Source organism: Pontibacter sp. JAM-7 (genome assembly GCF_048548695.2).
Lineage (GTDB): Bacteria > Pseudomonadota > Gammaproteobacteria > Pseudomonadales > Balneatricaceae > Neptuniibacter.
This window is the reverse complement of the sequence record NZ_JBLYIF020000003.1, coordinates 267,676-363,865: the sequence shown is the minus strand read 5'-3', so window position 1 is coordinate 363,865 and position 96,190 is coordinate 267,676. Positions and strand designations below refer to the sequence as shown.

The 96,190-nt window shown below is 51.8% G+C and carries 93 protein-coding genes and 1 other RNA gene; 32 read left to right on the top strand and 62 right to left on the bottom strand.

Annotated elements, in window-relative coordinates:
• Nucleotides 1–220: 220 nt before the first annotated feature.
• The 18 genes from murI to ACFVYJ_RS06090 all read right to left on the bottom strand — a co-directional run bounded on the left by murI (nt 221) and on the right by ACFVYJ_RS06090 (nt 15,662).
• Entirely contained in the window at nt 221–1,069 is an 849-nt protein-coding gene (murI, locus tag ACFVYJ_RS06175; RefSeq protein WP_419415790.1) for a glutamate racemase, read from the bottom strand.
• Nucleotides 1,069–2,505: a ribosome biogenesis GTPase Der gene (der, locus tag ACFVYJ_RS06170; RefSeq protein ID WP_419415791.1), complete on the bottom strand. Its 1,437-nt coding sequence runs from the start codon at nt 2,503–2,505 to the stop codon at nt 1,069–1,071. Before der ends, murI begins: the two co-directional genes overlap by 1 nt.
• Nucleotides 2,506–2,596: 91 nt before the next feature.
• Nucleotides 2,597–3,745 (bottom strand): outer membrane protein assembly factor BamB, encoded by a 1,149-nt coding sequence (gene bamB, locus ACFVYJ_RS06165; RefSeq protein ID WP_419415792.1) that lies wholly within the window; start codon nt 3,743–3,745, stop codon nt 2,597–2,599.
• Nucleotides 3,746–4,393 carry a YfgM family protein gene (locus ACFVYJ_RS06160; RefSeq protein WP_419415793.1) on the bottom strand — a complete coding sequence of 216 codons (648 nt, stop codon included), beginning with the start codon at nt 4,391–4,393 and terminating at the stop codon, nt 3,746–3,748. It abuts the gene before it with no gap.
• A 32-nt stretch (nt 4,394–4,425) separates the two neighbouring features.
• Entirely contained in the window at nt 4,426–5,700 is a 1,275-nt protein-coding gene (gene hisS / locus ACFVYJ_RS06155; RefSeq protein WP_419415794.1) for a histidine--tRNA ligase, read from the bottom strand.
• A 23-nt stretch (nt 5,701–5,723) separates the two neighbouring features.
• The gene (locus ACFVYJ_RS06150; RefSeq protein WP_419415795.1) at nt 5,724–6,698 is read right to left on the bottom strand and encodes a RodZ domain-containing protein; all 975 of its coding nucleotides are present in this window, start codon (nt 6,696–6,698) and stop codon (nt 5,724–5,726) included.
• Entirely contained in the window at nt 6,695–7,462 is a 768-nt protein-coding gene (gene pilW, locus ACFVYJ_RS06145) for a type IV pilus biogenesis/stability protein PilW (protein WP_419415796.1), read from the bottom strand. The genes ACFVYJ_RS06150 and pilW overlap by 4 nt, the downstream gene beginning before the upstream one ends.
• 10 nt (nt 7,463–7,472) lie before the next feature.
• Nucleotides 7,473–8,609: a dual-specificity RNA methyltransferase RlmN gene (rlmN, locus tag ACFVYJ_RS06140; protein ID WP_419415797.1), complete on the bottom strand. Its 1,137-nt coding sequence runs from the start codon at nt 8,607–8,609 to the stop codon at nt 7,473–7,475.
• A gap of 78 nt (nt 8,610–8,687) precedes the next feature.
• Complete coding sequence (gene ndk, locus ACFVYJ_RS06135) at nt 8,688–9,095, bottom strand: nucleoside-diphosphate kinase (protein ID WP_419415798.1); 408 nt, start codon at nt 9,093–9,095, stop codon at nt 8,688–8,690.
• Nucleotides 9,096–9,274: 179 nt separating this feature from the next.
• On the bottom strand, nt 9,275–9,475 hold the full coding sequence (iscX, locus tag ACFVYJ_RS06130; RefSeq protein WP_419415799.1) for a Fe-S cluster assembly protein IscX: 201 nt from the start codon (nt 9,473–9,475) through the stop codon (nt 9,275–9,277).
• 10 nt (nt 9,476–9,485) lie between these two features.
• Nucleotides 9,486–9,824: an ISC system 2Fe-2S type ferredoxin gene (gene fdx, locus ACFVYJ_RS06125; RefSeq protein WP_419415800.1), complete on the bottom strand. Its 339-nt coding sequence runs from the start codon at nt 9,822–9,824 to the stop codon at nt 9,486–9,488.
• Entirely contained in the window at nt 9,824–11,698 is a 1,875-nt protein-coding gene (gene hscA, locus ACFVYJ_RS06120; RefSeq protein ID WP_419415801.1) for a Fe-S protein assembly chaperone HscA, read from the bottom strand. The genes fdx and hscA overlap by 1 nt, the downstream gene beginning before the upstream one ends.
• Nucleotides 11,699–11,706: 8 nt before the next feature.
• Nucleotides 11,707–12,234 (bottom strand): Fe-S protein assembly co-chaperone HscB, encoded by a 528-nt coding sequence (gene hscB / locus ACFVYJ_RS06115; RefSeq protein ID WP_419415802.1) that lies wholly within the window; start codon nt 12,232–12,234, stop codon nt 11,707–11,709.
• Between the two features lie 18 nt (nt 12,235–12,252).
• Nucleotides 12,253–12,579, bottom strand: a complete 327-nt coding sequence (gene iscA, locus ACFVYJ_RS06110) for an iron-sulfur cluster assembly protein IscA (protein ID WP_419415803.1) — start codon at nt 12,577–12,579, stop codon at nt 12,253–12,255.
• A gap of 35 nt (nt 12,580–12,614) precedes the next feature.
• On the bottom strand, nt 12,615–12,998 hold the full coding sequence (gene iscU / locus ACFVYJ_RS06105; RefSeq protein ID WP_419415804.1) for a Fe-S cluster assembly scaffold IscU: 384 nt from the start codon (nt 12,996–12,998) through the stop codon (nt 12,615–12,617).
• 28 nt (nt 12,999–13,026) lie between these two features.
• A complete protein-coding gene (locus tag ACFVYJ_RS06100; protein WP_419415805.1) occupies nt 13,027–14,241 on the bottom strand; it encodes an IscS subfamily cysteine desulfurase in 1,215 nt (404 codons plus the stop codon).
• A 19-nt stretch (nt 14,242–14,260) separates the two neighbouring features.
• Nucleotides 14,261–14,761, bottom strand: coding sequence for a Fe-S cluster assembly transcriptional regulator IscR (gene iscR / locus ACFVYJ_RS06095; RefSeq protein WP_419415806.1), 501 nt, complete (start codon nt 14,759–14,761; stop codon nt 14,261–14,263).
• Between the two features lie 160 nt (nt 14,762–14,921).
• Complete coding sequence (locus ACFVYJ_RS06090) at nt 14,922–15,662, bottom strand: RNA methyltransferase (RefSeq protein WP_419415807.1); 741 nt, start codon at nt 15,660–15,662, stop codon at nt 14,922–14,924.
• Between the two features lie 119 nt (nt 15,663–15,781).
• On the opposite strand from ACFVYJ_RS06090, the gene ACFVYJ_RS06085 reads away from it, so the two are divergent.
• The gene (locus ACFVYJ_RS06085) at nt 15,782–16,594 is read left to right on the top strand and encodes an inositol monophosphatase family protein (protein WP_419415808.1); all 813 of its coding nucleotides are present in this window, start codon (nt 15,782–15,784) and stop codon (nt 16,592–16,594) included.
• Between the two features lie 69 nt (nt 16,595–16,663).
• On the opposite strand, the gene ACFVYJ_RS06080 is transcribed toward ACFVYJ_RS06085, so the two are convergent.
• The 12 genes from ACFVYJ_RS06080 to ACFVYJ_RS06025 all read right to left on the bottom strand — a co-directional run bounded on the left by ACFVYJ_RS06080 (nt 16,664) and on the right by ACFVYJ_RS06025 (nt 29,496).
• On the bottom strand, nt 16,664–17,959 hold the full coding sequence (locus tag ACFVYJ_RS06080; RefSeq protein WP_419415809.1) for an adenylosuccinate synthase: 1,296 nt from the start codon (nt 17,957–17,959) through the stop codon (nt 16,664–16,666).
• 37 nt (nt 17,960–17,996) lie between these two features.
• A complete protein-coding gene (locus ACFVYJ_RS06075) occupies nt 17,997–19,172 on the bottom strand; it encodes an ATP phosphoribosyltransferase regulatory subunit (protein ID WP_419415810.1) in 1,176 nt (391 codons plus the stop codon).
• Nucleotides 19,173–19,217: 45 nt separating this feature from the next.
• A complete protein-coding gene (locus ACFVYJ_RS06070; protein WP_419415811.1) occupies nt 19,218–19,415 on the bottom strand; it encodes a DUF2065 domain-containing protein in 198 nt (65 codons plus the stop codon).
• Nucleotides 19,416–19,531: 116 nt separating this feature from the next.
• A complete protein-coding gene (gene hflC, locus ACFVYJ_RS06065) occupies nt 19,532–20,404 on the bottom strand; it encodes a protease modulator HflC (RefSeq protein ID WP_419415812.1) in 873 nt (290 codons plus the stop codon).
• Nucleotide 20,405: 1 nt separating this feature from the next.
• Complete coding sequence (hflK, locus tag ACFVYJ_RS06060; RefSeq protein WP_419415813.1) at nt 20,406–21,587, bottom strand: FtsH protease activity modulator HflK; 1,182 nt, start codon at nt 21,585–21,587, stop codon at nt 20,406–20,408.
• Nucleotides 21,588–21,683: 96 nt separating this feature from the next.
• Nucleotides 21,684–22,982 carry a ribosome rescue GTPase HflX gene (gene hflX / locus ACFVYJ_RS06055; protein ID WP_419415814.1) on the bottom strand — a complete coding sequence of 433 codons (1,299 nt, stop codon included), beginning with the start codon at nt 22,980–22,982 and terminating at the stop codon, nt 21,684–21,686.
• A 6-nt stretch (nt 22,983–22,988) separates the two neighbouring features.
• The gene (gene hfq / locus ACFVYJ_RS06050) at nt 22,989–23,231 is read right to left on the bottom strand and encodes an RNA chaperone Hfq (protein ID WP_419415815.1); all 243 of its coding nucleotides are present in this window, start codon (nt 23,229–23,231) and stop codon (nt 22,989–22,991) included.
• Between the two features lie 110 nt (nt 23,232–23,341).
• A complete protein-coding gene (gene miaA / locus ACFVYJ_RS06045; protein WP_419415816.1) occupies nt 23,342–24,277 on the bottom strand; it encodes a tRNA (adenosine(37)-N6)-dimethylallyltransferase MiaA in 936 nt (311 codons plus the stop codon).
• Between the two features lie 3 nt (nt 24,278–24,280).
• Nucleotides 24,281–26,125 carry a DNA mismatch repair endonuclease MutL gene (gene mutL, locus ACFVYJ_RS06040; protein WP_419415817.1) on the bottom strand — a complete coding sequence of 615 codons (1,845 nt, stop codon included), beginning with the start codon at nt 26,123–26,125 and terminating at the stop codon, nt 24,281–24,283.
• A gap of 51 nt (nt 26,126–26,176) precedes the next feature.
• A complete protein-coding gene (locus tag ACFVYJ_RS06035) occupies nt 26,177–27,508 on the bottom strand; it encodes an N-acetylmuramoyl-L-alanine amidase (protein WP_419415841.1) in 1,332 nt (443 codons plus the stop codon).
• A 16-nt stretch (nt 27,509–27,524) separates the two neighbouring features.
• On the bottom strand, nt 27,525–27,986 hold the full coding sequence (tsaE, locus tag ACFVYJ_RS06030) for a tRNA (adenosine(37)-N6)-threonylcarbamoyltransferase complex ATPase subunit type 1 TsaE (protein ID WP_419415818.1): 462 nt from the start codon (nt 27,984–27,986) through the stop codon (nt 27,525–27,527).
• Nucleotides 27,979–29,496: an NAD(P)H-hydrate dehydratase gene (locus tag ACFVYJ_RS06025; protein ID WP_419415819.1), complete on the bottom strand. Its 1,518-nt coding sequence runs from the start codon at nt 29,494–29,496 to the stop codon at nt 27,979–27,981. Before ACFVYJ_RS06025 ends, tsaE begins: the two co-directional genes overlap by 8 nt.
• Before the next feature lie 50 nt (nt 29,497–29,546).
• On the opposite strand from ACFVYJ_RS06025, the gene queG reads away from it, so the two are divergent.
• The gene (queG, locus tag ACFVYJ_RS06020; protein WP_419415820.1) at nt 29,547–30,680 is read left to right on the top strand and encodes a tRNA epoxyqueuosine(34) reductase QueG; all 1,134 of its coding nucleotides are present in this window, start codon (nt 29,547–29,549) and stop codon (nt 30,678–30,680) included.
• A 14-nt stretch (nt 30,681–30,694) separates the two neighbouring features.
• On the opposite strand, the gene orn is transcribed toward queG, so the two are convergent.
• Nucleotides 30,695–31,234, bottom strand: a complete 540-nt coding sequence (orn, locus tag ACFVYJ_RS06015; protein WP_463255044.1) for an oligoribonuclease — start codon at nt 31,232–31,234, stop codon at nt 30,695–30,697.
• Nucleotides 31,235–31,362: 128 nt separating this feature from the next.
• Here orn and rsgA point away from each other — a divergent pair, with 128 nt between their 5' ends.
• The 5 genes from rsgA (at nt 31,363) to ygfZ (ending at nt 36,902) form a co-directional block, all read left to right on the top strand.
• Nucleotides 31,363–32,388 (top strand): small ribosomal subunit biogenesis GTPase RsgA, encoded by a 1,026-nt coding sequence (rsgA, locus tag ACFVYJ_RS06010; RefSeq protein ID WP_419415822.1) that lies wholly within the window; start codon nt 31,363–31,365, stop codon nt 32,386–32,388.
• A 3-nt stretch (nt 32,389–32,391) separates the two neighbouring features.
• A complete protein-coding gene (locus tag ACFVYJ_RS06005; RefSeq protein ID WP_419415823.1) occupies nt 32,392–34,026 on the top strand; it encodes an HDOD domain-containing protein in 1,635 nt (544 codons plus the stop codon).
• A gap of 49 nt (nt 34,027–34,075) precedes the next feature.
• The gene (locus tag ACFVYJ_RS06000) at nt 34,076–34,891 is read left to right on the top strand and encodes a sulfurtransferase (protein WP_463255043.1); all 816 of its coding nucleotides are present in this window, start codon (nt 34,076–34,078) and stop codon (nt 34,889–34,891) included.
• Between the two features lie 9 nt (nt 34,892–34,900).
• The gene (gene asd, locus ACFVYJ_RS05995) at nt 34,901–35,776 is read left to right on the top strand and encodes an archaetidylserine decarboxylase (RefSeq protein WP_419415825.1); all 876 of its coding nucleotides are present in this window, start codon (nt 34,901–34,903) and stop codon (nt 35,774–35,776) included.
• Between the two features lie 106 nt (nt 35,777–35,882).
• Entirely contained in the window at nt 35,883–36,902 is a 1,020-nt protein-coding gene (ygfZ, locus tag ACFVYJ_RS05990; RefSeq protein WP_419415826.1) for a CAF17-like 4Fe-4S cluster assembly/insertion protein YgfZ, read from the top strand.
• On the opposite strand, the gene ung is transcribed toward ygfZ, so the two are convergent.
• Nucleotides 36,891–37,592 (bottom strand): uracil-DNA glycosylase, encoded by a 702-nt coding sequence (gene ung, locus ACFVYJ_RS05985; RefSeq protein ID WP_419415827.1) that lies wholly within the window; start codon nt 37,590–37,592, stop codon nt 36,891–36,893. The genes ygfZ and ung overlap by 12 nt on opposite strands.
• A gap of 133 nt (nt 37,593–37,725) precedes the next feature.
• Here ung and ACFVYJ_RS05980 point away from each other — a divergent pair, with 133 nt between their 5' ends.
• A complete protein-coding gene (locus ACFVYJ_RS05980) occupies nt 37,726–39,558 on the top strand; it encodes an MFS transporter (RefSeq protein ID WP_419415828.1) in 1,833 nt (610 codons plus the stop codon).
• A 28-nt stretch (nt 39,559–39,586) separates the two neighbouring features.
• Here ACFVYJ_RS05980 and lysS read toward each other — a convergent pair whose 3' ends face one another.
• Entirely contained in the window at nt 39,587–41,086 is a 1,500-nt protein-coding gene (gene lysS, locus ACFVYJ_RS05975) for a lysine--tRNA ligase (protein WP_419415829.1), read from the bottom strand.
• A 31-nt stretch (nt 41,087–41,117) separates the two neighbouring features.
• A complete protein-coding gene (prfB, locus tag ACFVYJ_RS05970; protein WP_419415830.1) occupies nt 41,118–42,212 on the bottom strand; it encodes a peptide chain release factor 2 in 1,095 nt (364 codons plus the stop codon).
• Between the two features lie 151 nt (nt 42,213–42,363).
• Here prfB and nhaD point away from each other — a divergent pair, with 151 nt between their 5' ends.
• Nucleotides 42,364–43,809, top strand: a complete 1,446-nt coding sequence (gene nhaD / locus ACFVYJ_RS05965) for a sodium:proton antiporter NhaD (protein WP_419415831.1) — start codon at nt 42,364–42,366, stop codon at nt 43,807–43,809.
• 5 nt (nt 43,810–43,814) lie between these two features.
• Here the strand turns inward: nhaD and fldB are convergent, their stop codons facing one another.
• Both fldB and ACFVYJ_RS05955 read right to left on the bottom strand, forming a co-directional pair.
• On the bottom strand, nt 43,815–44,342 hold the full coding sequence (gene fldB, locus ACFVYJ_RS05960; RefSeq protein WP_419415832.1) for a flavodoxin FldB: 528 nt from the start codon (nt 44,340–44,342) through the stop codon (nt 43,815–43,817).
• Between the two features lie 49 nt (nt 44,343–44,391).
• Complete coding sequence (locus ACFVYJ_RS05955; RefSeq protein WP_419415833.1) at nt 44,392–44,715, bottom strand: phasin family protein; 324 nt, start codon at nt 44,713–44,715, stop codon at nt 44,392–44,394.
• Between the two features lie 156 nt (nt 44,716–44,871).
• On the opposite strand from ACFVYJ_RS05955, the gene gloA reads away from it, so the two are divergent.
• The 3 genes from gloA (at nt 44,872) to ACFVYJ_RS05940 (ending at nt 47,002) form a co-directional block, all read left to right on the top strand.
• Nucleotides 44,872–45,258 (top strand): lactoylglutathione lyase, encoded by a 387-nt coding sequence (gene gloA / locus ACFVYJ_RS05950; protein ID WP_419415842.1) that lies wholly within the window; start codon nt 44,872–44,874, stop codon nt 45,256–45,258.
• Nucleotides 45,259–45,510: 252 nt separating this feature from the next.
• Nucleotides 45,511–46,314, top strand: coding sequence for a tetratricopeptide repeat protein (locus ACFVYJ_RS05945; RefSeq protein WP_419415834.1), 804 nt, complete (start codon nt 45,511–45,513; stop codon nt 46,312–46,314).
• A gap of 235 nt (nt 46,315–46,549) precedes the next feature.
• Complete coding sequence (locus ACFVYJ_RS05940) at nt 46,550–47,002, top strand: RDD family protein (RefSeq protein ID WP_419415835.1); 453 nt, start codon at nt 46,550–46,552, stop codon at nt 47,000–47,002.
• 2 nt (nt 47,003–47,004) lie between these two features.
• Here ACFVYJ_RS05940 and lptG read toward each other — a convergent pair whose 3' ends face one another.
• Both lptG and lptF read right to left on the bottom strand, forming a co-directional pair.
• Nucleotides 47,005–48,084, bottom strand: a complete 1,080-nt coding sequence (gene lptG, locus ACFVYJ_RS05935) for an LPS export ABC transporter permease LptG (RefSeq protein WP_419415836.1) — start codon at nt 48,082–48,084, stop codon at nt 47,005–47,007.
• Nucleotides 48,081–49,196 (bottom strand): LPS export ABC transporter permease LptF, encoded by a 1,116-nt coding sequence (gene lptF, locus ACFVYJ_RS05930; RefSeq protein WP_419415837.1) that lies wholly within the window; start codon nt 49,194–49,196, stop codon nt 48,081–48,083. Before lptF ends, lptG begins: the two co-directional genes overlap by 4 nt.
• A 130-nt stretch (nt 49,197–49,326) precedes the next feature.
• Between lptF and ACFVYJ_RS05925 the strand changes: the two genes are divergently transcribed.
• Nucleotides 49,327–50,820: a leucyl aminopeptidase gene (locus ACFVYJ_RS05925; protein WP_419415838.1), complete on the top strand. Its 1,494-nt coding sequence runs from the start codon at nt 49,327–49,329 to the stop codon at nt 50,818–50,820.
• A 6-nt stretch (nt 50,821–50,826) separates the two neighbouring features.
• Nucleotides 50,827–51,267 carry a DNA polymerase III subunit chi gene (locus tag ACFVYJ_RS05920; protein WP_419415839.1) on the top strand — a complete coding sequence of 147 codons (441 nt, stop codon included), beginning with the start codon at nt 50,827–50,829 and terminating at the stop codon, nt 51,265–51,267.
• Nucleotides 51,268–51,391: 124 nt separating this feature from the next.
• Here the strand turns inward: ACFVYJ_RS05920 and ACFVYJ_RS05915 are convergent, their stop codons facing one another.
• Entirely contained in the window at nt 51,392–52,495 is a 1,104-nt protein-coding gene (locus ACFVYJ_RS05915; protein ID WP_463255041.1) for a PrnB family protein, read from the bottom strand.
• A 197-nt stretch (nt 52,496–52,692) separates the two neighbouring features.
• On the opposite strand from ACFVYJ_RS05915, the gene ACFVYJ_RS05910 reads away from it, so the two are divergent.
• Complete coding sequence (locus ACFVYJ_RS05910; protein ID WP_419416161.1) at nt 52,693–55,548, top strand: valine--tRNA ligase; 2,856 nt, start codon at nt 52,693–52,695, stop codon at nt 55,546–55,548.
• Between the two features lie 64 nt (nt 55,549–55,612).
• Here the strand turns inward: ACFVYJ_RS05910 and ACFVYJ_RS05905 are convergent, their stop codons facing one another.
• The 3 genes from ACFVYJ_RS05905 to ACFVYJ_RS05895 all read right to left on the bottom strand — a co-directional run bounded on the left by ACFVYJ_RS05905 (nt 55,613) and on the right by ACFVYJ_RS05895 (nt 60,868).
• Nucleotides 55,613–58,774 (bottom strand): efflux RND transporter permease subunit, encoded by a 3,162-nt coding sequence (locus ACFVYJ_RS05905; RefSeq protein WP_419416160.1) that lies wholly within the window; start codon nt 58,772–58,774, stop codon nt 55,613–55,615.
• Between the two features lie 9 nt (nt 58,775–58,783).
• On the bottom strand, nt 58,784–59,857 hold the full coding sequence (locus tag ACFVYJ_RS05900; protein ID WP_419416159.1) for an efflux RND transporter periplasmic adaptor subunit: 1,074 nt from the start codon (nt 59,855–59,857) through the stop codon (nt 58,784–58,786).
• Between the two features lie 351 nt (nt 59,858–60,208).
• A complete protein-coding gene (locus ACFVYJ_RS05895) occupies nt 60,209–60,868 on the bottom strand; it encodes a class I SAM-dependent methyltransferase (protein WP_419414111.1) in 660 nt (219 codons plus the stop codon).
• A gap of 245 nt (nt 60,869–61,113) precedes the next feature.
• Between ACFVYJ_RS05895 and ACFVYJ_RS05890 the strand changes: the two genes are divergently transcribed.
• Nucleotides 61,114–61,542 carry an ion channel gene (locus tag ACFVYJ_RS05890; protein WP_419414110.1) on the top strand — a complete coding sequence of 143 codons (429 nt, stop codon included), beginning with the start codon at nt 61,114–61,116 and terminating at the stop codon, nt 61,540–61,542.
• A gap of 354 nt (nt 61,543–61,896) precedes the next feature.
• Here ACFVYJ_RS05890 and ACFVYJ_RS05885 read toward each other — a convergent pair whose 3' ends face one another.
• From ACFVYJ_RS05885 to ACFVYJ_RS05865, 5 genes are all read right to left on the bottom strand, one after another.
• Nucleotides 61,897–62,232 carry a zinc ribbon domain-containing protein YjdM gene (locus ACFVYJ_RS05885; protein WP_419414109.1) on the bottom strand — a complete coding sequence of 112 codons (336 nt, stop codon included), beginning with the start codon at nt 62,230–62,232 and terminating at the stop codon, nt 61,897–61,899.
• Between the two features lie 649 nt (nt 62,233–62,881).
• A complete protein-coding gene (locus ACFVYJ_RS05880) occupies nt 62,882–65,272 on the bottom strand; it encodes an Ig-like domain-containing protein (RefSeq protein WP_419414108.1) in 2,391 nt (796 codons plus the stop codon).
• A 318-nt stretch (nt 65,273–65,590) separates the two neighbouring features.
• A complete protein-coding gene (locus tag ACFVYJ_RS05875) occupies nt 65,591–67,456 on the bottom strand; it encodes a S8 family serine peptidase (protein ID WP_419414107.1) in 1,866 nt (621 codons plus the stop codon).
• 203 nt (nt 67,457–67,659) lie between these two features.
• Nucleotides 67,660–68,220, bottom strand: coding sequence for a DUF2726 domain-containing protein (locus tag ACFVYJ_RS05870; RefSeq protein WP_419414106.1), 561 nt, complete (start codon nt 68,218–68,220; stop codon nt 67,660–67,662).
• A 104-nt stretch (nt 68,221–68,324) separates the two neighbouring features.
• Entirely contained in the window at nt 68,325–68,837 is a 513-nt protein-coding gene (locus tag ACFVYJ_RS05865) for a YgjP-like metallopeptidase domain-containing protein (protein WP_419414105.1), read from the bottom strand.
• A 71-nt stretch (nt 68,838–68,908) separates the two neighbouring features.
• On the opposite strand from ACFVYJ_RS05865, the gene ACFVYJ_RS05860 reads away from it, so the two are divergent.
• Entirely contained in the window at nt 68,909–70,042 is a 1,134-nt protein-coding gene (locus ACFVYJ_RS05860; RefSeq protein WP_419414104.1) for a methyltransferase, read from the top strand.
• Between the two features lie 96 nt (nt 70,043–70,138).
• Nucleotides 70,139–70,594, top strand: coding sequence for a CopD family protein (locus tag ACFVYJ_RS05855; RefSeq protein WP_419414103.1), 456 nt, complete (start codon nt 70,139–70,141; stop codon nt 70,592–70,594).
• 72 nt (nt 70,595–70,666) lie between these two features.
• On the opposite strand, the gene ACFVYJ_RS05850 is transcribed toward ACFVYJ_RS05855, so the two are convergent.
• Nucleotides 70,667–70,795 carry a hypothetical protein gene (locus tag ACFVYJ_RS05850; protein ID WP_463255034.1) on the bottom strand — a complete coding sequence of 43 codons (129 nt, stop codon included), beginning with the start codon at nt 70,793–70,795 and terminating at the stop codon, nt 70,667–70,669.
• 222 nt (nt 70,796–71,017) lie between these two features.
• On the opposite strand from ACFVYJ_RS05850, the gene ACFVYJ_RS05845 reads away from it, so the two are divergent.
• A complete protein-coding gene (locus tag ACFVYJ_RS05845; protein ID WP_419414101.1) occupies nt 71,018–71,200 on the top strand; it encodes a hypothetical protein in 183 nt (60 codons plus the stop codon).
• A 64-nt stretch (nt 71,201–71,264) separates the two neighbouring features.
• Here ACFVYJ_RS05845 and ACFVYJ_RS05840 read toward each other — a convergent pair whose 3' ends face one another.
• From ACFVYJ_RS05840 to pdxH, 4 genes are all read right to left on the bottom strand, one after another.
• A complete protein-coding gene (locus ACFVYJ_RS05840) occupies nt 71,265–71,456 on the bottom strand; it encodes a YqaE/Pmp3 family membrane protein (RefSeq protein ID WP_419414100.1) in 192 nt (63 codons plus the stop codon).
• Between the two features lie 13 nt (nt 71,457–71,469).
• On the bottom strand, nt 71,470–71,937 hold the full coding sequence (locus ACFVYJ_RS05835; protein ID WP_419414099.1) for an FKBP-type peptidyl-prolyl cis-trans isomerase: 468 nt from the start codon (nt 71,935–71,937) through the stop codon (nt 71,470–71,472).
• Nucleotides 71,938–72,025: 88 nt separating this feature from the next.
• Nucleotides 72,026–72,700, bottom strand: coding sequence for an alpha/beta hydrolase (locus ACFVYJ_RS05830; RefSeq protein WP_419414098.1), 675 nt, complete (start codon nt 72,698–72,700; stop codon nt 72,026–72,028).
• Nucleotides 72,697–73,347, bottom strand: a complete 651-nt coding sequence (gene pdxH / locus ACFVYJ_RS05825; protein ID WP_419414097.1) for a pyridoxamine 5'-phosphate oxidase — start codon at nt 73,345–73,347, stop codon at nt 72,697–72,699. Before pdxH ends, ACFVYJ_RS05830 begins: the two co-directional genes overlap by 4 nt.
• A 395-nt stretch (nt 73,348–73,742) precedes the next feature.
• Here pdxH and ACFVYJ_RS05820 point away from each other — a divergent pair, with 395 nt between their 5' ends.
• The gene (locus ACFVYJ_RS05820) at nt 73,743–74,429 is read left to right on the top strand and encodes a hypothetical protein (protein WP_419414096.1); all 687 of its coding nucleotides are present in this window, start codon (nt 73,743–73,745) and stop codon (nt 74,427–74,429) included.
• A gap of 18 nt (nt 74,430–74,447) precedes the next feature.
• Here ACFVYJ_RS05820 and ACFVYJ_RS05815 read toward each other — a convergent pair whose 3' ends face one another.
• Both ACFVYJ_RS05815 and ACFVYJ_RS05810 read right to left on the bottom strand, forming a co-directional pair.
• Nucleotides 74,448–75,446 (bottom strand): hypothetical protein, encoded by a 999-nt coding sequence (locus tag ACFVYJ_RS05815; protein WP_419414095.1) that lies wholly within the window; start codon nt 75,444–75,446, stop codon nt 74,448–74,450.
• Between the two features lie 10 nt (nt 75,447–75,456).
• A complete protein-coding gene (locus ACFVYJ_RS05810) occupies nt 75,457–76,326 on the bottom strand; it encodes an alpha/beta fold hydrolase (RefSeq protein ID WP_419414094.1) in 870 nt (289 codons plus the stop codon).
• Between the two features lie 153 nt (nt 76,327–76,479).
• On the opposite strand from ACFVYJ_RS05810, the gene ACFVYJ_RS05805 reads away from it, so the two are divergent.
• Nucleotides 76,480–77,748: an efflux RND transporter periplasmic adaptor subunit gene (locus tag ACFVYJ_RS05805; protein WP_419414093.1), complete on the top strand. Its 1,269-nt coding sequence runs from the start codon at nt 76,480–76,482 to the stop codon at nt 77,746–77,748.
• Entirely contained in the window at nt 77,741–80,887 is a 3,147-nt protein-coding gene (locus ACFVYJ_RS05800) for an efflux RND transporter permease subunit (protein ID WP_419414092.1), read from the top strand. The genes ACFVYJ_RS05805 and ACFVYJ_RS05800 overlap by 8 nt, the downstream gene beginning before the upstream one ends.
• On the opposite strand, the gene ACFVYJ_RS05795 is transcribed toward ACFVYJ_RS05800, so the two are convergent.
• Entirely contained in the window at nt 80,880–81,230 is a 351-nt protein-coding gene (locus ACFVYJ_RS05795; protein WP_419414091.1) for a PilZ domain-containing protein, read from the bottom strand. The two genes, ACFVYJ_RS05800 and ACFVYJ_RS05795, sit on opposite strands and share 8 nt — an antisense overlap.
• Before the next feature lie 167 nt (nt 81,231–81,397).
• Between ACFVYJ_RS05795 and dapC the strand changes: the two genes are divergently transcribed.
• The 7 genes from dapC (at nt 81,398) to ACFVYJ_RS05760 (ending at nt 86,732) form a co-directional block, all read left to right on the top strand.
• Nucleotides 81,398–82,609: a succinyldiaminopimelate transaminase gene (gene dapC, locus ACFVYJ_RS05790; RefSeq protein WP_419414090.1), complete on the top strand. Its 1,212-nt coding sequence runs from the start codon at nt 81,398–81,400 to the stop codon at nt 82,607–82,609.
• A gap of 2 nt (nt 82,610–82,611) precedes the next feature.
• Nucleotides 82,612–82,956: an ArsC family reductase gene (locus ACFVYJ_RS05785; RefSeq protein ID WP_419414089.1), complete on the top strand. Its 345-nt coding sequence runs from the start codon at nt 82,612–82,614 to the stop codon at nt 82,954–82,956.
• A 47-nt stretch (nt 82,957–83,003) separates the two neighbouring features.
• Nucleotides 83,004–84,035 carry a 2,3,4,5-tetrahydropyridine-2,6-dicarboxylate N-succinyltransferase gene (dapD, locus tag ACFVYJ_RS05780; protein ID WP_419414088.1) on the top strand — a complete coding sequence of 344 codons (1,032 nt, stop codon included), beginning with the start codon at nt 83,004–83,006 and terminating at the stop codon, nt 84,033–84,035.
• A gap of 65 nt (nt 84,036–84,100) precedes the next feature.
• Entirely contained in the window at nt 84,101–85,249 is a 1,149-nt protein-coding gene (gene dapE, locus ACFVYJ_RS05775) for a succinyl-diaminopimelate desuccinylase (RefSeq protein WP_419414087.1), read from the top strand.
• Nucleotides 85,250–85,253: 4 nt separating this feature from the next.
• Nucleotides 85,254–86,084 carry a putative RNA methyltransferase gene (locus tag ACFVYJ_RS05770; RefSeq protein WP_419414086.1) on the top strand — a complete coding sequence of 277 codons (831 nt, stop codon included), beginning with the start codon at nt 85,254–85,256 and terminating at the stop codon, nt 86,082–86,084.
• Nucleotides 86,081–86,356, top strand: a complete 276-nt coding sequence (locus tag ACFVYJ_RS05765) for a hypothetical protein (protein WP_419414085.1) — start codon at nt 86,081–86,083, stop codon at nt 86,354–86,356. The genes ACFVYJ_RS05770 and ACFVYJ_RS05765 overlap by 4 nt, the downstream gene beginning before the upstream one ends.
• Nucleotides 86,346–86,732 carry a hypothetical protein gene (locus ACFVYJ_RS05760; RefSeq protein WP_419414084.1) on the top strand — a complete coding sequence of 129 codons (387 nt, stop codon included), beginning with the start codon at nt 86,346–86,348 and terminating at the stop codon, nt 86,730–86,732. Before ACFVYJ_RS05765 ends, ACFVYJ_RS05760 begins: the two co-directional genes overlap by 11 nt.
• Here ACFVYJ_RS05760 and ACFVYJ_RS05755 read toward each other — a convergent pair whose 3' ends face one another.
• The 4 genes from ACFVYJ_RS05755 to ACFVYJ_RS05740 all read right to left on the bottom strand — a co-directional run bounded on the left by ACFVYJ_RS05755 (nt 86,733) and on the right by ACFVYJ_RS05740 (nt 89,409).
• The gene (locus ACFVYJ_RS05755; RefSeq protein ID WP_419414083.1) at nt 86,733–87,167 is read right to left on the bottom strand and encodes a hypothetical protein; all 435 of its coding nucleotides are present in this window, start codon (nt 87,165–87,167) and stop codon (nt 86,733–86,735) included.
• A 117-nt stretch (nt 87,168–87,284) separates the two neighbouring features.
• The gene (greB, locus tag ACFVYJ_RS05750) at nt 87,285–87,764 is read right to left on the bottom strand and encodes a transcription elongation factor GreB (protein ID WP_419414082.1); all 480 of its coding nucleotides are present in this window, start codon (nt 87,762–87,764) and stop codon (nt 87,285–87,287) included.
• Nucleotides 87,765–87,774: 10 nt separating this feature from the next.
• Nucleotides 87,775–88,197: a hypothetical protein gene (locus ACFVYJ_RS05745; RefSeq protein WP_419414081.1), complete on the bottom strand. Its 423-nt coding sequence runs from the start codon at nt 88,195–88,197 to the stop codon at nt 87,775–87,777.
• A gap of 204 nt (nt 88,198–88,401) precedes the next feature.
• Nucleotides 88,402–89,409, bottom strand: a complete 1,008-nt coding sequence (locus ACFVYJ_RS05740) for a methyltransferase (RefSeq protein ID WP_419414080.1) — start codon at nt 89,407–89,409, stop codon at nt 88,402–88,404.
• Between the two features lie 417 nt (nt 89,410–89,826).
• Between ACFVYJ_RS05740 and ACFVYJ_RS05735 the strand changes: the two genes are divergently transcribed.
• The gene (locus ACFVYJ_RS05735) at nt 89,827–90,699 is read left to right on the top strand and encodes a transglutaminase family protein (protein WP_419414079.1); all 873 of its coding nucleotides are present in this window, start codon (nt 89,827–89,829) and stop codon (nt 90,697–90,699) included.
• A 20-nt stretch (nt 90,700–90,719) separates the two neighbouring features.
• On the opposite strand, the gene ACFVYJ_RS05730 is transcribed toward ACFVYJ_RS05735, so the two are convergent.
• Nucleotides 90,720–91,511 (bottom strand): transglutaminase-like domain-containing protein, encoded by a 792-nt coding sequence (locus ACFVYJ_RS05730; protein WP_419414078.1) that lies wholly within the window; start codon nt 91,509–91,511, stop codon nt 90,720–90,722.
• Between the two features lie 292 nt (nt 91,512–91,803).
• Between ACFVYJ_RS05730 and ACFVYJ_RS05725 the strand changes: the two genes are divergently transcribed.
• On the top strand, nt 91,804–93,003 hold the full coding sequence (locus ACFVYJ_RS05725; protein ID WP_419414077.1) for a tetratricopeptide repeat protein: 1,200 nt from the start codon (nt 91,804–91,806) through the stop codon (nt 93,001–93,003).
• Between the two features lie 98 nt (nt 93,004–93,101).
• Here ACFVYJ_RS05725 and ACFVYJ_RS05720 read toward each other — a convergent pair whose 3' ends face one another.
• Complete coding sequence (locus tag ACFVYJ_RS05720) at nt 93,102–94,178, bottom strand: diguanylate cyclase domain-containing protein (protein WP_419414076.1); 1,077 nt, start codon at nt 94,176–94,178, stop codon at nt 93,102–93,104.
• Between the two features lie 449 nt (nt 94,179–94,627).
• Here ACFVYJ_RS05720 and ACFVYJ_RS05715 point away from each other — a divergent pair, with 449 nt between their 5' ends.
• Nucleotides 94,628–95,842, top strand: a complete 1,215-nt coding sequence (locus ACFVYJ_RS05715; protein WP_419414075.1) for an HD-GYP domain-containing protein — start codon at nt 94,628–94,630, stop codon at nt 95,840–95,842.
• A 168-nt stretch (nt 95,843–96,010) separates the two neighbouring features.
• Here ACFVYJ_RS05715 and ACFVYJ_RS05710 read toward each other — a convergent pair.
• Nucleotides 96,011–96,140, bottom strand: a non-coding RNA gene (locus tag ACFVYJ_RS05710) — RtT sRNA.
• Nucleotides 96,141–96,190: the final 50 nt, after the last annotated feature.

Below are 96,190 nucleotides of genomic sequence, written 5' to 3'. Positions count from 1 at the left end.
ATCCCAACAAGCGCCCACACGAATTATCTGATCAATTTGTTAAAGAGCGTGCTTGAACTTCCGCTCAAGCGAGGCGCGTATTATACGGCCTGTTCCTTAAGGGTCAACAGCTTTTTTGAGATAATTTAAGGTTTTTTGAAGACCTGAAATCCGGACTGTTTCAACTGGAACTGGCGGCGCATTTTACAGCACCACCTGGCACTGTCAACGACTTTTCCAATTAACCTTCTGCCGGTTCTAAATGCTGAATATCCACCACCTGAACCCGAGCGAGATCGATGGCTTCCGAAAAGAAATGATTGGCCACCCGCACGAAGCGTTCCGGACCATCCGTGACCATAAAGTTAACTTCACCGGAGCATTTCATCAGATTCGCAAGCTGGTGTTCTTGCAACTGTTTGGCGACGTATCTGGCGGTTGTATCTGCTGAATCCACCAGTGTCACCTTATCTCCCATGACGCGGCCAATACTACCCTGTAAAGCAGGAAAATGAGTACAGCCCAATACCAGAGTATCTATCCGCGCGTGCTGATCCTGTTTCAGGGGAGCCAAACACTGAGTTACGATCTGGTCGACCAACTCTCCGTCATGCCAGCCCTCTTCAGCCAAGGCAACAAATAGCGAACAAGCCTGGGCGACGATAGAAGCATCAGGGTTTCGCTTCAGTATAGCCGCTTGATAGGCAGCATTATTGACCGTACTTTCGGTGGCAATCACACCAATATGACCCGTACGGCTAGCATCACAACTGGCTTCTGCGCCAGGTTCTACAACACCCACGATTGGCAAATTAGGATACAACGCTCTAAGGGGCTCAATGGCGACTGCTGATGCAGTATTGCAAGCCACCACAATCATTTTCACGTTATTACGTAACAGACAGGCAACCGCCTGCTCTGCATAACGTGTCACAGATAAACTACTTTTCGTCCCATAAGGCACCCTTGCGGTATCGCCAAGGTATAGCAAGTTTTCCTGCGGCAACCGCTGACGCAAAGCGTTCAGTACCGTTAAGCCACCCACACCAGAATCAAACACCCCAATCGGCCAGTTCGCCTGCACCGACATTACTTTTTCTTCATCGCTTTTTTACGTGTTTGAGTTTTCAGCGCACGCACATGCTGCTTAAAGCGTTCTTTTTTTGCCAACTGTCGTCCAGTCAGCTGGTTTTTCTTACCTTCAAACGGATTTTCACTGGATTTAAATTCAAAACGGATGGGCGTACCACGAATACCCAATACCTTAGTGAATTTATTTTCCAGATAACGCTTATAAGCGCCTGGCAAAGCCGCTGTCTGGTTACCATGCACCACGATAATTGGCGGATTTGAGCCGCCCTGATGAGCATAACGCAGCTTAATACGCCGACCATTTACCATTGGTGGCTGATGCTCTGCCACTATATCTTCTAGGAAGCGGGTCAGCTTGTTGGTTGGCCACTTTTGCATGGCGCAGCTATAAGCTTCCTCAACAGAGTCATACATATTACCCACGCCGCTGCCATGCAACGCCGATATAAAATGGAAACGGGCGAAGTCAGCAAACGCCAGTCGGCGCTGTATCTGCTCTTTGACACGGTCTTTTTCTTCGCCGTTCATGCCATCCCATTTATTTAACGCGATGACCAGCGAACGACCTGTGTCCATAACGAAACTGAGCATATGCATATCCTGCTCAGTGACACCCTCACGAGCATCAATCACCACCACTACAACATTGGCATCTCGCACAGCCTGAAGGGTTTTCACAATGGAAAACTTTTCTACCGCCTCTTTTATATTTTTACGCCGCCGCACACCTGCAGTATCAATCAGGGTGTAGTGTTTTTCGTCTCTCTCATAAGGGATATAAACACTGTCTCGGGTAGTACCCGCTTCATCAAACACCACAACCCGATCTTCACCCAACAGGCGGTTCACCAAAGTTGATTTACCCACATTGGGACGACCAACAATAGCAATTTTAATACTGCGCTCAATCTCTTTGAGGTGGGCTTCATCCAGTTCTTCCGGAGCTGGCAATTCAGACAGCACAAACTCCAACAGCTGAGTGACACCGCGGCCATGAGAGGCTGCGATGGGTAGCGGCTCCCCAATACCCAAGGAATAAAAATCACCCACCGCCACATCAGGATTAAGACCATCCGTTTTATTGACGATTAAGTAACAAGGCTTTTCCTGGCGACGCAGGTGATTGGCAATCAACTCATCACTGGGATTAAGCCCCGCACGGCCATCCACTAAGAACATCACAACATCAGCTTCTTCCACCGCCTGCAATGACTGTTTGGCCATTTCATAATCAATGCCTTGCTCATCGCCGCTGATACCTCCGGTATCCACCACGATAAAATCCTGGTCGTCCAACTGACCCTCACCATATTTCCGATCACGTGTCAGTCCAGGCAGATCCGCAACCAGCGCATCACGCGAGCGCGTCAGACGATTAAAAAGAGTCGATTTACCCACATTGGGACGACCCACAAGAGCTATTACCGGAAGCATCGATTTTCCATTCCTGCTTATGTGCAGGGCTAAATAAAAAACGGCGGCTACCCGTTATCACAGATAGCCGCCCAGGCTGTTCAGACGAGAATTATTCCAGAGTAAGGGCTACAAGGCGACCATTATCACTCATCATGTACAAGACGTCATCGCTCGATACCGGTGCACCACTAAGGCCATAGGAGTCGATACGATGACGCGCGACAAAGCTGCCATCGACCTGAGACATAAAATGTATGTAGCCTTCTGAATCACCAACCGCAACAGCATTTCCCAATACCGTCGGCGCCGTTATCTGCCTGTTGGCCAACTGTGTCTGTTGCCAAACACTAGCACTGCTACCCAGATCAAACGCCTGCACAGCATCATTAGCTTCGCTGACATAAATATTACCAAAGCCAGAGGCCATTGCGCGGTGGCTGGAGATATCTTTAGACCAGAGGATCTCAGCACGGAACGGGTTAATCGCCACCAGTCGACCCTGGAAGCTATTCACATACAGGGTTTTATCAACCAATAAAGCTCGCGCATCGATATCCACCAGACGCTCCAGTTCTGAGCGACCTTCCGGCAGCGCTACACGGACATCCCATAACTCGACACCTTTATTGTTATCGATAGCGATAAATTTGCCATTAGCAAAACCCGCAAACGTGACATCTGCCGCAACGATAGGCGAACTGGTGCCACGCAGTGTCAAGCCGGGTATCTGCGTATCAAAGGTCCATAGGCGCTGCCCGGTTTGGGCATTAAATGCCACTAAGTTTCCGGTTATCACCTGAAATACTACAATCTCTTTATTAAACTGCGCCGGCACAATGGACTCAGAATTCAGCGTGGCCCGCCAAAGCTCCGTCCCGTCCTCGGCATTCAGCACAATGACTTCACCATTTTCAGCAGCCACGGCCAGCTGACCAAACCCGGCGCCTACCCCACCGACAATGGTCTGTTGCAAAGACTGCTGCCAGATCAGCTCACCGCTGTCACGGCGATAAGCAAATACGTTGCCTTCAACATCAGTGGCGTAAACTGCGTCTTCGCCAACAACCGGCTGAATCTGCTGATATTTACTACCTAGACCCTCACCAACATTGACTGACCAAAGAACTTTAACTTGTTTCTGCGGCTCAAAATCCACCAAAGGTGAAGGCTTGATAGCATCACCCCCATCACCAAAAAAACCACAACCAGCAAGCAGCAGACAGACCAAGCCTGCCGACAACAGATGCAGACGTTTCATTTAACTGCCCTCACCTGTCAGATCATGAATTTTCATCTCCAGTATCACACCGGGTGCAAGTGCAAGCGCTGACTCATATGCCGCTAAAGCTGCGGGTTTATCACCTAACTGAAGGTGGATATCGCCCAGTAATTCATGACGCTCTGCCGCGAACAGCTCTGTTGTCTGAGAACTCAACAGTGTCAACGCCTCGTCAGCCTGATCCTGAGCAACTAGAATACGTGCCTTGCCAATAACCGCCTGAATTCGCACTGGCTCTGCAGGCGTTTGAGCTATAACCCAATCCAACCGCTCTGCGGCCTGATCAAGCTCACCTTGGTCAACCGCCAAACGCGCCAGAACCAAACCCGCAAAATAAGAGTAAGCTGTGCCGTCAAATTCGGTTACCAGTTGATTGGCCAAATGCTGAGCCGTTGCCAACTTAGCTTCATCCTGTTGTGGGCCCAAAGCGCCAGCAACAGCATCCATCATATTCTGGTAGGTTATTGATGCGCCTTCAGCAGTGGCCGCACGCTGTTTTTGCCAACCCTGCCAGCCAGCAACAAGCGCCAAGGAAACCGCAATCGCCAACAGCAGCGATTTGCCATTTTCTTTCCACCACTGTTTAAGGGCCTGAACCTGTTCTTCTTCGGTGCGTAATTCAGCCACCCTGATATCCCCTTACCTATTATTCTGTAGAGTTATGCGTTGTGCTGAGATATTTCAGCAATCTTACCGGCCAATGTGTCTAGTGCAACATCAAATACCGGCTCATCGCGATGCCACAGGGTAGCCGATAAATTATTCTCTGCCGAGCCTTTTATCAGGACAACAACCGGAGCCCCGGTTTGCTTGGCTTTTTGACTGATATTTTTCAGACCACCGCAATGAATGCGAATCCGCAGGCCTGGCAAATCATTCCTTAACTGCTCTGCCAGCAGAACCACTTCAGACTGAAAACCTTTACTTTCTGCCGCAAGATAGACATCAAATGGCTGACGCAGTGCTTCCGGCACACACCTCAGTGTTTCCAACAGCAGCACCAACCGCTCCACGCCCATGGCAAATCCCACCGCGGGGGTTGGTTTGCCTCCAAGCTGTTTGACCAAGCCATCATAACGTCCGCCAGCACAGACAGTGCCCTGCGCGCCCAACTTATCCGTGACCCACTCAAAAACAGTTTTACAGTAGTAGTCCAAGCCCCGAACAAGACGTGGATTGATCTCATATTCCACACCGGCCTGATCAAGAATTGCCGTCAATTCTGCAAAATGCGCCCTGGACTCTTCATCCAAGTAATCCGCAAGTACCGGAGCGTCCTGGAGAATTGCCTGGGTATTCTCATCTTTGCTATCGAGAATACGCAGTGGATTACTCTCCAGTCGACGCTGACTGTCTTTATCCAGCTGCTCGCGATATTGAGCAAGGTAGGTAACCAGCGCTTCTTTATACGCCGCGCGCGCTTCGTTACTGCCCAACGAATTAAGTTGCAGCGTTACCGAATCCAATAAACCCAGGGTCTGCCACAAGCGAGCACTAAGCAGAATGACTTCAGCATCAATATCTGCCGCAGCCATACCGAAGGTTTCAACACCAATCTGATGAAACTGACGATAACGTCCTTTCTGAGGTTTTTCATAGCGGAACATCGGGCCGCGATACCAGAGACGCTGCATCTGGTTAAATAACAGCCCATGCTCTTCTGCGGCACGTACACAACCGGCAGTCCCTTCCGGACGCAATGTTAAGCTTTCAGCATTACGGTCTTCAAAGGTGTACATCTCTTTCTCAACAATATCGGTAACCTCACCGATAGAACGCTTAAAGAGATTGGTTTGCTCTACTACAGGCATCCGAATTTCTGCGTAACCATAGGCAGACAATACATTTTGTACTGTCTGCTCCAGATACTGCCAGACTGGCGTTTCCTGCGGCAGAATATCGTTCATGCCGCGAATGGCTTGTATTTTTGCCAAGTGACTAACCTTGTACTGCTAAATTATTCCGAGAGGGGCAATGATAACCGGACGACATTGTTGCTACTGTATGCCGCGAGTTCAATATCCTCGCCATTGTATCGCACCGCACTGACAGCATCCGCTGCACCGAGGATAATCTTGAGTGGCGCACCCGTATCAAGAGTCAGGGTCTGACCACTGCGGCGAGTATCACCCACCAATCGCTGACCCGTTGTTTGGTTACGCACTGATACCCAGCAGTCGGCGGCAAACTCGATGACCAAGCCAGTCTCCACCATTTCCGCTGGAGCAACACTATCTTCCGCTGACACAAGCGACTGTGCTTCATCTTGGGTAGAGGCATTCTGATCCAAGTCATTCTGCAAAGCGGTTAATTCATCATCGGACAGATAAACCGGCTCAGGTTCAGAGACTGCCGCAGATGCCGTTTCTATATCATTGATGCCACTACCCGCGGTGTCGGTGTCGGTTTCATCAAGTTTGGGTAACACCAACGTGCCATCCTGATTTACCACCGGTGCATCAGCGACAGGTTGCACAGCCTGATCTGGCTCAACGCCTGTCACTGTAGAGCCTGACTGGGTCTGCCACCACCAGAAGGTCAACAAAATAATGCCTAACACAAACAACCAGGTGAATAGCTTCATTAGCGGGTCATTCACCTTCGCCTGCTGCCTTATGCGTGATACCGACTTCACCTGCCCAGCCTGACTAGCGCCATTGCCGGGAAATGATTTATCAAACTCAATAATCAGCGCATTGTCATCGAGCTTCACTAGGCGGGCATAAGCACGAATATAGCCCCGAGCAAAAACTAGGCTTGGCAAACCAACGACTGAGCTGTTCTCCAGTATATGGATATAATTTACCGGCAGATTTAGCTGCGCCGCCACCTGCGACTGAGGCATCTCGCGCGCTTCACGCGCGGTTTTGAGTGTTTCACCCCAGCAGACTGATGTCAGTCCATCCTGTCCCGCTTGTTCTTCACTGCTCAACGGGAAGACTCCTTATATTGTTGATACTCTTCAGATTCTGGGTACAGATTTTTTAATATCAATGCAAAAGTGGCAGCACGCGAGGTATTACCCCGCATCCGCTCAAGACGAATACCTACCCACAAACTTTTTGCATAATGCTCAGTCTGCCGTTTGTCCACCAGTTCCAGAAAACGGTCAAAATATTTACCTGCGTCTGCTGGTTCATTTGCATCAATCAGCAGATCGGTCAGTTCCACCAGAGAAACCGGACGATTTTGGGTGACCTGTAACGAACGTTGAAAAGCATGCTTGGCAGCATCATCACGTTGCAGCAGTCGATAGCAACGCCCGAGATTTTCGAAAGCTTGGGAGCGACGCGTGTAAAAGGGGTCTTCTGTCGCACGGGCAATTTCCTGACACGCTTCTTCATAGCGTTGGTTAGCAAACAGGAAGGCACCAAAATTGTTATGCATCATCGCTGAATCAGGTTCCAGCTGGGTGGCCTTACGATAGTAAGTTTCCGCCAGAGCGGTATCACCTTCCAACTGAAACACCAGCGCCAGTCCGTTATGCGCCTCGGCATAACCGCTGTTCATTTCGATCGCACGTTGAAAAGATTGTTTGGCGTTACTGGTATCACCTTCCTGGAGATACTCAAAGCCAAGGCGAGTATAGACATCATAGGTTTTCAATTCGCTACCACCCAGACGAGGTTGCGGCGAACTACAGCCAACCAGACCCAGCAGACATACCCCGATGACGAACTGACAAATCCCTCTCACTATGTCTCTCCTATTGCAGTCGGTCTGACTCCCCGCTGCCGGTTTCTTGAACGATAGGAATATATTTCTGACTGCGGCGGGTACGATCAGCAACCTGGCCAACCAACTGACCACAAGCGGCATCAATTTCATCGCCCCGCGTACGTCTAACAGTGGTCACAATACCACCTCGTACCACAATCTCTTTGAAAGCGAGGATAGCGTCTTCTTGAGGCCGTTCATAGCCGGAATTTGGGAATGGGTTAAATGGAATCAGATTTAGTTTGGACGGCATACGGCGCAGCACCTTGACCAACTGGCGAGCATGCTCTGGCTGATCGTTTACGCCAGCAATCATTGTATATTCAACCGTGATCACCCGCTTATCACTCAAGTTTTCCAAGTAACGGTTACAAGCGGCAATCAGTTCATCAATAGGATAACGGCGATTGATCGGTACCAGCTCATCACGCAATGCATCATTGGGGGCGTGTAGTGATACCGCTAAAGAAACATCGGTGACTTCACGCAGTTTATCAATAGCAGGAACAACACCGGCAGTCGACAAAGTAACACGACGTTTGGATAAACCATAGGCATTATCCTCCATCATTAGCTGCACCGCATCGACAACATTATCAAAGTTCATCAGCGGCTCACCCATACCCATCAGTACCACATTGGTGACGGCCCGCTGAGAGGTGGTGTCGAATTTACCGCTGGCACGGATAGCAATACGTAACTGACCAATGATTTCTGCCGTGGTCAGGTTACTGTTAAAACCTTGCTTACCGGTAGAACAAAAACTGCAATCCAACGAACAGCCAACCTGAGAAGAAACACACAGGGTTTTACGTTCACCTTCAGGAATCAGCACCGCTTCGACGCTGGATCCACTCTGCGTGCGCATAACCCATTTCTGGGTGCCATCTTTAGAGGTTTTCTCCAGCAGCACTTCAGGCTCACGAATTTCAGCAATGCCACTCAGCTTCTCACGCAGCGCCTTGCTGATATTCGTCATCTGTTCAAAGTCAGTAGCACCCAACTGATGAATCCACTTCAGCACCTGAACTGCACGAAAGCGTTTTTCACCTATTTCTTCGAAAAAGGCTTCCAGCTTAGTCGGGGTCATACCCAGCAAGTTTACTTTGGTTTGTGCTTCAGTCATGGTGCGATTCTCAGTTGCTGCCCATATAACGCAAAACGCCTGTACCGAATACTAAGGCACAGGCGCAAGCATCAGCAATTACTTGCCGAAGAAATAGGCAATTTCACGCTCAGCGGACGCTGCAGAATCAGAACCGTGTACCGCATTGGCATCGATAGACTCAGCAAAATCACGACGAATAGTACCTTCAGCCGCTTCTTTCGGGTTAGTTGCACCCATCAGCTCACGGTTAAGAGCAATAGCATTTTCACCTTCCAACGCCTGCACTACGACAGGGCCTGAAGTCATAAATGCCACCAGGTCAGCAAAGAACGGGCGTTCTTTATGCTCTGCATAAAAACCTTCGGCTTCAGCCTGGCTCAGCTGCTTCATTTCCAAAGCAACAATTTTCAGACCTGCCTTTTCAAAACGGCTTTCGATTTCGCCGATTACGTTTTTAGCAACAGCATCCGGTTTAATGATGGACAAAGTACGTTCAGTGGCCATGCATTTAGCTCCCATAATAAAGATGAAAAAAAGAGGTATCTAAAAACATGCCGCCGGCGATTCATGCCTGCCATACAGTATGCTTTTGGATACCACCTTAATGCGGGGCGGATTATACGCCAGAGCGGTGTCAGAAAACAGTAGCCCGCAATTGCATGTCGTATTGCCACCAAGCTGGCTTATTCAAGCTCCTCAAGCCAGGCCATCTGAATGCCTTCAAGAATCTTTTCACCACAGCGCTGCGGATCATCATCAAACGCTTCCAGTGCCATCACCATCTCATACAGTTCAGGAAAACTGACCTTCATCGGGTCTTGCTCTGGAAACTGATCACACAGCTCAATAGCAATATCGTAAACATCAACCCACTTCAGAGACATAATTTAACCCTCAGTGACGTTCAGAAACCTGATTGATCGTATACTTAGGCACTTCCACCACCAGATCAGTATCACCAACCACGGCCTGACAACTTAAACGCGATTCCGGCTCAAGGCCCCAAGCCTTATCCAGCATATCATCTTCTAACTCGTCAGAAGGCTCCATGGAATCAAAGCCTTCACGCACAACCACATGACAGGTGGTACACGCACAGGACTTTTCACAAGCGTGCTCAATTTCGATACCGTGTTCCAGCGCTGCATCACAGATAGTGACGCCCGGATCTACTTCAATCACCTTCCCTTCCGGGCACAACTCATCATTTGGTAAAAAGATAATCTGTGGCACTACTGATTCCCCTCAATTTCATCCACGGTATGCCCGCGCAATGCCTTCTGTATACTTTGATCCATACGGCGGCCTGCAAATTCATCCGATGCCCGCGCCAATGCCTGAATACCACTTTCAATCGCCTGACTATCTGCCTGCTGCTTCAGGATGTCTAGCTTGTCCATTTCAGCCTGCAACTGCTGCCGCTCTTCGTCAGTTAACAAGTCACCATCCACCTGCAAGGCGTCCCGTAAGGAGACCAATAAGCGATCTGCCTCAACCTGTTGTTCACGCAGTGCTCGCGCCTCTTTATCCGAATTCGCATTAAGGTAAGACTGCTGCAGCATATCGGCAATTTCTGCATCACCAAGCCCATATGAAGGCTTGATCTGCACCGAGCTTTCAACACCCGACACCAATTCTTTAGCAGCAACCCCCAGCAGACCATCCGCATCAACCTGAAAGGTCACACGAATTTTGGCTGCACCCGCATTCATCGGCGGGATACCACGCAACACGAAGCGCGCCAGCGAGCGACAATCATCTACCAGCTCTCGCTCACCCTGCAATACATGAATCATCATTGCAGTCTGACCATCTTGATAGGTGGTAAATTCTTGCGCTTTAGCCACCGGGATAGGGGTATTACGGTGAATTACTTTCTCTACCAGACCTCCCATGGTTTCAAGCCCTAAAGAGAGCGGAATCACGTCCAGCAACAACATATCGCTCTCAGGCTTATTACCCGCCAATACGTCAGCCTGCAATGCAGCACCAATAGCCACGACTTTATCAGGATCGATATCCACATGCGGTAGACGATCGAATAACTGCTCCACCTGCGAACGCACTAACGGCACACGAGTTGACCCGCCCACCATCACCACTTCACCAACTTCAGCAGCAGATACACCCGCATCTTTTAGCGCCCGTTTACAGGCACGCAGTGTGCGCTTTACCAGCGGCGCGATCAACTCATCAAACTGGACACGACTAATGGTCAGTGCATGCTTAACACCTGCCAAATTCAGAGCAATTGTCGCTTCTGACTGGGTGCTTAACTGCTCTTTGACACCTTTAGCTTGTTCGGTAAGCTGCCGCGCCTCAGAGGCGTTCAAAGCCCCAAGGTTCAGTTCTTCAGCCACCCATTGCGCCAGCGCATAATCCAGGTCATCACCACCCAGGGCACTATCGCCCCCGGTCGCCAATACTTCAAAGACCCCTTTATTCAGGCGCAGGATAGAGATGTCGAAGGTTCCACCACCCAGGTCATACACAGCGATGACACCTTCGCCACCCTGATCTAAACCATACGCCACTGCAGCCGCTGTAGGCTCATTCAACAAGCGCAATACTTTCAAACCGGCTAGCCGGGCAGCGTCTTTGGTGGCCTGGCGCTGAGCATCATCAAAATAGGCCGGCACTGTAATCACGGCACCCGTCAGCTCACCACCCAGCGCGGCTTCAGCCCGCTCAGCCAGCGTACTGAGAATATCCGCCGACACCTGTACCGGGCTTTTTTTACCCGCCGCTGTTTCGATATACGGCATCCCCTCCGGCTCACCAGAAAAACGGTACGAGCCTTCAGTACTCAGCGACTTCAGGTCTGCAACACCACGCCCCATAAGGCGCTTGACGGAAATAATCGTATTGTACGGGTCATCAGAAGCATGACTGAGCGCCTCGTAACCAACCTGATGCGAGCCACAGGGCATATAACGCACTACAGAGGGCAACAGGGAACGATCGTTCATATCCGGCAGAGTGACAGGCTCGCCGCTACGTACGGACGCCACCAATGAATTAGTGGTACCCAGATCGATACCTACCGCCAATTTATGTTGATGCGGAGCAGCGCTCTGCCCCGGTTCAGCTATCTGTAACAACGCCATAGTTTTGATTAGTCATCCAACTGATCTTCGAGACGCTCGATCTCTGTGGCCAGTTTTTCAATAAATTGCATTTTACGGACAGTTACCGTGGCCGTATCCAGATCCGGTGCCTCGTACTGCTGAGCAAACGACTGACGCAGTAACTTCAACTGATCTTCAACTGCTTCAGATAGTGCTTCAAGCTCAGCCAACGGATCATTCGCATCCATCACTGACTCCAGTTGTTCTCGCAGCTCCATCTGTTGCATCAGAAACATGGGGTCAATCGGCGTTGACGACTCATTGTGAGTATCAATGTCAGCTAGAGACAACAAGTACTGGGCGCGCCGCAACGGAGATTTAAGGGTGGAAACACCCTCGTTCAGATAGGCCATATACTGCACAGCCCGACGCTGCTCCTGGTCTGAAAGGTGCGCAAAACGGTCAGGATGAAGTGTTTTTTGCAGTTCTCGAGCCTGATCCGACAAACGGATCAGGTCAAGTTGATAGGCAACCGGCAGGCCGATAAATTCGAAGTAATTTTTTCTGATATCCATCAATCCTGCCCGGCTTAATCAGACATTGAAGCTTTCGCCGCAACCACACTCGCTAGAGACATTGGGATTGTTGAACTTAAAGCCTTCGTTCAGCCCTTCTTTGACGAAATCAAGCTCAGTGCCATCGAGGTACAGCAGACTCTTTGGATCAATAATAATCTTCAGGTTCTGCTGCACTTCAAACACCTCATCTTCGGATTGGACGTCATCGACAAATTCAAGCACATATGCCATGCCTGAACAGCCTGATGTACGGACACCCAAACGAACACCTTCGCCATGACCACGTTTTTCAAGATAACGGGCAACGTGGTTCGCCGCGGCATCGGTCATGGAAATAGCCATAATTGCTCGAACTCCAAGTAACAGGGGCCTAAAATTTACTTATCTTGCTTCTGCTTGTAATCAGCAATAGCGGCTTTGATTGCATCTTCCGCCAATACTGAACAGTGAATTTTCACTGGTGGCAGAGCCAACTCTTCAGCAATTGTCGTGTTCTTCAATTCAGATGCTTCATCCAGCGACATACCTTTAACCCACTCAGTTATCAGTGAGCTGGACGCAATAGCAGAACCACAGCCATAGGTTTTGAATTTAGCATCTTCGATAATGCCAGCATCACTCACCTTGATCTGCAAACGCATTACGTCACCACAGGCTGGCGCACCCACCATGCCGGTGCCAACGGATCCATCTTTATCATCCATCTTGCCGACGTTGCGCGGGTTTTCGTAATGATCAATTACCTGTTCACTATAAGCCATGATAATCTCCTCAAAATCTCTGTGATAATCAGTGGTGAACCCACTCAACTTTGCTTAGGTCAACACCATCCTTGAACATATCCCACAGAGGCGATAGCTCACGTAATTTCATAACTGCGTGGTGAATCTGCTTAACAGCGCAATCCACTTCTTCGTTAGTTGTGAAACGCCCGAACGAAAAACGAATGGAGCTGTGTGCCAACTCATCGCTAAGTCCCAGCGCACGCAGAACATAAGACGGTTCCAAACTTGCCGATGTACAGGCTGAGCCAGAAGATACAGCCAGATCTTTCAGTGACATCAACAGTGATTCACCCTCAACGAAAGCAAAACTGACATTCAGATTGCCCGGCACTCGTTCAGTGGCAGAACCGTTCATATAAACTTCTTCAATATCATTCAGCCCGGACATCATGCGATCACGCAGAGCTGCCAGACGCTTGGCTTCGTCAGCCATTTCTTCTTTGGCAATTCGGCAGGCTTCACCCATACCTACAAGCTGATGAGTTGGCAACGTACCGGAACGCATACCACGCTCATGCCCACCACCATGCATCTGCGCTTCCAGGCGGATACGTGGTTTACGACGAACATACAGGGCACCAACACCCTTAGGACCATAAATTTTGTGTGCCGAGAAGGACATCAGATCAACTTTCATCGCGTCCATGTCAATCTCAATCTTACCCAGGCTTTGCGCGGCATCTACATGGAAGATAATGCCTTTCGAACGGGTCAATTCACCAATTGCAGCAATGTCCGTGATAGTGCCAATTTCGTTATTGACATGCATCAGCGACACCAGAATCGTATCTTCCCGGATCGCTTCAGCCACCGCTTGCGGCTGAATAAGACCATCCTGACCCGGTGCCAGATAAGTCACTTCAAACCCTTCACGTTCAAGCTGACGGCAGGTATCCAAAACCGCCTTATGCTCAATTTTAGAGGTAATAATGTGCTTACCTTTGCGCTGATAGAAGTTCGCAGCACCTTTAATCGCGAGGTTATCAGATTCGGTTGCACCAGACGTCCACACAATTTCCCGTGGGTCAGCACTAATCAAATCCGCCACCTGGCGACGTGCAATCTCAACCGCTTCTTCCGCTTTCCAGCCGAACAAGTGGGAGCGGGACGCAGGATTACCAAAATTACCATCCTGAGTCAGGCAGGCCATCATTTTCTCAGCTACCCGCGGATCAACCGGGGTTGTTGCAGAGTAATCCAGATATATCGGTGTTTTCATTCTCTTCTCCGAGCCTTGCTCACACTACTGCTTCTTCACGACCAACACGATCTTCTGTAGATGGAACCAAAATCTGCTCCATATGTATCCGATCCTGTCGGTTTGAAATCTCTTGTACGTCGCGTCTTGCGACCAGCTCCTGTAGGGAAATCCCACTGAGGAACCCATGAATTTGCTCACTCAGGTCACACCACAAATGATGCGTAAGACAGATTTCACCACCCTGACAATCAGCTTGATTGCGGCATCCAGTCGCATCCACGGATTCATTTACCGCGTCAATCACTTCAGCCACATTAATCGCCGAACGCTTCCGGTTTAGCTGATAACCACCACCTGGACCACGCACACTGCGCACCAGCTCATTGCGGCGCAGCTTCGCGAATAGTTGCTCCAGATATGACAGAGAAATCCCCTGACGTTCAGAAATATCAGCCAGGCTGATCGGCCCATTACCTTCATGCAGGGCCAGATCAAGCATCGCTGTTACAGCGTATCTTCCCTTGGTGGTTAATCGCATAATTTTTCACCCAAAATGCTTGTCTGCATGTTGCGGGTATTATGCAATACCTGACAAAAAGAGTCAACTTTATAACCCAGTAAAAGTGTCGGAATTAACGCGCTCGCATAATTTTTTTGGGGCGGAATTTTACCATGAAAGATATCAAATCCCCATGCCACTAACCGCTGATCCTTTTTTGTACGGCTTTTAAGATACCCCTCAGTACATTCACCTCTACTTTATCCGGCACCGCCCTGAGGAAAAGCCGACGCAATCGGGGCATCAACTGACGCGGGTTTTCCGGATCAAGAAACTCAATATCCACCAGAGTCTGCTCCAGATGCTCAAACATCCGCTCAAGCTCAGCATTTTCAGCGAGCTCGATATCCCAAGGCGTACCCCACTGAGGCTGATCTTCCCTAGCACCTGCCGCATAGAGCGAAGCCATTCGCAATTCATAACTGATAACCTGAACGGCAGCGGCGACATTTAGCGAGCAGAAGTCAGGATTTGCCGGAATATGCACATGCTGATGGCACAATTGCAGCTCATCATTGGTCAAACCCCGATCTTCACGACCAAATACTATGGCTACCCGGGTATCCGCCGCCGCTGAGCTAACAATACCCGCCAGCTCCCGAGGATTAACCAACGGCCAGGGAATATGCCGACCCCGCGCACTGGTTCCCACCACCAGATGACAATCCGAGATCGCCTCGGACAAACTGGCGTGTACCACGGCATTATCCAGCAGGTCTGTAGCGCCAGACGAGCGCGTAATCGCCTCTTCATGAGGGAAAAATTTTGGCGCAACAAGATGCAACTCAGACAGGTTCATATTCTTCATTGCCCGGGCAACAGCACCAATATTGCCGGGATGTGTGGTATTCACCAGTACGATACGGATATTCTGCGACATAGCTCACCAGCCTATGAAAGGGGCAACATTCTAACAGATCTGGATTCAGCAGTTCAGCCACCCCGATTCCTCGGGTATAATGCGTTCATTAAATAGAACTGTCTGCAGGTTTCCTACTGATGCAACCCATGGTGAATATCGCTCTACGCGCCGCGCGCGTAGCAGGCGAACAGATTGTACGTGCCGTTGAACGGCTCGACCTTATTAAAACCGACCCCAGTGAAGTAAACAGCTTACTGAACGATACCTGCAAAAAAGCCGAACTGAGCATTGTTCACAGTATTCAAAAGGCTTACCCGCAGCATCGTGTGATTGGTGAATATACCGGCGAGCACGCCGCCCAGGGAGATATTACTGAATTCACCTGGTACATCAATCCAATCGACAGCATCTCCAATTTTTCCAATGGACTGCCGGTGTTTGCTATCAGCATGGCTGGCCAACATAAAAATCGAATCGAACATGCCCTCGTACTAAACCCGGTTACTGGGGAAGAGTTCACGACTAGCCGCGGCAAAGGCGCTCAGCTCAACGGCAAGCGGCTACGCGTCAGCAACCACAAAACAATTGATCAGTCACTGATTGGCACCGGCTTTTTCAACCGCAGTAGTGATAAGCCACACCTGGAAGCCTATCTGGATATTTTCCGCTCTATGACACTCGCCGGCGGAACCATTTACAACGGCGGCTCACCCGCACTGAATTTAGCCTATACCGCCGCCGGTCGAATCGACGGCTTCTATCAGATCGGTCTGAATCAGTGGGAAATGGAAGCCGGCATCTTGCTGGTACAAGAAGCTGGCGGACTGGTTGGCGACTTCAAAGGTGATAACCAGTTCCGCAATAACGGCCACCTGGTTGCAGCCAACCCGAAAATGTTTAAGTCATTGCTGCAGAGTCTGAAACCCTGCTTAACTGACAGCCTTAAATAACATTCAGGCTTTATATTGACCAAAAAAAACCGCGATTATAATCGCGGTTTTTTTATCTGCCGACGCTTGTTACACCCCGTAAGGATTACGCAAGACAATGGTTTCCACACGATCAGGACCAGTAGAGATGATATCTACCGGCGCCTCAACCAGCTCTTCCAGCCGCTTGATATAATTCACTGCAGCTGCAGGCAATGCATCGATTGACTTGGCACCCACTGTAGATTCCTGCCAACCAGGTAAAGCTTCATAAACGGGCTGCACCGCCTCATAGTCTTCACTACCGCTGAGTGAAGTCACGACATTACCTGACGCATCCTTATAGCCAACACAGATATTAATCTGCTCCATGCCATCCAACACATCCAGCTTAGTCAAACAGATACCAGACACCGAATTAATCTGAATAGCGTGACGCAACGCAACCGCATCGAACCAACCACAACGCCGCGCACGACCAGTGGTAGAACCAAATTCATGACCACGCTCAGCCAAACCTTTGCCGATATCGCAATGTAGCTCGGTAGGGAACGGCCCACCACCGACACGGGTAGTGTAAGCCTTGGTGATACCCAGAATGTAGTCGAGATATAACGGACCAAAACCACTACCCGTTGAAGTACCACCCGCAGTAGTATTCGAAGAGGTCACATAAGGGTATGTACCATGGTCAATATCCAGCAGCGAACCCTGCGCGCCCTCAAACATAATGTTTTCACCGCGCTTACGCAGGTCATGCAACATAGCGGTGACATCAGCCACCATCGGTGCTAATTGATCACCCATTGCCAGCGCTTCATCCAGTACTGTCTGATAATCTACCGGATCAACCTTGTAGTAATTTTGCAGCTGAAAATTATGGTATTCCATCACTTCTTTAAGCTTGACCGCAAACCGTTCAGGCGCTAACAGATCACCCAGACGCAAACCCCGGCGCGCTACTTTATCTTCATACGCAGGGCCTATACCACGACCGGTGGTACCAATTTTGGCATTACCACGCGCCAGCTCACGCGCCTGGTCCAAAGCTACGTGATACGGCAAAATCAACGGACACGAAGGACTCAAACGCAAGCGTTCACGCACCGGCACATCAGCCTCTTCAAGCCCTTTTATCTCTTTCAGCAACGCTTCAGGCGAAAGCACCACACCATTACCGATCATACAGACTACGTTTTCACGCAGGATTCCGGATGGAATCAGGTGCAGAACGGTTTTTTCCCCATCAATAACCAGGGTATGACCCGCATTATGACCGCCCTGAAAGCGGGCCACAGCAGCGGCTTGGTCTGTCAGCAGATCTACGATCTTACCCTTACCTTCATCACCCCACTGGGTACCCAGAACAACTACGTTTTTGCCCATTGCTGCCTACTTGAATTCGATCAAAAAATAAATCTGATTACAGATCAACGACTTGCCATTGACCCTCTTGCTGTACCAACTCCGCGGTACAAGGCGTTGACGGCGCTACACCAGTCAACGCAAAGATCACGGTTTCACCCTGCTGCCGCAGAAGCGAGACCTGCTGCAACAAAGCAGCATCTTCCAATGCCGGCGCCAAAATACGGCGCGACCCAGCAAAGGAAGCATTAGATAATTCTGCCAGCGTGCTCAGGTCAGCACTGAAACCAGTCGCTGGCCTGGCGCGGCCAAAATCACTACCGATATGATCATAACGCCCACCACTGGCGATTGACTGACCAAAAGCGGGTGTATAAGCCGCAAATACAACACCGGTATGATAGTTATAACCGCGCAATTCACTGAGATCGAAATACAGATCCAGTGACGGTTCGCGCAGCGCAATACGCGCGGCCAACTGCTGCAGGTAATCAATAGCTTCAATGACTTCAACCGGCGCTTCGGCAAACACAGTCAATGCTTTCTGCAAGACTTCACTGCCACCATTCAACTGCGGCAATGCCAGCAATGCCTGACTTTTCACCGCATCCAGCGCCAGACCATCGACATAAGCCTGCAACTCCGGCAAAGCCTTACGCCGCAGGATATCCTGATATTCTTCTTGCTGGGTCGCAGCCAAACCAGTCCAGCCCAGCAGACCACGGAATACACCAACATGGCCCAGATCCAACGTCAGTTCCTGCTGCACCCCAGCCGACTGCAAGGTTTGCATCATCAGGCCAATTATCTCAACATCGCTTTCAATACCGGCATGACCATATAACTCAGCACCAATCTGAAGCGGGTTACGCGAAGCCAGCGGCTGCGCCGGACGCGCATGCACAACTGTGCCGCAGTAACAAAGACGGGTAACCCCTTCCTGACGCAGGCGGTGGGCATCAATACGTGCAACCTGAGGTGTGATATCGGCACGCACCCCCAGGCTATGACCGCTTAACTGATCGGTCACTTTAATGGTATTCAGGTCAAGATCACGTCCAACACCTGTGAGCAATGAATCGAGGTGCTCAACCAGGGGCGGCATCACCAATTCATAACCCCAACTAACATGGAGGTCCAGCAACCGCCGACGCAACAACTCCACCCCGTATGCTTTGGGTGGTAACAGCTCTTTGATGCCTTCAGGAAGCAGCCAGCGATCGGCCAATGCCATGTAAATACTCCGTTATTTCTCTTAGCCGGCCAATGCCAGCCACTCTCAATTCACCAGATATAACAAAATCAGGCCTGCCAGCATGCTGGCAAAACCGATGACGCGCAATACACGGTCGTCTACTCGCGCTAACTGCTGAACCAGATTACGCCAGCGCTGCGGATACAGAAACGGGATAACACCTTCCAGAATCAGCATCAGACAGAAAGCAATCGCTAATTCATGCCAAAACTCAGTGGGCATACTGCCAATCCAATTCCACACTGCCACAAAAAAACCGGGCAAAACCCGGTTTCCGTATTCTATCATGTAATCAGGGAAAATCGCCCCTGATTACATGTTTTTTTCTACCAATCGCTTCAAGGTGCCGTAGATTTATCCAGGTACTTGAAGAAGTCGCTATCAGGCTTCAGCAATAACACGTCACCATTTTGACCGAACGATTCACGATAGGCCTGCAGGCTGCGATGGAAGGAGTAAAATTCCGGGTTAGCTGAGTAAGCTTCGGCATAAATACTTGCCGCACCAGCATCACCTTCACCTCGAATCTCCTCTGACTCGCGATAGGCCTGAGCCTCAATAACGGTTTTCTGGCGATCAGCATCAGCACGAATACCCTCAGCCAGCTCTTTACCACGGGAACGCAGCTCTCTGGCTTCACGCTCACGCTCAGTACGCATACGCTGATATACAGACTCTGAGACTTCAGGCGGCAGATCGATACGTTTTACCCGTACGTCAACTACCTCAACCCCCAGTTCCGTCAGAGCTATCTTACTCAGATTAGCAGTTAGCTCTGCCATCAGCTCTTCACGCTCACCGGACACAACTTCGGTCACAGTACGCTCACCAAACTGATTACGCAGGCCCGTATCGACCCGGTCAGACAGCAATTGAGCCGCCTTGAATTCATCACCAGAAGTCGCAGTGTAGAATTTCTCTACATTACCCACCCGCCATTTGACGAATGAATCAACGATCAGTCGTTTCTTCTCCAGCGTCAGATATGCCTGAGGGCGCGCATCAAGAGTCAGAACACGGGAATCAAAAATTCGCACCTTGTTAACGATAGGAATTTTAAAGTGGATACCGGGCGTCACATCGGCGTTATACACCTCACCAAATTTCAGCAACACCGCACGTTCAGTCTCTTTAACAATATACAGAGTACTTTGCGCCAGCAGTATCACAGCACCAATAACAATCAAACCAAATATGGATTTGGACTGCATGTTAACGCCCCTCCCTTCTGGTTTCCTGACGCAGGCGAATTTGATCAACCACCTGGTCGGTCAATTCCCGCAAGCTATCGCTGTTAAGATTTACCGGGTCCTTGCTGGCAGTTGCAACACCACGGTTCTGCAACAGCTTATCCAGCGGCAGGTACATCATGTTATTACCACCTTCCACATCAATCAGAATTTTCGGGTTTTCAGCCAAAACTTTCTGCATCGAATCCAGATACAGACGCTCACGCGTTACCACTGGCGCCTTCTCATATTCCTTTAACAGTGCCGAGAAACGGTGCGCATCACCCTGAGCCCTGGCAATAACTTCTTCACGGTATGCACTGGCCTCTTCCAGCATACGCTGGGCACGACCACGCGCCTCAGGAATGATGCCGTTTGAATAAGACTCAGCCTCGTTTTTCACTCGCTGCTCATCCTCTCGCGCCTTGATCACATCATCAAACGCATTCTGCACCTGGTTAGGCGCTTTCGCTTCTTTGATATTGACCTTGGATATCTGCAGACCTGTATTGTACTCATTCATGTACTGCTGCAGGCGAGCCTGCACCTGAATCGACAGAGCATCACGACCCTGTGTCAGGATAGAGTGCATATCGGTCGAACCTACTACGTGACGCAGTGCTGATTCAGCCGCATGAGACAGACTTGCTTCCGGGTCACGGACTCGTAGCACAAAGGACTCAGTATCAGAAATGACATACTGCACGGTCATCTCTACATCAACAATGTTCTCATCCTTAGTCAGCATCAGAGCACGATGATCACGCGTACGGACACGAGTAACGTTGACCGGCGTCACGATATCAATCAAAGGCGGATTCCACTGCAGACCGGGACCTACCGTTTCATGGTATTTCCCCAACCGAAGCACAACACCGCGCTCCTGCTGATCAAGGGTGTAGACACCCAGCCCCATCCAGACCAGTACAGCCACAATAGCGACAACCAGAATCATCCGGCCACTGCTGCTTTTACCACCCCCGCCGTCACCACGACCGGAACGACCTTTGCCGCCACCAAACAAGCTATTCAGCTTATCCTGCAGCTTGCGCAGCGCCTCATCCAGATCAGGCGGCCCCTGATCACCGCCATTACGACCACCGCGGTTATTACCACCCCAGGGATCCTGATTATTGCCATTGCCTCCCGGCTCATTCCAGGACATAAAGATCTCCGTCAAAACTACCTTTAGTTGTGAAGCGTAAGATACCTGCCCACCTACCCTGTGTATAGGGAAAGTCACAGATAACTGACACGCTTTTTAATGGACTGAAGAAGTAAAGCATCGTTCCGCAGGCAAGCCCAAACGACTCAATAACTGCAACATATCCTTCTTCTGCATCCTGACTTCTAATACTGCATTGCCATCCGCATCGGTTTGCTCCTGAACCACAGCACCCGCCGCATACAATCTCGCCCGGAATTGCCCCTCGTCGGGCCGTAACACAAGCGCCTGATGAAAAACATCTTCAGCCAGCAGCTCACTGACCGCCTGAAACAATAAATCACAGCCTTCGCCACTCACGGCTGACAACCACACCCGCTGAGGCTTACCCTCTTCGTTGCGGTCGATACGTGAACTCCGTCCAGGTAGCAGGTCGATTTTATTGTAGACCTCAAGCACCGGAACTTCGTCAGCTCCGATCTCCTGTAAAACTTTTTCCACTTCTGCAACATGCCCGTGCCGCTCGTCATCATGGCAATCAATGACATGCAGCAACAGCGTTGCATCCACAGTCTCCTGGAGCGTAGCCCGAAAAGCCTCCACCAACTTATGCGGCAAATGGCGAATAAACCCTACCGTATCTGCCAGAATAGCTGGCCCCACATCCTGAACCTCTACTCTGCGCAGAGTCGGATCCAAAGTAGCAAACAACTGATCCGCCGCGTATACCTGCGAGGCAGTTAATCGATTGAACAACGTGGACTTTCCGGCATTGGTATAACCCACCAACGACAGTGTCGGTACCTCAGCACGCATCCGAGAACGCCGTCCCTGATCACGTTGCTTACGGACTTTTTCCAAGCGCTTATGAATCGATTTCATCCGGGCGCGCAGTAACCGGCGGTCAGTCTCAAGCTGAGTCTCACCCGGACCACGCAGACCAATACCCCCTTTCTGTCGTTCCAAGTGGGTCCAGCCACGCACCAGGCGCGTTGACATATGATCTAACTGCGCAAGTTCAACCTGCAACTTACCTTCGTGAGTCCGGGCACGCTGAGCAAAGATATCCAGTATAAGCCCAGTACGATCCAATACCCGACTTTGGATCTCACGTTCTATATTACGTTCCTGAGTCGGACTTAAGGCGTGATTGAAGATCACCAGCTCTGCCTGATGTAAATTAACCAGCTGCCGTAACTCATCGAGTTTCCCGGAGCCGATAAAAAATCTAGAGCTGGGTTGAGCACGACTGCCCGTCAGGAATTCAACCGGATCGGCGCCTGCTGACAGTGCGAGTTCTTCAAGTTCTTTGGGACTTTCTTGCTCAGTGCCATCAGACAACTGCAAATGAACGAGAATGGCGCGTTCGCCACTCTCAGGACGGTCGAAGAACAAGGATATTTAACCCTCGGCTTTGCTGTCCTCTGCCGCCGGCAATTTGACCGGACGTGAAGGAACAACAGTGGATATGGCATGTTTGTATACCATCTGGCTGACTGTATTTTTCAGCAAGATAACAAACTGATCGAATGATTCTACCTGACCCTGCAACTTGATGCCGTTCACCAAGAAAATCGAAACAGGGATACGCTCCTTGCGCAGCGCGTTCAGATAAGGGTCTTGTAAAGACTGCCCTTTTGACATTGCAAACTCCTTCCCGAAAAAGCGATTGTCGTTATTTGTTGTTTATTATGTAGCCATACAATATGCGCACTACTTAAAAAGCATAAGTTAGGCCAAAGATCAGCATAACACTAAATAATGTTTGCCTCTATTAATTTCAAGGCCTTGGGTAGCAGGTCAGACGAAAGGCTATCCATCCAATGCAAATCAGGCCAGCTACGCAGCCAAGTCACTTGCCGCTTGGCCAACTGACGCGTAGCAATCACGCCTTTTTCAACCATGGTGTCATAGTCGGATTCTCCAGCCATATACGCCCACGCCTGCCGATAACCAACACAACGCACCGACGGCATTTGCGGGGTCAGATCACCCCGCTGCCAAAGCGCTTCCACCTCAGACAAAAAGCCCTGCTCCAACATCTGCTGGAAGCGCAGCGCAATTCGCTGGTGCAAAACCGACCGTTCCTGGGGCATCACTGCCAGAGAAACGATCGGAAATGCAGGTATCTGACGCTCTTGTTCACGCCAAAGTTCCGTTAATGTACGCCCCGTTACCTCAAAAACCTCCAGCGCCCTCTGCAACCGCTGCGAATCATTCGGATTTAAACGTGCCGCTGAATCAGGATCCACTTCAGCAAGACGCGCATGCAACGCTGGCCAGCCTTGCTCCTTACCCATATTTAACAGCCGTTCGCGAATAACAGGATCTGCTTCAGGCAGTTCCGCCAGACCATTTTTTAGCGCATGGAAATACAGCATAGTGCCACCGGTCAGCAACGGAATCCGGCCCTGGCGATGAATACTGGCAATCTCTTCTAGTGCATCCTGACGAAAATCGCCGGCAGAGTAAGCCTCTACCGGATCACGAATATCAATTAACCGATGCGGGAACTGCTGCAGAATAGTCCGATCTGGCTTAGCCGTGCCAATATCCATGCCCCGATAGATCATTGCCGAATCGACACTGACAATGTCGCAGGGCAACTGCTCAGTGAGATCCATCGCCAGATCGGTTTTACCGGAAGCAGTAGGCCCCATCAGAAAGATAACGGGCAATGTTTGCGACATCACCTACTGCCCTCGCAAGAAAAGCTTATCCAGATCAGCCACACTCATCTGAGTCCAGGTGGGCCGACCATGATTACACTGACCACTGCGTTCCGTCTGTTCCATATCCCGTAATAGCGCATCCATCTCAGTAATGGTCAACTGTCGATTGGCACGTACCGCACCATGACAAGCCATGGTCGCCAGCAATTCGTTGATATGCTGTTGAATACGCTGGCTTTCGCCATATACCAACATGTCAGACAGCACATCCCGGATCAGCTGCACATGGTCAGCCTTGGCTAATGTCACCGGCACCTGTCTGATTACCAGGGTTTCTTCACCCATTCTTGCCAGCTCAAAACCCAATTTTTGAAACATTACCGCCTGCTGCTCAGCCAGATCCGCTTCTGCTCGACTCACCGCCAGGCTCACTGGCACTAACAGTGGCTGTGAGCGTACGCCCTGCGTTTCAAATGACTGCTTCATGCGCTCATAGACAATACGTTCATGCGCGGCATGCATATCCACCACCACCAGCCCCTGAGTGTTCTGAGCCAGTATATAGATGCCATGCAGCTGCGCTAGGGCATACCCCAATGGTGGACAGGGTTGCTCTCCCGCCTCAGTTTGCTCAGCACCGACATGCAGGGCGGCATACGCCTGGATCTGCTCACTCACTGCACCAGCGACAGGCCGATCCTGGGACGAAAACGCATAATTCACGGAGGACCCAGCGGTGCTGTTAGCCGCTGGCATCAGGCCCATATTATGCTGTTGAAATGCTGGCTCTGCCGTGGGCATAGCCGTTTGCTGAAGCCCAGACCCACCTGGATCCGTGCGACCCGAGTCATCGCCCGGCCTCATCTCCGCAATCAACCGATGCAAACTGCGGTAGAGAAAATCATGTACCAGCCTACCTTCCCGAAAACGTACCTCATGCTTAGTCGGATGCACATTCACATCCACCAGCTTGGGGTCCAGCTGCAGAAAAAGCACATAAGCAGGAAAGCGACCATGAAACAGCACATCGGCATATGCTTGGCGTACCGCGTGACTGACAACCTTGTCACGAATTACCCGGCCGTTCACAAAAAAGTACTGCAGGTCAGCCTGACTACGATTAAAGGTCGGCAGGCCCATCCACCCCACCAAACGCAGACCAGAAGCCTCAGCCTGCAAATCTACCTTAAGCGAGTTTTGCATAAAGGCAGAACCACACAGCTGCGCCACCCGCCGCTCTTGCTCCAGCTCGCTGTCAGCCTGACGCAACTGGTAAATAACTTTACTGTTATGACGCAACTGAAACGCCACATCAAAGCGGCTCAGCGCCAGCCGCTTAACCACTTCTTCGAGATGGCGGAACTCGGTCTGCTCAGTTTTCAGGAATCGCCGCCGGGCAGGCGTATTAAAGAACAGGTCTGCCACTTCCACGGTCGTACCCGCCGGGTGCGCCGCCGGCGCAATCTGAGCCGCCATTTCACGCCCCTCGGTCTGTACCTGCCAGGCAGAATCCTGATCAGCCTGGCGAGAGGTCATAGTCAACCGGGATACTGAACTGATACTGGCCAGTGCTTCACCACGAAAGCCGAGACTGGCCACCGCTTCGAGATCTTCCAATGCCTGTATCTTTGATGTGGCATGACGGCTCAATGCCAGCGGCAGATCATCTCGATCGATACCACTGCCATTATCTCTGATCCTCATCAGTTTGATGCCGCCCTGCTCTACCTCGATATCCACCTTGGTGGCACCGGCATCAATACTGTTTTCCAGCAGCTCTTTGATCACTGATGCTGGACGCTCTACTACTTCACCAGCAGCAATCTGGTTAGCCAGACGAGGGGACAGCAGTTGAATTCTGGACATGAAAAATCCTGTGATGGGTCTTTTAGCGGGTCAAGCCGAGGTAATCAGCCGTTAGCTGGCAGGGATGCGCAATACCTGGCCGACCTTGATCTTATCATTTTTAAGCTTATTTTCCCGACGCAATTCCGTCAGAGAAACACCGTTCCGCAATGCAATCACAGACAGAGTATCACCCCTTTCGACCCGATAGACCCTCTGTTGCGCGGCGCTGTTCTGGGCAATCAGGGTCATAGCCGGCGGTTTACGCGAAAAATGCTCCAGCACACCCTTGTAGATGGCGTTGGCCATCCGCTTCTGATAGCTGGACGTTTTCAATTTACTCGCCTCCCCGGGGTTGGAGATAAACCCAGTCTCAACCAGAATGGAAGGAATATCCGGCGATTTCAGTACCGCAAAGCCCGCCTGTTCAACATAGGCTTTATGCATCCGCGCGAACTGCTTGATATTGCCATGCACCCCAGCGGCAACAACCCGACTATCTTCACGACTGGCAGTCATCGACATATCCAATAATACGCCGGCAAGCACATCATCTTTATCTTCCAGGCTAACGCCACCGACACCACCGATCAGATCAGCGCTATTCTCTTTGCTTGCCAGCCAACGACCCATCTCGCTACTGGCTCCTCTGGGCGACAGCACCCAAACCGAAGCACCTTTCGCCCGCGGGTCCTTAAATGCATCAGCGTGGATTGATACAAACAGATCTGCATTGCGCTTGCGCGCCATACCAGTGCGACCGCGCAGGCTGATGTAATAATCACCATCTCGCGTCATCTCACCCCGGTAACCGGGCGTTTTATCCAGCAGCCGCTTGAGCTCTCTAGCAATCGCCAGCACGACATCTTTCTCTCGCACCCGGCCCGGGCCAATCGCCCCCGGATCTTCACCGCCATGGCCTGCATCAATCATAACAACCACATCGCGGCCGGCGACCGGATCGACTGATTTAACCGTTTTCTTGGGTGAAGGGGTTGTATTGGCTTCGTATAAATCCAGCACCAGCCTGTGACCATACTGATCATTAGGTTTTAGTTCGAAACTTTTTGCCCGCACTTTGTGCCGCAGATCCAGCACCAGACGAAGCGTGGAGCCATTCTGACCGGAGCGAACGCGCTGAATGGGCCCCTTAGCCAAATTGAGTTTTTTAGGGTCTGCAGAAATGGAGGCGCGCTCAACATCCAGCACAATCCGGTCAGGATTATCCAGAGTAAACACCTTGTGCTCCAGCGGACCGGACAGGTCAAATACCAAGCGCGTATGATCCGGTGCCAGCCAGAGCCGGATATTATTTACATCCGCCGCCTGAGCAGAGACTGTGATCAAGCCCAGTATTGCAAGGCAGAGTAGCTTGCTTAGAGAATGCGCCAGTTTTGCCCCCATCACGCCTTTGATCCGTTTATCCCGTTTGCAATAGTTTATCGGCCACTTTTTGTCCAAATTCACTGCAAGCTTGCAACTGCGCCTGCCGCCCCCTGCCATCGAGGGTCAAATGCACAATCAAATCCGGTTTTGGCAAGATGCCCCGACCCCGCTCAGGCCACTCCACCAGACACAGAGACGAATCATCGAAATAATCTCGTATCCCCAGATATTCCAACTCTTCAGGCTCTGCCAGTCGATACAGGTCAAAGTGATATACCTGCCGGCTATTCAATTCGTAGGGTTCGACCAGGGTATAGGTAGGACTTTTAACGGCCCCTTGATGGCCAAAGCCCTGCAATATACCGCGACACAGGGTCGTTTTGCCCATACCCAAATCACCTTCCAGAAACACCACGCCTGCCGGGCAAAGCGATGCCAGTTGATGACCCAAAGCCACCATGGCATCTTCATCCGGAATTCTCAAGCAATTATTCATGCAAACCATTGATTACCTGATTGATTTTCAGAAAAAGGTCAGATGCCATTATACCTCTTTCACCTCGCATTTTCGCTACCTGATCCGCCGCCACAGCATGCACATAAACCGCCAGACGCGCAGCATCTTCTGCCGCTAACCCCTGCCCTAACAGGGCACCACAGATACCGGACAATACATCCCCCATACCCGCTACAGACATCCCTGGATTACCGGCATTACACAAATGAATCACCTCGCCGGCACAACTCAGGCTACCCGCCCCTTTCAGCACCACAGCACCACCACACAAACGTTGCAGACAGGCAACCGCCTCAAAGCGGTTAGCCTGTAACTCCGCCACAGGCCGCGCCAGCATGTTCGATGCTTCTCCAGGATGCGGCGTGAATACTGAAGATGCCTGCCGCCCCGTGAATAGCCCCTTAATTGCCATCAAATTAAGTGCATCCGCATCCACTACCATCGGTTTGTCCGCTGCCAGGACACACTGCAACATCTGTTCACCCCAGGCACTCTGGCCCAATCCAGGCCCGATCACCACCACATCCGCTTGGGTCAGCAAGCGGTCTAGATGAGCCATGGTTTCCACACCGTGACTCATCACTTCCGGACAACGCGCCAAAGCCGCACTGACATGCGCCTGCCGAGTAGCAAGCGTCACACGCCCCACCCCGGCTCGCAGTGCCGCTTCGGCGGCTAACAACGCAGCACCGCCCATCCCTAGCTCACCGCCCACCACCAACAGGTGACCACAGAGTCCCTTGTGGGCATTGCGACAGCGCCTTGGCAACAGCTCTGCCAGATCATCTGCACCCGTCCGGAACACCTGCACCGGCACTTCGTCATACACCTCTTCTGGCAGATGCAAACTGTCAAACAGCACCTGGCCACTGAATTCGGACCCGTCGGCCGTCAGCAGACCGCGGTTCAGACCAATAAAGCTGAGGGTCATATCGGCTCTGACCGCCTGACCCAAAACCATACCGGTATCGGCACACAAACCGGACGGTATATCCACCGCCATGACCGGTTTGCCGCAACGATTGATACGTTTGATTGCTGTCAAAAACGGCTCCCTGACACTGCCTTGCAAACCCGTGCCCAGCAACGCATCCACAATAACGTCTCCGGTCAGTTCGCTGCGATCAGTAAACGTCTCAGGAACAAGGTTAGTCGTAAGCAGGTGCTGCCAGGCCTGCAAGGCCTCACCCTGCAAACTTGCAGCAAAATCGGAATAGCCGACACACAGCAACTGCACACTGATACCCTGCTGATGCGCCAGCGCAGCAACCACAAAACCATCACCACCGTTATTGCCACTGCCAGCGAGAATCGTAAGACTGGCAAGACTGGGAAATCTAGCCTGCAATACAGCAAAAACCGCATGCCCGGCGCGCTGCATCAGCCGGTAACCCGGTATACCGAACTGCTCAATCGCGGTACGATCCAGCAGGCGAGTTTGTTCAGCCGTGTATAATGGAGCTGGCAGTTGAGCCCTGTTGTGCGACATCGGGTGTTCACCACGCTTATTTTTTAGTCACATTATGAGGAATCCGGCCAGTGCCCGGCAAGTCTGAATATAGCGCGCAACAACTGGCCGCGCTGGCCGCCCAGATTAAACAATGGGCACAAGAGCTGGGCTTTCAGCAATGCGGCATTACGGATCTCAACACCGCCGCTGAACAGCCACATTACGAAGCCTGGCTTGCCGCACAATATCACGGCGAAATGAACTACCTGGAAAACCATGCAGAATTACGCTTTGACCCAGCCAGGCTGGTTCCTGGTACACAACGTGTTATCTGCGTTCGCATGGATTACCTCCCACCCGATACCGCCCCGGTGGCAAATCTGGAACAACCAGACCAGGCCTATGTTGCCCGCTACACCCTGGGGCGGGACTACCACAAGCTGATCCGTAAACGACTCACCACTTTAGGCAAAAAAATCCAGGCAGCTACCGGCAGCGAGACGTGGCGTGGTTTTGTCGATAGTGCCCCCATTCTTGAACGCCCCCTAGCCCAACGAGCAGGACTGGGCTGGCAGGGTAAGCATACACTGATACTCAACCGCCATGCCGGCTCACTGTTTTTCCTTGGCGAATTACTGACCGAGCTACCACTGCCAGTTGATGCTCCCTACCCCAGTAACCACTGTGGCGAATGTCGCGCCTGCCTGGATATCTGTCCGACGCAGGCATTTCCAGAGCCGTATATCCTGGATGCCCGGCGCTGTATCTCATACCTGACCATAGAGCTGAAAGGCGCCATACCAGAAGCGCTACGCCCGCTGATGGGCAACCGTATTTTTGGCTGTGATGACTGCCAGCTCATCTGCCCCTGGAACCGCTTTGCCAAACCGACTGCGGAAGCCGATTTTCAACCCCGACATAATCTGGATAAGCACGCATTAGTTGAACTATTCCTGTGGGATGAAACGACTTTTCTGAAGCGAACCGAAGGCTCAGCGATACGCCGGACCGGTTATGAAGGCTGGTTAAGAAATATTGCCGTGGCTTTAGGTAACAGCCGGGGCGGAGAAACCGTCACAGCCGCCCTACAGCAACGACTGGATGACCCATCTGCAGTGGTGCGAGAGCATGTGGATTGGGCACTGAAGCAGCTTAAAACCGCAGAACAACAACACACTACACCGTTATTGTTCCACCCCAGAAAAGACAAATTAATGTTTTAACGGCACCTGGCGCATCAAGCCTTGAGGAAGTGCTCACGATAGTGCTGCAATTCAGCGATGGAGTCGCGTATATCATCCATGGCCAGGTGCGAGCCTTTTTTGACCACACCTTCTGCCACGTCTGGCCGCCAGCGTTTAGCCAGTTCTTTTAAAGTGCTCACATCAAGGTTTCGGTAGTGAAAGAAAGCTTCGAGTTCAGACATATAGCGCCAGAGAAAACGCCGGTCCTGGCCAATACTGTTACCACACATCGGTGACGCACCGGCTGGCAGATACTGACGCAAAAATTCAAGGGTCTGTTGTTCTGCCTCGGCAACACTGATGTTGCTGTCGAGAACTCGCTGAGTTAAACCGGACTGGCCATGTTGATGGGTACACCACTCATCCATAGCATCCATGACAGCCGCAGGCTGATGAATGACCAGGGAAGGGCCTTCGGCCAGCACCTTAAGGTCAGCATCGGTGACGATTGTTGCTATCTCAATGATCACATCGGTATCCGGGTTGAGGCCGGTCATTTCCAGGTCAAGCCAGATCAGGTTACTGTCGTTCACCACCCACACCCTCCAATATTTGCGGCAGCCACTGTCAATCTGATGTCCGATAGAATACCTTAACCGCTCTCAACTTGCTTAATTTAAGAGGATTTTCCGGAATTGCCCCGGCAACTCTGTTTGAAACCATGAGTAAACGTAAGCTCAGCCGCAAGCAAAACTGGCGGATTCAGAAGATTCAAGATGAACGGGCAGCCCGGGCAGCCCGTAAAGATGCACAGATTGATGCTCAGCTCGACAGCAGCGATCTCGGTCCCGAGCAAGCAGGGCTGATCATCTCCCATTTTGGCAAACAGGTTGATGTTGAGCCAGAAACCCCGGAATTTAGTGGCGAAATTGTCCGCTGCCACCTGCGTACCAATCTGGGGCAGTTGGTCACTGGCGATCAGGTGATCTGGCGGCGCGGCAAGGATACTGGCGTTGTCGTAGCTGCACTGCCCCGCAATAGTGAGCTACTGCGCCCCAATCCTTACGGAGATATGAAACCGGTTGCGGCGAACATCGACTCGATCATTATCACCGTTGCGGTAGAACCGACACCACATGCCAATCTGATCGACCGTTATCTGGTTGCTGCGGAACTCAGTCAGATTGAGCCGGTCATCCTGATGAACAAAACTGACCTACTCACCGATAACAACCGCGCAGCCATCGACAGCCTACTACAAGGCTACCGTGATATCGGTTATCAGGTACTCACCGCCTCATCAGCAAACGACGAAGGCTTAAAGGCATTAAAAAATTACCTTAGCCAGAGGATCAATGTATTTGTCGGTCAATCCGGGGTAGGCAAATCCTCACTGATCAATTCGCTGTTGCCCGGGGTTGATCTAAAAACCGGCGAACTCTCAACTCAAACACGAAAAGGCCGACATACTACGACAACAGCGCGATTGTTCCATTTCCCTGACGGCGGTGATTTGATCGACTCCCCGGGAATTCGCGAGTTTGGCCTGTGGCATATCAAGGCAGAGGATGTGATCGACGGATTCCGCGAATTACGCCCACTGGCGGGGCAGTGCCGGTTCCGTGACTGTCAACATGAGCAGGAGCCGGACTGCGCTCTGCGTCAAGCCGTTGAGGAAGGCAAAGTCAGCACCGCTCGCTGGAACAGTTACCGTAACATACTTGGTTCAATCGACATGAATGGCTAACGCGTGACAGATAAACAGCCCGAGACCAACACAGCCCCGGCGAACCAGCAAGACTGGGTAGCGTTTTTGCAGGAGAAATCCCTGCCGATACGCAACAGTGTACTTATGCGACTGCAGCGCAAACTGCAGGACCCAGACGCCTCGTTGCATGATATCGGTCTGGTCGTGCGGGCCGACCCGTCGCTGTGCCTGGCGGTGGTAAAGACCGCCGCCACACGCCACCAGGCTATCAACTCCCGGGTTACCAGTCTCGATCATGCGATTAATTCACTGGGCCTGAATGAACTATCGGCACTGCGTTACCAGCTGACGCCGCACCGCCTCAGCGCCAAAAGCGTGGCACAGAAAATGTATTTCCGCTCCCTTGCAATCAGTCACCATGCTTCCGTGCAGTGCTCGAAATGGCTGAGCCAGCGTAAATCACCGTTCATGGAGGAGTCTTGTCTGGCCACTCTGTTCTACGGGGTCGGCTACTGGTTCCTGTGGCAGCATGCCACCCAGCATATGTGTGAGATCCAGATTCGCATCCGTGAGCAACAACGCGAGCCACAGCTGGCAGAAAATGACGTACTGGGCTGCACTGTCGATCAAATCAGTTCAGGATTACTGCAAGCTTGGGGCATCTCAGATCTGGCTCAGGAAGGCCTGGAACATAACGAGGTGAGCAACCGCCAAGTCATGCGCCAGCTACACCGGCGCGCACTGGACGAAAACAGTTTAAGCACAGAAGCCCGCCGCGAAGTTAACCTGCTGATTCAGCAAAAGTTCTTCCCAATAAAACTGGCCAACTGGCTGGCACAAAACGTTGATCTCGGCTGGCAGCGTCCCGGCACTATACAGGTCGTGGATGTCATCAACGACTTCCTGAAAAGTAATATCACGGCCACGCAAACCCTGCTGCATACCACTTGCGTGGCAGCCGCTCGGCTGTACCATGTACCGGGCACCCTGGCACCGGCAGCCGAGCTACTGATGCTGCCTTCCAGTCACACAATCAATTATCGACTGGAACCCACTGAAGCCGAAACACTGAAACTGCAGCCAGCCCTTAGAACGGCCGAGAACGAACCGTCTGAGCCAGCGGGACCGCTACATAATAATCCGATTGATCCTGAACACCTGCAACGTTCAACACAGCGGTTAACGCAGGTAGAGCAGTGCTTCCAGCAACCCAAAGAAGTATTGCGTGAATTGCTGAGCGCCCTGAGCCGTGGTCTGGGATTTGAACGTGCCGCATTGTATATCATCAACCCGCGCCACCAGAGCCTGAAAACTGCATTCAGTCTTGGTTTCCCCGATCAACATCCAGTTACCCGGTTCAGTTTCGACTACCAGATCCCCAGCTTGCTTAAACAGCTGAGCGAGCAAGCAAAAGTGGTAAGCATTCGTCCGGAACACCGACAGAAAGTCCTGCGTTTTCTGCCAGAGGCTTACCAACAATGGTCACCGGTAAACGGCTTTATACTCCTGTCGGTTTTTAGTGATAATCAGCCCGTCGCTATTGTACATGTTGACTGCGGCATGGGCGGCGATCGTATCAGTGACCAACAGCACCAGGCCGTTATCAAACTCGCCCATCTGACCAGCCAGGGATTAACCTTACTGCAGCAGCGAAAAGCCACTGCAGAGGTGAAATAACCCATTGAACCCAGTATATTAGCCGCGAAGCCATCTGCAGGAGCCCATGATGTCGCTGCCCGTGTTAATTGAACCGAGCCAACTGGCCACGTTGCTGGACCAGCCCAATCTGATCATTGTTGATCTATCCAGCATCGAAACCTACCAGCAGGGCCACATCCCAGGCGCCATTCATCTGCCCTCAGCACGCTTATTGCGGGGCGAAGGTGATATCCCAAACAAAGCACCGACAGCAAACCAGCTCCAAGCCTTATGCCACTCACTGGGTCTAACACCCGATGATCAAGTTATCGCGTATGACGATCAAGGCGGCCCCTGGGCAGGTCGACTGATGTGGACCCTGAACCTGCTGGGACATGACGCCTGTTCCGTGTTGAATGGCCAGCTGCCTGGCTGGCTGGCTGCAGGCTTGCAATTAGAACAAGGCAGCAATGCTGCTAAAACCTCTGACCCTTACCCAATATCACTACAGACGCATTTAGTGGCCGATGCGGCTTACATCCTGGCGCACCTCAATGATCAGCAGACACAGATCTGGGATGCCCGCGCAGCAGATGAATACCGCGGTGAGAAGGTGATCAATGTTAAACGCGGTGGCCACATCCCCGGTGCCATCAATTTGGAATGGACCGATTGCCTGGAAAGTCTGGCAATGCCACGGCTTAAATCAAAAACTGAGTTACAGCAGATACTGCAACAAAAGGGACTCGAGCCCCACGCAGAGATCATAACCCACTGCCAGACCCATCGTCGTTCTGGGCTAACCTATCTGGTCGCTCGGCACCTGGGCATCAACTCCATTCGATGTTATGACGGCTCCTGGTTTGAATGGGGCAACCTGTCTGACACCCCCATTGAGGTGTAAATCGCTAGCATGAAAAATTTCACAACCCGACTCTTTATTCTACTCCAACACCTCCTACCACAACACTTATTGTCGCGTTTGGTCGGACATCTTGCTGCCAGCCACACTTTCTGGCTAAAAAACCTATTTATAAACTGGTTTGTACGCCAATACGATATCGACATGAGTCAGGCCCAGGAAGAGCGGCCCACTGCATACCGTTGCTTTAACGACTTTTTCACCCGGGAACTAAAACCCGGCATCCGGCCCATTGATAGCACACCCGGCAGCATTGTCAGTCCTGCGGATGGTGCTATTTCGCAGCTCGGCGACATTGATTACGGCCGTATTTTTCAAGCCAAAGGGCGCAGCTACAGCCTGACGGCACTGCTTGGCGGTGACAGTAAAGCCGCGGCGGCTTTTGTGAATGGCCAGTTCGCCACAGTTTATCTCTCGCCCCGCGATTACCACCGGGTGCACATGCCTTTGGATGGCACATTAACCCGCACAATATATGTACCCGGTGATCTGTTTTCAGTAAACCAAACCACCGCCGAGGGCGTTGAGCACTTGTTCTCTCGTAATGAGCGTCTGGTGGCATTTTTTGATACTGAACTGGGTCCCATGGCGATGGTAATGGTAGGTGCAATGATTGTTGCCGGCATTGAAACAGTCTGGTCAGGCATTGAAGCCCCTCGACAGAAACAACCGGTCAATAAGCTCTACAATCAAACACCCGAGGTCGTGGTACTGAAAAAAGGCGAGGAAATGGGACGCTTTTATCTGGGATCCACTGTTATTCTGCTGTTTGGACCAAATGTTATGCAGTGGCAGACCGAGCTAAGTGCCAACAGCCCGGTAATGTTAGGCCAACAGCTGGGCACAGCACAGCAAAATACTGTGTAAGGGCCTTGATTTTTGCAGCCAGACGCCCCAGATATATGAGTTACTCGACCCCTGATTAACGGGTCAGTCAACGCCTCGTCAATACCCTATGGAAGACCAGAGCAACATGAGCAGTTTAACCGATCTTCTCACCAGCCAGGGCATCAAAATGTGTCCGGCAGGTGACTGTGTATCCACCAATAGCCAGAAAACCACGCTGGCGATTCCGCTGGAGCAATACCGGGTGCTGTCAATTAAAGGTCCCGATTGTTGGAAATTCCTGCAGGGGCAGCTGACCTGCGATATGGACGAGGTTAAAAACCGCGGCAGCAGCCTGGGGGCGCACTGCAATATCAAGGGCCATATGCTCAGCCTGTTCCGCATCATGCGAATAGCAGACGACGAAGTATGGCTGCGCATGGATGCCAGCATCTTTGATACCGCCGTGACCAACCTGAAAAAATACATTGTATTTTCCAAGGCTGAAGCTTGTGAAATTACCGATCAAGTAACTGGTCTAGGCCTGCTTGGCCCCGGCGCAACCGCCGTGATCGACAAGCTTTTCGAGCGCGTACCCAGTGAAGACAATGGCATCATCAGCCTGAACCAGGGAGCCGTGGTTCGCGTGCCAGGCGACCGATTTGAACTCTGGGTGACGCAGGATAAACTGCCTGATCATCTTAGCAACGTTCCGGACCGGGTTGGTATCGGCGCTATTGATGCCTGGCAGTTGAGTGAAATTAATGCTGGCATTCCAGATCTACGCCCAGAAACCCAGGAAGCCTTTATTCCACAGATGACTAACCTGCAGGCACTGGCTGGTGTGAGTTTCCGTAAAGGCTGCTATACCGGACAGGAGATTGTTACCCGCCTGCAACACCGTGGTCAGTTGAAGAAATCCATGTATCTGGTCAGCACCAGCAGCCCCCAACCGCCGCAGCCACTGCAAAAGGTGCTCACGGCAGAACAACAGAGTTGTGGCCAAGTGGTACTCGCCGCATCAGACAATGACGGGCAATACCGCTTACTTGCCGTGATCACTAAAAAGGCCGCAGACCAAGGCGAGCTATTCCTTGAAGATGGCAGCCAGTTGCAGCTGGAATCACTGCCATATACCTTGGACCCAGCACTATTTCTACCGAAATAGCTCAAGCTGGTCCAGTGCCGGCAGCTGCCAGCTGACCGGCTCGCATCCATGCTGTTTAAGATATGCATTGGCCTGGCTAAAATGACCACAACCGATAAAGCCCCGGTGGGCTGAGAGTGGAGAGGGATGCGGTGCCTGCAATACGCAGTGACGCTGACGGTCAATCACCTTACCCTTCTTCTGGGCATAGCTACCCCATAACAAAAACACCACATGTTCACAGTGCGCATTAACAGTCGCTATCACCGCATCTGTAAATTGCTCCCAGCCTTGCCCCTGATGAGAAGCCGCCTGACTTTGCTCCACCGTCAGGACACTGTTCAGCAACAGTACGCCCTGCTTAGCCCAACTTTCAAGATTGCCATGAGTGCCACGCTCGATGCCTAGGTCACGCTCCAGCTCTTTATAAATATTTATCAACGAGGGGGGGATACGGGCACCCACAGGTACCGAAAAGCATAAGCCATGTGCCTGGCCCGGCTGGTGGTAAGGGTCCTGCCCCAGAATAACCACTTTCACCTGGGGCAACGGTGTCATTTCCAGGGCTTTAAACCACTGTTCGGCAGACGGATAAATGACTTTTTTCTGATCTTTCTGCTGCTGCAGAAACTGGGTTAACTGTTGCATATATGGCTGTACCAACTGAGCTTCCAGCTCTGCTTGCCAGCTCGGTGCTTTTTCCAGTGTCATGTCAGTGTTCTGTTATTGAGGATATTTCGTCCCGTATTTTACCGTACTTTTCTACGGTCTGTTGCTGCACCTGCTGTTGACAGTAGATGCTACGAATTTTACGGTGACAAGCCCAGCGCACAAGGAGCCTGATTTGATAGCCACAATGTTTTCTCTGCTCGCCCTCTATCTGAGCTGCTTTATTCTGATGCTGGGGTTTGGCCTGATCGGGCTACTGCTGCCTGTAAGAATGGGAACCGATGGCATCAGCACAGATACTATTGGCCTGGTATTGTCCATGTACGCAGCGGGCATGCTCCTCGGCGGCCTGTTCAGTCGCAAGCTAATTATCCGGGTCGGTCATATCCGTGTTTTCACTGCCTGCGCTGCGCTGAGCGCTGTTGCCATACTGATCTGCGGCCTGCAAACCGATCCACTGACCTGGGCAGTGATGCGCTTGCTGATGGGATTCTGCCTGGCCTGTAACTTTGCAGTCATTGACGGCTGGCTAAGCGATACCGCTACTGAGAAAACCCGCGGCCGAATTATGGCCACCAGCCAGGTCACCATCATGGGTGCCGTGGTTATCGGGCAGTTCCTGTTCAATCTGGCACCCGTAACCGGCCCCACCCTGTTTATTCTGGCCGCCATCCTGCTTTGTCTGGGTCTACTGCCTCTGGCTCTGAGCCGACGCAATGGCCCTGCAGTGCATGAAACGCACAATATGACGCTGAAAAACCTGCTGCATCACTCTCCCTTCGGTGCGGTTATCTGTTTATTTTCCGGCCTGCTCTACGGCGCCCTGATGAACCTGATGCCAGTCTATGCCGCTGAACAAGGCATCACCGACTTTCAGCTCTCGCTGTTTATGGGCTGTGCTGTACTGGGAGCCTTTTTACTGCAATTCCCAGTCGGGAGCCTATCTGACCGTTACGACCGGCGCAAAGTACTGGCAGGACTACTGGCCGTAAATTTAGTGGTGACTTTGCTATTGCCAGCCATCAGTCACTCCGGCTTATTTCTTTTATTACTGCCCGCTGTTGGCGTGCTGACCGGGCTACTCTCCTGCATCTACCCCATGAGTCTTGCCGAAACCTTTGACCGCATCCGTAAAGCTGAAATGGCTGCTGCGATGGGGCGACTACTCACCCTCTATGCCGTGGGCAGCATCTGTGGCCCGCTGCTCTCAGCAAAAACGATGACATGGTTTGGCGCCGATGCTTTGTTTACTTTTCTGGCGCTGTTTCAGGGCCTGCTACTGCTATTTTGCTTCTATCAGATGCGCCACGGCCGCAAACCTCTGCCGGTGGATCAGCAGGAGCAGTACGTTATCCATACCGAAGTGGGTACCACGCTATATGACCTCGATCCACGACTGCCGAGTGAAGATGAGGACACCGCCTACAGCCTGGAAACCCGAGTTGCCATTCTAATCGCCGAAAGCAATCCAAGCGCGGCAGTCAAAATGGCGAGGGAGTTGATTCATGCCGACCCAGACAAAGCCATGGAGCTATCAGCAGCATTAGTACAGGTGGATCAAATCGATATTGGTCGACTGTATAAATCGATCACTCGGGTGGCACCTGCCCTCAGCCTGGATATTGCCAAAATGCTGGTCAGCAATGCGCCAGATCAGGCTAACCGCCTGGTCAGCTGGCTGGCTGAACATCAGCCTGAAACCCTAAGCCGCATCACCCAGGCCATCAGCGAGCAATATAATGTCGAACATGAACACGAAGAGCCGGTAAGCCATGCCGAACAGCCACTGCGTCAGGCCGATGTGGATGCCATGCATGAGTCGGCAACCGACCTGGTCAACCACTTCAGCGAATTCCACCCGGATCAGGCAATGGATATTGCCGCTGCTGTCGTCGAAACACTGCCAGAGATGGCGTCGGATGTGGTGAATATTCTGCAAGAGTCAGAATATTTTGATGAAGAACTTGCGGATAGAGTACCGCAACAGCCTAAACAGGAAGAACGGTGACAGGCAGCGCCTGCCACCGCAGTCGCAATCAACCCCGCGGGCGCATTGCCGGGAACAAAATAACGTCGCGAATAGAAGGGGAATCGGTAAATAACATGACCAGGCGGTCAATACCGATACCTTCACCCGCCGTTGGCGGCAGACCGTATTCCAGCGCATTGATGTAATCCGCATCATAATGCATCGCTTCATCATCACCGGCATCTTTTTCCGCCACCTGGGCACTGAAACGCTCAGCCTGATCTTCTGAATCATTCAACTCGGAGAAGCCATTAGCCAGCTCACGACCACCAACAAAGAACTCAAACCGGTCAGTCACAAACGGGTTATGGTCACTGCGGCGCGCCAACGGCGACACTTCGGTGGGGTATTCAGTAATAAACGTTGGCTGATCCAAGCGATGTTCGACTGTTTTTTCAAAGATCTCAATCTGGACCTTGCCCAGGCCCCAGCTATCTTTTACATCGATATCCAAACGCTGAGCAATCTGGCGAGCGGCATGTTCATCCGCCAGCACTTCCGCTGTCACATCCGGGTTAAAGTGCAGAATTGAGTCAAATACACTGAGGCGCTGAAATGGCTTCGACAGGTCGTACTCAAAGGTTTCCAGCACTTCGCCGTCTTCATTCCGCACCGTATTCACCAAGGTGGTGGTGCCCAACACACTCTGCGCCACAGTGCGCAGCATATCTTCTGTCAGATCCATCAGGTCATGATAATCAGCATAGGCCTGATAGAACTCGATCATGGTAAATTCCGGGTTATGCCGGGTGGAAAGCCCCTCATTCCGGAAGTTACGGTTAATTTCGAACACCCGCTCAAAACCACCAACCACCAACCGCTTCAGGTACAGCTCCGGCGCAATACGCAGGTACATATCACGGTCCAACGAATTATGATGGGTAATAAACGGCCGCGCCGCAGCGCCACCCGGAATCACCTGCAACATCGGCGTTTCCGCTTCGATAAAGCGGCGTTCAGTCAGGTACTGGCGAATACCAGCAACAATTTTTGACCGTACCTCAAACACATTACGCGATTGCTCATTGGTGATCAGATCAACATAGCGCTGGCGGTAGCGCATCTCAGTATCCTGCAACCCCTTGTGTTTATCCGGCAGTGGTCGCAGATTCTTGGTCAGCAACTGATATTCACCCAAGTCTACATAGAGGTCGCCTTTGCCAGACTTATGCAGCTGTCCGGTAACACCGATGATGTCACCCAAGTCCAGGCTTTTGGCAAACTTACGTGCCTCTTTATTGACGTAGAACTGGATACGACCCGTCATATCCTGCACCACACCGAAGGCACCGCGGTTAAGCATCACACGACCAGCAATGCTGACGCGAATACCCGCAGCTTCCAGCTCTTCCTTGGTTTTTTCACCATAGGTCGCTTGCAGATCTGCAGCATACGTATCGCGGCGAAAGGTATTAGGGAATGCATTGCCGCTCTCGCGCATCTCAGTCAGCTTGGCACGGCGCTCGGCGATCAGGCGGTTTTCATCTTGCTGTATATTGTCAGACATCGGCGTCAGTAGTCCGTGAATAATTCGTTACTTATAAACCAGCTTTCAGGCTGGCCTCGATAAACATGTCCAGGTCACCATCCAACACTTTATCGCAGTTGGAGGTTTGTACATTGGTACGCAGATCTTTAATGCGCTGATCATCCAGAACATAGGAACGGATCTGACTACCCCAACCAATATCGGCTTTGGAGTCTTCCAGTTCCTGTGCCTTTTCACTGCGTTTCAGCATCTCCAGCTCGTACAGTTTGGCACGCAACTGCTTCATACAGGTATCTTTGTTCTGATGCTGCGAACGCTGGCTCTGGGATTGCACCACGACACCCGATGGCTCGTGGGTGATACGCACCGCAGATTCAGTACGGTTAACGTGCTGACCACCTGCACCTGAGGCCCGGTAAACGTCAACACGCAGGTCGGCAGGGTTGATCTCAATTTCAATATTGTCATCGATCTCTGGGGATATAAACACCGAACAGAAAGACGTATGACGGCGGCCACCGGAATCAAATGGCGATTTGCGAACCAGGCGGTGCACACCGGTCTCAGTGCGTAACCAACCGAAGGCATACTCACCTTCAAAACGGATGGTCGCGGACTTGATACCGGCAACGTCACCAGCAGAAACTTCGATCAGCTCAGTTTTAAAACCACGGCTCTCACCCCAGCGCAGATACATGCGTAGCACCATATTGGCCCAGTCCTGCGCCTCAGTCCCGCCAGAACCGGACTGAATATCGAGGTAGGCATTATTGCCATCCACTTCACCGGAGAACATGCGGCGAAATTCCAGCTGCTGCAGCTTATCCATCAGGGAGGCAACATCATCCTCTACCACCGCAACGGTCTCTTCATCGCCCTCCTCCACCGCCATATCCAGCAGATCACCGGTATCCTGAACACCCGCGGTCAGCTCATCAATGGTTTCCACCACCGCTTCTAATGAGGCGCGTTCCTTACCTAACTGCTGGGCGTACTCTGGTTTTTCCCAAACTGCAGGGTCTTCCAGCTCACGGCTGACCTCTTCCAGCCGCTCTTTCTTACCCTCGTAATCCAGGAAACCACGCAACGCGCTGGTGCGTTCGGTAATTTCCTTCAGGCCATTCAGAATCGGGTTGATTTCCATGCTATGCGTCACTACCAGAGGTGATGAAAAAGGGGCGACATTTTAGCGAAAAAACGCCCTAAACACTACCGTCAAACCTTGACTGGCATTTCCTGGTCAACGACCCGTAGAATAGTCGGTACGCCCTGCCGCTAAGGATGCCTGCAGCCCTATGCCACAATTATGTTCTGTCGCTGGTTTTGTTCTCAGCCTGCTGTTTGCCCCCATGGTCAGTGCCACCGAACTGGATCTGAATTTCCAGAATTTCACAACCTCCGCCTATGGTGTGCTGGCACTGATGATCTTTGTGCTGGGTTATATCCTGGTATTGAGCGAAGAGTTCATTCATCTGCGCAAATCTAAACCCATTATGGTCGCCGCCGGCCTGATCTGGATTTTGGTGGGCATCGCCTATGCTAACAGTGGCGATACTGCGACCGCCGGACTCGCTGCACGGCAGAACATTCTGGAATACGCCGAACTGTTTTTATTCCTGCTGGCCGCCATGACCTTTATCACCACCATGGAGGAACGACTGGTATTCGCCTCCCTCAGAACCTGGTTGGTAACACAAGGCTACTCTTTACGCCAAATTTACTGGATTACCGGCCTGCTGGCATTTGTGATATCGCCAGTAGCGGACAACCTGTCCACCGCATTGCTGATGGGTGCGGTAGTCCTTGCTGTCGGCAATCACTACCGACGTTTTATCACCGTCAGTTGCATCAATATTGTGGTTGCGGCCAATGCTGGCGGCGCGTTCAGTCCGTTTGGCGACATTACCACGCTGATGGTATGGCAACGTAATCTAGTAGATATTGAACAGTTCTTGCTGTTAATGCCATCAGCCCTGGTCACCTGGCTGGTGCCCGCCTTGCTGATGAGTCTCACTATAGAAAAGCAGCCGCCCGCTGGCAGCGGAGAACACGAACCGATGAAAAAAGGCGGCATCGCTATCATCTTTCTGTTCCTGGGCACCATTGCCCTTAGTGTTAGCATCCACAGCAGCCTGCACTTGCCACCACTATTAGGCATGATGACCGGCCTCGGCGTACTAAAACTCTATGGCTACTACCTAAGCCATTACGAACCTATTGTCGGCGAACACGGGCATATTAGTCATCATCATGCAGAGATCATGAATACCCATCAGCCAAGTAAAGGTGACAATATCGAAGTGGTACGCCGGTTTAACATCTTTAAAGTGGTGGAGCGTTCCTCCTGGGATACGCTGATGTTTTTTTATGGAGTGGTGCTCTGTGTCGGCGGTTTAGCCAGCCTTGGTTATCTGGCGGTAATGGCACAATGGCTCTACATAGATCTGGGACCGGTGGCCGCCAATGTGCTGATTGGTATCATGTCGGCACTGATCGATAATATCCCGGTCATGTATGCCGTGATCAGTATGAATCCAATGATGTCCGAAAGTGACTGGCTGTTGGCCACCCTGACCATCGGCGTGGGCGGTTCACTGCTATCAATCGGCTCGGCTGCGGGTATCGCGTTGATGGGTCAGGCGCAAGGCACCTACACTTTTGCCAACCACCTGCGATGGAGCTGGGCCATCGCACTGGGCTATGGCGCAGGCGTTATCACGCACTTGCTGCTGTTCAGTTAAGTCAATCAGGCGGCAGGCAGGCCAAACTCAGCGACAACCTGCTCGCTCCAGAGTGTGACACGCTCTTCAGTCAGGTAGTTTTGACTATCTTCATCCAAAGCCAGCCCCACAAATTGCTTGCCGTCGGCCGTTAGTGCTTTTGACGCTTCAAAGTCATAGCCTTCAATTGGCCAGTAACCGACCAGCTGACCACCTTTTGCCTGAATGCAGTCGTGCAGTTTACCCATGGCATCCAGAAACCATTCGCCATAACCGATCTGATCGCCAAGACCAAACAAGGCACAATGCTTACCGGAGAAATTGGTAGTTTCCAGCTCCGACCAAAGATCTTCCCAGTCTTCCTGTATCTGCCCAAAATCCCAAGTAGGGATACCCATAATCAGATAGTCATATTCTGCAATTGCTTCAATACCATCAGTAGCAATATTCAACCGATGAACACGGTTAAACCCGATTTTTTCCGCAATTAGTTCAGCCACGCTTTCCGTATTGCCGGTAGTCGAACCATAAAGGAGTGCTATAGCATGCGTCATATTAGCGTTTCACTCCCAGGGGATAGATCATTCAGGTCATCAAATCTCATTATTTATTAAAAGCGTCAAAGGTAGATTGCGTAATAGTTTCAATTTCCGAACGCGCATCATGCAACACCTTCATATTACTTTCACTGGCTTCACGCAGGGTAACTTCCAGCTCTTTAGCGTAGACGCGCTGCAGATCAAGCAAATCCGTAGGTGATTCACAGCGCTGCATCTCGCGTGTTTGCTGAATGGTGGCCTCAATACATGACTTGGTGCACTCCATCTGCTGGCGAGTCAATTCCTCCAGCATACGGGTCTGAATATTTACCAGCTCTTTAAATGGAGCCATGGAATCTTCAATTTTTTTGTTTAAATCCTGGAACATTTCGCCACCGCTCCTGATCACATACATTACTAACAGGGTAAAGTGATTATCCATACAGACTGATGTAGTGTTTCAATACCAATAATCACATATAAAATTTCGGTTCTGTAGAAATAATACCAAAATCAAACAATAAGGGGATGAGTTAAAGTGCGTATGTTACATACTATGCTGCGGGTGACAGACCTAGAGCAGTCGATACACTTCTATTGCGATGTTATGGGGATGCAGTTACTGCGTCGTAAAGATTACCCCGAAGGTAAATTCACACTAGCCTTTATTGGTTATGGTGATGAAGCCAGTAACACCGTGCTGGAATTAACCCATAATTGGGACACGAATGAATATGACCTAGGCAATGCCTATGGCCATATCGCCATCGAAGTTGATGATGTCTACGCGGCCTGCGATAACATCAAAACCAAAGGCGGTAATATTGTTCGCGACGCCGGCCCAATGAAAGGCGGCAACAGCATTCTGGCGTTTGTAAAAGACCCAGATGGTTACATGGTTGAGCTGCTCAGCCCGGATCGTCAGGACTAAGCACCATGGCAGGCTCGTCCAGGAGCCTGCCTTCACACGCCTTTATTGACCTGAAACAACAAAATCTACTTTCCCAGACAGCGGTACTGGTTAAGCCCCTGACAAAGCCTTAGCATTAGCATCCTCTAATTAACAACATCAAGCCACTCTCCATAACTGTGCGTACCCCGTTGGGATGATCAACATTTGCGCACGAATCTGGTTATAATGTGCGGCTTCTGACCTTTTTTGCTCTGAGTACGGGTTATATCGATGAAAAAACAGCTAATTTACGCACTGGCACTGTCCTGCAGTCTGAGTTCAGGTATCGCCCTGGCAGCCAACCTGGCCAAAGGCATCCGCGCTTTCGAGCAACAGGATTACCCTACCGCACTCTCCGAACTGAAACCTCTTGCTCAGGATGGCGATGCTGATGCACTCAACATGCTGGGCCAGATGTATGAAAACGGCTGGGGTGTTGAAAAAGACGAGAAAGCCGCTAAGCGTTATTATCGCCGTGGTGCTTCGAAGGGCCATATGGACAGTGTAAACAGCCTGCGTGCGCTTAAAAACAAATCTTACATCGTCGAAATTGCCAAAGTACGTCCGGAAGCAGAAAGCGGCGTCGCGTCAGCCCAGAACCGCTTGGGTGAAATGTATGAGTTTGGCTACGGCACAGACCGCAACCCCGATCAGGCCTACAGCTGGTACCTACAAGCCGCCGAGCAGGGCTATGTCCCGGCGCAACACAACATCGGCCGCTGTTACAATTTCGGTACGGGTATCGAACAGAACTTTGCTGCGGCTGAAAGCTGGTACCGCAAAGCAGCAGAACAGGGTCATACCGATGCCATGTTCTTTCTCGGTACCCTGTACTCAAACTATCACGGCAGCCACTCCGAACAGGACAGTGATATTCAGGCATATGCTTGGATGCATAACGCGGCTCAGCTAGGTAACCAGACTGCTAAATCAATCGAGCGCCGACTGATTATGAAGCTGGACCCGCAGCAACAAGACGCGGCGGCAGCCTTGGCAGAAACCTATCGCCAGGAATATGTAGTGCCATACAAGTAAGTGCCATCTCTGGTATCCGGGGCCTCTAGTGCCCCGGCATCTTGCACAACCGTTGCCTTAAAACAAAATCAATATTACCTTAGCCGCCTAGCACAGGTCCTGCGGCTGACACTGAGCAGGTTATTACGCACCACCTCAGGCTCCCGCACGACCCACTCTGGCTAAAACCTGCATGTATTGGCAACCTGAAAATAACCAAGGACACCGATACGTTAAAACGGCTTAAGGACGCATTATGCAACGGGAATTCCCGGAAACTCATTCTGATATCAGTATCGCTTCACCCATTAAACGCCTGGTGTGCCTGATCTACGACGGCATGATTCTGGTTGCGCTCTGGATGGTGGTTGGCATGATTGGCGTATCGCTGAATGCTGGCGAAGCCGTCCAGGGACCGTTGTTCAAAGTGATACTCTTCGTTATCACTTATCTATTTCTCAGTTTCTTCTGGATTCGCTCAGGCCAGACATTGGGTATGCTGGCATGGCGACTCAGAGTACAGACACTGGCGGGCCAGCGCCTCAGCCCGATACAGACGGCAACCCGGTTTGTAACCGGCATATTTTCATTAAGCTGCTTCGGGTTGGGTTTTATCTGGATGTTTATTAATCGCGATAAACAAGCTTGGCATGACCTGGCATCCGGCAGTTGTGTTGTACAGTTACCGAAACAGAAAAAAGCCGACTGAGGTCAGTGGGCGCGTCGCAATAGCCAGGTACCGGCTGCCAGACAAATTAGAATAGGCAGCAAGACCGCCAGCAACGGCGCAATACCATACACGGCACTCGCAGGCTCAAGCAGGTCCCGACTGAGTTTAAACGTTAAGCCAACGATCACGCCGGTCATCAACCGTTGCCCCAACGTAACACTGCGCAATGGGCCAAACACAAATGACACCGCGATTAGTACCAGTGCCAGCACTTCCAGCGGCATTAATAACTTACCCCAATACGCCACGCGGTAATTTTCCGATGCGAGCCCCTGGGATAATAAATAATCGACATAACGGCTTAGCTGAGTCATCGACAGGGTATCCGGATCAACCGTCACCGCACTCAGCAATTCCGGGGTCAGTTGGCTTGGCCAGACTTCCACCGCCTGCACGTCAGTCTGCAACGCCGGTACTGATGCATCCATGGTATCCGGAAACAGCGTCGACTTAACACCTGTCAAATACCATTGCCCGTCACGATACTCGCCTTGCTTGGCATAACTGGCGCGCTTCAAACCCAGGTCTTGATTAAACTCATACCGGGTGACCCCTCGAATCCGTCCACCCGGAATCACCGCATTAATCTGGACAAAGGTCATTTGATCACGGTGCCAGACGCGACTGGCTTCACGCACCACTTCTGAGCCACTTAACTTCAGCTGACGGTAACTCTGAGCATGCTGCTCACTCTGGGGCACGGCCAGTTCTCCCAGCAACATCGTCGCCAGAATCAGCACCAACACCGGTTGGAAAACGGCAATAATGATGCGCCAGGTCGACAACCCAGCGGCACGCATAACGGTCAGTTCTGAGCTGGATGCCAACATACCCAGACCCAGCAAACAGCCAATCAGACTGGCCAGCGGCACAAAATCATAGATCCTCCGTGGCAATGTCATCAGCACATAATTTACGGCTGGCCAGAACGTATATTTACCTGCCAGATCGGTCAGCTCCTCAAGCGTGGCAAACAACAGATCCAGCCCAAGAATTACCAGCAAGGTTACACCAAAGGCTGCCAGTACTTGTTTGGCGATATAACGATCCAGTACAGTCACGACGAACCCTTCCTGAATGGCAAAGATGGCAACGCTACTTGGTCAAACAGATGTCGCCAGAACCGCCCAAACAACAGCATATTCAACGCTAGCAATATAAAACCAAAATGCACCAGCCAAAGCAGCAGTGACGGTGCATCGCCCTCAGCTACCTGGCTTTTAACATTGCTTAAAATAGCCAGGTAAACCAGATAGATCACGATAGAAGGCACCAGCCGGCCATAACGACCTTGTCTGGGATTCACCCGACTCAGGGGCACCGCCAGCATGGTCACCACCAGCGCCAGCACCGGCAGAGACAGACGCCAATGCAACTGAGCACGCTCTGCGGCTTTATCTGAGCCGAATAACCCCCCAGTAGGCAGTGCCTCAACCCGCGGGTACCGCAGAGTCTGGGTTTTATTCGGCAACAGGGTGCCATATTCAGCAAATCGCAGTTCCGTAAAGTCTCCCTGACCGGGAACGCCTTCATAGCGCCGCCCCTGCTCAAGCACCAGATAGCGTTCATTCAACTCCGGCACGACACGGGTTTGTCCGGCTTCTGCCAGCGTTATCTGCAAACGCTTATTCTGCGGGTTACGTTCAGCAGAAAACACCAGCCCTAAGCGACCGGTTTCGGACAAACTTTCGGTATACACCACCCGAGGTGAACGCGCCGGTTGCTGGAATCGCCCGGGCACCAGAGCATCCAATTCACCACGCTGTTTCTGCTGATCAAAGATCAAATTAGAGTGTAGGGCACCCAACGGTGCCAACCACAATGATAATACCGCCACGCACAGCGCGACCAGAACCGCGGGGCCCATCGCATAAGCCAGTAAACGGCGGTGACTCATGCCACAGGCTTCAAGCACAGTCATTTCACTTTCAAGATAGAGACGACCGTAGCCCAGCAGAAAACCTAAAAACAGGCCCAGCGGCAGGATCAGTTGTAAAAAATCAGGTAAGCGATAAACGATAATTTGCAACAGCACATCGGCATCCAGAGAACCACTTGCCACCTGCGCCAGATAGCTGACCAACCGACCACTCATGATAATCACCAGCAACACAGCAGTGACAGCCAGCATACTGAGTAATACTTCACGGGACAGATAGCGAAATACGATCAATGCGGAAACCTGTTACCTTGAATAAAATCGTTTATAGTAGTGAGTCTTTCCCAGCGGTCATGAAGCCAACCGTCTGAAACGTTGTGGCATTATCCTTGAAACCGCTTTTAATGTCTTGTCTGGAGTCAGCATGGATTTTGAGATTATCAACGGCGATATCGCCTCTCTGGAAACCGAATGTATCGTAGTTGCAGTTGCCCCTGAGGGTCAGCTTTCGCCATCTGCTGGCGCAGCAGACAGCGCCAGCAACGGCTACTTGCAGGAGATCCTGAGTGCGGGAGATATCAGCGGCAAAAATGCCCAGACGCTGCTGCTGCATAAAGTGCCTGGCCTGAAGGCACGCCGTATTTTGTTGCTCGGGATCGGTAAAGCGGAAGACCGCAACAACCGGTCGTTTCGTAAAGCGATCATCGCAGCAATGTCTGTGATCAAAAGCACAGGGATCAGCCAGGCAGTGTTTGCCCTTGATGACGCCCTGACCAACGACAGTGATGCCTATCGCCAACTTCGCCACCTGGTAGAGTGGAGTGGTCAGGAACTGTACCAATACGATGAAACCAAGAGCAAAAAAGCCGACCCGCTGAAGCTGGAAAAACTCAGCATTTTATGCGCCGAAGATGACACCGATCTGGCCGAGCAAGCTCTGCTGGATGGCACCGCCATTGTTAATGGCACCAGTCTGGCCCGTGACCTGGGCAACCTGCCGCCCAATATCTGTACCCCAACCTACCTGGCTGAGCAGGCACTTGAGCTGGACGATGAATTCGAAGCCCTCACTACCACCATCGTTGATGAAGAAGAGATGGCCGAGCTGGGTATGCACTGCCTGTTATCCGTCGGCAAAGGCAGTGAGCAGCCCTCTAAGTTGATTGTTATGCAGTACAACGGCGGGCCGGAAGATGACGCGCCCCATGTATTGGTTGGCAAAGGCATCACCTTCGACACCGGTGGTATCTCCCTGAAATCGGGGGACTCCATGGATGAAATGAAATATGACATGTGCGGTTCCGCCAGCGTGTTCGGTGCCATGACCGCTATCTGCGAGATGGCGCTACCGATCAATGTAGTGGGAATCGTCGCCGCCGCCGAAAACATGCCAAGCGGCAACGCCAGTAAACCGGGTGATATTGTTACCACCATGTCTGGTCAGACCGTTGAGATCCTCAATACCGATGCCGAAGGCCGCCTGGTATTGTGTGATGCCCTCACCTATGCCGGTCGTTTTAACCCCGCATCAGTGATCGATATCGCCACCCTGACCGGTGCCTGCATTGTGGCTTTGGGTCACCAGGCCAGCGGACTGTTAAGCAATGATGACCAACTGGCACAGTCACTATTGCAGGCCGGAGAACAATCTGCTGACCGAGCCTGGCAGCTACCTTTATGGGATGAGTTCCAGGAACAGCTCGACAGTAACTTTGCCGATATGCAGAATATTGGCGGCCGCCCTGGCGGTACCATCACTGCAGCCTGTTTCCTATCACGTTTCACCAAAGAATACCGCTGGGCGCACCTGGATATTGCCGGTGTTGCCTGGAATAGCGGCAAAAGCAAAGGCGCAACAGGTCGCTGCGTACCACTGCTGACACAATATCTGTTGAATCAATCAGCCACCGAGGAATAAATCCAGGTGACCAGTAAAGCTGATTTTTATCTGCTGCCAAATGACGACCCCGAAGACCGGGGTCGTTTCCTCTGCCGTTTACTGGAAAAGATCTGTGCGCTGGGCCACCAAGTGTATATCCATACGCCTGATCAGCGCGCGGCTCAGCAGCTGGACCAGCTGCTTTGGGAGTTCCGACCCGAAGCCTTTATTCCACACGGCCTGAGCAATGAACAACACAACTCTGCGGTGGAGATCGGCTGGGATCAACAGCGACCCTCACATCGGGATCTATTTATCAATCTGGATCAGGCCATAGTTGAAGACGCGATGGATTTTGACCGCATTGTCGAGATTGTGGTGCAGAGCCCGGAGATACTCAGTGCTACACGGGATAATTTCCGCGTGTATAAGTCACGTGGCATCAATGCGGAGATGCACGACCTACGCCACAACACGACCCGCTAAATTCGCCTACAGATGCCCCTCTCTTTGTGAACAGTTCGTGCTGCACTTTGCCAAGGCTAGCCTATCAAGTTTCCACGCTCCAGCTTTGCAGACCGCAGTCACATGCGGCCTTTTTTCATCTGTATCAGACCGCTATCTGAGGCGGTTGCAACTTGTATTGCCGAGTTTCATCAATCAGAAATTTCAGCCACCGCATATAAGGCGTGCCTCCCGTGCCTCTTTTATCATTCCCTCGCCGGGCAATATATTTCACCGCCCAGTGGTAATGCACCTCGCGAAACTGAGCCATCAGCTCCAGCACACCATCAAAGTATTCCGCCCTGGACAGCAACCTGATTTCGGGCATCTGCGCCACCTGCTGCAACAGCGCCCTGTGCTCTGCCGGCATATAGTGACGCATATCCTGCAGATGCTGGGTCAGCTTATTGGCCTGATGTGGAATTTTCATAAACGCCGTCAACAAAGGCATCACCGAACTCTGGGCACCGGTCTCACCGCGAAAGCTGATCGTTTTTTGCGTCACCCCTTCATACAACACATCAACAAACTGGCCGATGTAGGGCCGGAAGCGGGAAAAATACAACGCATCAGACATCTTCTCCGGTATCCGTTGTAAGACTCCAATGATCCGCTGCATAGCAGCGCTAATCTGCACCAGTGCGACATCCACGTTTACTGGCGTAATATCACCCTGCAAACCCAGAATGGCGTCGAGAATCTCCGCCGCCATTGCTTCTATTTCGACATGAACCAGAATAAACCAGTGTTCGTCATACAGATGCACAAAGTTCTGTACGGTATCGATATTACCCAGAGCAACCGGCTGACTATGGTCATATCGCTGCCAGTTATACAGGGCATATCCGTCATAGCTGAGAACTGGCGGTCGCTGCAGCAGGTGGGCAATCTGACACAAGGGTCGCGCCAGATTTACCGGCACCCGATGAACCGGTGGCTGGCCCACCTGGTTCACATATCCGGATACGATAAACCCCAACCGCAGGTAATACAGTCGCGCCTGGGGTAACAGATCAGGAGGGATATTCGCGTAAGGCCACTCTGGCACAGTTAACCGTTCCAGAAACTGGCGCGCATCTGCCTCCAGCAACAGACTGGGTAGCGCATGGCCCACCCTGTCCAGCAGATGCTGACCCTCACCCAACTGTTGTAGTTCAGTGGCAGGGTCCTTACAGGGCAGAAAGCCTCGACTGGCATAACAACCAAGCATAAAGCACCTCCTGGCAAGCAACACTTTCAACATCAGACAACCTGCACAGCAGTTCTATCCCCGAGGAACTGAGCTACTGACCACCCAGGCACTACTTTCCTCTCGCCGCAACCGGTATAATGCCGCGTTCATCCGGGCACCCCCGCAAAGGGCAGACCCCCAGAAATTCACACTGATTGCAGAAGAACCCGAGCGCCATGGACACCACTTACCAGCCGCAAGAGATCGAAAAATCCTGGTACAAGACCTGGGAAGACAACAACTACTTCGCCCCGTCTGGTGAAGGTGATTCCTACTGCATCATGATTCCGCCACCCAACGTCACCGGCAGCCTGCATATGGGCCATGCCTTCCAGCACACCATTATGGATGCACTAACCCGCTATAAGCGGATGCAGGGCAAGAACACCCTGTGGCAGGTAGGCACCGACCATGCCGGCATCGCCACCCAGATGGTGGTTGAACGTAAACTGGCGGTAGAAACCGAGCAGTCCCGCCATGATCTGGGCCGTGATGCCTTTATCGAAAAGATCTGGGAGTGGAAGGAGGAATCCGGCGGCACAATTACCCGCCAGATGCGTCGTCTCGGCAACTCGGTGGACTGGAACCATGAGCGTTTCACCATGGATTCCGGCTTCTACCACGCGGTGCAGGAAGTGTTTATCCGTCTATTTGACGAAGGCCTAATCTACCGAGGCAAGCGCCTGGTGAACTGGGACCCGAAACTGCACACTGCCATCTCTGATCTGGAAGTGGAGAACAAGCAGGTTAAAGGCAAGATGTGGTACCTGCGCTACCCGCTGGCCGATGGCGTAACAACCGCGGCCGGTGAAGATCACATTGTCGTGGGTACTACGCGGCCGGAAACCATGCTGGGTGATACCGGTGTCGCCGTAAATCCGGAAGATGAACGCTACCAGAGCCTGATCGGCAAGTTTATCGAACTGCCACTGGTCGGCCGCCGTATTCCCATCGTTGCTGACGAACACGCCGATATGGAAAAAGGTACCGGCTGCGTGAAAATCACCCCGGCGCACGACTTCAACGACTACGAAGTCGGCAAGCGTTGCGGTCTGCCCATGATCAACGTGCTGACCTTCAACGCCGATATCCGCGACGAAGCCCAGACGTTCAACACTGACGGTAGCGTCAACAACGATCTGAACGGCTACCTGCCGGAAAAATACCGTGGCATGGAGCGTTTTGCCGCTCGCCGTGAGATTGTGGCTGATCTAGAAGCCGCCGGTCTGCTGGTGAAGATCGACGAAAACGATATGACCATCCCTTACGGCGACCGTGGCGGTGTAGTCATCGAACCGATGCTGACCGACCAGTGGTTTGCCGATGCCAAAACGCTGGCCAAACCCGCCATCGATGCGGTGGAAAAGGGTGATATTAAATTCGTACCTAAACAATACGAGAATATGTATTTTGCCTGGATGCGCGATATTCAGGACTGGTGTATCTCCCGCCAGCTCTGGTGGGGGCACCGGATTCCGGCGTTCTACGATAACAACGGCAACGTCTATGTCGCCAACGACAAGGACGCCGCCCGCGCCAAATATGGTCTCAGCCCCGAACTGGAACTGCGCCAGGACGATGACGTACTGGATACCTGGTTCAGTTCCGCACTGTGGACCTTCGGCACCCTGGGCTGGCCGGAAGCCAACAACCGCCTGAGCACCTTCCACCCCACCGATGTGCTGGTCACCGGCTTCGACATCATCTTCTTCTGGGTGGCGCGCATGATCATGATGACCATGCACTTTATGAAGGATGAAGACGGCAAGCCACAGGTGCCCTTCCACACGGTGTACGTTACCGGCCTGATCCGTGACGAGAGCGGCGACAAAATGTCCAAGTCCAAGGGCAACGTGCTCGACCCGCTGGATATGATCGACGGCATCAGCCTGCCCGACCTGATGGACAAACGTACCGGCAACATGATGCAGCCACAGCTGGCGCAGAAGATTGGCAAACGCACCGAAAAAGAGTTCCCGGAAGGCATCTCCGCCCACGGTACTGACGCCCTGCGTTTCACCCTGGCAGCGCTGGCCTCTACAGGTCGCGATATCAACTGGGACATGAAGCGCCTGGAAGGCTACCGCAACTTCTGCAATAAACTATGGAACGCCGCCCGTTATGTGAAGATGAACACTGAAGGCGAAGACTGTGGTCAGGCCGGTGGTGATGTCAAACTGTCTCTGGCCGATCGCTGGATCATCAGTCGCTTGCAGAAAGTGGAAACCGAAGTCAGCAAACACTTCGACGAATACCGCTTTGATATGGCATCCAAGGCCCTATACGACTTTATCTGGAACGACTACTGCGCCTGGTATCTGGAACTGTCCAAACCGGTTCTGTGGGATGAAAATGCCAGCGCCGAAGCCAAACGCGGCACCCGTCGTACTCTGGTGCGCGTGCTGGAAGCCATCCTGCGCTTGAGCCACCCCATCATGCCGTACATCACCGAAGAGATCTGGCAGCAGATCAAGGGACTGGCCGGCAAGGAAGGCGACACCATCATGCTGCAGCCCTACCCGGTTGCCGATGACAGCAAGATCGACAGCGCCGCTGAAGCCGAAATCAAATGGCTGCAGGGCATAATCACCGGCGTGCGGAATATCCGCGGCGAGATGGGCATCTCCCCGGCCAAGGAACTGGACGTACTGTTCCAGAACGGCGGCGAACTGGATAAAACCCGTCTGGACGGCAACCGTACCTTCCTCAGCAAGCTGGCCTCCCTCAGCAGCATCACCTGGCTCGAAGCCAGTGACGAAGCGCCGATGTCCGCCACTCAACTGGTGGGCGATATGGAAGTGCTGGTACCCATGGCCGGCCTGATCGACAAAACCGCCGAACTGGCCCGCCTGCAGAAAGAACTGGATAAACTGCGCAAGGAAACCGGTCGGCTGAAAGGTAAACTGACCAACGACAAGTTCGTCAGCAATGCTCCAGCGGACGTAGTCGCCAAAGAGAAAGAAAAACTGGCGGATGCAGAAAAATCCCTGGCCAAACTACAAGAACAATACGGCAAGATTGAAGCGCTGTAATCACATAATGATTGATTGAAAAAGCCCGGCGATGCCGGGCTTTTTTTTGTGCCCAACCCCAGACTTAACCTGCCTTAGCAGCGGTGGTTTTATCGTTGGCAGATCTTGTTCGCCACGACAACACGGTAATCAGCAGGCTGGGCAGAAATGCCAGGGTTACCAGCATGGAACAGAGAATACCGACCAGCACCACAATCCCTACCCCCCGGTACAGCTCGGTACCCGCACCGGGCAGAAACACCAGAGGAGCCAGGCCGAAGACGGTGGTCGCGGTGGACATCAGAATGGGCCGTAAGCGGGTCGCCACGGCCTGGTTAACCGCCAGTCGGACCGACATTTTCTGATGCTGCAGGTTTCTGCGGGCCTGTTCAACGATCAGTATCGGATTGTTGACCACCGTACCCAGCAAAATCACAAATCCCAGCATGGTAATCATATCGAACGGCTGAATAATGCCCGGCAGACCGAACAGGTTCAGCACCGGACCGGCACTGTTTACCGCCACCAGCCCCACTACGCCACCGGCAATACCCAGCGGCACCGTAGCCAGAATTAACAGTGGATAGCCCCAGTGGCTGAAAATAGCCACCAGCAGGAGGTAAATCAGGATGACCGCAAGCACCATATTGCCGGACAGGGATTCCCGGGTAGCATCCAGCTGATCTGCGGCACCGGATATCCCCACTGAAACACCTTTGGCGACCTCACCTGCTGCCTGCATATCAGGCAGCATTTGGCCTCTGACCATCGCCACCGCAGTTTCCAATGCTATATCCCGTGGCGGAATAATCGACAAGGTCACGGTGCGACGTCCATCCACCCGGCGTAGTTGATCACTGTCCACGGTCTCAAGAATATCGGCCAGTGCATTCAACGGCAGCACCGTGCCTTGCGGCGTCATGATAGGCAGGGAAGCCAGTTGTGCCAGCGTCTGGTTCTGACCGGCACTACTGAAGATAAACATGTCGATTTTGTCATCATCCATAAAAAATTCATCGACATAGGCACCATCACTGAGCGCAGCGACCGTATAACCAAAGTCATCTGCAGTCATATCCACCTCTGCCAAACGATCCCAGTGCGGGCGCACCTCTATCAGAGGTTGATCCAGTGATAGCGCAGAGGGCTCAGACTCAATCTGTGGATTACCAAACAGCGCTTCGGCGCGACGCAGGGCATACTCTGCCGTGGAGTAAAGGCTTTCCTGATCCGGGCCGGCAATATCCAGGTTCACCGCTCGGGTGCCACCCTGATTACTGGCAATAATCGAGCCCCGGTGTGAAAACCCCCGCATGCCTGGGTACTGCCGGAACATGTCAGTCAGGGCATCCATCATAGGCTGAATATCCTGTTCACGCGTCGGCTCACTTAATACCCACACCCGACCCGGCGAGATCCGCTGAAAATAGTACTTCAAAGAGGGTATGACATGCTCCCCACGATCGAACTGCACAGGGTCAGCATGCAACGCCAATTCAAGGTGCTGCCGGATCTCATCAGCCACCAGTTTCATCTCTGACATGTTGTAACCCGGCGGCGCCGTCATGGCACTAAACGCCTTGGGTTCCTCACCTTCCGGCAGATACTCCGCTGGCGGCAGCAGATAAATCCCGGCACCCATGGTGAAACTGAAGATCAGCACGATACAACAGATACGTTTAAATGCACTGGCGTTAAGCCAACCGACCATCCGCAAGATTGGTCCAGGATGAGACAGGTCATCACCATGATCACGCTCATCACCAAACCCCACCCGCGCACAGGCAGCCGGCACTACAGCCACCGCAAACAACATTGAAGCCAGAATTGCCGTCGAAATCGCGATAGCAATATCCGAATAAAGCTGCCCTGCCTCTTCCTGCACGTAAAGTATCGGAGCAAACACCAACACGGTAGTCATACTGGAGGCCAATACGGCGGTCCAGACTTCACGCACCCCGGTAATGGCCGCTTCAATACGGTCCAACCCCCGCCGTCTGGCTTGCTCGATACTCTCCAGCACCACGATGGTGTTATCCACTGTCATACCAATGGCAAATGCCACACCTGCCAGAGAGATAACGTTGATGGTGCGATCAAATAAAAGCAGTCCTAAAAAGGCAGCGATGGTACAGATTGGCATGCCCATCAGACCAATCAGAGTCGCGCGACCCGAGCGGAGAAACAGAAACAATACGGCAGTCGCCAGACCCGCACCCAACAATAGGTTGCTGGCCACCTTCTCGACTGATGCCTGAACATAACGGACATCATCACCGATCAGGCTGATAGTCATGCCATTCGGTTCCAGCTGATCGCGGCGGATCTCATCCACCACCTGGAGCATCTCCTGTTTAATATCAATGACATTAGAGCCGGACTCCCGCTTCACCGCCATCGTCAGGGACGCTTCGTTATTTACAATCGAAATACCCCGAACCTCATAGTGGTCCAGGCGAATTTCTGCGACATCCTGTAATTTGATATCCGTATTATTACGATGCACCAGGGTCAGATTTTCCAGGCTGGCAATATCCGTAAAGCGGCCGGTAGTGCGGATAAAATAACGCCGTTTGCCATCATCCAGATCGCCAGCAGAGGTATCCTTATTGCGCTCGCGAATCGCATCCCGGACATCTGTAAGGGTCAGGCCCCGCTGTGCCAGCTTAGCCGGATCAATGATAATCTGGATCTGCCGTTCAGCTCCCCCACGCAAGCTGACTTCCGATACCCCAGTCACCCGCTCCATCCGGGGGCGCACGTCATCATCGATAAAGTCAGTTACCAGATCCATATCCAGTTGCAGCGGATTGCCCGGCAGCGGAGTGATGGAAAAATACATAAATGCATTTTCAGAGAAAGAGCTGCTATACAGACGGGGCTGATCAACATTTTCTGGATAGCTGGAGACCTGACTCAAGGCGTTTGAAACCTCAATCAGGGTCTCGTTAATATCCACACCGAACGGAAACTCCAGCTCGATACTGGCTTCACCGGTTTCCGCTTTTGACTCCATTCGGGTCAGGTTAGGCACACTACGCAAATAGCGTTCCTGTTCTATCAGGATCTCTTTTTCCACATCCTGGGGTGTTGCACCGGGCCATCCGGTAACCACACTCACCGTGCGCACATCGAGGTCAGGAATCATCTGTACCGGAATTTTAGTGGCCGCAGTCAACCCCAGCACTACAATGATCAGCACGATAACCGAGAGTAATTTTCCGTTTCGGATGGGTGCTTCAAGCATAATGATTCCCTAGGGTTTGACCGTAACTGGCTGTTCATCCCGCAGGGCTTCATTGCCGCGCACGACCACTTTAGCATCGGCGGCCAACCCTTCAATTATGCTAACCCCTGATAAGCTTTGCAGACCCACTTTCACCTGGCGGCGTTTGGCCACACCCTCCTCGACCACAAATACGCTATACCCACCATCCGGATGCAGCAGCAATGCGTCACGCGGAATCAGCAGCTTTTGCTTGGCCGCACCATTGATGCCAATCACAGCTGTAGCTGAAGTACCGGGGAGAAGCCTCAGTGCAGCGGAATCGACCAGAATACGGACCAAAAAAACCCTCGCCTGAGGGTCACTAACCGGCACGATCGCCGCGATTTTTCCGCTCAGTTGCCGTCCGGGATATAGGTCCGGCAGCACCGTGACCGAACTATTCTGCTGGATTGCTGTGAATTGCTCCTGAGGCACTTTGACATCGAGCCTAACCACATCCGTCGCCACCAACTCCAGTACGGCAGTTCCACGGTTAACCCACTCTCCTGCTTCGGTCATTTTTGCACTGATAACACCTGCAAAAGGAGCCGGCAGCGCATGCCGCCGCAGAGCTTCCAGCACACTTCTCTCTGCCGCCAGTGCCGCACCCAATGCTGCCTGAGCTAACGCCAGCGCAGCCTTACGGTTAGCCAATTCACTGGCCGATATGTAATTTTTCTGGCGCAGGCTTTCCGCTTCTTTCACCAGTCGATGCGCATCATCTCGAGCGGCCCGGGCTTCAGCGGTAGCCGCCTTTGCCTGCTCATGGGACTGTTGGGCAAGGGCTGTATCCAGTTCTAACAGTAACTCGCCCTGTGCTACCCGACTGCCGGCATCAACCAGGACTGCTGCCACAAGTCCATCAACCCGTGGTGATAACCGCGCATGTCTTTCCGCCGTTAGGGAACCTGAAAGACTAAGGTTTTCCGCAGTTTCAGTCTGCTGCGGTAAGGTGATACTCACAGGCACCGGATCATTCGCTTGGGCGAAGAGTGGCCACAGGCTCAGCAATACCGGCAGCACAAGAGACGATTTAATATGACGTTGAGGTCGTAACTCCATGGGCACGCTTTAATCTCATCCGTTGCAGTAAAAATCAGATAACACGATGTAATCTAGAAAGAGAATCAATTTCATTTAATGATGAATGAGCGGAATAGAAAAGGCCAGCTAGGGCATATTTACGTTTTTTTACATTGTTATTGTAAAAAAACGGCGTGAAACTGCGTACGATACGCTGCTAGCTAAAGATCACTGCGGGATCAATCCGCTTTATGCGTGCCAGAAGAATTTTATAAAAAGGCTCCAACAGAGACATGATTCGGCTGTATATTGAAATACGATATCAGCATCAGGCTCACCCGCCCGAAATAGCGCCACAACGAAAACCCGTGAATATTTTAAACTGAGAAATCAGGCTGTGCGCCAGAATCTTAGGATATCTCCTTTGAACACCTGCTCGAGGTACTCAGTGTCTTCTGGCTTAAAATACTGATGGGAATAACCCCACACTTCCAGTTGCTTACCCAGCTTGCTTTTGCGGCCACGGCCGGGATCGACCAAAATCACCTCACACTCTGGTTTGGCATGACGCTCGATAAAACTGGCCAGTAACTTTATATGCTGGTCTTCATACAACAAGTCACTCCCGATAATCAGATCAAATAACCCAAGTTCATCCTGCGGGTCAGCCCAGTCCACCCGCTCAAAGGCGATGGGGTCATCTCCATTCAACTGGGTATTACGCATTAAAAAGCGTTCCACTTCCGGGTGGTAATCAGTTGCAGTGATGTCATCATGGCGTTTATTCAGCATCAGGCTGGACAGCGCCATGCCACAACCGATTTCCAGAATCCGCTTGCCCTCAGTGTTGTAATCCGACATGTAGTGCGCCAACACCAGACTGGAGGGCCAAACCACGCCAAAAATCGGCCAGCTGGCAGATGAAATCCCCAATGCCTCGGCTTGGCCAGCCGGGTCATGGAACTGCTGATTATCACGCAGGGTGCAGAGATGGATGTCAGTCTTATCAAACTCGATGGTTTGATAGCGAACACGTGCGGAAGTCGTCATGTATACCCCAATAGTCAGTCAGCTATCGAAGATAAGTGACAAGTTTTTGATACCTTCAGATTAGTGACATTTATACCCGCACACAATCTTTCTTTGTCCATAACGCCCGGCTGCCAATACAATCAAGCCAGTAGCGACGTCGTTAAAAGCATAAAAATCAATACCATGACACGCATCACCTATCTTTGTACCAATCTGATGGTACACTTTTCTTACCAATCAAAAAGTCATGTGACGGTAGGCGAATGGTTTATATTTTTCTGCTCAATAGCCTAGTGGTGGCGATTACCGTCATTGTGCATTATGAATTTTTGTTTCGGGTCACGCTGCATATCCCCAAAATGAAAATTGCCCACCGTTACCGCATTGTATTTGGGGTGTTCAGTGCTCTGATTGCACATAGCATAGAGATCTGGATTTTCGGTCTGGTGTACTACGTCATGAACCGAATGGGCAGCTGGGGCAGCCTGACCGGCAACATTGATGGCAGCCTGATGGATTGTGCCTACTTTTCATTTACTGTGTTTACCACACTGGGGTTTGGCGATATCGAACCCATTGGTCATATCCGCTACCTGACCGGTGTCGAGTCACTCACCGGACTGGTATTGATCACCTGGACCGCCTCTTTCCTGTTCTTTGAGATGCAAAAGCACTGGACTACCCGAGAATAAGCCTGACACTTTGCTGTGCGCATAAAGCTGACGGGGCGCTGACGCTGTGCACTCATCCATTCACGCCCTTATGTCACAGTGGCTGAGGGTTAGCGCTGAGGTGCGAGCAGAACCGGATAGTCTGACAGTGCCAATGAAGAACACGAACAGGGATACAGTCTGATCGCCAGATTCAACTGTTCCTGAAGCACCTTACCAAGGCCAATTCAGTAACAAAAGTCCGGGTACTGAAGCGATTTACTGAGCAGGAAAACCCTATTGTTAATCGCTCCAACCCAAGCATGGCATCCGATATGTTACTGCCGGGAAAAACCCATTAAGCGCACACGACCATTAAGCATGACGGGCGCATTACTAGGCTTTTTTTACAAACTCGGATTTAAGTTTCATTGCGCCAATACCCTGGATCTTGCAGTCGATATTATGATCACCTGCCACCAGACGGATACTTTTCACCTTGGTACCCACTTTAACCACTGAGGAGGAGCCTTTTACTTTTAGGTCTTTGATCACTGTGACCGCATCACCATCGAACAGGCGGTTACCGTTGGCATCCATGACAACTGGTCCATCATCTGTTTCTGCTGACTGTTCATTCCACTCATGCGCGCATTCAGGGCACACAAACTGAATACCATCTTCATAAGTAAACTCGGAACCACAGGCAGGGCAAGGGGGTAACTGACTCATCTTCTATCTCCTGATATTGAAGGGCGCCATTATGCCAGAGCCAACCGGGAAAATTGCATAGACATATAAAAAATAGGGGAAAGTAACAGAGTGACCTCAGATTCAGGGCACCAACAGTTGATAACTGCCAGGCAGCAGCCGGTCTATTTCAGCCTCGAACAGGGCAAATAACGCTATGTCACGACCGGTTGCACCCGATTGGCAGCACTGTTCAATATAATAATACAAACACCTGGCTGCCTGAGCTGACAGGTTGCTGGAGATAGCGTTCAAACTATGAATTAATGCACCCGTCTGCTTAAAGTTTTGGTTTACCAGGTATGAACCCGTGGATGTTTTTTATACTCCGCGATAGAGCCTTATAGCAGCCTCAGAAATAACGGCTGGTTGGCCATCTGCCGTTTGCATCACTTCAGCAACATCAATTCCTGTTATCGCAACATAGGGTCATTTGCCCCCAAATAACAGAAGAGCCTATCGCTGTTTCAAACCAGGCATACCGTCAGACAGCTATATTCCGAGCATTTATAATGGCATATCAAACATCAAGACACGCTGATAAAAGCCGCACACAAACTTTTTCAGACAAAAAAAACCGACAACGAAAGCTGTCGGTTTTTTTGATCATCGTGGAGCAGCAATACTGAATTTAGCAGGCCGTTTTCCTGGGGTTACATTTGCCGCCCCCTTTACCGCCGCCACCGCTGCCGGTGTCATCACCACCAGAACCATCACGAGTGATACTGATATTGACTACGCCGGTCGCCGTACCGCCATTACCATCACTGATGGTATAACTAAAGGTGTCACCACCCCGTTTGTTACCACTGCTGTATTGCAACTGATCGCCAATCTGAACCACACTGCCCTTGCCACCCTGAGTAAAGCTGGTGATTTGCAGCAAGTCACCCACATCAGCATCGCTGTCATTGGCTAATACATCAATCAGCACACTGCTGTGCATGGCGACACTTGCGCTATCATCCGTGGCCACTGGAGCACTGTTCACAAACACCTGATGCACTGTAACGGTGACAGTAGCCATGTTGCTCTGGCCAAAGCCGTCACTCACCCGGTAAGTGAAGCTATCGTTACCGAAGAAACCGTTGGCTGGCGTGTAGATCAAGCTATTACCTGACTGAACTACACTGCCGTTGCTGCCCTGGCTAAATCCGGCAAGCGTCAGACTGTCATTATCAGCATCGCTGTCATTAGAGATCACCGGGATGCTGATACTGTTGTCTTGGTCAGTTTCAGCACTGTCATTACTCGCCACAGGCAACTGATTTGACACCGTGGTCGCACTGGCCATAACGGACCACTCCGTCTCGTTGCCGTATAAATCACGCGCCTGAACTGTGTAAGTATAGGTTGCGCCTGGTGTCAGCCCTTCCGCCACGAAACTAGGTGATGACTGCCAGCCGCTGAAGCTACAACCCACATCCCCGGCCGTACACTGGAACATATATTCCACCGTACCCGAGTCATCCGTTGCCGTTTGTGCCGTCATGCTGATACTGTCGCGACCACTTGCAACAGGCGGAATAGCCCAGCCTACCGGGTTGGGTGTTGGCGGATCGACATCTGTTACTTCAACCACAGGCTGCACTGTACCGGAAATAAAATACATCCCCTGGCTACCGTAATCAGAATATGGGGAGACCGCATTACCTACCCCCTGCACTGCCAAATAATAACGGCCAGCGGGAAGATTAAGATTCAGTTGAGCAAAGGTTTCATCTTCCGGGTCTGCTGCTGCCACAAAATTACCAAACTCATCATACAGCGTGGCTTCGATATCCAGGTTAGCGCCGCGACGGAAATCATCGTAAAAGGCTTCCCATGCCGGAATCACATTAAATGTCACACCCCCAGCAGCGGTATCAAACCAGAACAGGTCCATATCGGTGGATGTTTCAATCACCCCTTTATTCGCCGGGTCCAGGTTATCCGGATCTAATTCCGGGGTGGTGATATAAAGAATACCATTGGCATCAACCTGCAGTGCCGTCGCCGTCGCCATATCTTCAGTATGATCGTCCGGCCGTAAGCCCAGCTGTGAACTGATAATGGCAATGTCATCCTGAGCATTATTGGCATCGGGGTATTCCCCTTTGCTCCATTGAGTTACATGACTGTAGTAACCCACCCCCATGATGGCGCCCCATTTCACATATCCGGAGCCATGACCACTGTAATATCCGACCGTACTGGTGCCATCATGCCCCAGCCCCAGGTTATGACCGAATTCATGGCTGGCTGCTTCTGCCACATAATGGGCATAACCGCCGCCCAGGTTATTAAAGTAGACCAGTGCTGGCTGATAAGACGTGTAGTAAGATTCGCCCCAGACGCCAACATACGCCACACCACCCGCACCCTGCGCTGGCATCGCCTGACCAAGAGCATCAGTGTCGCGCGTCATCAGCAGATGGCCAATGGTCGGGCCAAAGCTACCCGGATCTTCAGTGGTTACATCAATATCAAAAGCGGCCATATCCTCAGCGACCCGATGCCAGATAGCTGCAATCGCGGCACGCTCACTTTCACTAAAATTGCTGGCATCCCCGTCAGTATCAAATGCCTGAGCATATAAAGTGCCGCCAGCACCATTCCATGCCGTACCACTGATGTCATGGCCATCAAAATCAAGAAAGACCACTTGGCTTGCGCCCGGGCGACTATGCAATTTGAATACCTGTTCTGGGGCAATAGCGGGTGCCGCAGCAGCAGATGCTTCTGCCGGCGCTTGGTCCGGTAGCTCAGTATCCGCATAGAATATTGCCCCCTCAGCATCTGCCTGAATGTAGGCATAATCGGCAACGGGAATATCAAACCGTTGCAACCACTCAAGCGCTCTTTGTTGAGCAGCCGGAGGCAGTTTTTCGATCTGACTTTTCAACCTGCCAGGAGGTAATTGACGCGTATCTCCGGCAAACCCCGCCGCAAACGGACCTGCACCGGCGGGCTGAGCATAAACCTGAGTTATACCGACACTGAGCGCGCAGAGCCCGGTAACAATAATTGCGGGGAATTTCATTGGTTTCTCCTATCTGACTGGCGGCCTGCCTTCAAACTGCAACTATAACAAAGGCAAACGCGCGAGCGCGCGTCCTGGTCACGGACTGCTGCACATCAGGTTTCTATACTCAACAATAAAAACCATACATTTAGCAGTATTATTACTACACAGATTAAAACAGCAAAACAAGCAGGTAAAGTATTATTTTATAATGGTATTTTTATACTAATTTTAACTTCATTTAGACACAATTTAACGCCATTGGTCAGCAGAAAAACAACAGCCGACGCAATGGCCGGCTGTCGGGTTAGGGGGCGAGCAGAGGATATTTCTACTTCAATACACCGCCTCAGGGGAACAAATTTGGGTACCTGCATTGCAGACCTTGTATCTGTACTGCCTGTAACCGTAAGTGGTGAATGAATGAATGCCATCATTGGCGGTCGTGATTGCCACTTTGCCATTGCGGTAGATATCTACCTTGCTGGCACTGCTGCCACTCCAATTCACATGAGTGTTTTTAAATACCAAGGACTTCATACTGCCTGACAACATCATAGTCAGCGTATCCTTAACCGGGTCAGTCACAGTCACCGCCGCAGTTTTGCTATTTCTGCTGCCCAGGTCGTCAACTACCGTGAGTGTGACCGTGTACGTGCCTGCAGCAGAAAAACGGTGTGAAACATTTTTACCACTGCTGTTAAATCCATCACCGAAGGTCCAGTCGTAGCCGCTAATAGAACCGTCGGCATCGCTGGAACTGGCGCCATTAAACACACAGTCCAATGCCGTACAGCTAAAGGTCAAACCTGCCACCGGTGGCAGGTTATCTGGTTCGGCCCCCGGTTCCGGACCCGACACCGGTATTTGAGCTAATGCCATTAGTGCATCCGCTGCCTGAATCAGACCATAACCATAAACACTGTCAGGGCCGCCAGCACCCAAATCGATGCTGGTTGACCTGATCAGTTCACGTACATCGGCAGGCGTCAAATCCGGATTGACTTCCAACAACATCGCAGCCAGTGCCGAGACATGCGGCGTTGCCATTGAAGTACCCTGATAGAAGAAGTAGCTCCAACGACCATCACGGGTGGTTTCCTGCAGCACGCCATCAGTATAACCATCACCATCGGCATCCACACTGACATCACCTCCCGGCGCCATCACATCAAGATACTTACCATAGTTGGAATACGATGCCCGTTGATCAACACTGTCCGTTGCTCCGACCGCAATAGTGGTTTTATAGCTGGCGGGGTAAGCCACATTCGCTGCGTAATTATCATTACCCGCGGCCGCAGCCACGACAACCCCATGCGCTTCTGCATAGTCCAGAGCTGGTGCCAACACACTGTCGCGAGTCAACCCAGAGGAAGCTTTAGCCCCCAGACTAAGATTGATGACATGAGCACCATGATCAACCGCATGGTAAATACCGGCAGCGATATCCACAAAGGTACCTCTGCCGGTATTATCCAGCACCTTTATTGGCAGAACGCAGGCACCATAAGCCATACCCGCCACACCGCGACCATTATCAGTAACCTGCGCCACCGTGCCGCTGACATGACTGCCGTGACCATCACCATCTACCCAGCCATTGCTATTGCCCGTAAAGTCGGCTGCATCAGCAAGACAGGCTTTCACCCCGTCAGGGCCGGTGGTATCCAGACCGGTATCCAACACAGCGACCACGACACCCTGACCCGTTGCCATGTCCCAGGCCTCATTGACCTGTACTGCGTCGAAATGCCACTGATAGCCCCGATAAGTATCGTTAACGGCCTCTGCCTTAGTGGCAATCAGGTTATAGCCTGCGGTCACACCTTTTTCATGGAAGGCTTGAATATAACTTTTCTCCAGCCCCGTCGGGACGGACAGCAACACCTGACCTGACTGCGACAGGTGTTTCAAAACCCGTTCAGGCTGGAAGTCTTCAGGCTGCCCTGCCACAACAATCTGCGCAGGCTGAAAAGCACTCGGAGGTTCTGCATCCTGCTCTGCCTCGGCTTCATATCGACTCATGTCGGTTCCCTTCAGGACGCGTACTGAAAGACCGAAGTCGATATCAGCTGCCACCTGTGCCGAGGAACGATTATTGTTTACAGCTCCGGCTGCCAACACATTACTGGTGAGGCCCATTCCCAGGGTCACCCATAAAGCGCAGACCGCGGCCAGAACCCGCTTAGTGCAAGGCATGTTTGATCTCCTCTGCCGTTAATGAGATGCCGGTTCAGCATCACGGTAGGAGAAGATCGGCCTATAAAATTGCCGCTAAAGCAACACTAAGCGCCTATATTTAAAGACAATTTTATTAATTTTGATTACTTTGAAGGGAGCCAGCAAACAAGCTCGTACGGGCTGTAGTACTGTTTGAATATTTTTTGACCTAGATCAACTAATTAGCAGGCAGAAACAGGTTTAAATGAGGATTTACGAGCATCTGCCAGTGAAGATTCATGCTGCAGATGACCTTCTCTCATGCTGACAACCGTATTTTCAAACCGTTCAATCAGTACGGTAAGGTTATAGCCTTCTTTCTGCACAGGGACACGCAGAATGGGTAAGCCCAATTGATAACAGAACCCTTCCAACTCCAGATCCCGCCGGTAGTCTTTACTGCTGTTATAGCGATGATCATCCAGCTCCACTAGGCAAACAATTTCGCCCGTAGCGATATCGCAGACCACATAATCAATCAATTTCCCGGATACAGCACGCAGCGCACGCTTTACTTTGCCCGGTGTGCTTGCCTGCGTTGGCTCAACCAGTTCACTGATTGGCACTTTACAGTAGACTTTGAGGCGCTCGCCAACCGCCTTTTCCAGCACGGAGCGAAAAGTCATTTCCACCGCCGTCAATGGCGGAGGGGCGCTGACAGAAGCAACCTGTTTGCGGCGTAACAGCAGCCATATCAGCAATAAAAATACCACTATTCCCAGCAGCCAAGAGCCTGATTCCATGCTGATCAACACCCGCACAACCCCTATAAAATAAAGTACAAATTGTAACGATTCGCCGACCCGCTTGCACCAGAAATACCGGTTTCAGGGCATTAAAATATTACTTAATAGAGGCTGCCACCGGTTTCAAGTTGCACCATATACAGCCGCAGGTGAAGTTCCAGCTGATGATAATCCGGTTCCATATAACAACAGAGGTTATAAAACGCCCGGTTATGCTCACGTTCACGTATATGGGCCAGCTCATGCACCAAAATCATTTTTAAAAACGCTTCCGGCATCTGCTTGAAACGGGCATCAATTCTGATCTCCTGTTTAGCTTTATAACGTCCACCCTGCACGCGGGAGATCCGACTATGTGCACCCAAGGCATGTAATAAAACACTGATCTTATCGTCATAACTGACTTTACTCAGCGGTGGAGTCTGTTTCAGAAAGCGATTTTTGAGTGACTGGGTGTAGTCATACAAGGCTTTATGACTGCGAATATCATGAGCCGTCGGGTAACGGCAGGTGATCCAGGCGGCCAACTCGTCCGTTGTTACCAGCTGACGGGCCTGTGACTGAATCGTCTCCGGGTAACCAGCAATATATCTGTAAGGGTCTGCAGCACGCATCAGGGCATCCGAGAAACACAGAACTTGTCTGCGGCTATGGTAAAATCAGTATTTTACCGCGGAAGTTCTTCATGCAAACCCTTTCTGCACCTCAGGGTAATTTTCACCTCAGCCTCTACCCACGTCGGCCAAAGGAAACCCTGCGTGCCTGGGATGCCGCAGATGAGTATTTATTGCGCCACCTACAACAGCACAACCTGCTGTCTGAAGGGTGTCGGATACTGATTGTAAATGACAGTTTTGGCGCATTAACAACCGCATTGCATCAGTGGCAACCCACGATGGTCAGCGATTCCTGGCTGGCACATACCGCCACCCAAGCTAATTACCGGGATAACAACCTTGACCCGACACAATTACAGCTCTGTGACAGCCTGCACTGGCCACAAACTACCCCACAACTGATATTGTTCAAAGTACCGAAAAGCCTCGCCATGCTGGAAGACCAACTGATTCAGATACGCCAGCTGATGGGACCAGATACCATTCTGTTGGCCGCAGGGATGGTGAAACAGATCCACAGTTCAACGCTGCAGCTATTTGAGAAACATATAGGCTCCACCCAGACCTCTCTGGCACAGAAAAAAGCCCGCCTTATTCTGCCGGAACTCAATCCGACCCTGACCCGTATTGAGTCACCCTATCCCAGTCGCTACGGCCTAGAAGGCACTGACCTTGATTTGATCAATCACGCGGGGGTTTTCTCAAGAGACTCTTTGGATATCGGTACCCGATTTATGCTGCAGCACCTACCGCAAACCAAAACGTTCCAGCGCATTATCGATCTTGGTTGCGGTAACGGCGTGTTGGGCATTGTCAGTGCCATGCAGCACCCAGAGGCTGAACTAACCTTTGTTGATGAGTCCTTCATGGCGACTGCATCGGCACAAACAAACTTTCAGCAAGCATTTGGTGATTCACGTACCGCTCAGTTTATTAATACTGATTGCCTGTCCGGTATTGCTGAGAACAGTGCAGATCTCATCCTAAATAACCCACCCTTCCACCAGCAAACCACGGTGGGAGATTTTATCGCCCGGCAAATGTTCAAACAGGCGCGGCAAGTATTGCAAAGTCGAGGCGAACTCTGGGTAGTGGGTAACCGCCATCTGGGTTATCACATCATGCTAAAAAAATTGTTTGGCCAATGCCAGACGGTGGCGAGTAACCGAAAATTTGTCATTCTACGGGCCGTCAAACGCTAAGTTCGCACAACCGTCTGCAAATAAGCTTTTGATCTCAGGTAATTAGAGTATATTCAAAACAACCTTTAACCCGTGTTTTTCATACCGGAGGGATCCATGTCCATTGCCCTGTCATTACATCTGCTCGCTGCTGTCGTCTGGGTTGGCGGCATGTTTTTCGCTTATGTCTGCTTAAGACCGGTTGCCGCGAATACCCTTGAGCCACCACTACGACTGGGGCTTTGGTGCGGGGTGTTTGAGCGCTTTTTCAAATGGGTCTGGCTCGCGGTAGCACTCTTGATTGTCAGCGGACATAGCATGATTGCCCTATACGGCGGGTTTTCTCAGATTGGCCCCCATGTCCATATCATGCTGGGTATCGGCTACCTGATGATTGCTGTTTTCGCCCACCTGTTTTTTGCGCCTTATAAACGCCTGAAACTGGCAGTGACAGAACAACGCTGGCCAGATGGCGCTGCCCAACTGACGCAAATACGAAAAATTGTCGGGTTTAATCTGGCTCTGGGCCTGATTACCGTGGTGGTGGCGTCCGGTGGGCGCTACCTGCTGTAATCAGTTCACAAAAAAGACCACATCAATTGTGGTCTTTTCAGGTATCGAACTGGCTTTTAAAGCCGCTTTCTATCACTTGCTCTGATCCTGGTTAATCAGATTACGGACTTTGAAAAACCCCCAAGTCATTGCTGCAGTCATTACAACAATCATCACAACACTGGGGACCAGTACTTCCAAGCTATAACTATCAATCATCATCCTGCCCTCACTCAACTTTTAATGTACTTGATAGTGCTAAGCGTACGCCGAACCCTGTTCAGCGACATTGATATAGCTCAACAAACACGCATGCATTTATTTGCATATAAGCGAAGCGGTTGCTTGCCAAAACCTGATTTATAACCCATACCTGATAGTAACGGCGGCGAAGCGATCGCTTCTGCTGGCGGATGATTTTGGCTCACCAAAGGAGTGTGCCCCATGCCTCATAAAATAAAATCATGGACCCCTGAGCAGTTAGAAAAAATGAACCAGTCAGGTTTTATGATTGATATGCTGGATACATTGAAATTTTCCCCCGAGATTCGGGACGATGACTCATCTATCGACAATCTGCTAGACATCTTGGCACGTGTTGAAACTGATGTCGGCCGCGCCGAATAAACGGCGACAATAAAAAAAGGGTATCGATGGATACCCTTTTTTTATTGTCTTCAGGCACTGATAACTACCGCTCAATCATCGCATCCCGAATTTTTCGATCAGTTTTGTATTGGCTGAGAGCGTACACTGACCAGATTGCTGCTGGAATCCAGCCGATCAGCGTTAACTGCAAAATCAGACAAATAATGCCGGCAAAAGGCCGACCGATAGTAAAAAACTGCAGCCAGGGAAGTAGCAGCGCCAATAATAACCGCATAGGTATCTCCTTATCAGGGTTCAATTCGTCCGGCGGACAACTCCTGCTCGGTTGCTTCACGTACCGCAACAACTTCCACATCAAAGCTGAGCACTTGTCCCGCAAATGGGTGATTACCATCCACTGTAACCTCATCGTCTTCAATCGCTACGACTGTCACATACTCAGGGTCACCCTCGGGGTTTTCCATCTGACAAAGCATACCCGTTTCCAGGTCACTGAATCCAGCAAATGAAGCACGATCAACAACATACACCTTATCTTCATCGCGGATACCATAACCCTGTTCAGGGGGTACCGTAATCTTGAACTGATCGCCAACTTTGCGGCCGGTCATAGCCTGCTCCAAGCCTGGAACAATATTGTTATGACCATGTAAGTATGGCAACGGCTCGCCGCCGCGCGATCCGTCAATCACCTCGTCCTGATCATTGATCAATGAATAATGGAACAGGACCACCTTGTTCTCTTCAACCTGCATGACCACTCTACTCCGCACAATCCGCTAACCCGTTAATCGCGCTAGTATAACGGCTCAGCCATTACCGGACGATGCTTTCGTTAAAGGATTATGCTCGCAAGCAGCTTATCAGCCATGCACCCAGTGCCTGAATTTCTTCCAAGCAGACTTCATGTTGCATCATATATTCATGCCATTGCGGGCTAAACCCCAATGACTCTAACTGGCTGCGACCTTCCTGGCCCAACGCCAGTGGCACAACCGGATCAGCCTTACCATGGGCAATCCAGATGGGTAATTCAGACTTGTCCGGGTAACTCTGCTGCAACAGCAAATCACTACTGCCTAAATACGTTGATAAGCCCGCTATACCGGCCAGTTGACGGCTATAGCTAAGACCTGTGTGATAGGCCACAGCGCCACCTTGGGAGAAACCGATCAATACGATTCGCTCCGCAGGGATCCCATTGGCAATCTGGGTATCAATCAGATCGGCAATTCGATTACTGGATGCCACCATACCTGACAGGTCAATCTTGCGACCGATATCCATCTCCAGAATATCGTACCAGGCGGGCATCACCATACCGTCATTGACCGTCACCGCCTGCATAGGGGCATGAGGAAATAAGAAGCGAACCGACAAATCGTCAGGCAGGTCAAGATAGGGCACAATAGGTTCAAAATCATGCCCACTTGCACCGAGTCCGTGTAACCAGATAACACACGCCTGCGCTGGCTGTTTTGGTTCAATAGTGACCAGAGTCTGTTCTGTTTCATTCATGGCTGTAACCTCTCAACCGACCACTCGCCATTTTTTTGCAAGCTATAACGAAAACGATCATGCAGGCGGTTTTCACGCCCCTGCCAGAATTCAAAACGTTCCGGGATCAGCTGATAGCCACCCCACAGTGACGGCCTTGGCACCTCACCATCCGGGTAGCACTCTTGCAGCCGTTTGACGGTTGTTTCCAATTCACCCCGACTGCCAATCGGATGGCTCTGGCTTGAGGCCGCGGCACTTAGACGACTACCCAGCGGGCGCTGCTGAAAATATTCATCGGCCATCTCATCAGACAGTTCCACGACCTGTCCCCTGATACGCACCTGGCGCTCCAGGCCATACCAGTAAAATAATAATTCCGCCTGAGGGTTTTCCCGTAACTGACGCCCTTTGTCACTGCGATAATCGGTATACCAGGCAAAGCCTTCCTCGCTGAAATGCTTCAGCAAAACAATGCGCGCAGCCGGCATGCCATCAGCATCCGCCGTCGCCAGCACCATAGAACTGGCATCATCCGGACTATAACGCAACGCCACATCCATCCAGCGAGAGAACTGGGTCACCGGATTATCAGTCAGGTCGGTACGACGCAGGCTGTCGCCAATGTACTCCCGCCGCGTCGCGCTTAAATCACCTTTCTCTTTCATGCTTGTATCTACTCTTTAAACGCAGTGTGTTGTACTTGCTCTAGGCGACCTCATCAGACATCTATCGAACACCGTCTTTCATAGCCTGCCGGAGCCCAGTGTGAACAGCCGTCCCAGAGTATAGCCATCACCGCAGGATTCCCAGCCTAATATCATTCCAGCTGCCTCACTTGGCGATCAGCATGACAAAGATCAAACCCGACCCAAGGGTCAATCAGACAGGCTGTCCGAATGCCAGACAACACACCTACCTAGCACCGCAGTAAAGGCGAAGTACTACCTGTTTCAGTCCAGCAAAAACCATGCGCAGCTAGAACAGTTGCATCAATCCTTGCGCCGTCTGCGCTTTTATAGTTCGATAATCAGATGTTTATTGGTGACCTGGTCCATATTTGATGCGTGTAATCTGTGTAATGATTGTTCTGTTACTCTTGGGTGGCTGTATGGATCCCAGTGCACGACCTTTCCAGCTGAAAAATTTGGCCAAGAGCGACATCGATATGGTGGCGGATGCCCATATCCGTCAGAGTAAACAGCTGGCTCGTGAATTGGCAATCAAACTCTACAAACGCAACCCCAGAGAACTGAAGAAAGTGCCCGGCATGACGTTGGAACGACGGCTTGACCAGTTGTTCCCGCCTACCCGGCTTGCAAACGGGTTTGATGAACTAGGCTATCGCGATGGCCGTGAGGCCGCTCCGCTGGCTTTTTCCGAACACTTTGACGGCGATCGGGTGTTTGCGTTTATGGCCAGCATTACCGGCATGCTACACCGGGCCTACAATGGTCAGAAGGAGGTGTTCTTGCTGGATGAACTGAACCAACAAAAGCTGTATAACTCGGCCCGTAATCTGGAAGCACTTGCCTGGCACCTCAACAATCGCCGCGGACCTGAGGGTCAGCTGTATCTGTTGAGCAACGGTATCAGCGCAGAAGGTGTCACCAACTACAGTTACGAACGCATTCTGAGCAAGTTAATCAGCTTGCAGGACATGATGGCCAACATTATCGCCGACAGCACCAACCGTACCATTACCAAGGTGGTGCACAGCGCTGCATCAATGACCTTATTACCGATCTGATCCTGGCGTTTCAGCCGCTCAGCAGTCACTTGCCCGATTGATACGAATATCGTGAATTTTGTGGTTATTATTCAAACATAACACCACATCAGCCCGCGGCGGCATATCTTGTAACATTTGCTGAGTAAGGCGCTCGTAATGCTGGATAAAGCGACGAATTTCTGTTTCATCCATAATTTTTAAATGCTGGGTCGGCTGCTGTGTGTCGTAGATATAACGCACACGTTCGGCCAGTTTTTTCTCCTGCAATGAACGCCATTCATAAACAGCATCCATGCTGGGGACTTTCAGCATAATCAGTATATCCAGCATCTCAAACAGCACCTGATAACGCCCCGCCAGCTGCTGATTAACATAATTACGCCAGACCCCTTCCGGATCCATGGTCGATTCCAGCTCATTAATCGGTTCATCAAGCTGACTAGCACGCTGCGGTAATGCGCCAACACACCAGCCTTCCAGCACAATCACATCCACCGGCCCAACCCACTCTTGCCAGACCGCTTCCTCACAACGTTCATCTGTGGATTTATCAAAAACCGGGATCTTCGTGATGCTCTCAGACCCACTCTGTTTCAGGGCCGTCAGCAACTCAATGCCTAACTCAACATCATGGGTTCCCGGCACCCCACGGGTTTGTAATAACGGGTGCAGTGAATCTGCCAGACGCTGACGCTCCTGTCGGGTTTTATACAAATCATCAATGGAAAAACCGACCACCTTCAGGCCGAAACCCTCAGTAAGAATTACCTCTAACAGGTTAAACAGAGTGGATTTACCCGCCCCCTGGGCACCATTAATGCCAATCACCAACGGGCCGCTTTGATCACGTTTCTGGCAAGCAAGCCAAGCGCCAAGTGGTACATAGATGGCTTCCAGCATTTCCACCAGACCAATATCTACCCGCAAGGACTCCAACGTAGACGCAAAGGCCTGCTCTACAGCGGATACGGCGTCTGCACGTTGATTTGCGGTAAAACAGAGCTGTTCTTTGGGCCAGTGGGTAATAACTGACATGCAGGTTTCCTCAGCGCAACGTAGCAGAATTGCCCTTCAATGCACTGTGTTGCCTGAGCCAGTGCTGGACGTGATAAATCTGTTCCGGTTCCATCAATGAAGGCGCATGTTCCAGCTCCGGCAATGACAACAGGCTTAATTGTGGATTGCTCTGCATTTGGCGCACAGTATTTTCCTGCAACACATCGGATCGTTCGCCCCAAATCAGCAGTTGCGGAATCGTCAGGTTTTGCCAGAGCGGCCAAAGATCCACATCCTGACCCGCATGAGCGCGGGTCGCATCAGCCAGTGCCGGATCATAATGCAGATGATACTGCCCCGCCGCTTCACGCACACCGCAACGCGCCAGATGCTGCCATTGGGTATCAGTAAGATGACGCAAAGCCGGGTAACGCTGCCGCAAAAATTGCTCTGCCTGTTTCAGGTCGGCAAACTGGAAGTCGCCCAGATAACCTGAAATACGCTGCAATGAGGCAGCCGGCACGAAGGGACCAATATCATTCATTACCAGCGTACGGATAGGTGAGTTAGGCAATGCCGCCAGGCACATGCCGATTAACCCTCCCATAGACGTGCCAAGCCAGTCCACTTCATCTACCCCAAGCCGGGCAATCAAAGTCGTCATATCCTGCACGTACTGGGCAAGATTGTAATGCTCAGGCCCTGGCAACCAGTCACTGTCGCCGCGACCCGCCACATCCGGACAGATAACTCGGTAATCTCGACACAGGGCCTGAGCCAGGTCATCAAAGTCACGGCTATTGCGTGCCAGACCATGCACACAGATCAGTACGCGTTCATTTTCTGCACTACCCCACTGCCGGTATACCATGCGGTGAAAACCGTTTTCATGTAAACATCGTACTGTTGCTGTGTGCATGATCGGACCCGCGCTGCCAAGATCTTAAGGTATTCAGTACGTTAGCACGGCCACAATAATTGTAAAGAAGTGCAATGTAAGCTGACCTGGCGCCAAGGTTTCCGCTACCATGACCAGAGCTTGGATTAGCTGACTTTTTCAGGAACAGAGTCTATGTCTCAACCCATTTTGCATCGCATCTCCGGCTCCCTGCGCTGGTTATTACCGCTGGTTATGCTGGCGGTGGCTGCTGCTGTGTTTATGCTGCTAACCACCAGCAAACCCCAGGCACCCTCCAAACCTGCTGAAGAAAAGGTCTGGAGTATCCAAACGGTGACCGCCGATCCCCGCCAACACCAGCCAGTACTAGAACTCTACGGGCAGGTTGAAACACCGCGCCTAACCACCCTGACTGCGGCCATTAACGCCTATGTGGAAACAGTAGAAACCGATGCCGGCCGATCCGCTGCCAGCGGCACCCGGCTCCTGCAGCTGGATACCCGGGATGCCACTCTGGTTCTGCAGCAGCGGGCGGCCGCTGTAATCCAGGCCCAGGCACAGCTGGATGCTGAACAGGTACGCTATGCCGCCGAGCAGCGATCCCTGAAAATCCAGCAAAATTTATTGCAGCTCAGTGCTCGCTCAGTCAAACGTTACGAAGATCTAGAAAAGCGCAAAGTGTCCAGTGTCGATCAATTAGACACCGCCCGCAGCGCCTACCAACAGCAAGCCCTGGCCCTGGCCTCACTGGAAGAATCCATTGCCGACCACCCCAATCGGATCAAGCAGTTACAAGCCCAGCTGGACAGTGCCGTGGCTTTGCGGGATGCCGCACAGCTCGACCTAGAGCGTACCCGTATCACTGCGCCTTATGATGCACGTATTGTCAGTGTCAGTGTCGCGCCGGGAGATCGGGTAAAAACCGGCGATCAACTCATCACCCTGTATAACCAAAACCGTCTGGAAGTGCGGGCGCAACTGCCTAACCGGATTCTGAGCATCCTCAGACAAGCAGGTACGGATCAGGCGATTGTTGCGCAAGCCTCACTGGATGGCCAAACCCTTGATCTGGAGCTGGACAGATTTGCCGCCACTGTAAATACGGGACAGGCCGGGATCGACAGCTTTTTTCGCTTCAGCGACAGCACACTGCCCTTAGAGGCAGGCCGCTCATTGTCGATGTACGTCGTGCTACCCCCGGTGGATAGCAGCATCGCACTGCCTGCCACCGCGCTGTATGGCCTGGACCGGGTGTACAAGGTGGTGGATCAACGCTTACAAGGGGTGAGCATCATTCGACTTGGCGATACGCGTATGCCAAATGGCGAACTTTATATTCTGGTACGTAGCACAGATATTCAGCCCGGCGACCAGATTCTCACCACACAGCTACCCAATGCTATCTCCGGTCTGAAAGTGAAAGAGATCAGCAACGATGGCTGAACACAGCGGCGGTTTCCAGCATATAGTTGCTACATTTACCCGCCACCGGGTAGCGGCCAACCTGCTAATGGTGCTGATGCTCATGGCCGGCTTTTTTGGCCTGAATCGCTTAAACACCCAGTTTTTTCCCAGCTTTGAACTGGATGTGATCACCATCAGTGTGCCCTGGAGCGGCGCGGCTGCAGAAGATGTCGAGACTTCAGTCATCCTGCCCATCGAAGAAGAACTGAAATCGCTGACCGGTATCGATACGGTCTATGCCACCGCACGTCAGGGAGCCGCTTCATTCCGATTAGAGCTGGACGAAGACAGCGATATCGATTTTCTGCTGGACGAAGTGAAACAAAAAGTCGCCAATGTACGCAGCGAGCTGCCCTCGGATATTGAAGAACCGCTGGTCCAGCGAGTCATTCGTTACGAGCAGGTCGCCAGCCTGATTATCAGCAGTCCTCAAGGCAGACTGGAAGAACTGAGACCCCTGGCATTGCGTTTTGAGCAGGAGCTACTGGCCCTGGGTATCAACAAGATCGACTTTGTTGGCATGCCGGATCAGCAGCTGAGCATCGAGCTCCACTCGGCCCAGCTACACGAACTGGGGCAAACCATGGCGCAGTTGGCAGACAATATCCAACAACGCAGCCTTGATCTGCCAGCAGGTACCGCTGCTCGCGGTGAAGGCTCTCGCCAGATCCGCAGCCTGAATCAGCAGCGCGATGCCGAAGGGTTTCGCCAACTCCCCGTGTATACCGACGGTCAGGGCCGGCTAATCCGGCTGGGTGATATTGCGGATATTCGTCTCAAGGAAAAAGACAACCAGGTAACCCTAAGCTATCAGGATGCACCGGCAGTGATGGTTCGCTTAAGACGTACTGAAAATCAGGATACTCTTAAGTCCGCCGCCACTCTGCAACAATGGTTGGAGACAACCCGCCCCAGCTTGCCAGACAGCATCAGCCTGATCACCTATGACGAGCGCTACCAGCCCCTGAAACAACGTATTGACCTGTTGTTGAAAAATGCCATGAGCGGGCTGGTCCTAGTCATTGCTATTCTATTTCTGTTTCTCAATGCCCGGGTGGCGCTCTGGGTCACGGTAGGTATTCCGATCTCGTTTATGGCCACGCTGGCGGTGCTCTATGCTATTGGTGGCACCATTAACATGATCAGTTTATTTGGCCTGATCATGGCACTGGGGATCATTGTCGATGATGCCATTGTTGTCGGTGAGGACACCCTGACCCATGTTCAGCGCGGCGAACCCGGCCTGCAAGCTGCCATCGGAGGGGCGCAACGCATGATGGCACCGGTATTCGCATCCTCCCTGACGACTATTGCCGCTTTCCTGCCACTGTTACTGGTGGGGGGCACCATTGGTAATATCCTGATTGATATTCCCACAGTGGTTATCTGCGTTATTCTGGCTTCCTTGGTGGAGTGTTTCCTGATCCTGCCTGGCCATCTGCATCACAGTATCCACCGCGCCACTGACCTGCACCCCTCCAAACTGCGCCTCAAGCTGGATGCCAGTTTCAACCATTTTCGCGACTACCATTTCCGCCGCTGGGTCGAGACGGCAATTAACCTGCGTTGGGCCACAATTGCCGGCTGCCTGGCGTTACTGATTATCGCCTTTGGCCTGGTCATGGGTGGCCGGGTCAAATTCTCATTTTTCCCGGCAGTAGAGCGTGACACTCTGACCGCCAATGTGCAGTTCAGCGCGGGCACCGACCGCGACACCGTAAGCACCTTCCTCAGTCATCTTGACCACACGCTGGCCGCCGCCGATCAGAGCCTGGGCGGAGGCAATGTCAAAGTAGCGTTTCAGCAACTGGGGAGCAATCAGGGGCCGCGCACCACATCCAGCAACAATAGCGGAGACGAGTTTGGTGCGCTGGTCGTTGAACTCACCCCCGGTGATCACCGGGCAGTTTCAACCCGAGCACTGAATCAGGCCTGGCGAGAGCGGATTATCCGACCAGCAGGGCTGGAGCAGTTCACCATCGATGTTGCAGTTAGTGGCCCTCAGGGCAAGCCGATCGAGATCAAGCTCAGCGGTACCGAAATCAGTGTGCTGAAACATGCCTCACTGGATGTACAGACGCTACTGAAAGGTTACGCAGGTTTATCCAATGTCGGCGATGATATGCCCTATGGTAAGGCACAATTGATCTACGAACTGACACCTGCCGGCAAAAGTGCCGGGCTTACCCTGGAGACGGTTGGTCGTCAGCTACGCGCGGCCTTTGATGGCATCAAAGTCCAGAGTTATTACCTGAACCGGGAAGAGATAGAAGTCCGGATTCAACTGCCTGAAGCCGAGCGGGATCGGCTGAGCCTGATCGAGCAACTCCCGATTATATTACCCAACGGCGAAACCACACCGCTGATCAATGTGGTAGATTTCCGCCCGCGGCAGGGCTTGGATACCCTGACCCGCATCAACGGCCAGCTATCCATTAACGTCAGTGCCGATCTGGATGAAGCCGTGGCCAATGCCGACCAGGTCATCGCCGATTTGCAATCCGGTAAGCTTGACCCGATTCTGAGTCAGTATGGCATCTCCGCCAGTTTTGAAGGCAAAAATAAAGACCAACGGGAAACCCTCGCAGATATGAAACTGGGCCTGATACTGGCACTGGCGCTGATTTTTATTATCCTGGCCTGGGTATTTGCATCTTACAGTTGGCCACTGGCCGTCATGATGGCGATACCGCTGGGCCTGACCGGCGCGATTTTTGGCCATTGGCTGATGGGAATGAGTCTGACGATTCTCTCGTTGTTTGGCTTATTCGGACTGTCTGGCATCGTGATCAACGACTCCATTGTCCTGATCACCTTCTATAAGCAGTTGCGCAATCAGGGCATGACCATTCAAGCCGCTATCGTCGCAGCGACCTGTCAACGTCTGCGGGCGGTGTTACTCACATCCTTAACCACCATTGCTGGCCTGAGTCCGATTTTGTTTGAGACCTCACTGCAGGCGCAATTCCTGATTCCGATGGCAACCTCGATCGTGTTTGGTCTAGCCTACGGCACAGTGCTGATTCTGTTTTTTGTACCCGCACTACTGACCATCATCGAAACCGCACGGGGCAGAAGTAAACAGCCCGCAACCGTTATGTCCGGCCAGATCAGATAAACCTGTGGTCAGAGACAAAGTCCTGCAATCGGGCTGAAGACACGGGGTCAGCACTGAGGATGCGTAAACCCAGGCGGCTGCGATCATTATCCAGTGCCTGACGATACATGGCTCGACAGTGGAAATGTACCGGCTGACCGGACAGGCCAAAATGCACCGTCAATTCCAGCGGCGTGCCATGCACAGCCGGACGCATCTCAACCAACTGGCCATTACCCTCCAGTTGCAAACCGTCGCGACTGATATTGGTGATGGTGACATAGGGCGAGGGGCCAAAAGCACACTCCGCCTCGGCCGGAATTTCACTGCCGATGCGCTGATCTATGCGACGTTCAATTCCCATAACCGACTCCTGCCCGCTTACTTGGGCATTACCGCACACCTTGACTGGCGGCGTAGTCATACATCCTTAAGCGTGGCTCAAAAACAGGACTTAATCCAATTTCACTAATCCGCTATACTTTCCGCCCTTCAACCGATCCAAATTGATGCACGTGGTAGCCAATCAGCATGAATCGTGAACTAAGTCTGTTACAACCCTATCCGTTTGAAAAACTGGGCGAACTCAAAGCGGGTATTAATCCGCCGGCCGACCTGCCGCATATCGCTCTGTCCATTGGTGAACCTAAACACGCCTCACCGGCATTTGTTGCCCAGACACTACTCGATAATATTAACTGTCTGGCCAATTACCCCACCACCAAAGGGCTGCCGGAATTAAGACAGACGATAGCCGACTGGTGCACCCGTCGTTTTCAACTGACCCCTGGCAGCCTGACAGCAGACGATAACGTACTGCCGGTAAACGGTACCCGCGAGGCGATTTTTGCATTCACCCAGGCCGCTATTAACCGGGAAGGCCAACCGCTGGTGGTATCACCCAACCCCTTTTATCAGATCTATGAAGGGGCGGCATATCTGGCCGGCGCAGAACCTTACTACCTGAACTGCCTGGCTGAGAACAACTTCGTGCCCGACTATGATGCGGTACCGGAAGCCGTCTGGCAGCGTTGTCAGTTATTGTTTCTCTGTTCACCGGGCAACCCTACCGGCGCAGTGACAGACCTGGCCACACTGAAACAGCTGATTGCCCTGTCTGATAAATACGATTTCATCATTGCCTCAGACGAATGCTATTCAGAAATTTACCTGCAACCGGATCAAAAACCCGTTGGCCTACTACAGGCCTGCGCGGAATTGGGTCGTGATGATTACCGTAACTGCATTGTCATGCATAGCTTGTCCAAGCGATCCAATCTGCCCGGTCTGCGCTCCGGATTCGTGGCCGGTGACGCCCGGCTACTGGCACCGTTTTTGGCGTATCGCACCTACCATGGTTGCTCCATGCCGATTCAGCACCAACTGGCATCCATCGCCGCCTGGAATGATGAAAACCATGTTGAGGAAAACCGCCGTTTTTACCGGGAGAAATTCAAAGCCGTGATCGACATTCTGTCTCCGGTAATGGATGTGCAATATCCCGATGCCAGCTTTTACCTATGGGCAAAAACACCGATTGCAGATGACATATTCGCACGCGATCTGTTTGCCACTCAGCATGTTACGGTACTACCCGGCCGTTACCTGTCCCGGGAAACCGAAGGCATCCTGCCAGGCGCCGGATACGTGCGTATGGCATTAGTTGCCACGCTGGATGAATGTGTCGAAGGGGCGCAGCGCATCCGCCGCTATGTAGAAAGTCTGACAGACACGGGAGCCTGAACATGGTCACACTGTATGGCATCCACAACTGCGACACAGTAAAGAAAGCCCGCCGATGGCTGGAACAACAGGATATTGAATACCGTTTCCACGATTTCAGAAAAGACGGTTTAGACGCAGCACTGCTTGGCCAGTGGTGCAACACCCTCGGCTGGGAAACACTGCTGAATAAACGCGGCACCACCTGGCGGCAGCAACCCGATGCGGTCAAGGATAACCTCAGTGCCGCAAACGTCGAAGCACTGCTGTTGACACATCCGGCAATGATTAAACGTCCGGTACTGGTGACAGATACCGGCGTAAAAGTGGGTTTCAAACCCGACGACTATGCAGCATCTCTGCTGTGAAGTGCGCACAAGAATAACTGAATTATTGACAATATCTGGAGAGAAACATGGCGAATTTTGCATTTGGTCTGGGTGTAGGGACTAAATCATCCTCTGGCACTCTGCTGGAAGTTTACTACCACGCCCCCTTGCTGAACGCTGACCAGGCTCTGGTTGATGCTGTAGCCGGTGTCGTTGATTATAAGGGCGGCAACCAGTGCGTCGAACTGAACAACGCTCAGCTAAAGGCCCTGGAAGCTGCGTTTCTATCCGTGGATGCTGAGGCGCAGGCCGAAATCATTGAAACCCTTAGCGGTACCTCACAGACCGTTCTGGTATGCCTGCTGGAAACCGATGCTGAGCCTGCCAGCACTGCCGAGGCTTACCTGAAACTGACTCTGCTGTCCCAGCGTCTGGTCAAACCGCATGGTATCAACCTGAGCGGCATTTTCGGCCTGCTACCTAACGTTGCCTGGACCGATGAAGGTGCTATTGCGCTGGAAGATCTGCCCAAACGTCAGCTTGCTGCGCGTGCCCAGGGACGCATTCTGGGAGTTAACTCTGTAGACAAATTCCCGAAAATGGCCGATTACGTGGTGCCGGCCGGCATTCGTATTGGCGATGCCACCCGTATTCGTCTGGGCGCGCATGTTGGTGAGGGCACTACTGTAATGCACGAAGGTTTCATCAACTTCAATGCCGGCACCATGGGTGTCAGCATGGTTGAAGGCCGTATTTCTGCAGGGGTCATCGTCGGTGACGGTTCTGACCTGGGCGGTGGCTGCTCTACCATGGGTACCCTGTCTGGTGGCAACAAAGAGATCATCTCTGTAGGTGAAAATTGTCTGATCGGTGCTAACGCAGGCCTGGGCTTGCCTCTGGGTGATCGCTGCACACTTGAAGCTGGCCTGTATGTCACTGCCGGTTCCAAAGTCACCCTGCTGGATGACCACGGCAAAACCGTCGGCACCATCAAAGCAGCTGACCTGGCAGGCAAACCAGATCTACTGTTCCGCCGTAACTCACAGTCCGGTCGCATTGAGGTGAAAACCAATAAAACCGCGATCGAGCTGAACAGCGAACTACACAAACACAACTAAGCCTACCGCCGCATAACACGGTTATGCGGCGTTATTACCTGCACTGAAAAGAAAGGAAACCGAGCATGTCACACCCCCATTCCGCCACCATTGAACTGGCCATGGAGCTGATCAATCGACGCTCGGTGACACCTGAAGATGCGGGTTGTCAGGAGTTGATGATCGAACGCCTGGAAGCCCTCGGTTTTAAAATCGAGCGGCTACCATTTGAAGAGGTCTCTAACTTTTGGGCTCGACGTGGCGATAGCGGCCCGCTGTTTTGTTTTGCCGGCCATACAGATGTAGTCCCCACCGGTCCGGAAAAGAACTGGCAGTACCCCCCATTTGAAGCCCTGATTGATCAAGGCATGCTGTGCGGCCGTGGCGCCGCTGATATGAAAGGCAGCCTAGCGGCTTTCATCACTGCTCTGGAGCGTTTTATTGCAAATCATCCTGAGCATGACGGGTCTATCGCTCTATTGATTACCAGTGATGAAGAAGGCCCCTGGGTCAATGGCACCGTGCGGGTGGTCGAACACCTTGAAGCCCGCAACGAAAAAATTACCTGGTGCGTCGTTGGCGAACCATCCAGCACCAGCCAAGTCGGTGATGTGATTAAGAATGGTCGCCGCGGCTCTCTCGGCGGCAAATTGGTTATTCACGGCGTACAGGGTCATGTCGCCTATCCACATCTGGTGAAAAATCCGATCCATATGGCCGCACCGGCGTTGGCCGAGTTATCCACTGAAATCTGGGATGATGGCAATGAGTTCTTCCCCCCCACCAGCTTTCAGATTTCCAACATCAATGCAGGTACGGGTGCCACCAATGTCGTGCCGGGTGATGTCGAGATACTGTTCAACTTCCGCTTTTCCACTGAGGTAACCGCGGATGAACTGAAAAACCGGGTACGCGACATCCTCGACAAACACCAGCTTGAGTGGGGTATTGACTGGACCCTGTCCGGTAACCCTTTCCTGACACCACGTGGTGATCTGGTAGATGCCTGTGAATCCGCCATTCGTGCTATCACCGGCCGGGAGACCGAGCTGTCCACCTCAGGTGGCACCTCCGACGGTCGCTTTATTGCCCCCACCGGGGCACAGGTTGTCGAGCTTGGCCCCATCAATGCCACCATTCATAAAGTGGATGAACGAGTGAGCTGTGAAAATCTGGATACGCTTTCCGGCCTGTATGAAAACATCCTGGCTCGCCTGCTGACCAAGGCCGGTTAACACCATGCAACTACAATGCCCTGTCTGCCAGGACCGGCTTTCGACACAACCAGGCCAACTGACCTGTGCTGCAGGACACAGCTTTGATGCTGCCCGGCAAGGCTATTACAACCTGCTGCTGGTGCAAAAAAAACGCAGTCGCGATCCCGGCGATAATCAGGCCATGGTGCAGGCACGGCGATTATTTCTTGACCGTGGTTACTATCAGCCCCTGTCCGACGCCATCAACCTGCTGACTGCCGACATTCTGGCTGACCAGCCAGAGCCACAGGTGCTGGATGTAGGCTGCGGTGAAGGTTATTACACCCAGCGATTGGCGCAATACTTTGCCACGGCCCAGCGACCACTCGCGTTGGCCGGGCTGGATATCTCCAAACATGCCATTAAAGCCGCCTGCCAGCGCAGTCGGGAGATTCAATGGCTGGTTGCCTCGGCGGTCGATATACCCATCGCACCCCACAGCCTTGATTTGGCATTGCTGCTGTTCAGCCGGATACTGCCTGATGCGTTGGCCCGCCCGCTAAAGCCTGGTGGTAATTTACTGGTTGCATGGCCGGGTGCCAATCACCTGCGACAACTGCGGGAACTGATCTATGACGAAGTACATGATTCCGTATTGGATGCGGCGTCCCTGTTAGAGTCCACCTTCGAAACCCGCGCCATCAACCCGGTACAAGCCGAGTTCACGCTACAGGGAAGCGAAGCAATTAGTGAGTTACTAGCCATGACCCCTCACGGCCAGCGCCTGAAACCTGAAGCCCGCCAACGCTTGATGGAGAGAGACACTTTGCAGCTGACGCTGGACGTTAACCTGGGCTGGTTCCAGCGCCGATGAAAGCGGCATTCTGGCGCCGCTGGCTCGAGCGCAGAGTCCATGACCCGCGGCGAAACTTAGCCTTACTCGGCATCGGCTTTGCACTATTTGCCTTAGGCATGGCGGCATTGGTTGTCGCAGAATTCATGCTGGCCAGTTCCCTCAGTCAAGAGCTAATGGCCCTGCTTGGCTTGATCATCGCGGCACTGGGCAGCATACTGGCCGCCACCGGTTACCTCAGCCTGAGTGTATTTCGCCTGCTGCATTTTGTGAGTAAAAAAGATGACCACTGACCGCCACCCCGATATCGAAATCTATATCAAGCATTGCTCACTCGAACAGATTGAAGCCTGGCTAAAAGCCCGCGCGGAGCAACTCACAACAGGTAAAACCCAGGGTACGATCTGTCATTACCAGGCAATATTTGCCGGTCAGTCAGTGCCTGTCATGGTAAACGAAAAAGTCGTAGGCAAAGCCTGGACCAGCGTATGGTTCGATGCTGATTGCACACCCTGGGCAACCGATCTGGATTGTGCCCAAGATGCCGCACAGGCACTCGCAACGCAGATTCGCTGTATCGCCAGCGGCTGGCAAGAGGGAGATGATCCTGACGAATGGTGGAAAGTAGAAAACGACGAAACCACCCAAATTCAGTGGCATACCAACTAGTCAGGCAGCTGCAATCCACGATTGCCGTGACTGCTCAACTTCAGCGGTCATTAGCTGTCCCGCCTGTAACATCGGCTCCTGCATGCCCTGAGTCAAATTGGCTGTCCGCATGACTGGCCGCTCACTGACTGCGCCAAGATAGCTGTTCAGATAAGCAAAATCACCACCAAACCCCTGATGCACTGCCTGATTAAATCGCTCGGCCACAGCCGGGCTGTAGATCTCATCCTGTACCGGATAATTCAGCGCCATTGGTGGCAGCGTAAACTCACCCTGCCCGGCGGTAGCGGTTTCGGGTCGCAGCATGGTTTGATTCGAAGCGATCAGACTAAGCAACATAAAGAAGCGCGCACCATTACCACTCTGTACGGCGGGGCCTAAATCGACAGTCAAGCCATCGATACGCTGCTCTATGAGTTCAGTTCTTATGGGCACTGCAGGATTCACTCAATCTGATCTGAGGCAGGAGTTGCACTGGTCACCAGATTATCGGCGGAGGACGCTCACTCTTTACCCGACAATACAGGCTGCACGACACCGCGCCGGGACAATTCACGGATTCTCCGGGTAGCTGATCGCATTAACATACCAGTAGGTTTCGCCTTTCGGGGTGCACACTAAGGCCTCATCCCCCACGGATTTTTTCAGCAGAGCACGGGCCATGGGTGAATCAATGGAGATATAGTCTTTACGATCAAAGATCTCGTCATAACCGACAATACGAAACCGCCGTGTATCTCCCGCCTCATTTTCAACTTCCACACAGGCACCAAAAAATACACGCCCTGCCTGCTCAGGGGCGTAATCAACGATTTTCAGGTGATCAAGGCACTTACGCAGGTAACGGATACGGCGATCAATCTCGCGCAGACGTTTCTTATTATACTGGTAATCCGCATTTTCACTGCGATCACCCAGACTGGCGGCCCAGGCAACCTTCTGGGTGGTGTCCGGTCGCTCTTTACGCCACAGATCATCCAGCTCTTGCCGTAACTGCTCATAACCGGCCCGGGTGATTAAATTGGTTTTCATGACCACTGACTCAGACCGAATCTGAAGGTAGGCCCTGCATCACATTACCCCGTTGAGGCGGCGTGAGAAAGGTACGACGAAGCAGGTCGGTACTGATAGGTTCCCATCGATTGCCGGGCAGCAACGACAGACAACGCGCCAGCAAGCAGTAACCAAAAACCAGTTGGACGGTGGTACCGAGCAATGGCAGCCAGAATAACCACTGGAACGGCTCCTGCCAGCAGACCACCAGCAACAGCAGATACACCATCCGTACCTGAACCGGAAATGCCAGCAGATCCTGTTCTTGATAGGTAAAATAGAATACCTGTACTACTGTCAGCGCCATCGCCAGCTTAAAACCAAGGCTATAACCGGCCACCCCAGCCCCCAGGCAGATAACCGTCAGTAACCAGAGCCACCAACTGGGTTGTTTATAATCCAGCATAAACATATTTCACACGCTCCCGAAAATTACGCCTGATCTGACCTCAGGGACCAACATCATGATCACCGCCAGTAATAGACCATTATAAAACGGGAATAGCTGTTAAACAGAAGGAACGCTAAAAAAAGCTGTGTCCGACCTTAAAGGCATAACGAAGAGAAGCCAGTCCTGCCCCTGACCACAGGTCTAGGACCAGGACCAACATCAAACTTACTGCGACGCCAGCTTCACCTCCAGTATCGACAATGCGGTAGGCGTTTCTATCACTGAAGCCAGCTGCAATCCCACCCGAGCGAACAGCTGCTCAAATTCGTCCCGGTCACGCTCCTGACCACCCCAGGTCAGCAAAAATGCTTCAAGATCTTTGGAGAAGTGCGGCACATTCCCGGCCGGTACAATGGCATCTATCACGAAAATCCGGCTGTCTGTTTTCATTGCCGCCTTGACGCTACTCAGAATTTTACAGCAATCATCATCATTCCAGTCATGCAGTATGCGTTTCAAGAAATATGCATCGGCGCCAGACGGTACTGCGTCAAAAAAACTGCCGCCGACTATAGCAAAACGCTCAGACTCTCTTGCTGTAGGGTTCACATCAGCCACGACATGCGGCTGATCAAATAGCAGACCGCTAATGTGTTTATGAGCCTCGAGCAATTCATCCAGAAAACCGCCCTGCCCACCCCCTACATCCACCACATTAACAGCTTGTTGCAACGGGCAAGACTCAGCGATCAATGGATTTTCCAATTCAGCATAGTTATGCATGGCACGGGAAAATTGTTCGCTTTCATGAGCATGTTCATCCAGGTACTCAAACACCCCTTTGCCAAACAGCTCAGTATAGGTATCTTCACCAGTCTGAATACTATGCTCCAAATGACCGTACGCTTCCCACATCGACTTCGTCACTAAGTGCGCAGCATCCCGCACCGAGTTATCTCCTGCCGTCGTGAGCACATCGGATAATGGCGTTGGCACAAACACCCCTTTCTCCGTTTCAGCAAAAATCTGATAGGACGCCAGCAGCCGCATCAGGCGATACAGCCGATCTTGGTTCAGGTTAGTGCTGGCAGCTATGTTATTTACCGAGGTACCGCCTGCCGTCACATGATCGGCAATTCCCAGTTTAGCCGCCACATGGATGGCACGAGAAATGGCAAAACCCCAGTAAAGTTCATTGATTCGATGGATCGGATTAACATCTGATAGGGACATGGGTATTTTATGCCAGCGTCGGCATACTCCGTTGCTTTTTATTATAGGTATTATATCTTTAGCAACCCATGTGCCACGTATGTAACTCATTGTTCTATAATAACTATATAATTAGCAGCCACAATATTCGAGCATTCTGCGCCAACTCGGGCGACACACTGTTTCAGCCAAATAAACTTAAGTACGACGGTAAAACTGGCCAAAAAAGCCTGACACAGTTCATTTCGCAAACAGGTCACATAGCTTTACCGCAGGCTACGTCATATACTGGCTTTAGCGTGTCCGCTGTTTCCTGAATCCACGCTTGTGGACATTTCGCTGACATGGTCAGATCAAAAACACCTACCCGCTCTAGACTGGATGCCTGTAAAACGGCTGTTTAGCCTATTTTGCATGACTCAAACAGTAAGGTTCGGTATGAAACGCTTTCGCATTCTCCATCAGACCCATTACTACTTTACTCAGGATGTGCAACTTGGCCCACATACCCTGCGCCTGCGCCCTCGTGAAGGCCCTGAACTCAGAATTGAAACCTCTTCTCTGACGATCCAGCCAACGGCAGTACTGCGCTGGCACCGGGATGCCGAAGAAAATGCCGTTGCTTCGGCCAGTTTCAGCACTCCGTCAAACCAGTTACTGATCGAAAGCGATACCACCATCCAGCAATACAACCAAGCACCCTATGATTTCCTGGTGTCAGACTATGCCGAACAGTATCCTTTTCAGTACTCAGAAGAAGACCGGGTTATGCTGGCACCCTATATGTACCAGCGCCCTCAGACCAAGGATGATCCACTGAGTCAGTGGTTAGCGGACATCTGCCACAGCAGCGAAAATATTCAGTCATACACCCTGCTAAAGCGGCTGAATGAAAAAACCCATAAAACGCTGAAGTATCAAATGCGTGAAGAGCCTGGAGTGCAATCTGCCAATGAATCGCTTGCGCTGAGAAGTGGTTCGTGCCGAGATCTGGCACAGTTGTTTATTGAAGCCACACGGCATTTGGGGTTTGCTGCGCGCTTTGTCACAGGATATATCTATTCACCGGGATCCGCCCTGGCCGGCTCGACACACGCCTGGGCGGAGGTTTTTCTGCCCGGTGCGGGCTGGAAAGGATTTGATCCCACTACCGGTTTCTTAGTGGGTTCAGATCATATTGCGGTAGCCGTCGCGCGATTACCTGTATCCGTCCCCCCGGTATCTGGCAGCTATATCGGCCCCCCGGATTCACGCATGGAAGTGGCGGTCTGGGTCACCGAACTCACAGAAGCCCCGGACGAAGCAGAGTAAAGCGGGCCTTACCTGAAAACTCAACGCTGAATCAAGTCCACCTGTACTTCACTGGCAACAGGGTAGACCGATGGACCAAACTGGTTATACACCGCAACATCCGCGGCATCCCGGCCGTAGCCAAGCGCAACATAACCACCACGGACGACACTTTGTGTGGCATCAAATGTGTACCAGCGACCGGCCACATAGGCCTCAAACCAAGCATGTAATTCCATGGGTTGCAAACCATACAGGTACCCCACCACCAACCGCGCTGGAATACTCAGGCTACGGCAGAGCGCAATCCCCAGATGGGCCAGGTCGCGGCACACGCCATATTGTCTGAGATTGACCTCAACCGCTGACACCGGCACATCACTGCTGCCAGGTTCAAACCGGATAGCACTGCGCAACCAGTTTTCGATTGCAGCAACCTGATCATAACCCGGCAAATAGCCAGCAGTGATCTCTGTGGCCATCTCACCAAACTGTTCCGCCTCGCAGTAACGACTGGGTAAGAGGTAACCAAGCACAGCATCGGGCAGGTCCTGAATCTCCACAAAAGGCGCACCAAAGCCTTGGTCGATATGATCGGATGTCATCACTTCAGCGGTGGTATGCACGGAAAATTTTCCTGGCGGGGCAACCAGACGCTGACAAAGATTGCCATACTGGTCAGTGAACTCAAACACATTCACACTAGGTACCAAGCGATACTCTTCCAGTGCCACCCATTGTTGAGCACCACTGCGCGGACGCAGCATGAGGATAAAAGGTGTTGGTACGACAATATCGAACCAGAAACCGCAGCTGGTACGTAACCACATCATCTTGATCCTTCAATGGTGTTGTAAGCACTACGATACAGCAGCGCATCATGCAGGATTATCAGCGGCGGTTGCGTACGCGCTAGCTGACAAAGTTACAACATGTAACTCCCACTTTAGTTAACGTTACGCGATAAAGCACAGGATGTCATAGATGCGGGCGGTTATTTCGCACCCGCATCAAAAAATAGATTTACGGCGTTCCGGCCAACAGGCCTTATACTTTGCATAGACATAGCACTGTCAGGCCTGAATGGCGCTGAACAAACCGAACCATCAGTCAGGGATTACCATCATGGCATCACGCACCGGAGCACCCCTGTCCTGCTCATCTGAGGCTGCAGCGCAACATTATGCAAAGGGCATTGACCTGATTCTTGGCTCTGAAACCGGTGCCGCTGAGCAGTTAGACCAGGCCCTGGCGTTGGACGAACAGTTTGCACTGGCCGCTGCCGCACGTTACCTGCTGGCAAAAGACAGTCAGGATCCTGCCGCTGCCAGTTATAGAGTACGCGCCACCGAATCAGTCAAAAACGCCAGTGCTTGGGAACAACAACATATTTCAGCCCTGTTCGGCCTTATTGAAGCGCCCTACGCGAATCTGGCGCAAACCGAAGCCTATCTAAAGACAGCCCCCTGCGACCTTCTGGTTATGTCGCAACTCTGCGGCTACCTGATTTTTTACGGCGGCCCCAGCAAAATTGAACGCGTTCTCAATCTACTGGAAACGGCCTACCCCCACCTGAAAGAGGATTGGGCGTATCTATCACGGCTAGGCTTTGCCGCCAGCGAAGCCGGCGATTACCACCGGGGACGGATGCTGATTGAGCAAGCCCTGGCCATTAGGCCTCAAGCACTCTACTCCATCCACGGACTTGCACATGTGCTGCATGATATGAATTCACCAGAGGAATCTGCCCAACAACTGATCAACTGGCTAACGGCGCATGAAGCCACTGCACGTGCCGGACAGATGTATGGGCATGTCCAATGGCATCTGGCGTTGGCAGAGTGGCAATTAGGTCAGCGTGATACTGCTTTAGCACGTTATCACCGCTATTGTGCGCCAAACACCACCACCTGCGGTCCGGTGCTGACGCTGGCTGATTGCGGTGGTTTCTTATTGCGTGAGTTTCTTGCTACCGGTGAGACAACAGCCCTACCAGCAGAGGTGTCAGAACATATGAAAAAGTTCGAGGCAATGCTGGCCCACCCTTTTATCGCTCTGCATATCGGCGGCCTATATGCCTCGGCCGGAGACACCGACGGGCTGGAGCGATGTACTGAAACGGTAGCAACTGCAGACGCAGATAATAACCGCGACATTGCGCTCACCCTGCTCAGCGCACTGACCAATTTTGTCCGACAGGAATACCAGGCCACGGTTAACCAGCTGAACACTATAAGTCCAGCCCAAAGAGTAGGTGTCGGCGGCAGCCGTGTAGAGAGAATCTTAATAGACCTGTTGGAACAGCGAGCTCAAGCACTCGCCTGAGTTAAAAGGCACGTGAATGACAGACCGGCAAGACCGAGAAGTGCAATTTTGGTGTCACATAGCTACAGCAACAACCATAAATACTGTCTGACAAATCACTAGATGCGTGCATTAAGCACCGTTGACGCGGGCTCCCCGGAAAAGTAATGAAAGCAACCCTTCCCAGCATACTTGGATCTATACATGGCAGTATCCGCCGCACGCAACAGATCGGAGGAAGTCAGGTTCTCACCGGGAAAAACAGCAATACCAACACTGGCTGAAAGATTGAATAGCTGATTGTCGATGGCAAATGGTTCATTCAAGGCGAGAATAATCTTCTCAGCGATTTTACCCGCAACCTCTTTATAGGAAAGTTCAGCCGCAACGACAATGAACTCATCACCACCAAACCGGGCAACCAGGTCATACTCCCGTACAGCCTTACGGATACGCCTCCCCGCCTCAACCAGAACCTGATCCCCTGCCTCATGACCAAGACTGTCATTCACGTTTTTAAAATTATCCAGGTCAATAAATAAACAGGCGAATGGCTGTTGGCTACGTTTAGATTTTGCAATCTCTTTATCCAACCTTGCACACAAATAGTTCCGGTTAGGCAAATTAGTGAGCGGGTCATACAGTGCTAGTTTTTCAACGGCGTCCTTTTGCGCCTTCAACAGCAGGTTGGCCTGGCCCAACTCGCCGATCAACTCAGCCAACTGACGCAAGAAAGCCATCATCAATTTGACTTTTTCCTCGGAAAACACCGGCATATCATCAATCGCATGTAAGTACAACGCTTCATCAAAACCGACTTCGCCGGCTTGGCGGCGAAACCTTTTACGGTCCGGCGTTTCAAAAAAGAACTGGCCGGTAAAAAAATTGGCGATGTGATGGCCCTGAACTTTGATTGGCACTGCCACATCCACCAGACCATTCTTACAACAGTAAACGTTATATTCCTGACCAGCCTTAAGATGACTGGCCAAGGTCGTATCACTCTCCAAACAACGCGCAGCCGTTACCGGGTTTACCCGATGAAACTTAGTACAGGCGACCTTCCAGCCGGCAGCAACCAATACCTCACCCTTCAGATCCAATATGGCTGTAGTAACGCCATATAGATCTGAAAAACTGCTGCACAGACTTTGCAGGTGTGCAACGTCTGCTATTTCATTCAGTTTTACGGCCACGGGTCGATCCAATATCCATCAGGTAAAGTTACGTGCGCAAGGCTCCAAACGTCTCTAGATACCAATTAACCATAATATAAGAATGGTTATTCGGGAAATTTTTGCGGCACTTTTTGCTGATGTTTTTGTGCCTGCAGGCACGCCAGGTACTTCGCACGATAGCTGTTATAAGCTCCTAGACTCACCCAATGACTAAGGCTCTAATTTGTAAGGTGTTATTCAAACCTATAAGGTGAAAAACAAGCGACAGACAGCTGCACGTCTGTTGAACAACCAGCAAACACGCTATTAGAGGGAAACCGCCAAAGGCACCAGAAAGAGCGTGGTGACGCAGACGGGCCTATTTACCGGCTTGCACACAGCTAGAGGAATCATATCTTTCCTAGATTAGTCAGTGAGTTATCAGCTATCCTTGAAAAAAGTTGATGTATTTATAACCAGGAAAAACCGTGTCTCAGCCCATCGAAAACGCAGATGAAAAAATACTGACTGCCAATGACCTGGCTGTAGGGTTTGTATTACCTTGGGATTTATATAGTCACAAAGGCTCAATGCTACTTTCCCGTAACCGAGAAATTAAAAGCCAGCAGCAAATTGATCAGCTGATCTCTTACGGTGCCAGATGTTATATACAAGGTGCAGAAAAAGCACAAAGTCCCTCATCGGGCAGCAATGAAGTTGCAAGCACGCCAAAAATACAGGCAGAACCCCCGGTAAGTTTTCTTATTATCAAACAACTGACCAAGCAGCTAGAAATTGCTTTTTCATTGCTGGACGATGAAACCGACCGTACTTTTGCGAATAAAATCCTCCGCGTTGCCTTAGATATTCAAACTGCTTGTGATGAAAACTCCGATGCGATGGTGGGCAGTATCCAGCTAATGCAGGATGCACCTCATAGTATTGAGCACCCATTACATAATGCAATCCTGTGTGAAGTCTCCTATCGACGCATGGGTAAAGGACCGCTTGAGCGTTTATTGGTTGTTGCCGCTGCACTGACATGCGATTTAGGAATGCAATCCATCAAAGATCTAGTGCATCAGCAATCTGAGCCTCTGACGCCTGAACAGAGAGAAGTGATCGATAACCACCCTTACAGATCCCGTGAAATACTCGAAGCCAAGGGAGTTACCGAACTAAGCTGGCTGGATGCAGTTCAACAACACCATGAGCGAATTGATGGTAGTGGTTACCCTGAGGGAATTAGCGGTGAAAACCTGATCACCGAAGCTAAATTAATAGCAATTACCGATAACTATACTGCGATGATCAGGCCACGTGCTTACCGTGAGCGCATATTGCACAAGGAAGCGCTGCGACAAATGCTGCAACAGAGAGGCAGTGCTATTGATAGTGAGCTGGTACGTTTGTTTATTAACAGTATCGGTATCTACTCACCGGGCAGTATGGTCAAGATGAAAAGCGGTGAGATAGGCATTGTCACAGCGCTGACCCCAAAAATGGACGAACCTGAAGTACTGATTATTACTGATGCAACAGAGAACCCTATTGAGACTCCAAAACGTGTCACAGCAGATAAAGAAGAATTTGTTATCAGTAGTATGCTGTGCTCCCAAAAACATAAAGCGTTGCTTGAAAACCTGGGCACAATCTGGCCAATGCGGCACCCTCTGGCGCTGCAATCAGAATATGTATACTGATAAAAAATGATCAGCGGCACAGTGAGTTGCATAAGCAGTAAACCCGCTTTCCGATAACAGGCACCATGAACACTTTGCCAAAAAGCTGCCTCTGATTCTTCTACACTGAAGCCATGTGACATACTGTAATTGAGGCACAAAAAAACCACCCTACGGTGGCCTGAAAAGTGGTGGGTCGTATAGGATGACTTGCGCCCTGCGGGCCAGCGTCGCGAACTCCGCTGTTGTCTCACCATAAACGCCTCGACTCGAACCTCCCTGCGGGTACGGTTCTCACCCTATACTCCTGAAGCCATGTGCCATACTGTAATTGAGGCACAAAAAAACCACCCTACGGTGGCCTGAAAA

What these genes read in the sequence shown, in the direction of transcription:
- ACFVYJ_RS05805 (WP_419414093.1), top strand. Translation starts at nt 76,480, where the DNA reads ATGTCTCAACCCATTTTGCATCGCATCTCCGGCTCCCTGCGCTGGTTA.
- ACFVYJ_RS05875 (WP_419414107.1), bottom strand. Translation starts at nt 67,456, where the DNA reads ATGCCTTGCACTAAGCGGGTTCTGGCCGCGGTCTGCGCTTTATGGGTG.
- ACFVYJ_RS05850 (WP_463255034.1), bottom strand. Translation starts at nt 70,795, where the DNA reads ATGATGATTGATAGTTATAGCTTGGAAGTACTGGTCCCCAGTGTTGTG.
- ACFVYJ_RS06035 (WP_419415841.1), bottom strand. Translation starts at nt 27,508, where the DNA reads ATGGGGGCAAAACTGGCGCATTCTCTAAGCAAGCTACTCTGCCTTGCA.
- ACFVYJ_RS05855 (WP_419414103.1), top strand. Translation starts at nt 70,139, where the DNA reads ATGTCCATTGCCCTGTCATTACATCTGCTCGCTGCTGTCGTCTGGGTT.
- ACFVYJ_RS05835 (WP_419414099.1), bottom strand. Translation starts at nt 71,937, where the DNA reads ATGCAGGTTGAAGAGAACAAGGTGGTCCTGTTCCATTATTCATTGATC.
- ung (WP_419415827.1), bottom strand. Translation starts at nt 37,592, where the DNA reads ATGACACTGGAAAAAGCACCGAGCTGGCAAGCAGAGCTGGAAGCTCAG.
- ACFVYJ_RS05795 (WP_419414091.1), bottom strand. Translation starts at nt 81,230, where the DNA reads ATGGGAATTGAACGTCGCATAGATCAGCGCATCGGCAGTGAAATTCCG.
- iscX (WP_419415799.1), bottom strand. Translation starts at nt 9,475, where the DNA reads ATGTCTCTGAAGTGGGTTGATGTTTACGATATTGCTATTGAGCTGTGT.
- ACFVYJ_RS05725 (WP_419414077.1), top strand. Translation starts at nt 91,804, where the DNA reads ATGGCATCACGCACCGGAGCACCCCTGTCCTGCTCATCTGAGGCTGCA.
- der (WP_419415791.1), bottom strand. Translation starts at nt 2,505, where the DNA reads ATGCTTCCGGTAATAGCTCTTGTGGGTCGTCCCAATGTGGGTAAATCG.
- bamB (WP_419415792.1), bottom strand. Translation starts at nt 3,745, where the DNA reads ATGAAACGTCTGCATCTGTTGTCGGCAGGCTTGGTCTGTCTGCTGCTT.
- ACFVYJ_RS05815 (WP_419414095.1), bottom strand. Translation starts at nt 75,446, where the DNA reads ATGTCAGTTATTACCCACTGGCCCAAAGAACAGCTCTGTTTTACCGCA.
- ACFVYJ_RS06075 (WP_419415810.1), bottom strand. Translation starts at nt 19,172, where the DNA reads ATGGCATTGGCCGATCGCTGGCTGCTTCCTGAAGGCATCAAAGAGCTG.
- ACFVYJ_RS06000 (WP_463255043.1), top strand. Translation starts at nt 34,076, where the DNA reads ATGTCGCTGCCCGTGTTAATTGAACCGAGCCAACTGGCCACGTTGCTG.
- rlmN (WP_419415797.1), bottom strand. Translation starts at nt 8,609, where the DNA reads ATGACTGAAGCACAAACCAAAGTAAACTTGCTGGGTATGACCCCGACT.
- hfq (WP_419415815.1), bottom strand. Translation starts at nt 23,231, where the DNA reads ATGTCAAAAGGGCAGTCTTTACAAGACCCTTATCTGAACGCGCTGCGC.
- mutL (WP_419415817.1), bottom strand. Translation starts at nt 26,125, where the DNA reads ATGTCCAGAATTCAACTGCTGTCCCCTCGTCTGGCTAACCAGATTGCT.
- iscA (WP_419415803.1), bottom strand. Translation starts at nt 12,579, where the DNA reads ATGGCTATTTCCATGACCGATGCCGCGGCGAACCACGTTGCCCGTTAT.
- dapE (WP_419414087.1), top strand. Translation starts at nt 84,101, where the DNA reads ATGTCACACCCCCATTCCGCCACCATTGAACTGGCCATGGAGCTGATC.
- ACFVYJ_RS05955 (WP_419415833.1), bottom strand. Translation starts at nt 44,715, where the DNA reads ATGTTCCAGGATTTAAACAAAAAAATTGAAGATTCCATGGCTCCATTT.
- ACFVYJ_RS05910 (WP_419416161.1), top strand. Translation starts at nt 52,693, where the DNA reads ATGGACACCACTTACCAGCCGCAAGAGATCGAAAAATCCTGGTACAAG.
- asd (WP_419415825.1), top strand. Translation starts at nt 34,901, where the DNA reads ATGAAAAATTTCACAACCCGACTCTTTATTCTACTCCAACACCTCCTA.
- ACFVYJ_RS05905 (WP_419416160.1), bottom strand. Translation starts at nt 58,774, where the DNA reads ATGCTTGAAGCACCCATCCGAAACGGAAAATTACTCTCGGTTATCGTG.
- ACFVYJ_RS06100 (WP_419415805.1), bottom strand. Translation starts at nt 14,241, where the DNA reads ATGAAAACACCGATATATCTGGATTACTCTGCAACAACCCCGGTTGAT.
- fldB (WP_419415832.1), bottom strand. Translation starts at nt 44,342, where the DNA reads ATGACGCATGCTATAGCACTCCTTTATGGTTCGACTACCGGCAATACG.
- hscB (WP_419415802.1), bottom strand. Translation starts at nt 12,234, where the DNA reads ATGGATATCAGAAAAAATTACTTCGAATTTATCGGCCTGCCGGTTGCC.
- ACFVYJ_RS06080 (WP_419415809.1), bottom strand. Translation starts at nt 17,959, where the DNA reads ATGGGCAAAAACGTAGTTGTTCTGGGTACCCAGTGGGGTGATGAAGGT.
- ACFVYJ_RS06090 (WP_419415807.1), bottom strand. Translation starts at nt 15,662, where the DNA reads ATGTCGCAGAATATCCGTATCGTACTGGTGAATACCACACATCCCGGC.
- ACFVYJ_RS05840 (WP_419414100.1), bottom strand. Translation starts at nt 71,456, where the DNA reads ATGCGGTTATTATTGGCGCTGCTACTTCCCTGGCTGCAGTTTTTTACT.
- ACFVYJ_RS05830 (WP_419414098.1), bottom strand. Translation starts at nt 72,700, where the DNA reads ATGAATGAAACAGAACAGACTCTGGTCACTATTGAACCAAAACAGCCA.
- ACFVYJ_RS05860 (WP_419414104.1), top strand. Translation starts at nt 68,909, where the DNA reads ATGCAAACCCTTTCTGCACCTCAGGGTAATTTTCACCTCAGCCTCTAC.
- ACFVYJ_RS05740 (WP_419414080.1), bottom strand. Translation starts at nt 89,409, where the DNA reads ATGTCCCTATCAGATGTTAATCCGATCCATCGAATCAATGAACTTTAC.
- hflK (WP_419415813.1), bottom strand. Translation starts at nt 21,587, where the DNA reads ATGTCCTGGAATGAGCCGGGAGGCAATGGCAATAATCAGGATCCCTGG.
- pdxH (WP_419414097.1), bottom strand. Translation starts at nt 73,347, where the DNA reads ATGAAAGAGAAAGGTGATTTAAGCGCGACGCGGCGGGAGTACATTGGC.
- ACFVYJ_RS05940 (WP_419415835.1), top strand. Translation starts at nt 46,550, where the DNA reads ATGCAACGGGAATTCCCGGAAACTCATTCTGATATCAGTATCGCTTCA.
- ACFVYJ_RS05865 (WP_419414105.1), bottom strand. Translation starts at nt 68,837, where the DNA reads ATGCGTGCTGCAGACCCTTACAGATATATTGCTGGTTACCCGGAGACG.
- tsaE (WP_419415818.1), bottom strand. Translation starts at nt 27,986, where the DNA reads ATGAATAATTGCTTGAGAATTCCGGATGAAGATGCCATGGTGGCTTTG.
- ACFVYJ_RS05800 (WP_419414092.1), top strand. Translation starts at nt 77,741, where the DNA reads ATGGCTGAACACAGCGGCGGTTTCCAGCATATAGTTGCTACATTTACC.
- ACFVYJ_RS05870 (WP_419414106.1), bottom strand. Translation starts at nt 68,220, where the DNA reads ATGGAATCAGGCTCTTGGCTGCTGGGAATAGTGGTATTTTTATTGCTG.
- ACFVYJ_RS05730 (WP_419414078.1), bottom strand. Translation starts at nt 91,511, where the DNA reads ATGATGTGGTTACGTACCAGCTGCGGTTTCTGGTTCGATATTGTCGTA.
- ACFVYJ_RS05890 (WP_419414110.1), top strand. Translation starts at nt 61,114, where the DNA reads ATGGTTTATATTTTTCTGCTCAATAGCCTAGTGGTGGCGATTACCGTC.
- dapD (WP_419414088.1), top strand. Translation starts at nt 83,004, where the DNA reads ATGGCGAATTTTGCATTTGGTCTGGGTGTAGGGACTAAATCATCCTCT.
- hscA (WP_419415801.1), bottom strand. Translation starts at nt 11,698, where the DNA reads ATGGCGTTGTTACAGATAGCTGAACCGGGGCAGAGCGCTGCTCCGCAT.
- rsgA (WP_419415822.1), top strand. Translation starts at nt 31,363, where the DNA reads ATGAGTAAACGTAAGCTCAGCCGCAAGCAAAACTGGCGGATTCAGAAG.
- ACFVYJ_RS05770 (WP_419414086.1), top strand. Translation starts at nt 85,254, where the DNA reads ATGCAACTACAATGCCCTGTCTGCCAGGACCGGCTTTCGACACAACCA.
- iscR (WP_419415806.1), bottom strand. Translation starts at nt 14,761, where the DNA reads ATGCGATTAACCACCAAGGGAAGATACGCTGTAACAGCGATGCTTGAT.
- greB (WP_419414082.1), bottom strand. Translation starts at nt 87,764, where the DNA reads ATGAAAACCAATTTAATCACCCGGGCCGGTTATGAGCAGTTACGGCAA.
- miaA (WP_419415816.1), bottom strand. Translation starts at nt 24,277, where the DNA reads ATGTCGCAAACATTGCCCGTTATCTTTCTGATGGGGCCTACTGCTTCC.
- ACFVYJ_RS06025 (WP_419415819.1), bottom strand. Translation starts at nt 29,496, where the DNA reads ATGTCGCACAACAGGGCTCAACTGCCAGCTCCATTATACACGGCTGAA.
- nhaD (WP_419415831.1), top strand. Translation starts at nt 42,364, where the DNA reads ATGCCACAATTATGTTCTGTCGCTGGTTTTGTTCTCAGCCTGCTGTTT.
- ndk (WP_419415798.1), bottom strand. Translation starts at nt 9,095, where the DNA reads ATGGCCACTGAACGTACTTTGTCCATCATTAAACCGGATGCTGTTGCT.
- ACFVYJ_RS06085 (WP_419415808.1), top strand. Translation starts at nt 15,782, where the DNA reads ATGCAACCCATGGTGAATATCGCTCTACGCGCCGCGCGCGTAGCAGGC.
- ACFVYJ_RS05745 (WP_419414081.1), bottom strand. Translation starts at nt 88,197, where the DNA reads ATGTTTATGCTGGATTATAAACAACCCAGTTGGTGGCTCTGGTTACTG.
- ACFVYJ_RS05945 (WP_419415834.1), top strand. Translation starts at nt 45,511, where the DNA reads ATGAAAAAACAGCTAATTTACGCACTGGCACTGTCCTGCAGTCTGAGT.
- lysS (WP_419415829.1), bottom strand. Translation starts at nt 41,086, where the DNA reads ATGTCTGACAATATACAGCAAGATGAAAACCGCCTGATCGCCGAGCGC.
- prfB (WP_419415830.1), bottom strand. Translation starts at nt 42,212, where the DNA reads ATGGAAATCAACCCGATTCTGAATGGCCTGAAGGAAATTACCGAACGC.
- ACFVYJ_RS05820 (WP_419414096.1), top strand. Translation starts at nt 73,743, where the DNA reads ATGCGTGTAATCTGTGTAATGATTGTTCTGTTACTCTTGGGTGGCTGT.
- hflC (WP_419415812.1), bottom strand. Translation starts at nt 20,404, where the DNA reads ATGCAGTCCAAATCCATATTTGGTTTGATTGTTATTGGTGCTGTGATA.
- ACFVYJ_RS05845 (WP_419414101.1), top strand. Translation starts at nt 71,018, where the DNA reads ATGCCTCATAAAATAAAATCATGGACCCCTGAGCAGTTAGAAAAAATG.
- ACFVYJ_RS05900 (WP_419416159.1), bottom strand. Translation starts at nt 59,857, where the DNA reads ATGGAGTTACGACCTCAACGTCATATTAAATCGTCTCTTGTGCTGCCG.
- ACFVYJ_RS06070 (WP_419415811.1), bottom strand. Translation starts at nt 19,415, where the DNA reads ATGCCCACTGAGTTTTGGCATGAATTAGCGATTGCTTTCTGTCTGATG.
- murI (WP_419415790.1), bottom strand. Translation starts at nt 1,069, where the DNA reads ATGTCGGTGCAGGCGAACTGGCCGATTGGGGTGTTTGATTCTGGTGTG.
- dapC (WP_419414090.1), top strand. Translation starts at nt 81,398, where the DNA reads ATGAATCGTGAACTAAGTCTGTTACAACCCTATCCGTTTGAAAAACTG.
- ACFVYJ_RS05760 (WP_419414084.1), top strand. Translation starts at nt 86,346, where the DNA reads ATGACCACTGACCGCCACCCCGATATCGAAATCTATATCAAGCATTGC.
- ACFVYJ_RS05810 (WP_419414094.1), bottom strand. Translation starts at nt 76,326, where the DNA reads ATGCACACAGCAACAGTACGATGTTTACATGAAAACGGTTTTCACCGC.
- ACFVYJ_RS05925 (WP_419415838.1), top strand. Translation starts at nt 49,327, where the DNA reads ATGGATTTTGAGATTATCAACGGCGATATCGCCTCTCTGGAAACCGAA.
- ygfZ (WP_419415826.1), top strand. Translation starts at nt 35,883, where the DNA reads ATGAGCAGTTTAACCGATCTTCTCACCAGCCAGGGCATCAAAATGTGT.
- gloA (WP_419415842.1), top strand. Translation starts at nt 44,872, where the DNA reads ATGTTACATACTATGCTGCGGGTGACAGACCTAGAGCAGTCGATACAC.
- ACFVYJ_RS05785 (WP_419414089.1), top strand. Translation starts at nt 82,612, where the DNA reads ATGGTCACACTGTATGGCATCCACAACTGCGACACAGTAAAGAAAGCC.
- ACFVYJ_RS05895 (WP_419414111.1), bottom strand. Translation starts at nt 60,868, where the DNA reads ATGACGACTTCCGCACGTGTTCGCTATCAAACCATCGAGTTTGATAAG.
- ACFVYJ_RS05915 (WP_463255041.1), bottom strand. Translation starts at nt 52,495, where the DNA reads ATGCTTGGTTGTTATGCCAGTCGAGGCTTTCTGCCCTGTAAGGACCCT.
- ACFVYJ_RS05880 (WP_419414108.1), bottom strand. Translation starts at nt 65,272, where the DNA reads ATGAAATTCCCCGCAATTATTGTTACCGGGCTCTGCGCGCTCAGTGTC.
- ACFVYJ_RS05765 (WP_419414085.1), top strand. Translation starts at nt 86,081, where the DNA reads ATGAAAGCGGCATTCTGGCGCCGCTGGCTCGAGCGCAGAGTCCATGAC.
- ACFVYJ_RS05735 (WP_419414079.1), top strand. Translation starts at nt 89,827, where the DNA reads ATGAAACGCTTTCGCATTCTCCATCAGACCCATTACTACTTTACTCAG.
- iscU (WP_419415804.1), bottom strand. Translation starts at nt 12,998, where the DNA reads ATGGCTTATAGTGAACAGGTAATTGATCATTACGAAAACCCGCGCAAC.
- ACFVYJ_RS05885 (WP_419414109.1), bottom strand. Translation starts at nt 62,232, where the DNA reads ATGAGTCAGTTACCCCCTTGCCCTGCCTGTGGTTCCGAGTTTACTTAT.